Here is a 112,548-nt window from a genome sequence, read left to right as displayed (position 1 = left end):
GGCTGTGGGCCGCGCACCTGCCGCCGTCGCTCGGCGGGATGGGCATGGGCCAGGTCGGGCTGGCGCTGCTGAACGAGATCCTCGGGCGCTCCCAGTGGGCTCCGATGGTCTTCGGCACCCAGGCCCCCGACTCCGGCAACGCCGAGATCCTCGCCCACCACGGCACCGAGGAGCAGCGCCACGAGTTCCTCGAACCGCTGCTGGGCGGGCGCATCGTCTCGACCTACGCGATGACCGAGCCGACCGGCGGCGCCGACCCCGGCGGCTTCACCTGCCGGGCCGTCCGCGACGGCGACGGCTGGGTGATCGACGGCGAGAAGTGGTTCGCCTCCAACTACCCGCACGCGGCGTTCGTCATCGCCATGGTGATCACCGATCCGGAGGTTCCGGTCCACCGCGGCTCGTCGATGTTCATCATCCCGGCCGGGACCCCCGGCATGGAGATGGTGCGCGGCACGGGCCTGGCCGGTGAGCCGGTCGGCGAGGGCGTCCACGGCTACCTGCGGTTCACCGGCTGCCGGGTCCCCGCGGAGAACCTGCTCGGCGAGCCCGGCACCGGCTTCGCGATCGCCCAGCAGCGGCTCGGCGGCGGGCGCCTGCACCACGCGATGCGCTCGGCCGGCCTGTGCCGCAGGGCGCTCGAGATGATGATCGAGAGGATCGCGAGCCGCACCACCAGGGGCGGACCGCTCGCCGACCAGCAGGCCGTCCGCCAGTCGCTGGCCGACGCCTGGATCAAGCTGGAGCAGTTCCGCCTCCAGGTCCTGCACGCCGCCTGGCAGGTCGACCGGGCGAAGGAGACCGGCGACCGCGACCACGCGCGGGCCGCCCGGCTGCACATCTCGGCCGTCAAGGCGGCCACGCCGGGCACGCTGATCGACGTCGTCTACAAGGCCATGCACCTGCACGGCGCCCTCGGCGTCTCCAACGAGCTGCCGCTGGCCCGCATGTGGCAGGCGGGCCCGACCCTGGGCATCGCCGACGGGCCGACCGAGGCGCACAAGGACGTCGTCGCCAAGCTCCTGCTGCGCGACGCCGTCCCCGCGCAGGACCGGCTGTTCGGTTCCGAGCACATCCCCACGCGGCAGATCGCCGCACGCCAGAAGTTCGCCGGACTCCTCAAGGAGATGCCCTGATGAGCAATGATGTCGATCTCGACCGTCTCAACGCCTGGCCCGGCCTGGCCGACGTCCCGGGCGACGGCCCCGTCGTCTCACTGGCCCGGCTGCGCGGCGGCGCGCAGAACCTGCTGTTCACCGCCGTCCGCGCCGACGGCTCCGAGGTGGTGCTGCGCCGTCCCGGCCGGCAGGCGGGCGAGGAGGCCGCCGCGCCGTTCAAGCGCGAGAGCCGGGTCCTGACCGCCCTCGCCGGGACCGCCGTCCCGCATCCCCGCCTGCACGCCTCCTGCGCCGACCCCTCCGTGATCGGCGCGCCGTTCTCGATCCTGGAGAAGATCGAGGGGTTCACCCCGCGCGGCGACCTGCCCGGCGAGTACGGGACCGACCCGGGGTGGCGGCGGGCGGTGATCCTCGACCTGGTCGAGGCCGCCGCGACGCTCGCCGCCGTCGATCCGGCGGCCGTCGGCCTGTCCGATCTCAGCAGGACCGAGGACTGGATCGGCCGCCAGACCCCCCGCTACCTGCGGATGCTCCACGGCTACCGGGAGACCGAGGGCTACCGGGAGGCCGAGCATCCCGCCGTCGACCGGATCGCCGGCTGGCTCCAGGACAACGCGCCGAAGTCCGCCGTCATCGGGATCGTCCACGGCGACCTGCAGTTCGCCAACGTCATGTTCGCCCACGACCGCCCGGCGCTGGCCGGGATCGTCGACTGGGAGATGGCCGCCCTCGGCGATCCGCTCCTCGACCTCGCCTGGATCCTCACCGCCTGGCGGGAGGAGGGCGACCCGCCCAGCAGCGGCCCCTACCTGAAGCCGTGGGACGGGGTGCCCGGCCGGGCCGAGCTCGTCGCCCACTACGCCGAGTGCACCGGCCGCGACGTCGCCGACTTCCCGTGGTTCCAGGTGCTGGCCTGCTTCCGGTTGGCCTCCCTGCTCGAGGGCGGATTCGCCCGCGCGCTCGGCGGCCGGATGGACCGCACGACCGGCGAGTCCCTGCACGCCTACGCCGGATGGCTCTGGGCCAAGGCCGAGCAGGAGATCTCCCCCGCCTGACCCGTCCTTCTCAGGACGGTGCCGCCGCCGGGCCCCGAAGGCCGGGGCCCGGCGGCGCGACCGACGACCGCCCGAACTTTAGGATGCCTCCATGTCCGCCGAGAACGCCGCCGAAAACGCCACGCTCGCCGAGCGCGCCGTCCGCCGCAGGGTCGCCGGGGTCGAGACGACCTCGCAGGCCGATGTCGCCGCCCTCATGGAGGCCGGGCTCACCCTCATGGTCGAGCACGAGGGGCGCAGGGCCCCGCGGGTGGCGGACATCGTGGCCGCCGCGGGGATGTCCAACGACTCCTTCTACCGCTACTTCGCGGGCAAGGACGCCCTGGTCGCGGCGATCGTCGAGCAGGGGGCCCGGAACTTCGCCGGCTACGTCCGGCACCGGGTCGAGGCGGAGCGGCTGCCCGAGCGGCGGATCCGCGCCGGGGTGCGGGCGGTCCTTCGGCAGGCGACCGACACCGCGTTCGCCGCCAGGACCAGGACGGTCCTGGCCAACGGGGCGAACCTGGCCCCCGAGAACACCCATGTCTCGGTGACGCTCGTCGACGCGCTCACCGACCTGTTCACCGGGCCCGCGGCCGAGCTGGGCGCGGCGGATCCCGCTCATGCCGCCAGGACCGTCGCCGGTGCCGCGCTCGCGGCCATGCAGTACCACCTGTTCAAGGGCGACGTCCCGGACGAGCGGGAGCTGGAGGCGCTGGTCGCCTTCCTGCTCGCCGGGGTCGCGGGGCCCGCCGGCCGTTGAGCGCCCCGATTGTGAGGGCAGACAAGCATCTTTGGCGGTAAGCCCGTATGCATCAAAAGAGAACGGCGTCACCATCTGCTGAGATAAATCGAGTCCGCTCCCGGTCCCCGGAGGTCCCCCGAATGCGCAGATCGATCGGCACCGTGATGCTGACCCTTGGCGTCTTCTGCCTGGCGATGGCAGCTCTGCTGCGGTTCTACGCCGCCCCGAAACTGGTCGTGGCGCCGACCGACGAGTTCGCCATCCTGAAGCTGAAGACCGACAGCGGCAGCTACCTCAGCGAGGGCAAGACCGTCCAGGCGCCGCTCGTCAGCACCACCACCCTGCGCGGTGACACGAAGGCGAGCAACGAGGAGACGGCCGTCTGGGACTACTTCAGTTCCCTGGAGGACGCCACCAGCGGCAAGAGCCTGTCGACCGGCTCGTGGCGGATGGCCTTCGACCGCGAGACCGCCCAGCTCTCGAACTGCTGCGGCGTCACGGTGGAGGACAACCCCGGCGTCAAGCAGTCCGGCATCGGGGTGCTCTTCCCCGTCGGCGGCATGGACAAGAAGACCTACCAGCGGTTCGACCTCGTGACCGGCCGCGCCTGGCCCGCCGTCTTCCAGGGCGAGGAGAAGGTCGGCGACATCGACGCCTACAAGTTCAGCGAGAAGATCGAGCCGACCTCGGTCTTCGAGCAGTTCGGGGTGACCGGAGGCGTCCTCGGGCTCGACCCGAAGAAGGCCTACGACATCGACAAGGTGTACGCCGCCGAGATCACCGTCTGGGTCGACCCGCGCACCGGCGTCGTCATCGACCAGCGCCAGCAGATCGACACCCGGGTGAAGTCCAAGGACGGCACCGTCGACCTGCCCGCCCTCGCCGCGGACCTGCGGATGGACGAGGCGACCCGCAAGCAGCAGGCCGAAACCTCGGGTGACGCCGCCACGAAGATCCAGGCGCTCCGGCTGACCGGGCCGATCGGCTCCCTGATCCTCGGGGTGCTGCTGCTCGTGGGCGGCGCCGCGGCGCTGCGCGACCGGGGCCGTCACCGCCAGGGCTCCTCCCCCGCCGTCGAGGCCCCCGCCCCCTCGGTGGCCGAGACGACGGTGACCGACAAGAGCTGAGCACAGACAAGAGCTGAGCACCGGCAAACGGCTGAGGGGCACGGAGAACGATCGTTCTCCGTGCCCCTCAGCCGTTTGCGCCTCACCCCGCGGGTGACGGATGGAGGGCGCCGGCGCGTCTGAAGGACTCGGTGGGAACCGCGTCCGACAGGGGCGCCGCCGCCGCGAGCAGGGCGTGCGTCTTGAAGGCGCGGGCAGCGGCGCTGAGCCGGTGCCGCTCGGTGTCCTCGCCGTCCATGCCGCACCAGTGCTCGGACCACAGGCGGCAGTCCGAGACCCCCCAGTCGAGGCCGTCGCGGACGAGGTCACGGACGCGCGGATCGGTGGCGTACAGCTCGGCCGAGACACCGAAGGCGTCGGGGCGCGGGCCGCGGACCGGCGCCGCCAGGGCGGACTCCAGGTCGAACGGGCGGGCGCCGAGGATGCGCAGCGGACGGGTGTCCGCCCGGACGTCGGTGAGCACCCGGACGTCCCATCCGGCGAGGGCGCGGTCGAACAGCCAGCCCCCCGCGTAGCGGACGACGTCGGCCGGATCGGTCGCGATGACGACGAGGCGGCGCCTCATGACATGTCCCTGGGCAGGGAAAGCTGCCTGGCGAGCGAGGCGGTGTATTCCCTGATCGCCTCGTCGAGCGGAATCGTGGGGTCGAGCAGCCATGATGTCTCTATTCCGTTGAAGAAGGCGATGATCTCCATGGCCTTGAGGGCCGGGTTCACATCGGGGTGGTAGATGCCTTCGTCCTGGCCGCGCCGGATCAGTTCGGCGACGAGTTCCACCGCCACGCGGTACCTGGCGAGGAACCGGTCGTGGAGCGGGGCCTCCGGATCGATGTTCTCCATCCGGAGGACCGCGAACATGCCGACGAGGTCAGGTGCCTCCCGGAACCGCTCGGCGACGGATTCGAGCTGCTCGATGAGGTTCCTGGAGGGATCCCACCGGGCGGTGTCGTACGCGTCGCGAGCGTCGAGGACGGCGTGGAGCAGCTGAGCCTTGGACTGGAAGTGATGGAGCAGTCCGGCGGTGCTCAGCCCGGTCTCCCGGGCGATCTGCCCGAGAGTCGTGGTGCGCCACCCGTGGCGCGCGAGATGACGTGCCGCGACAGCCAGGATGCGCTGCCTGCGGTCCTCGCCTTTGGCGTGGAGCGCCGCATAGGGGCGTTGATCCGATACCGGCACCCTTACCAGCTCCCTTCAACCAACCTACTGAATGTACATTAGGTTGGTTGGGCGCCAGTGACAAGGGTCACGCGCGACCCTTTTCAACGTCCGGGGCTCACCACCCCAGGCGACCCTTTCCCGAGACCAGAGAACGGGCGATGACCAGGCGCTGGACATCGTTGGTCCCCTCACCGATCGCCATCAGGGGGGCGTCCCGGTAGAGGCGTTCGACGACGAACTCGGCGGAGTAGCCGTAGCCGCCGTGGATCCGCATGGACTCCAGCGAGCACTTGATGGCCACCTCCGAGGCGTACATCTTGGCCATGCCGGCCTCCATGTCGACCCGGCCGCCGGTCCGCTGGGAGGTCGCGGCCGCCCAGTAGGTGAGCAGCCGCGCCGCCTGGATCTCCGTGGCCATGTCGGCCAGCTTCAGCTGGATCGCCTGGAAGTCGCTGATCGGCTTCCCGAACGCCTCGCGCTCGCGCGAGTACCCCAGCGCCGCGTCGTAGGCGGCCTGGGCGACGCCCACCGCCCGTGCGGCGATGTTGATCCGGCCGATCTCCAGCCCGCCGAGGATCTGCTGGAGCCCCCGGCCCTCCTCGCCGCCGAGCAGGTTCTCCACCGGCACCCGCACCTGGTCGAGGACCAGCTCACAGGTCTCCGGGCCCTTGTAACCCAGCTTCGGCAGATCCCTGGTCACCGAGAACCCCGGTGTGGAGGTGTCGACCAGGAGCACCGACATCGCCTCGTGGGCGCGGTCGGCCGTGCCGGTCTTGACCAGGACGGGCAGCAGCCCGGCGACCCTGGCGTTGGTGATCCAGGTCTTGGTGCCGTTCACCACGTAGTGGTCGCCCTCGCGGACGGCCGTCGTGATGATGCCCTGCAGGTCCGTGCCCGCCCCCGGCTCGGTCAGCCCGAGGCCCGACCGCAGCTCCCCGGTGGCCATCAGCGGCAGGAAACGGCGCTTCTGGTCCTCGGTCCCGCTGCGGCTGATGAGCCAGCAGGCCACGGAGTGCGGGCCGAACAGGCCCGCGGCGCCGAGCCAGGCCCGGGCGATCTCCTCGAACGCCAGGGCGTAGGAGACCCGGTCCGCGCCGAGCCCTCCGTACTCCTCGGGGACGTTCAGCCCGAACAGCCCCATCTCCTTGAAACGCTCCACGAACTCCGCCGGATAGCGCCCGGTCCGCTCCCATTCGGAGGCGACCGGCATGATCTCCTTGTCGGCGAAGTCGCGGAGCGTCTGCCGGAACAGCCGCTGCTCGTCGTTCAGCTCGAAGTCCATCTCAACCTCACGTTCCAGTCCAGGTCGGCGGCCGGCGCTCGGCGAACGCCCGGGCGCCCTCGCGGGCGTCGGCGCTGCCGAACACACTGGCCGCCTCGGCCCGGTCGGGCCAGCGGCTCTGCCGCATAAGCTTCTTGGTCATCGCAACGCCGAGCGGGCCGTTGGCGGCGATCCGCTCCGCGAGGGCCAGCGCTTCGGGCAGCACCTGATCGGCCGGGAGGACCCGGTTGACCAGGCCGATCTCATAGGCACGGGCCGCGGTGACCGGATCCCCGGTGAGCCCGAGCTCGAGGGCGACGGCCATCGGCACCCGCGCCGGGAGGACGGTGCCGCCGCCGCCCGCGAACAACCCGCGCTGGACCTCGGTCATGCCGAGCATCGCGTGGTCGGCGGCGACCACGAGGTCGCAGGCCATCATCAGCTCGAACCCGCCGGCCAGCGCGGAGCCGTTCAGCGCCGCGATGACGGGAGTCGAGACCCCCTTGTGGAAGAACCACACCAGTCCGGTGACCGAGTCGCCCTTCGCGAACGCCTTGAGGTCGAGGCCGGCGCAGAACACGGTCCCCGCCCCGGTCAGGACGATGGCCCGCACCTCGGGGTCGGCGTCGGCGGCCTTGAGGACCGCCGACAGCTCCTCCATCGTCGCGGCGTCGTAGGCGTTGCGCACGTGCGGCCGGTCGAGCGTCACGACCTGGACGGCGCCCTTCCGCTCGGTGCGGACGGATTCGCTCACTTGGCGGCGGCGGCCACGGCGGCCTGCGCACGGGAGTGGAAGGCCGCCAGCTTCTCCGACGGCTCGATGATCCGGTGGCTGCGGGACTGGGTCGACACGTCATGGTCGGCGGAGGAGGCCCGCAGCGCCCCGACGGTCGCCTGCTCCTTCGGGATGTGGGAGAACGGGTCGAAGGAGTACCAGCGCATCGCGTTCTCGTGCGTCATCTTGTTGATCTCGTCGTCCGGGACGTTCGCGGCGACCATGTCCTTCCACAGCTGCTCGGGAGCGTCCGGCCACATCGAGTCGCTGTGGGGGTAGTCGCACTCCCAGGCGATGTTGTCGATGCCGATCTCGTGGCGGAGCTTCACGCCCAGCGGGTCGCTGATGAAGCAGGTGAGGAAGTGCTCGCGGAAGATCTCCGAGGGCAGCTTGCCGCCGAAGTCCTGGAGCGTCCAGGTGGCGTGCATCTCGTAGGTCCGGTCGACGCGCTCGAGGAAGTAGGGGATCCAGCCCGTGCCGCCCTCCGACAGGGCGATCTTCATGGCCGGGAAGTCCTTGAGCACCCGGGACCAGAGCAGGTCGGCGGCGGCCGAGACGATGTTCATCGGCTGGAGGGTGATCATGACGTCGGGCGGGGAGTCGATCGCGGGGATCGACAGCCGGCCCGAGGAGCCGATGTGGACCGACATGACCGTGTCGGTGTCGACGAGCGCCTTCCAGAGCGGGTTCCAGTACTCATGGTGGAAGCTCGGGTAGCCCAGGACGGCGGGGTTCTCGGTGAACGTCAGGGAGTGGCAGCCCTTGTCGGCGACCCGGCGGACCTCGGCGGCGCACAGGTCGGCGTCCCAGATCGCGGGCAGCGCCATCGGGATGAAGCGGCCGGGGTGGGCGGCGCACCACTCGTCGATGTGCCAGTCGTTGTAGGCGCGCACGAGGGCGAGGGAGAAGTCGGAGTCCTCGGTGGCGAACAGCCGGGCCGAGAAGCCGGGGAAGGAGGGGAAGTTCATCGACCCGAGGATGCCGCCGGCGTTCATGTCCTTGACGCGCTCGTGCACGTCATAGCAGCCGGGCCGGATCTCGTCGAGGCCCTGCGGCTCCAGGCCGTACTCCTCCTTGGGCCGTCCGGCGACGGCGTTGAGCGCCGCGTTGGGGATGACGGTGTCGCGGAACTGCCACACGTCGGTGCCGTCCTCGCGGTGGACCAGGCGCGGCGCCTCGGCCCGGTACTTCTCGGGGAGGTGGTTGACGAACATGTCGGGCGGTTCGATGACGTGGTCGTCGACGCTGATGAGGATCATGTCTTCGGCGTTCACGGCGGTGTCCCTTTCAGTCGGACGCGGGGAGGGGCTTGGCGGACTTGAGTGTCATGGCCACGCCGTCGCAGCTCAGCTCGCCCGTCCCGGAGGAGGTGCAGAGGAGCTCGAGGGTCTCGTCGGCGTTGACGTAGCGCTTGCCCAGCAGGGTGGCGGGCGGATCGGCGGACTTCGCGGCGGGCCCGGGACCCGCCGGGACCATCGGGCTTCCGCCGCAAGCGATCACCGGTGCGGGGGCGGCGGGCGCCCGGACGACGACCACACGGGTCGTGCAGACCGCGCTTTCGAGCTGGTCACCGGGGTTCGGAGCCATGCTGGGCCTCCTTCTCGTGCAGGCGGTCGGCGAGCTGGGCCAGGTCGAAGGACTGGCGAGCCATCCAGAACCGGAGGAAATGGGTGAGCGAGTAGCGCAGGAACAGCGCCGACCCGACGACGCTGGAGGCGATGCCGCCGAGGCCGAGGGCGAGGGCGTCCCGCTGGACGAGGGCGTCGGTCGCGGTGTGCGCGGTGAGGTAGCCGACGATGCCCAGAACGATGCCGAGCGCCATGAGCACCCCGCCGAGCCTGGCCCAGAGCGCGGTCCGCCCGGCCGCGGGGTCGGGGATCTTCAGTTCGGCGAGCTCGCGTTCGAAGCGGGCCGCCCGCGGCTCGGACGGCACCGGTCCGGCGGGTCTGGGTCTCGGGTCGGGGGTGCGGATCTCGGGAGTGGAGGTCATGTGGAACTTCCCATGTAGAGGGTGGACAGCTCGGCACGGAGTCCGTCGTCGGGGTGGCCCCGGCGCTCGATCCGCCCGCGGACCAGAACGGCGGCCTGGTCGGCGATCCCCAGCACCGCGGCGGCGAACTGCTCGACGACGAGCACCGCGACGCCCTGCCGGGCGATCTCGGCGACCTCCTCGTACAGACGGCCGACGACGAGGGGCGCCAGGCCCATGGACAGCTCGTCGAGGAGCAGCACGGCCGGGTCGGTGGCCAGGCCCCGGGCGAGCGCCAGCATCTGCTGTTCGCCGCCCGACATGGTCCCGGCCGCCTGGGAGGCGCGCTTGGCGAGGATCGGGAAGCGGCTGAAGGCGATCTCCTCGATCTCCTCCCGGCCGCGCCCGGTGAAGGTCATCATCAGCAGGTTGTCGCGCACGGAGAGGTTGGGGAACACCCCGCGCCCCTCCGGAATCAGGCAGACCCCGGCCCTGGCCAGGTCGCGGGGGGCGGCACCGGTGACGTCGCGGCCGCCGAGCAGGAGCGTGCCGGAACTCGGCGGGTGCACCCCGGCGGCGGTCTTGAGGACGGTCGTCTTGCCCGCCCCGTTGGGGCCGAGCAGGGCGACCACCTGACCGGCGGCGACGGCCAGGTCGACGCCGTGCAGCACGGTGATCCGGCCGTAGGCCGCGCGGACGTCCCGCAGTTCGAGCAGGTTCACGTCTCTCCCAGGTAGGCCGACAGGACGGCCTGGTCGCGCTGGATCGCTTCCGGGGGGCCGCTGGCGATGATCCGGCCGAGGTCGAGGACATGGACGTCGTCGCAGACGCTCATGACCAGGCCCATGTCGTGCTCGACCAGGACGACCGCGGCCCCGTCCTCGGCGACGGAGCGGAGCAGGGCGGCGAACCGCTCGGTCTCCTCACCGTCCTGGCCCGCGGCGGGCTCGTCGAGCAGGAGGTACCGCGGCCGGACGGCGAGGGCCCTGCCGACCTCCACCAGGCGTCCGGCGCCGGTCGACAGGGCGTCGGCCGGCTGGTCGGCGAGGTGGGCCAGGCCGAGTCGTTCGACGATCTCGGCGACCATGTGACGCGCCCGCCGCCGTTCGGGTCCCATCTCGGCGGCGACGAGCAGGTTGTCGCGGACGCTGAGGCGGCCGAACAGCTCGAGGCGCTGGAAGGTCCGGGCGAGGCCGTGCCGGGCCCGGCGGCCGGGCGGCATCCGGGTCACGTCGCGTCCTCCGAGGGACACGCCGCCCGCGGAGGGGCGTCGCAGCCCGGAGATCACGTCGAAGAGGGTGGATTTTCCGGCGCCGTTGGGACCGATCAGGCCGGTCACCCGGCCGGGTTCGGCGCCGATCGACACGGCGTCGAGGGCGCGGTGGCCGCCGAACGCGACGGTCACCCCGTCAACCTGCAGCGATGCCACGAGACAGCTCCTCCTCGTCTTCCGCGCGCCACTGCCGGCGCAGGCCCCACCACTCGACGGGCACCTCGGCGGCCTTCTTGGGCGGCCTCGGCCCGAAGGGCTTCCTGATCTCGGCGATCGCGCCGTCGGGGGCGGCCCCGATGCCGAGTCCCGCGAGCGCCGGCAGCAGCGCCACGAAGTTCTGCAGCCCCGGGACCAGGGCGACGAGCCCGTTGACGGGCCCCACGAAGGCGAGCCCGGTGAACAGGCCGTTCCCGACCCTGCCCAGGCCGCCGACGACCGCGATCAGGAAGATCGGCAGCCCGGCGATGAAGCTGAACTGGTCGGCGGTGATGGACTGCTGCTGCATCCCGTACAGGGCGCCGCCGAGCCCCGCGATCCCCGCGGAGAGGGCGAACACCAGCACCCGGGCGATGAGCAGGTTCCCGCCGAGCGTCGCGTAGGCGGCCTCGCTGTCGCGCAGGGCGATCAGGCGCCGTCCGAGCCTGCCGCGGCGCAGCAGCGCGACGCCGAGCGAGGCCAGGGCGAGGCAGACGGCGGCGAACACCATCAGGCCCCGCTCGTTGTCCAGGGCGATCCCCGGCAGCTTCGGCGGCGCCATCGGGACGGAGCTCTGGTCGAACAGGGAGATCTTCACGCCCAGGATGTCGAAGGACGGCAGGGTGAAGATCCAGCGGTCGAGGACCACCGCGAAGGCCGCGGTGCCGAGGGCCAGGTAGATCCCCGACAGCCGGAGGGCGGGCAGCGCGACCAGCCCGCCGGCGAGCGCGGCGATGACCATCGCGGCGCCGAGCGCCCAGATCCCTCCCCCGGAGCCGAGGTGGCCCCAGACGACCGCGCCGATCCCGGCCATGCTCATCTGGCAGAGCGAGATCTGCCCCGCGTATCCGGCGAGCGGCACGAACGACAGCGCGATGACGCCCAGGGAGAAGATCGGCCCGTAGGTGATGACGTCGACGACGTCGAGCGCTCCGGCCAGGACCGCGGCCAGCGCGATGGTGGCCGCGCCGAAGATCAGCGTCCCACGCAGGGACGGCACGGGGACGGGCCTCAGGGCGGTGTCCCGGCCGCGCAGCCTCCCGTGCGGGAAGAGCAGGAGCGCGAGGAACAGCAGGAGCGCGGGCGCGGCCAGCCGCAGCCCGGGCAGGTAGTCGTTCTGCGGGAGGTAGCCGGTCAGGTAACTCTCCAGGCAGCCGACCACGACGGCCCCCGCGAACGTCAGCGGAAGGCTGCGCAGCCTTCCGAAGACCGCCGCGGTGTAGGCGCTGACGATCAGCAGCGCGAGCTGGGCCGCGTCGATCGCGACGGTCGGCGCGATGAGGATGCCGCCGATCGCGGCGAGCTGGGTGCCGAGCACCCAGGCGACCCGGTTGGCCCGGTCGGGGTCGGCCCCGGTGAGCCCGGCGAGCGCGCGGTCGTCCACCGCGGCGCGCATCTCCGCTCCGGTGCGGGTCCGGTAGAGCAGGAACCGCAGCCCGATGGCGACGGCGACCGCGACCAGCATGGCGGTGGCCTGGTGCCAGGTGATCGTGACCGGTCCGACCGTGAACGGCTCGCGCTCGGCGAAGAACGGGTCGAGCGGGCGCGCCTTGTTGGGATCCCAGATCCACCGGGCCGCGGCGATGAGGCCGCTCAGCAGGGCGACCGTGACCACGAGCCGTTCGGCGTCGCCGAGCTGGCGCACCGGCCGCATCACGAAGCGCTCGACGAAGAGCCCGAACGCCGGTGCGAGCACGAGCAGGACCACGACGAGGGCCACCGGGACCGGCCAGCCCCAGCCCGCGACGAGCTGCCAGTAGCAGAAGGCCGCCATCATCCCCGCCGCGCCGTGCGCGAAGTTGAACACGCCGGTCGTCGTGTAGGTCAGCACGAGACCGCTGCCGACGATCGCGTAGATCGCGGCCGTGCTCAGGCCGACGATCCCGAAGGTGAGGAGCTCATCCATCTACCGCCTCCTCTGTTCTCAGTAGGAGGAAACTAGCTTCTCACGTAACGAGAATCAACACCACGTTGACGGGACGGGCAAGCTCATGAAAACCTGTGGCTCATGAATGAGAATGACATTCTCACAATTGAGAAGGGGTAGCTCATGCGACTGCCGCCGCTTCCGGACGGCCAGTGGGACGACACGGTGCGCAAGGCCCTGTCCGTCATGTTGCCGACGGCCCGGCAGAACCCGGACCGCGCGGGCAACGCCATCGGCACCCTGGTGCGCCACCCCGACCTCACCGCGGCCTTCCTCACCTTCAACAGCCATCTGCTGCTGCGCTCCAGCCTGCCCCCGCGGCAGCGGGAGCTCGCCATCCTGCGGATCGCACGGCGCCGCGGATGCGCCTACGAGTGGGGGCACCACGTCCGGATCGCCGGGAAGGTGGGGCTGACGGAGGCCGAGATCGAGGACGCCGCCCAGGGCAAGGCCGCGGGCGAGCTCGACAGCGCGGTACTCAGGGCCGTCGACGAGCTGGACGAGGACTCCGACCTCTCCGACGCGACCTGGGCCGTGCTCTCGTCCCATCTGGAAGAGCGGCAGGTGATGGACCTCGTCTTCACCATCGGCGCCTACATCATGTGCGCGATGGCCTTCAACGCCTTCGGCATCGAGCTCGAACACTGAAAGGTGGCATCCGTGCCCAAGTTCACCAAACCAGCGGCGGGCAGCTGGACCGAGCAGTATCCGGAGCTCGGCACCGGCCCCGTCGACTACACCGACTCCATCGACCCGGCGTTCTACGAGGACGAGCGGGAGGCCATCTTCAAGCGCACCTGGCTGAACGTCGGCCGGGTGGAGCGCGTCCCGAAGACGGGGAACTACTTCACCAAGGAACTGGCCGCCGCCGGCACCTCGCTGATCATCGTCAAGGGCGGTGACGGCAAGATCCGGGCCTTCCACAACGTCTGCCGGCACCGGGGCAACAAGCTCGTCTGGAACGACTTCCCCGCGGAGGAGACGGCCGGCACCTGCCGCCAGTTCACCTGCAAGTACCACGCCTGGCGCTACGACCTCACCGGCCAGCTCACCTTCGTCCAGCAGGAGAAGGAGTTCTTCGGCATCGACAAGGCCGACTACGGGCTGAAGGAGGTGGCCTGTGAGGTCTGGGAGGGCTTCATCTTCATCAACCTGGACCCGCAGCAGACGCTGACGGAGTACCTGGGCGAGATGGCCAAGGGACTGGAGGGCTACCCCTTCCACGAGATGACCGAGGTCTACAGCTACAAGGCCGAGGTCGGCAGCAACTGGAAGCTGTTCATCGACGCGTTCGCCGAGTTCTACCACGCGCCGGTCCTGCACCAGAAGCAGGCCACCAAGGAGGAGGCCGACAAGCTCCTCGGCTACGGCTTCGAGGCGCTGCACTACGAGCTGTACAGCCCGCACTCGATGATCTCCTCATGGGGCGGGATGGCGCCGCCCAAGGACCCGAGCATGGTCAAGCCGATCGAGCGCGTCCTGCGCAGCGGCCTGTTCGGCCCCTGGGACCGGCCCGCGATCGACGGCCTCGAGCCGCTGCCCGCGGGCATCAACCCGGCCAAGCACCGCGCCTGGGGCACCGACTCCTTCGAGATCTTCCCCAACTTCACGCTGCTGATCTGGGCGCCGGGCTGGTACCTGACCTACCACTACTGGCCGACCGCGGTCGACGAGCACATCTTCGAGAGCAGCCTCTACTTCGTCCCACCGAAGAACGCCCGTGAGCGCCTGGCGCAGGAGCTCGCGGCCGTCACCTTCAAGGAGTACGCGCTCCAGGACGCCAACACCCTGGAGGCCACCCAGACGATGGTCGCCACCCGGACCGTCACCGAGTTCCCGCTCTGCGACCAGGAGCTCCTCCTGCGCCACCTGCACAAGGTCGTCGCCGACCACGTCACCGAGTACCGCGAAGGCAAGGAGTCCCACGATGCCGCTGCCCGATGAGTTCGCCGACCTGGAGAAGTTCCTGCCCTGGGCCCTCGCGACCGAGCCGGAGCGCTACGCCAGGCGCCTCGCCTCGACGATGGCCGAGATGCAGGAGTTCTACGACGCCGCCTTCCCCCGGCTCGAGGACGCGATCTCCCACTGCGACGAGCACGACTGGGACGACCTGCCCGACTCCGCCCGCACCCTCCTGCATCTCATGCAGTCGCTGGTGATGGTCTCCTTCCCGGTGGAGGTGTGGAAGCAGCCGCGCGTCCCCGACAGCGGCGCCGCCTACCTCGACGTGATCGTGGAGCCCGTCATCTGATCCGGCGGACACGCGAAGACCCGCACGACCTTCCGGTCGGCGGGTCTTCCTGTTTCTCCGTGCGCTGCTTCCCTGTACTCGGCTTCCTCCGTGCTCAGCCGCGGGGCAGGCCGAGGACGCGCTCGGCGATGATCGAGCGCTGGATCTCCGAGGTGCCGCCGGCGATGGTGCCGGCGAAGCTCCGCGCGTACCGTTCGAACCGGCCCGCGGAGAAGTCGTCCAGGTTCATGTGCGCGAACGGGGCCGTGGTGGCCGGATGCTCCAGCCCCTGCGGGCCCGAGGACTCCAGGGCCCGTTCCGCGGCGCCCTGGACGGCCTCGGAGCCGAGGAGTTTCAGCACCGAGAGGGCCGCGACGTCCTGCTCTCCCCTGGCGGCCCTGGCCAGGGCCGCCGAGCCGAGCAGCCGGAGCGCCTGGGCGTCCATGACGAGGGTGGCGTAGCGGTCGCGGTCGAGGGGCCCCTGCGGGTTCATGTCCCGCACGAGGTCCTCCAGCCGTTCGGCGAAGTTCAGCCAGAGCAGGGTGCGCTCGTGGCCGAGCGAGCCCGTGGCGACCCGCCAGCCGTCGTTCAGCGGACCGACCAGGTTCTCGGCCGGCACCTCGACGTCGCTGAAGAAGACCTCGTTGAAGTCGAGGTCCTCCGGGGAGACGATCGAGCCGAACGGCCGCCGGGTGACGCCCGGGGTGTCGGTGGGGATCAGAAGGACGCTGATGCCCTTGTGCTTGGGCGCGTCGGGATCGGTCCGCACGAACGTGAGCAGCACGTCCGCGTCATGCGCGCCCGAGGTCCACACCTTCTGGCCGTTCACCACGAACCGGTCGCCCTGGAGCGTCGCCCGGGTCTTCAGCGAGGCCAGGTCGGACCCCGCTCCCGGCTCGCTCATCCCCAGCGCGGCCGTGATCTCGGCCCGCAGGATCGGGGCCGCCCACTTCCGCTTCTGCTCCTCGGTGCCGAACGACAGCAGCGAGGCCGCGATGATCCCCAGGCCCTGCGGATTGAAGCTGTGGTAGATCCGCCGGCGCGCGAGCTCCTCCAGATGGACGTACTGCTGGAGGAGGCTCGCGTTCCGGCCGCCGAACTCCGGCGGGTTGCCCGGCAGCAGCCAGCCCTCGTCGAACAGCAGCCGCTGCCAGCGCCGCGCCCACTCCGGGACGTGCGCGCTGGACCGCGACCGCTCGGCCGCCTCCGCCTCGGCGGGCAGATGCTCGTGCAGGAACGCCACGAACTCCGCCCGGAACTTCTCGACGTCCTCGTCAAACGTCAAGCGCATGCTGGTACTCCTCGGCGATCAGGGCCCGGTGCTCGGCCGCGCCGCCGAGCAGCAGCTCGCCCGCCTTGGCCCGCTTGAGCGCGAACTGAAGGTCGTTCTCCCAGGTGAACCCCATCCCGCCGAACAGCTGGAGACCGTTGCGGAACACGACCGCCTGGCACTCCCCCGCCGCCGCCTTGGCCATCGAGGCGGCCTCGCGGCGGCGGGGGTCGTCGGCGGCGATCGTCAGGGCGGCGAAGTAGGCCAGGGCCCGGGCGCGCTCGATCGCGACGTGCATGTCGGCGGCCTTGTGCTTGACCGCCTGGAACGAGCCGATGAGGGCCCCGAACTGCTCGCGCGTCTTCACGTGCGCCAGGACCAGGTCCAGGACGCGCTGACAGGCGCCGACCATCGTCAGCGCCATGCCCGTGACGGCCCGGTCGCGGGCGCGGGCCACGTCGGCGTCGTGCCGCTCGTGGTCCCCGGCGCGCACCCCGCTGAGGGTGACCTCCGCGACGTGCAGCAGCGGGTCGAAGACCGGCACCCGCCGGATCTCCGCCTGCTCGGCGAGGATCACGAAGGTCCCCTCGCCGGTGACGACGGCCAGGTAGTCCACGCGGTCGGCGTCCAGGACGTGCCGGGCGGTGCCGTCGAGGATCCAGCCCTCACCGTCGCGGCGGGCGGTGATCCCCTCGAGGACGGCCGTCCCGGACCGGCCGTGCTGGGCGGCCCGGGGGGCGAGCGCCGCGAACTGCGACATGGTCGCCAGGTAGGGGGTCGGGTCCGTGGCCCGGCCCAGCTCCTCCAGGACGATCGCCAGTTCGACCGCGTCGGAGGGATCGGTGAGCTCTGTCCAGCCGAGCTTCACGTACGCCCGCCACGGCGGCCCGGGGTCGGCTCCGGCGTCGGAGACCGCCCGCACGAGGGAGGCGGGGCACTCCTTGGCCAGCACCTCCCGGACGGTCTCCTGCCACAGCCGCTGGTCGGAATCGAGCTCGAAGATCATTTGGCGATCAGCCGGGCCAGGTTGCCGCCCATGATCAGAGCCTTGTGCTCCTCGCTGAGGTTCTTGAGCTCGTCGACGTAGGTGATGGGGTCGGCCAGGCCCTCGGGGTGGGGGTAGTCGGAGCCGAACAGGACGCGCTCGACGCCGATGAGGTCGGCCAGCTCGCCCATGTCCTCCTCCCAGAACGGGCTGATGTGGATGTTGCGCTTGAAGACCTCGACCGGGTCCTCGAGGAACTGCTGCGGCATCTTCTTGTAGAGGTCCTTGAGGGTCTTGAGCAGGGGCTCGACCCAGGAGGAGCCGTTCTCGATGACCGCGATCTTCAGGTCGGGGAAGCGGGACAGGGCCCCGTGGCAGATCATCGCCGAGACCGAGTCCTCGATCGGGCGCCAGCTCGAGGTCATGCTGAACACGTCGGGCTGGAAGGGCAGGAACTCGCGCTTGCTCTCCCAGTCGTTGACGTAGTTGCTGTAGCCGCTGTCGGAGGAGTGCATGGCGACGAGGACTCCGTGCTCGACGACCCGGGCCCAGAACGGGTCGAACTCCGGCAGGCCGAAGGAGCGGCTGCCGTTGTAGCCGGGGACGGGCGCGGGCCGCACCAGGATCGCCCGGGCGCCGTTCTCCACGACCCAGTCGAGCTCCTCGATCGCCTTCTCGACGATCGGCAGGGTGATCACGGGAGTGGTGAAGATCCGGTCGGCGTAGTCGAACTGCCAGGTCTCCAGCAGCCACTGGTTGAGCGAGTGGATGACCACGTGGATGAGCTCGGGGTCGTCCTTCATCCGCTCCTCGATGAGGCTCGCGAGGGTCGGGAACATCAGGGTCTGGTGGATGCCCATCTCGTCCATGAGCTCCAGGCGCGGGCCCGGCTCGCGGAAGGCGGGGATGGAGCGCATCGGCTCGCCGAAGATCTGGCGCCGGTCCTTACCGTCGGGGTTGCCGACCCGGTAGTACTCCTCCATCGCGCCGGGCTTGGCGACCACCTCGAAGGTGGGGTTGGGGATGTACTCACTGATCTGCCCGCGGACGGCGATCTTCGTCCGGCCGTTGATCTGGACGTACTGGATCGCGTTCCGGTACTCGGCCGGCAGGAACTTGGTGAGCGCCTCCTCGGTCTCGTAGAGGTGGTTGTCGGCGTCGAAGAGGGGATACGACAGCTTGCGTGACGGCATGAGACGCTCCTTTGCTGATATAGAGAATCATATTCTCACCTCACGGAAGCCGCAACGGGCTCGTTTGCAAACCGAGGGTCCGAGAGTATGATTCTCATCAATGAAAGGGAGGTTCTCGCGATGGAGACCAAGGCGCTGAGTTCCAGCCTGGGCGTGGAGATAAGCGGGATCGACGACCTGTTGGACGACGTCGTGATCGCACGGTGCGTCGAGGCGTTGAAGTGGCGCGGCGTCCTGCTGCTGCGCGGCGCGGACCTCGACGATGAGACCCAGATCACGCTGAGCCGCAAGTTCGGCGATGTCGTCACGTTCGGCGGCAGGGAGATCTTCAAGGTGTCGCTCGACCCGTCGGTGAACCCGGCGGCCGAGTACCTCAAGGGCACTTTCAACTGGCACATCGACGGCACGACCGACCCGGTGCCGATCAAGGCGACGATGCTGAGCGCCCGCCAGGTGGCCATGGTGGGCGGTGGCACCGAGTTCGCCTCCACCTACGCGGCCTACGAGAACCTGCCGGACAAGGAGAAGGAGCGCATCGACAACCTGACCGTCGTGCACAGCCTCGAGGCGTCCCAGCGGGCACTCAACCCGAACCCGACCGACGAGCAGATCGCCCAGTGGCGGTCGGTCCCGAGCCAGGAGGTCCCGCTCGTCTGGCGGCGCCGCGACGGCCGGTGCTCGCTGGTCATCGGCACCACCGCCGACCACATCGTCGGCCTGTCCGCCGACGAGAGCCGCGCCCTCCTGGACGAGCTGCGCGACTGGTCGACCCAGGAGCGGTTCGTCTACACCCACGAGTGGCAGGTCGGCGACCTCGTCATGTGGGACAACACCGGCATGCTCCACCGGGCGCTGCCCTACGACGCCTCCTCGCGCCGGACCATGCACCGCACCACCATCTTCGGCGACGAGGCCTTCAAGTGACGGGCCGGACGGCCATCGTCACGGGCGGCGGCTCGGGCATCGGCCGGGCCATCGCCGAACGGCTCGCCGCGGACGGCCACAAGGTCGCGGTGTTCGATCTCCAGCCCTCGGAGATCCCGAACTCCCATGTCGTGGACGTCACCGACCGCGACCAGATCGACAAGGCGCTCTCGCTCGTCCGGGAGGACCTCGGCCCGGTCGGCGTCCTGGTCAACTGCGCCGGCCTGGACGGCACCAAGCGCTTCACCGATCTCAGCTTCGAGGCGTGGCGCCGGGTGATCGACGTCAACCTCCACGGCGTCTTCCACTGCGTCCAGGCGTCGCTGCCCGACATGATCGAGGCGGGCTGGGGGCGGATCATCAACATCTCCTCCTCCAGCACCCACTCCGGCCAGCCCTACATGGCCCACTACGTCTCGGCCAAGTCGGCCGTCAACGGCCTGACCAAGTCCCTCGCCCTGGAGTTCGGCCCGGCCGGGATCACCGTGAACGCGATCCCGCCGGGCTTCATCGACACCCCGATGCTGCGCCGCGCCGAGACCCGCAACCTGCTCGGCGGCACGGTCGAGGACCACATCCAGCGCACCCCGGTCCGCCGCGTCGGCAGGCCCGAGGACATCGCCGCCACCTGCTCGTTCCTCGCCTCCGAGGAGGCCGGCTACATCACCGGCCAGCTCATCGGCGTCAACGGCGGCCGCAACACCTGACGAACGCCTCGGCGGGCGGGAGGGACGATCCCCCTCCCGCCCGCCGAGGCGTCCGCGGTTCCTGGCCCGGTGCGGATCCGGGGTCAGCTCGCCCGGGTGGCGAGGGTGAGGGCGATGTCGGTGAGCAGGTCCTCCTGGCCCCCGACGAGCTTGCGGCGGCCGGCCTCCAGGAGGATGTCGCGGGCGTCGACCCCATAGGAGGCGGCGGCGATCTCGGCGTGGCGCAGGAAGCTGCCGTAGACGCCCGCGTAGCCGATGGTCAGGGTCTCGCGGTCGACCCGGACGGGACGGTCCTGGAGCGGGCGGACGAGGTCGTCGGCGGCGTCGGTCAGGGCGAACAGGTCGCAGCCGGTCTTCCAGTCCCGCAGGTTGGCGACGGCGGTGAACGCCTCGATCGGGGCGTTGCCCGCTCCCGCGCCGAGACCCGTCAGCGAGGCGTCGACACGGTAGGCGCCCTCCTCGACGGCCGTCAGGGAGTTGGCGACCGACAGCGACAGGTTCTCGTGCGCGTGGATGCCGATCTGGGTGTTCTCGTCCAGGACGTCCCGGTAGGCACGGACACGGGCGCGGACGGCGTCGATGTCCAGGCGCCCGGCCGAGTCGGTGATGTACACGCAGTGCGCGCCGTAGGACTCCATGAGCCTGGCCTGTTCCGCGAGCTCGGCGGGGCCGGTCATGTGGGCCATCATCAGGAAGCCCGAGACGTCCATGCCGAGTTCGCGCGCCTCGGCGATGTGCTGGGCGGAGACGTCGGCCTCGGTGCAGTGGGTGGCGACGCGGACCGAGCGGACTCCCATGGCGTGGGCGCGCCGCAGGTCGGCGACCGTTCCCACGCCGGGCAGCAGCAGGGTCGTGACGATCGCGTCGCCGGCGTTGGCGACGGCGGCCTCGATCCACTCCCAGTCGGTGTTGCTGCCGGGGCCGTAGGTGAGGCTGGCTCCGGCCAGCCCGTCGCCGTGGGCGATCTCGATCGCGGGCACTCCCGCTCCGACCAGGGCGGAGACGATCCGCCCGACGAGCTCGGGCGTGATGCGGTGCCGGAGGGCGTGCATGCCGTCCCGCAGGGTCACGTCCTGCACGTAGATCTCGGTCATCGTCATGCCCCCGTCCTGGTCCGGCCGGCGATCCGCCCGGCGATGCGCTCGGCCACGCGGGTCGCGGCCGCGGTCATGATGTCGAGGTTGCCCGCGTAGGCGGGCAGGTAGTGGGCGGCCCCCTCGACCTCGAGGAAGACCGTCACCTTGGTCACCGCGGGGGCGGAGCCCGGCGGCAGCAGGATCGCCACCTCGCCGGGGTCGACCGGGGTGAACTGCACGGGCTGGGCGAGCCGGTAGCCGGGCACGTAGGCCGCCACTTCGGCGATCATGCGCTCGACCGACTCCCGCACCGCCTCGTGGTCGGCCTCGCCGATCAGGCAGAGCACGGTGTCGCGCATGATGAGCGGGGGCTCGGCCGGGTTGAGGATGATGATGGCCTTGCCGCGCCCCGCGCCGCCGACCGCTTCGATGGCGTGCGCGGTCGTCTCGGTGAACTCGTCGATGTTCGCCCGGGTTCCGGGTCCCGCCGACCGCGACGCGACCGAGGCGACGATCTCGGCGTAGGGCACGGGTGCGACCCTCGAGACCGCGGCCACGATCGGGATGGTGGCCTGGCCGCCGCAGGTGACCATGTTGATGTTGGGGGCGTCGAGGTGCTCCTCGAGGTTGACCGGGGGGATGACGAACGGCCCGATCGCCGCCGGGGTCAGGTCGACCAGGCGGCGTCCGTGGGGGGCCAGGAGCGCGGCGTTGGCCAGGTGGGCCGCGGCGCTCGTGGCGTCCAGGACGATCTCGACGTCGTCGAACGCGGGCATCGCGAGCAGCCCCTCGACGCCGTCCGCGGTGGTGGCGATCTTCAGCCGGGCCGCGCGGGCCAGGCCGTCCGAGGCGGGGTCGATGCCGACCATCGCGGCCACCCTGAGGGTCCCGGAACCGCGCAGGATCTTGAACATCAGGTCGGTGCCGATGTTGCCGGAGCCGACGATCGCGACCCCTGTTCCGCTGCTCATGCGCCTTCTCCCTTGGTCGAGAACAGGGCCGTCACGGGCCCCAGCGGCGTGATCTCCGCTTCGATGCGATCTCCTGCGGCGACGGCGACCATCGGGCCCAGCGCGCCGGAGAGCACGAGGTCTCCCGCGCGCAGCGGGTCGCCCAGCTCGATCGCGGTCGCGGCGAGCCAGGCGAGGGCGTTGAGCGGGTCGCCGAGGCAGGCGCGGCCGGTCCCCGACGAGATGGTCTCGCCATCCCTGCTCATCCGCATCACGACGTGGGCGGGCTCGAAGCGGTCGAGCGGGAGGCCGGTGCCGCCGAGGACGAACACGCCCGATGAGGCGTTGTCGGCGACGGTGTCGGTGATGCCGATGCGCCAGTCCGCGACGCGGCTGTCGACGATCTCCAGTGCGGGGAAGGCGAGCGCGACGGCCGCCCTGACGGCGGCGGCGTCCTGGGCGTCGGTGATGTCGCGTTCGAGCAGGAACGCGACCTCGGCCTCGGCCTTGGGCTGGAGCAGCCGCCCGATGGGGATCTCCTGGCCGTCCTCGAACCGCATGTCGTCGAAGAGCACGCCGAAGTCGGGCCGGTCCACCCCGACCTGCCGCTGGACGGCCTCGGAGGTGAGGCCGATCTTCCGGCCGATGATCCGGGCTCCGGCGGCGACGCGCCGCTCGGTCAGCAGGCGCTGCGTCCGGTAGGCGGCGTCGATGTCGGTGGGGCCGAGCAGGTCGGCGACCGGGTCGCAGGGCGTCCCGGTCAGCGCGGCCTCGTGCAGGCGCGCCGCCGCCTTCTCGATGTGCGCGGTCATCGCTGCTCCAGGAAGTCCAGGACCAGCCGGTCGAACTGCTCGGGCTGCTCCCACTGCGGCCAGTGCCCGGCCTTCTCGATGAGCCGGAACTCCCCGCCGGGGATCCTCTCGGCCATGTCGAGGCCGGCCTTCGCGGGCCCGGAGGGATCGTCGCTGGTCCAGATGACGAGGGTCGGGGCGGCGACGGCGGTGAGTTCCTCGTCGGTCACGAGGTTGCGGCGCCGGATCTCCGGGTCCTGAAGGCAGAGCAGGTGCCGCATCGACCGCGCGAAGCCGGGCCTGCCGTAGATCCCGCGCCGGACGGCCACGAGCTCGTCGGTGACCGAGCGCGGATCGGCCATGAGCCACTCCAGGCGGGTCCGGACGCGCTCCTCCCCCGGGTCGTCGGCGGCTGCCTGGCTGAGGGAGCGGATGCGCTCCATCACCTCGGGCGTCGCCATGGTGCCGCCCGGGGTGTTGAGCACGAGCCGGTCGACGCGTCCGGGATGGAGGGCGGCGAACTTCACCGCGACCCAGCCGCCCAGGGACTCGCCGCTGAGGTGGGCGCGTTCGACGCCGAGGGCGTCCATGAGGCCGAGGAGGTGGCCGATGTAGTCGTCGATCTCCAGGTCTGCCTCGGCGGGCGTGGTCCAGCCGTGCCCGGGATAGTCGTAGGCGATGACCCGGTGGCGGGCGCCGAGGGCGCGCAGGTTGCGGGTGAAGGCCTCCAGATGGCCGCCGGTCCCGTGCATCAGGATCAGCGGGGTGCCGGAGCCCGTCTCCAGCACGCGGGTCGACCAGGGGCCGACCTGGACGTGCCGGATCGAGTAGTCGAGCCCTTCGAGCTCGGTCCAGAGACTCATATGGTGTCCAAAGAGGGAGTGGGGGCGGGCGCGCCGATCGCGTCGGCGAACGCCCTGACCATGGCGGAGGCTGCGTGGGCGGGGCTCGCTCCCCCGACGATCCTGTCCGGGCGCACGAGGAGCACCGACTCCGGGCGGGCGTCGAACCAGCGTTTGAGCGAGCCGTCGAGGTCGCCGACGACGAGCACGGGCTCGTCCGGGCCCGCGGCGCCGGGGCCGGTGTCGTCCCAGTGCAGCTGGACGGCGGGCCGCGCGGTGACCAGGCGGACCCCGGCGGCGGCGAGCCAGGCGCGGGCGTCGTCGTCGAGGATCGCCCGCGGGTCGTTGTTCCAGGCGACGAGCGCGAACCAGGGGCCGAGGGCGTCGTCGAGCCTGGTCGAGGGCGCCTCGCGGGTGGCGACGGTGGGCTGCGGGAACAGCCGGCCGACGGGGCCGGGCTCGGCGGCCGATCCCGTCCTGGTCAGGGCGCCGTCCTTCATGGCGGGCATCGGCTTGAACCGCATCTGCACGATGTAGCTCTTGACGCTCGGCACCGCCGAGACGGCCCGCAGGAACCCGTTGCGGACGGCGGCCCCCGCCCTGCTGGTCACCGAGACGGCGCGGCCGACCCACATCGACAGCTGCATCATCGCCCGGACGTGGTCGTACCGCTCGGCCTCGTAGCTGTCGAGCAGCCGGTCCCCTGCGGCGCCGCGCAGGACCATCGCGAGCTTCCACGACAGGTTGAGGGCGTCGCGGATGCCGCTGTTGTACCCCTGCCCCTGCCAGACGGGCATCACGTGGGCGGCGTCGCCGATGAGGAAGACCCGCCCGGAGCGGAAGCGCTCGGCCATCCGCGAGTGGTGGGTGTAGACCCGGCGGCGGATGATCTCGACCTTCGCGGTGGCGGGGACGAGCGGTTCGAGCAGGCGGGTGACGAACGCGTCCGTCATCGCCTCGGCCTCGGTCTCGTGCGGCTTGAGCATGAACTCGAACCGGCGGATGCCGTGCGGGATGCTGATGGAGACATAGGGGCGCCGCGGGTCGGCGCACACGTAGGCGCCGGGCCTGCCGAGCGGGTCGTTGCGGATGTCGATCACGAACCAGTCGGCGGTGGCCGAGGCGCCGGCGAAGCCGAGCCCGAGCGCCTTGCGGGTGGTGCTGCGCCCGCCGTCGGCCCCGACCACGTAGGACGCCCTGACGGTGCGCTCGCCGTCCGGTCCGGTGACGGTGACCGCGACGCCGCCCTCGTCCTCGGTGAACGACGTCACCTGGGACGACCAGTGCACCTCGACGTGGTCGAAGCGGCCGATGCCGTCGAGGAGCACCCGGTCGGCGAGCGGCTGGACGAACCCGTTGCGGCGGGGCCAGCCGAACTCCGAGGCCGGGGGCGCCAGCCGGGCGAGGTCGCGCTGCGCGGCGTCGACGAACACCAGGAGCTGGTGGGGAATGGTGTGCGGGAGCACCTCGTCGACGAGCCCGGCGGCCTGGAAGGTCCGCAGCGTCTCGTCGTCCATGCCGACGCCGCGGGGGTAGTCGATGAGCTCGGGCCCGGCCTCGAAGACCGCGACGCGCACGCCGTGCAGGCCGAGCAGGTTGGCGATCATCAGGCCGGTGGGGCCCGCGCCCACCACGATGACGTCGGGGGCGTTCACGCTGCCTCCACGGGGAGTGCGGTGGTCGTGGCGAATCCGGCGAACCACTCCGGGATCGCCCGGTAGTAGCTGGACCGGACGGTGTAGGGGCCCGAGGCCGCCAGCGCCGCGTAGGCGGCGATCCAGGTCCGCACCTCGTGCGCGGAGTGGCCGCCCTGCTCGGTGAACCAGGCGTTGGGGCGGCCGTCGATCGCGGCGAAGTCGCCCGCGGCCAGGGCGGCGAGGACCTCGGCGTCCCAGGCGGGGTTGAGCGGCCGGAACCCGCCCGCGCCGCGGGCGAACTCCCCGGCGGCGGCGACGGTGCGGCTCTCCCGCACCCGGCGCTGCTCCGGTGTGGGGCTCCTGCCGTGGGTCAGCCGCTCGGCGACCTCCGGCGGGGCCTCGGCCAGGCGCGGCACCGGAGGGTCGTGCGACAGCCCGCCCGATCCGACGACCAGGACCCTGCGGCCGAGGTCGCGGAGCGCGGTGCCGATCGCGGAGCCGAGGAGCCGGGAGCGGACCGCGGGCCCGAGCGGCTCGGCCACGCAGTTGACGAAGACCGGGACGACGGGGACCGAGGTCAGCGAGCCGAACAGGAAGGACAGCGGCTGCACGAAGCCGTGGTCGACCCGCATGGCCTCGGAGACGGCGACGTCGACGCCGCTGTCCAGGACCCGCTTGGCGAGCAGGCGAGCCGTCTCGGCGTCCACGGACAGGTCGCCGGTCGGCAGGCCGTAGTCGCCCACCGAAGTGGCGGCGGCGCCGATGCAGAAGGACGGCATCACCTCGTAGAGGAAGCCGTTGTAGTGGTCCGGCGCGAAGATCACGACGAGGTCGGGGGCGAAGTCTTCGACGAACCCCCGGGCCTCGGTGAGCGCTCGGTCGACCTCGGCCTTCACGTCATCGGGCGGGTCGTGCAGGCCGATGAGCGGAGAGTGCGAGGTCGTGCAGAGGGCGACGGACACCGCCCCACCTCCATGTATCACTATTTGCACGCAATGATTCGATATATGGATGGACGGTAGTCTTCGAGGTGACGGCCGTCAACGCCCAGGGCGGGCCGGGCGGGTTACGTTAGGCTGACCGGCGGTCGGTTCGGGGAGATCACAGGAGGCTCGTTGATGGCGGGATCGGCGACCGGACGTGCGCAGACGGGGAGCCAGACCCTCGCCCGCGGTCTGCACGCCCTCATGGCGGTCGTCGAGTCGGGCCGGGGCATGACCGTCCAGGACCTGGCCCGTGAGCTCGACGTCCACCGGTCGATCGCCTACCGGATCCTGCAGACGCTGGCCGACTTCGGGCTGGTCGCCCACGGCAGCGACGGCGCCTACCATCCGGGCGCGCGCCTGGCCACGCTCGCCGGCGCCTACCTGCCCACGCTGCGCGAGGCCGCGCTGCCGATCCTGCGCGAGACGGCCGACGAGCTCGGCTGCACGGTCGCGCTGTTCGTCGCCGAGGGCCGCGAGGCCGTGGCGATCGAGCTGGTCGAGCCCACCACCGCGACGCACCACATCGCCTTCCGCAGCGGCATGCGCACGCCGCTCGACCGGGGGGCCGCCGGCTACGCCCTGATGTCGGCGGGCGGTCCCGCCGCGGACGAGCCGGCCCAGGTGACGCTGGCCCGCGAGCGGGGCTACGCCACCAGCCTGGGCGAGGTGCTGGTGGGCGCCTACGCCGTCGCGGCCCCGGTGCCGCACACCCATCCCCGCGCCTGTGTCAACATCATCACCCACCGCGAGGACCAGGCCGCGGTGGCCGAGGCACAGGTCGTCAAGGCCGCCCAGCGGATCGGCCAGGCCCTGCGCCCGGTCCCGCCGGAGCTCCCGGCCGGCTGAGGCGCCCTTGCGACGTGCCGGAGGCGGAGCTAGCATCCCCGGAAGTGCACTTGACGAACACTGGTGTGCATTATTAGCACTCTTAGGGGCGTGGCCATGCCTGATACCTACGACGTCGTCGTCCTCGGATCGGGGGCCGCGGGACTCACCGCCGCGCTGGCCGCCGCCGTCGAAGGGGCGAGCGTCGCCCTCTTCGAGAAGGCGGACCTGGTCGGCGGGACCACCGCGCTGTCCGGCGGAACGATCTGGATCCCCGGCAACCGGCCCGCACGGGAGGCCGGCATCGAGGACTCCACCGAGCGGGGCCTGGAGTATCTCCTCAGCCTCTCCAACGGGATGATCCTCGAAGAGCTGGCCGAGGCGCTCGTCCAGGGCGGCCCGCGGTTCGTGGAGTTCGTCGAGGAGCACACCGAGCTGCGGTTCCTGCTCGTCGGCGGCTACCCCGACTATCACCCCGAACACCCCGGCGGGCTGCCGGGCGGCGGCCGCTCCATCGAGGTGGACCTGTTCTCCTTCGCCGGGCTCGGCGACTGGAGCGAGCGGATCGGCGGCGACGTCAGACGGCTGCTGATCCGCGAGATGCCGCTCGGCGGGGGCACCGGGGTCCTGCCGGCCGCCGTGCTCGCCGAGCGCGAGGCCGCCGGGCTGGAGGGGCTGGGCCGGGCCCTGGTCGGCGGCCTTCTGAAGTCCTGCCTCGACCACGGGGTGCACCTGGAGACCGGCCGCCGGGCGGTCCGCTTCGTCACCGCGGACGGCGCCGTCACCGGGGTGGAGTTCGAGGACTCCGCGATCGTGCGGGCCGGTGCGGTCGTGCTGGCCACCGGGGGGTTCGAGTACGACCCCGCCCTCGTCCGGGACTTCCTGCGCGGCCCGCTCACGCGGCCCGTCGGGGCGACGTCCAACACCGGCGACGGGCTGCGCATGGCGATGCGGATCGGCGCCCAGCTCGGCAACATGCGCGAGGCCTGGTGGTCTCCCGTCGTGCGGGTCCCTGGCGTCCGGCGCGACGGCGGTCCCGCGGACCTGCTGTCCTCGCGCGAACGCGCGCTGCCCGGCGCGATCATGGTGAACCGGCACGGCGAGCGCTTCGGCAACGAGGCCGCGAACTACAACGCACTGGGCGGGGCCTTCCACCGGCTCGACGAGTCCCGGCTCGACTACCGGAACGTGCCCGCCTACCTGGTCTTCGACCAGTCCACCGTCGACCGGTTCGGGGTGTTCGGCGCCGCGCCCGGCGGCGAGGTCCCCGGCTGGGTGAGGAGCGCGCCGACCCTGGAGGGGCTGGCCGAGGCCCTGGGCCTGCCCGCCGGGACGCTGACCGCCACCGCCGAGAGGTTCAACGCCGACGCGCGCACGGGGACCGACCCGGACTTCGCGCGCGGGGCGAGCCTGTTCGACCGCTTCCCCGGCGGGCGCCTCACCGACCCCGCGTCGCCCTTCGCGACGCTCGGGCCGGTCGAGACCCCGCCGTTCTACGGCGCCGAGGTCGCCATCTCCGCGCTCGGCACCAAGGGCGGCCCCCGCACCGACACCGACGGCCGGGTCCTGGACGTCGACGGCGACGTGATCGGGGGCCTCTACGCGGCGGGCAACGTCATGGCGAGCCCGTCCGGCATGGTGTACGGCGGCGCCGGAGCCACCCTCGCGGTCGCGGGCGTCTGGGGTCTCCGCGCGGGACGCGCAGCCGCCCGCGACCGCGGGGCTCAGGCCGGGTCCCCCGTGACGCCCGGCCGCTCCGGGTCGTAAGGCTCGAGGCCCTCTTCGATCGCCTTGATCAGCAACGCGGTGAAGGTCGTGTAGAAGCGGGCCATCCGGATGAAGCCCGTCCCGAACCACAGGCCCGGCTGGGCCGAGCGCCGCCAGGTGTTGGCGTACTCGCCGTCGGCGGCCCGGCCGTAGGCCTTGTCGATCCGCGACGCCGCCTCGCCGAGGGTGGGCTTGATGTGCCCCCAGAGCTGGTGGTAGCCGGTGGCGAACAGGACGAGGTCGACCTCCTGCTCCGAGCCGTCGGTGAAGACCGCGGTGTTCCCGTTCCGCACCTCGGCCAGCTCCGCCCCCTGCTTGAGCCGGATGTGACCGCCGGCGACGAGCTCGGACGCGCCGATGTTGATCTGGTAGCCGTCCATGCCGGACATGTGGGCGCCGATGATGCCGGTGCCGTCCGGGCCCCACTCGAGCTTGAAGCCGCGTTCCTGGAGACGGTCGAGGAGTTCCCGGTCGGCTTCGGCCGCGAGCTTCACCAGCCGCTTGTTCAGCTCGTCGACCCGCACCGCGGGCAGCGAGTAGGTCATCTGGTCGGCGAAGTCGGGCGTGTAGGGCATGTCCTCGGTGAACAGCGTCGACCAGTACCGGTGGTAGGTCGGGTAGTCGACGACGTAGGTCGCGCTGCGCTGGAGCATCGTGACCTCCGCGCCCTGCTCGTAGAGGTCATGGGCGAGTTCGTGGCCGCTGACGCCGGCCCCCACGACGAGGGCCTTCTTGCCCGCGAAGGCGGCGCTGTCCTGGAACTCGTCGGTGTGCACCGCGACGCCGGTGAAGGACTCGATCCCCTTGATCTCGGGAACCTTCGGCCCCCCGAACAGGCCCGCGGCCACGACGAAGTGCCTCGGGCGCAGCTCCCTGACCGTGCCGTCGGGGCGGCGGACGCGGATCTCCCAGTGCCCCTCCCGCTCGTCGTGGGCGGCGTCGAGGAAGGTCGTGCCGGTCCACACGTTGAGGTCGAGGAGCTTCGCGTAGGACTCCAGGAAGTCGGCGAACTTGTCCTTGGGCGCGTGCGCCGGCCAGGTCGGCGGGAGCGGCAGGTAGGGCAGGTGGTCGCCGTAGACGGTGCTGTGCAGGGCGAGCGCGGCGTAGCGCTTGCGCCAGACGTCGCCGACGCGCTCCTCTCGGTCGATGACGAGCGTCGGCACGCCGAGCGCGCCCAGCCGGGCCGCGATCGAGAGGCCGTTGTGCCCTGCTCCGAGCACGACGACGGCCGGGTCCTCGTCGGCGAAGGCGGCGGCGGCGCGCCGGTCATCCGACCAGCGGGTGCGGCGGGGGACGGTCCCGTAGACCTTGCCCTCCTCACGATGGTGACGGATCCGCTCCGGGTGCTCCAGCAGCCCCACCACCTGGGTCTGCAGGACGGCCGCGACGAGCCGCTCCCCCTGCGGGACGAGCCGCACGTAGGCACGGTCGCGCCGGTCCTTGGTGGTGAAGTCGAAGAAGGCGTTGGTGCCCTCCTCGTCGGAGATGGGCGGCTGCTCGGCGCTGGGTGCGAAGCCGCGCGCGTCCCAGTCCTTGGCGAGCTCCAGCAGCCGCGGCACGAGCTCGGCCCGGCCGACGCTGTGGCTGAAGTCCCAGGAGAACGCCATGAAGTCACGCCATGTCGCCTCCTCCAGGAAGAGCTCGTCAAGCCCGGTTTCGGATCCGGTCTCCAGTGCGGCCGCGAGATCAGCGAGCCATGCGGAGAAGGCTTCGGTCATGACCGGTCCCCTCTTGTGTTCATATAACGAACTGTCATATCTTTTATTTGCACGCTAACCTCACCCCGGGAGCCCGTCAAGACGATGATGGAGATCGAACGCCGGGTGGAGCCCGGAACAAGGCTCGACCTGCTCGCCCGCTGGGATGTCAGCAGCGTCGCGACCCTGCGGTCCTCGCTCGCCGCGGTCAGCCCGCCGCCGGTACGCGCCGATCCGCGCGTCCGGCGGTCCGACGCGCTCATCCCCGGCATCGACGGCCGGCCGGACGTGCGGGTGCGCTGGTACCGTCCGGCCGGGCTCGAGGGCCCCCTGCCCTGCCTCGTCTACCTGCACGGCGGCGCCTACATCATGGGGACGCTGGAGGAGAACGACGCCCGGCTGGACCGGATGGCGGCCGAGCTCGGCTGCGCGGCGGTGTCGGTCGACTGGCGGCTCGCGCCGGAACATCCCTACCCCGCCGGCCTCGACGACGCCGAGACCGTCTGGCGGCGGCTGACCGCCGACCCGGTCGCGCACGGGATCGATCCGGCCCGCGTCGCCGTGGGCGGGGCGAGTGCCGGAGCCGGCCTCGCCGCCGCGCTCTGCCTGCGCCTGCGCGACCTCGGACTGACTCAGCCCGTCCTGCAGCTGCTCGTCTACCCGATGCTCGACGACCGCGAAGAGACCCCGTCGATGCTCGCCCTCCGGGCCGGGGCGGGCCACTGGGGGCTGTGGCCCATCGAGGCGCAGCGGCTGGCGTGGGGCGCCTACCTCGGCGCCCTGCCGGACGGCCCGGTCCCGCCGACGGCCGCTCCCGCGCGCGCCACCGACCTGTCGGGCCTGGCCCCGGCGTTCCTCGGCGTCGGCGACCTGGACGCCTACCTCGACGAGGACCTCGCCTACGCCTCCCGGCTCTCCGCGGCGGGGGTGCCGACCGAGGTGCACGTCTATCCCGGTGTCATCCACGGCGGATTCCTCGCCCATCCGCGGACGCCGCGCACGATCCGGTTCCTCGCGGACGCCCTCCAGGCTCTGTCGGAGGCGTTCGCGCCGGCCGCCACCTATGATGACCACCTGTGAGTGACAGGGCCCGCGGCCCCGCCGAGCCGACCAGCAGGGAGCGCGATGCCTCAGCCGCCGGGACATGGACCGGGTTACGAGACCAAGCGGTGGGAGATCGTCGACCTCGCGGCCGGCCTGTTCGCCCGCAAGGGATACGCGGCGACCGGGATCAACGAGATCGGTGAGGCGGCGGGGCTCAGCAAAGGCGCCCTGTACTACTACATCGGCTCCAAGGAGAACCTGCTCGTCGAGATCCAGGGCCGGGTGATGCTGCCCCTGCTGGGCACCGCGCGGCGCATCACCGCGCTGGACGCCGACCCGCTGCTGCGGCTGCGGCTGCTGTCGGAGTCCCTCCTGTCGATGATCATGCGCCGGCTGGAGTACATCTGGGTGTACGAGCACGACTACCGCCAGCTGGGCGAGGAGAACCGGCTGCGGCTGAAGCAGCAGCGCGACGAGTTCGAGGCGATCGTCACGGGCCTGCTCGAGGAGGCGATGGAGCTGGGCCTGTTCCGCCCGATGGACGCCCGGCTGGCGATGCTCCAGTTCCTGAACCTGCACAACCACACCTACCAGTGGGTCCGTCCGGGTGGCGCGTGGGACGCGCGCCTCCTCGCCCGCGAGTACTGCGCGACCCTGTTCGCCGGGTTCGCGACCGGGGGCACGGCCGGGGGCGGTTCCATCGGGGGCCTCGAGGAGCGGGTCCTGGCCTTCCTCGAGGCGCATCCGGAGCTCGTGCTGGACCCGTCCGACGACCTCAGCGGGGCCGCGGCCTGACCGGTGTTCCACCGGATCAGATCGCCGCGACCCGCCGCAGCGTCGCGGCGATCGCGTCGCCGTCGGGCAGCCAGAGCCGCTCGAGCGCGGGCGCGTAGGGCGCGGGCATCGACGGTGGCGCCACCCTGACGACGGGCGCGTCGAGGTGCCAGAAGCCCTCGTCGACGGCCATCGCGGCCAGCTCCGCTCCCACGCCGAAGTCCCGGACGGCTTCGTGCGCGATGACGAGCCGGCTGGTCTTGGCCAGCGAGGCCAGCACGGTCTCCTTGTCCAGTGGGGCGATCGTCCGCAGGTCGATGACCTCGACGTCGATGCCCTCCTCGGCGACCGTCGCGGCGGCGGCCAGGCAGTCGTGCAGCATCCGCGAGTAGGAGACCAGGGTGAGGTCGGCGCCCTCCCGGACGACCTTCGCCTTCCCGATCGGCACCAGGTGGTCGTCGGGCGGCCGCGGGCCGCGCTGCCCGTACTGGAGCCGGTTCTCGACGAAGACGACCGGGTTGGGGTCGCGGATCGCCGCGCGCAGCAGACCGTAGGTGTCGGCGGGCGTGGACGGCATGACGACGGTGAGCCCGGGAACGTGCGCCAGCAGCGCCTCGAGGCTCTGGGAGTGCTGGCTGCCCGAGGATTTGCCCGCCCCGAACTGGGTCCGGACGACCAGGGGCAGGCTCGCCCGGCCGCCGGTCATGAAGCGCAGCTTGGCGGCCTGGTTGAGGAGCTGGTCGAAGCAGACGCCGATGAAGTCCATGTACATGATCTCCACCACGGGGCGCATGCCCGCCATCGCGGCGCCGACGGCCGTCCCGACGATGGCGGTCTCGGAGATCGGCATGTCCCTGACGCGGCCGGGGAAGCGGGCGGCCAGCCCGCGGGTCAGCCCGAACACGTTGCCGCCGGCGCCGACGTCGATGCCGGCGACGAAGACGTCCGGGTCGAGGGCGAGCTCGTGCTCGAGGGCCAGGCGGACGGCGTCCATGGTGCGGAAGTCCTCGCCCTTGGCGGGGGCGGGTTCGGGGACGCTCGGACGGACCGCCTCGACATGGTGGAACAGGCTCTCGGCGGCGGGCGCGGGGGCGTTCCTGGCGGCCTCGATCCCGGCGGCGATCTCCGTCTCGATCTCGGCGTCGATCCGGTCGGCGGCGCCCTGGTCGCTCAGCCGGAGGCGCAGGAGCAGCAGCGGGTCGCGCCGCTTGTTCTCCGCCACCTCGGCGGCGTCCCGGTACCGTTCGGGGTCTCCCTCGTAGTGGCCGTGCCAGCGGTAGGTCTCGGCCTCCACCAGCACCGGGCCCGCTCCCCCGCGCATCCGCCCGGCCAGGTCGGCGACCAGGTCCGCGACGGCCACGACGTCGTTGCCGTCGACGTGGGCGAATCCGATGCCGTAGCCCGCGGCGCGGGCCGAGAGCGGGGCGCGGTGCTGGGCGGCGGCAGGGGAGAACTCGGCGTAGTGGTTGTTCTCGCACAGGAAGATGACGGGCAGGTCGTCGACGGCGGCGAGGTTCACCGCCTCGTGGAACATGCCCTGGGCGACGGCTCCGTCCCCGAAGAAGGCGACCACGACGGATCCGTCCCCGCGCAGCTCGGCGGCGGTGGCGGCGCCGACGGCGATGGGGAGCCCCGCGCCGACGATGCCGTTCGCGCCGAAGATCCCGAGACCGGGGTCGGCGATGTGCATGGAGCCGCCCCGGCCGTGGCAGGTGCCGCTCTCGCGGCCCATCAGCTCGGCGAACATCCCTGCGGTGTCCAGGCCCTTGGCGATGCAGTGGCCGTGGCCTCGGTGGGTGGAGGTGACCACGTCGCCGGGGCGCAGCGGCCAGCAGGCGCCGACGGCGGTGGCCTCCTGGCCGATCGACAGGTGCAGGAACCCGGGCACCTCGGAGTCGCGGTAGAGCTCCGACGCCCGCTCCTCGAACCGGCGGATCCGGCGCATTCTGCGGTACATCTCCAGCAGCTCGGCCTCGGGCCGCGCGGCGCTCATCCGGTGGTCCCGTCGCGCAGGACGCGCTTGAGGACCTTGCCGGACGGGGTGCGCGGCAGCTCGGCGATGAGATCGACTCTGGCGGGGACCTTGAATTTCGCCAGCCGGGCGCGGCAGAACTCCCGGATCTCCTCGGCGGTCACGGTGGTGCCGGGCCTGGCCACCACGAACGCGTGCGGGACCTCGCCCCAGCGCTCGTGCGGCAGCCCGACGACGGCGGCCTCCAGGACCGCGGGGTGCTCGTACAGGACCCGCTCGACCTCGGGGGTGGCGATGTTCTCACCCCCGGAGATGATCATGTCCTTCTTGCGGTCCTCGATGTAGAGGAAGCCGTCGGCGTCGAGGCGGCCGACGTCCCCGGTGTGGAACCAGCCGTCGCGGATCGCCCGCTTGGTCGCCTCCTCGTCGCGCCAGTAGCCGCGGAAGACCTTCGGGCCGCGCAGGGCGATCTCGCCGAGCTCCCCGGGCGCGACGTCGGCGCCGGACTCGTCGACCACCCTGACCCGCAGGTGGGGCAGCGGGCGGCCGACCGATCCGATCTTGGTGAGGGCGTGTTCGCGGTCCAGGAACGTGTCGCCGGAGACGGTCTCGGTCAGGCCGTAGGCGTCGGCGAACCAGGTGCCGGGGAAGCCCTCGGCGATCCGCCGGACGATCGCCTCGGGCATCTTCTCGCCGCCGCCGATGATGAACCGCACCGAGGAGGTGTCGGTCTCGGCGAGGGCGGGATGCTCCAGGACGGCGTTCATCATGGCCGGGGCCAGCCAGACGTTGGTCGGCCGTTCCCGTTGCATCGCGGCGAGCACCTCGCCGGCGTCGAACTTACGGACCAGGACCAGGCTTCCGCCGGCGTGCCAGGTCGCGAGGGCGGGGAGGTCGAGCGCGCCCACGTGGTAGAGCGGGCCGCACACCAGCGTGACGTCCTCGTGGGTGAGCCCGAGATGGATGATCTGGCCGAGGTTCTTGTAGAGCACGTTGCCGTGGCTGATCCGCACGCCCTTGGGCCGTGAGGTGGTGCCGGAGGTGTACATGAGCCGCTGGAGCCCGTCCTCGGGCACGTCCACCGGGTCGGGCGCGGGGCCTCCCGTCTCGAGCAGGGAGGCGTAGGGCGTCCAGCCCTCGGCCGGGCCGTCGAGGATGATCCGGGTGCGCAGCCGGTCCAGGGCGAGGCCGCCGACGGCCGGGGCGAACTCGCTCTCGGTGACGATCGCGACGGCCTCGGCGTTGCCGAGGATGTACTCCCACTCGGCGGGGGCGAGCCGGTAGTTCAGCGGGAGGATCACCGCGCCGATCCGGTTGACCGCGAACAGCAGCTCGAGGAACTCGACGTGGTTGTAGAGCAGGACCCCGACCACGTCACCGGGCCCGACTCCCGCTCCGAGCAGCCCGCGGGCGAGCGCGCCCACCCGGTCGCGCAGTTCTCCGGCGGTGATCCGGCGGTCCTCCTGGACCAGAACGGTCTTACCGGGACGCCGTTGCGCGTGCTGGTCGAGAACGCTCGCGAGACTGTACATCCGCGACCACTCCTCCTTATTCGGGGAAATGGCAGAATAGCATCGGGCTTGACACCGGCCAAGGGGTCGAAGTCTTATAGACCGACCGGTACAAAACCCCTTTATTCGAGGTGCGATGAGAGCGCTGCGCTGGCACGGGCCGAGAGATCTCCGGCTGGAGGAGGTGCCCGAGCCGCCGCCTCCGGCGCCCGGCGAGGCACTGGTCGAGGTGTCCTACTGCGGGGTGTGCGGCACTGACCTGCACGAGTACACCGACGGCCCGCACATGATCAGGCCGGGGCCGCATCCCCTGACCGGGCAGCGGCCGCCGTTCGCCCTGGGGCACGAGATCAGCGGGACGGTCCGGGCCCTGGGCTCGCCCGTGCCGGGCGTCGAGGTGGGCGACCGGGTGGCCGTCGATCCGTGCTGGCGCTGCGGTGAGTGCCGCTGGTGCCTGCGGGGCGAGTACCACATCTGCCCGAAGGGCGGCTCGGTCGGGCTCGCCTCGGCGGGCGGTCTCGCCGAGCTCGTCCTCGTGCCCGCGGCCGGCCTGGTCAGACTGCCCGACGGGCTGCCCGACGACCTCGCGGCGCTGGCCGAGCCGCTGTCGGTCGGGCTGCACGCCGTCCGGCGCGGGGGCGTCGGGGCGGGCGACGACGTGCTGGTCCTCGGGGCGGGCCCGATCGGCGTCGCGGCGATCCTCGCGGCGCGCAGCGCGGGCGCGGCCCGCGTGTTCGTCAGCGAGCCGAGCGCCGAGCGCAGGGAGCGGGTCGCCGACCTGGTGACCGAGGCCTACGACCCGAAGGGCGCGGACGTCCGGCGCGAGGTGTTCCTGCGGACCGGGCGGGTCGGCCCCGACGTCGTGATCGAGGCGACCGGGGTTCCCGAGCTGGCCGTCGAGGCGGTCTCGACCGCAAGGCGCGGCGGCCGGATCGTCCTGGCCGGCATCGGCGACCGGCCCGCCACCCTCGACCTGACCGCGCTGACCTTCTACGAGCGGTCGCTCGTGGGAAGCCTCGGCTACAACCACGACGTCGCCCGGGTCGTCGCCCTCCTCGCCGAGGGCGTGCTCGACCCCGCACGGATGATCACCGGGCGGCTTCCGCTGGAAGCCGGTCCCGAGCTGTTCGCCGATCTCGCCGCCGCGCGCGGCGGCCACCTCAAAGTGCTGCTCACCCCCAGGGAGAACTGACCGATGGACCTCGACCTTCCGGCGGAGATCGTCGATCTGCAGGACATGTGCCGCGACTTCGCCGCCAAGGAGATCACGCCGCATGCGGCGCGCTGGTCGGAGGAGGGGTACTTCCCCTGCGAGCTGTTCCGGCGGCTGGCGGGGCTCGAGCTGATGGGAATGCTCGTGCCCGAGGAGTACGGCGGGACCGACGCCGGGATGGTCGCCTACGTGGCGGTGATGGAGGAACTCGGCGCGGCCGACCAGTCCGTGGCCGCCGCGTGGAACGCCCACTCCACCATCGCGAGCCTGCCGCTGGCCGCGTTCGGCACCGAAGAGCAGAAGCAGCGGTGGCTGCGGCCGCTGGCGACCGGGGAGAAGATCGGCGCGTTCGGGCTGACCGAGCCGGGCGCGGGATCGGACGCCGCGGGCATCGCCACCCGCGCCGAGCGCTCCCGCGACGGCTGGCTGATCAACGGCACCAAGATGTTCATCAGCAATGCCGGCACCGACATGAGCCTGGGCGTCACGCTCCTGGCCGTCACCGGCACCACCGAGGGCGGGGCCAGGCGGTACGGCACGTTCTTCGTCCCCGACGGCGCCGAGGGCTACGCCAAGGGCCGTCGGCTCGAGAAGCTCGGCTGGCACGCCCTCGACACCCGTGAGCTGGTCTTCACCGACTGCCGGGTCCCCGAGGACCATCTGATCGGGGTGGAGGGCGACGGGCTCCGCCAGTTCCTGGCAGTGCTGGACCGGGGCCGCATCAGCGTCGCGGCGCTGGCGATGTCGCTGGCCAAGACCGCGCTGCGGCTGGCGGTCGAGCACGCCGGGGCGCGGTGGCAGTTCGGCCGCCCGCTCACGGCCTTCCAGGGCGTCTCCCACAAGATCGCCGACATGGCCACCGAGTACGAGGCGGCACGCGCCCTGGTCTACCGGGCGGCCTGGCTGGCCGACCGGGGACGGCCGTTCGCGACGGAGGCGGCGATGGCCAAGCTCTACGCCTCGGAGGTCGCCAACCGTGCCGCCTCCCACAGCCTGCAGATCCATGGCGGCTACGGTTACATCAGGGAGTCGGAGATCTCCCGCTTCTACGCCGACGCCAAGATCCTGGAGATCGGTGAGGGGACCAACGAGATCCAGCGCAACGTCATCGCCCGAGCCCTGACCGGAGGTCACCGATGAACCGCTACGGCTTCGAGGGACGGGTGGCGGTCGTGACCGGCGGCGGCCGCGGCATCGGCCGCGCGTACGCGCTGCTGCTGGCCGAGCGGGGCGCGAAGGTCGTGGTGAACGACCTGGGCGGGTCGATGGGAGGCGAGGGCGCCGACTCCGGACCCGCCTCGGCGGTCGTCGCGGAGATCCTCGCCCTCGGCGGCGAGGCCACGGCCGACGGCCACGACGTCTCGACCCAGGAGGGCGGCGAGGCCATCATCGGGACGGCGATCGAGCGCTTCGGCCGGATCGACGCCCTGGTCTGCAACGCCGGGATCATCAGGTACGGCGCGCTTCCCGAGGTCTCCCCCGACGATCTGCAGCGGCATCTGGCCGTCCATCTCCTCGGCTCCTTCACCACGGTGCGGGCCGCCTGGCCCTATTTCGTCGAGCAGGGGTACGGCCGGATCGTGCTGACGACCTCCAGCGGGCTGCTCGGCCTGCCCGCCAACCTGTCGTACGCCTCGGCGAAGGCGGGCCTGATCGGGCTGGCCCGCAGCGCGAGACTGGCGGGGGCCCCGCACGGAATCAAGATCAACCTGATCGCTCCGGCGGCGATGACCCGGATGGCGGGCGGCGCCGCGGACGACTCCGCGATGCCGTCGCAGGCCGTCGCGCCGATGGCCGCCTATCTCGCGCACGAGGACTGCCCGGTCAGCGGTGAGATCTACACCGCGGGCGCGGGCCGGTTCGCGCGGCTCTTCATCGCCTCGACCGAGGGCTACCTGCACCAGGACGGGCCCGCCTCGATCGAGGACGTGGCGGGGCACTGGGACGCCATCAACGACGAGAAGGGCTACTTCGTCCCCGAGGACCTGATGGCCTGGTCGCGCGTGTTCCTGGGGCACATGCCCGGCTGACCGGCGGGCCGGTCAGCCGGGGCGGCCGTCAGACGGTGGCGACCGGGGTGAGCGGGCTGCCCTGGGCGCCGGGCAGCCGCAGCGGGGGCGCGGTCAGCAGGAAGCGGCTGCGGCGGTGCTCGCGGAGCCAGGCCGCCAGCTCGTGCAGGTACCACAGCTCGCCGAGCGGGACGCCCAGCTTGAACAGGCAGAGGTGGTGGATCGGCAGGAGGGTGTGCGGTTCCCGGTTCCGGTCGGGGACGAGGCCCTCGACGGCGTAGTTGTCGGCGACCAGTGCCGAGATCTTCGAGTCGGTGATCCACTCCAGCAGGTCGGGGTCCTTGCCGTCGAGGTAGGCGGCCGTGGCGTGGATGGCCTTGGGGTCGGGGTTCTTCTCCCAGGCCAGGACCTGGGTGGCGAAGCCGGTGTGCAGCAGGAGCATGTCGCCGGGCTCGACGACCACCCCGTCGGCGTCCATGATCTCCTTCAGGGTCCGCAGGCCGACCGGCTGCCACTCGGTGCCCAGGTGGTGGGCCAGGTCGACCAGGACGCCGCGGCCCTGGACGCCGTGGGCGGCCATGTGCTCGAGGCCGAGGTGCGCGGCGTGGCTGAGGCTGCCGCTGCCGTCCCCCTTGGCGTCCTCACGGGGGCCGATGATGTCGGTGCCGGCCCGGTAGCCGTTGTAGTAGACCGGCTCGGCGGTCCCGTCGCCGTGGACGTCGAACTCGGCTCCCTGGTGGGCGAGGGAGTCCCACTGGGTCGAGTACTGGAGCCAGAGCGTCACCATGTCGTCGGACCACACGTCGATCAGGGACGGCGCGATGGCCTCACGGGCGACGACGTTGTAGAAGACGTCCGGCTTGTACTGCAGATCCTCGGTCGGGCGCATGATCGGCGGGTAGCGCCGCTGGTTGAGCGCGCTGCCGCCGGGATAGTCGAGCGGCAGGCTCAGGCTGAAGGTGATGCCGTGCTCGACCTCACGGACCCCCTGGAGGACCTTCTCGGGGGTGAGCAGGTTGATGCGGCCCAGCTCGTCGTCCTCGCCCCAGTCGCCCCAGGTCGATCCGGGCGGACGCCGCGTCCAGCGCTTCGTCATGGTCTGTTCTCCTTGTTTCCCTAGCCTTACGATGAATGAATAGACCGATCAGTCGATTCTTGGAGGTTACGTGAGCGAAGCAGTTCAGGACCATTCCGCCCCGGCCCTGGCGGCCGCGGGCATCCGCGCCGTCCTGGGCGCGCACGCCCAGGCCCAGGACGACGGCCGCAGCGCCGACGTCGTCGCGCTCTACACCCCGGACGGAGTCCTCGAGATCCCCGGCCTCCCGCCGGTCGAGGGCCATGAGGCGCTCCGCGACGCCTTCCTGTCGTGGGCTCCGGCGCGGCCGCAGAAGCACCTGGTGTCCAACACCGTGGTCACCTCCCTGTCGGGGGACGAGGCGAGCGCGGCGAGCGACGTGGTCTTCCTCCAGCACTCCGGGTCGGAGTGGGCGGTGCGGCTCGTCGCCCGCTACGACGACTCCTTCCGGTTCCGGGACGGCGCGTGGAAGATCGCGCGCCGCACGACCAGCTACCTCGCATGAGCGCGGCGCCGATGGACGATCCCCTGCTCGCGGCCCGGGTCGCCGCGGGAGTCCAGGACGCGGTCGCGGCCTACGCCCGCGCCCTGGACGCGGGCCTGCCCGACGCGGTGGCCACGCTGTTCACCCCCGACGGCGTCACGGTGATCGACGGCCAGGGCGTCTTCACCGGCCGCGCGGAGATCCGCGCGGCCTACGCGGGCTTCAGGGTCACCCGCCCCCAGCTCCATCTGGTGACCAACACCGTCGTCACCCGCTGGACGGCCGAAGAAGCGAGCGCCGTCAGCGACCTGGCCTTCTTCCGGCTGGGCCGCGACGGCTGGGCGGTGCGCCTCGTCGGCAGGTACGACGACACGCTCCGCCCGCACGAGGGCGCGTGGCTGTTCCATCACAGGCACGCGACCTTCCTGTCCTGACCCGCTCCCGGCCGTGTCCACGGACCGGCCTCAGGGCACCGCGCGGAAGAAGTCCGCGTAGCCGGTGGCGGCGGCCTCCGCGATCTTCTTCTGGAGGTTCCGCCGCCCGGTGGGGTTGAGCAGCTGCGACACCTTCTTGCCGGGGATGTTCGCGCCGTAGAAGTAGCTGCTCCGCAGGAAGATCGACAGCGAGTCGCTGTCGTTCATCAGGTCGGTCCACTTCTGCTCGGCGGCGGGGTCGATCTCGGCCACGGCGCCGCGCTCCCGTGCCTGGACGAGCACGTCGATGACCAGGTCGACCTGGTCTCCGGAGTACCGCGGGTTGTTGCCGAGGGCTCCGTGCGGGCCGCCGGGGAAGAAGAAGTTCGGGAATCCGGCCGCGGCGACACCGAGGTAGGTGCGCGGGCCCTCGGCCCAGTGCTCCTCCAGCGGGAGGCCGCCCCTGCCGCGGACGCCCAGGCGGTTCAGCGCCCCGGTCCCGAAGTCGTAGCCGGTAGCCCAGATGATGGTGTCGGCCTCGATCACGCCCTCGGTCGTCTCGACGCCCGTCTCGGTGATGCGGACGATCGGCGTCTCCGGCAGGGACACCAGCCGGACGCCCGGCTTGTTGTAGGCCTCGAAGTAGCCCGTGATGAACGGTGGGCGCCTGCCCCCGTAGCCGTGGTCCTTGGGGATGAGCCGTTCGGCGGTCTCCGGGTCGGTGACGATGCTCCGGATCTTGTTCGCCATGAACGCGCACCACTCGGCGTTGATGAGCGGGTTGGAGGTCAGGTCGCTGTAGTGCTCGGTCAGCTTGGTGAAGCCGGGGCTGTTCCAGAGCCTCTCGTAGAACTCCCGCCGCTGCTCGGGGGTGTCCTCCTCACCCGTCCGCCGGTTGACGCGGTGCAGGAAGCCGGTGACCGAGGTGGTGAGCCGGTCGCGGATCTCCTCGTAACCGGCCTGGAGCTCGGCCTGCTCCTCCTCGGTGATGGGGGCGTTGTTCAGCGGGGTGCACCAGTCGGCCACCTTCTGGTAGACCGTCAGCGAGGCCACCTGGTCGGCGATCGCGGGGACGATCTGCACGCCGCTGGAGCCGGTGCCGATCTGGGCGACCTTCCGGCCGGTGAAGTCGACGGGCGTCTTCGGCCAGAGCCCGGTGTGGAGCTGCTCGCCGCGGAAGTCCTCCCGGCCCTCGATGTCGGGGATGAAGGGCACCGACAGGATGCCGGTCGCGGCGACGACGTACCGCGCGCGGTGCTCGGTGCCGTCCTCGGTGCGGACGGTCCAGCTCCCGGCGGCCTCGTCGAAGACGGCCGCGGTGACGCGGGCGCCGAAGACCATGTGGCGCCGCAGGTCGAACCGGTCCACGACGTGGTTGAAGTAGCGCTCGATCTCGGGCTGGCCGGCGAACCGCTCCGACCACCGCCACTCCTCCCACAGCTCGCGGGAGAACAGGTAGCCGTAGGTGTAGCTCTCGGAGTCGAAGCGCGCCTCGGGGTAGCGGTTCCAGTACCAGGTGCCGCCGACGCCGGTCCCGGCCTCGAGCAGCCGGGCGGAGAAGCCCGCCTCGCGGGCCCGGTACAGCTGGTAGATGCCGGTGACGCCCGCCCCGATGACCAGGACGTCGACCTCTTCAACGTTCACAGGAATTTCCGCTCCCCTAGGACGGCATGTGGCGAAGGATCATGCTCTCGATGAACTTCTCGAAGTCCACCGGGAGATCCTCCGGGGGTGCGGACGGGGCCACGACGAGGGTCTCGTACTGGACGCCCGGGGGCAGGGTGACCGCGGTGACGACGGCGTCGGCCACCTCGTCGGGCACGAGCAGGCCCGCGTGGCGGACGAGTGCCTGCCGGAACCACAGCCGGCTGGACTCCATCATCTGCTCGGTGCCGAGCTCGCGGGTGGCGAAATCGGTGTCCTTGGTGTTGCCGCAGCGCACGATGTTGACGCGGATGCCGGTGCCCTCGAGCTCCAGCCGCAGGCTGCGGGCGGCCTGCTCGGCCCCGGCGCTGGCCGCGGCGTAGGCCACGTGGTGCGGCCAGGGCGAGACCGCCGAGGTGGAGGTGATGAACAGCAGGTCGCCTCCCGCGCCTTCGCGGCGCATCGCCTGGACGGCCTGGCGGCTCATGTACAGCGAGCCGGTGAGCTTGGTGGCGACCTCGGCGGCCACTTCCTCGGGCGTCATGGTCTCCAGCGGGCCGCTGGTGGCGAGGCCGGCGTTGTTGATGACGACGGAGACGGGGCCGAGCTCCTTCTCGGTGGCCGCGAAGAACTCCTCGACCGAGACGGGGTCGGTGACGTCGAGGACGTGGGCGAAGGGCGTCCCGCCGGCCTCGGTGATGAGGGCGGCGGTCTCCTTGAGGGGATCGAGGCGGCGGCCGCCGACGGCGACGCGCCAGCCGAGGGCGGCGAACTTGACGGCGATCGCACGGCCGATGCCCGTCCCCGCGCCGGAGACGACGGCCACGCGTTCGTTGTTCGGAACGTTCATCGTGTTCCTCTGAGGGGTGTGAGGGAGGGCGTGCTCCGCCCTCCGACGGCGGAAGAATCAGATTCTCGCACCTATCGAACTTCATTACCATTCTTGACTATGATTATTCTCAGCACCCACCGCCGATGGAAGGTCGTCCGAAGTGGCCGAGTTGTACTGGGACCCCTATGACAAGCAGATCGACGTCGATCCGCATCCGGTCTGGCGCCGCATGCGCGACGAGAGTCCCGTCTACTTCAACGAGCGGTACGGCTTCTACGCCCTGTCCCGGCATGCCGACGTCGACACGGCCCATGTGGAGCAGGGCACCTACAGCTCCGCCCACGGCACCGTGCTGGAGCTGATGAGCCCGGAGCCGATGAAGACCGGGCACATCATCTTCATGGACCCGCCGGCGCACACGATGATGCGCGTCCTGGTCTCGCGCGGGTTCACCCCGCGCCGGATCGGGGCGATGGAGGAGCACATCCGCAAGATCTGCACCGAGCTGCTCGACCCGCTGGTCGGCTCGGGCGGCTTCGACTTCGTCCAGGACTTCGGGGCGCTGCTGCCGTCGATGGTCATCTCGGAACTGATCGGGGTGGACCCTGCGGACCGGGAGGAGGTGCGCGAGCTGATCGACCTGACCTTCCACCTGGACGAGGACCAGGGGATGATCAACGACATCGCCTTCGGTGCGCAGATCAAGCTGCACGAGTACTGGACCGAGCAGATCGAGCTGCGGCGCAGGACCCCCCGCGACGACCTGATGACCGCCCTGACCGAGGCCGAGATCGGCGTCGAGGACGGCACCCGGAAGCTGACGACGAAGGAGGCCGCGGACTTCACCGGCCTGCTCGTCGGCGCGGGGACCGAGACCGTCGCGCGGCTGCTGGGCTGGGCGGGCGCGCTGCTGGCCGCCCATCCCGACCAGCGGGCGGCGCTGGCCGCCGACGCGTCGATGCTGGGCAACGCGGTCGAGGAGACGCTGCGCTTCGAGGCCCCGTCGCCGGTGCAGGGCCGTCATCTCAAGAAGGAGGTGACGCTGCACGGGACCACGATTCCCGAGGGCTCGAAGGTGCTGCTCCTCACGGGTTCGGCGGGCCGCGACGACCGCAAGTACCCCGACGGCGACCGCTACGACGTCACCCGCCGCTTCGACGGGCACGTCTCGCTGGGCCGCGGCGTCCACTTCTGCCTCGGCGCCTCGCTGGCCCGGCTGGAGGGCAGGGTCGCCCTGGAGGAGGCGCTGGCGCGCTTCCCGGATTGGGAGGTCGACCACGACAACGCCGTGCGCCTGCACACCAGCACGGTCCGCGGCTACGCCAAGCTTCCGATCACCTTCTGAGGCCCTCATGCCCGACTCACCCGAGCACCGCCGCGGCCGCTCCGTACAGGATCGGCCAGAGGGCGGCGCTCGCCTCGGCGGCGGTGCCGGGGCAGCCGCGGCGCAGCCAGTCCAGGATCGCCCCGAGGAGCGCCCCCGCCAGCACCACCGACAGGGGGTCGTCGGGCACGTCGAGGGGGTCACGCGAACGGTCGCCGGGCGCCCCTCGCAGGTTGGCGTGGACGGCGACCGCCAGCCGCCGGTGCACATGGTTGATCACCTCGGCGCTGCCCCCTTCGCCGAGGATCGCGCCGTACAGGCGCGCGTTCGCGGCGACGTGGGCGAACACGTCGGCCAGGGCTCCCGTGCCGAGGACCTGGTCGGTCGCGCCCGGGGTCCCGCCGACGTGCGGGGCCGCGGCGATGAGCTCGTCGAACAGGGCGGCGCAGGCACTCGCCGCCAGGTCGCCGACGCTCCGGTAGTGCTCGTAGAACGTCGAGCGGTTGACCTCGGCCCGCGCGGTGAGGTCCCGGACGGTGATCTGGGCGAGGTCATGGTCACCGAGGAGCTCCAGCAGGGCGCTCTCGAGGGCCGAGCGGGTGCGCTGGACGCGGCGGTCGGAGAGTTGCGGCGGCACTCACCCAGGTTAATCTGCCCGACACCTGCTGGAAAAACAACAGGTGTCGGAGTATCTTCCGGAATCTGGCGACATCGTGGTCAACGCCAGTAAAGAAACCTTTCAACGTAGCCCGGATGCGGCTCTGGCACTAGCGTCTGACACGAAGGTGTGACGCACGTTACGGGAGAGCGGTCAATGAGAAGGACGAGGCACCCGGCGAGCAGGCCGATCTCGTGGCGCGTGGCCCCGATGCTGACGATCCCCCTGGCGTCACTGATCATCCTGTGGGCGTTCGTCGCGGGGACGAGCCTGCGGACGGCCCTGGAGAACCGCAGTTACAACGCCGACTACAAGCTGCTCACCACGCCCATGGGCATGATGACGTTCCAGCTCTCGAGCGAGCGGACCGTCGCGGGCAGCGCGCTGGGCGATCCGGGACCGGCGACGCTGCGCGCTTTCCGGGGTGAGACGGCCAAGACCGACGCCGTGATCGACGCGCTGCGCGCCTCGGTCGCCGACTACACGCGCAAGCACCATGAGGCCGCCGGGGGTGCCTCGGACCTCGCGAGCTTCGTCGACAGCCTCTCCGACCTGGGGGCCATCCGGGAGCAGGTGGCACCGGGCACCTCCGACCGGGTCGCCGCGCTGCGCGGCTACGACGCGCTCTCCGACCGGATGTTCCAGGCCATCGCGCAGCTGCGCAGGGGCGCCGAGGTCCGCCGCTACCAGACGATCCAGACGCTGATCACCTGGTCGTGGTCGCGCGACGTGGTGGAGCGCGAGGTCGCCTACCTCGCGGCCGCGGCTCCCAAGGGCAAGCTCCCCGCGCGCTACACCGCGGGGTTCGCCGCCCTGTCCGGGGCGCGGCAGAACCTCTATCTGCTGGCCGGGAACCGGGTCGACGGCCTCGCCGGCGTCGTGGTCGCGGAGTTCACGCAGTCCCCCGCCTACGACCGTTACGCCCGGGCCGAGCAGCGGATCGCCGACGGGAGCGGCGACGCCGCGTCCATCGGCGAGTTCCGGGCCGCCGCCGCGGCGGTCTCCCCGCTCTGGCTCGTCCAGGGCAACCGGGTGAGCACCGGCGCCGACCGCGACGCCGCCGCGACCGCCCGGAACAACGAACTGCGGGTCTACCTTCTGGGCGGGGTCGGCTTCCTGCTGGTCATGCTGTCGGTGGCGCTGGTGGTCCGCTTCGCCCGGGGCATCACCCGTGAGCTGCGGGCGCTGCGCGGCGCGGCGCGGGAGCTGGCCAGGAACCGGCTGCCGGACGTCGTGCTCAGGCTGCGCCGGGGCGACACGGTCGACGTCGCCGCCGAGGCGCCGCGGCTGCCCGGCGGCCGGACCCGGGAGATCCAGGAGGTCGGTGAGTCCTTCGCCGACGTGCAGCGCACCGCGGTGGACCTCGCGGTCGCCGAGTCGCGGCTGCGCGGCGCCATCAATCAGGTGTTCGTCAATCTCTCGTGGCGCAACCAGGGTCTGCTGATGCGGCAGCTGAAGCTGCTGGACTCCATGGAGCGCCGGGTGCAGAGCCCGGAGGAGCTGGAGGAGCTGTTCCGGCTCGACCATCTGACGACCCGCATGCGCCGCCACGCGGAGGGCCTGGTGATCCTCACCGGTGCTCCGACCGTGCGGGTGTGGGACCGTCCGGTGGCGGCCGAGGACATCGTGCGGGCGGCGCTCGCCGAGATCGAGGACTACGAGCGGGTCGAGCTGTCGGTCACGGCGCCGGTCGCGGTGGCCGCCGAGGCGGTCGGTGACGTCATCCACCTGCTCGCGGAGCTGGTGGAGAACGCGGCGATGTTCTCGCCGCCGACGACCGCGGTCGAGGTCAAGCTCGACGCCGTCGCCAACGGCCTGGTCATCGAGGTGATTGATCGCGGGATCGGCGTCCCGGACGAGCAGATGGCGGCGATCAACCGGAGGCTGGAGACGCCGCCCGACTTCGATCTGGCCGACACCGACCGGCTCGGCCTGTTCGTGGTGGCGCGGCTGGCGTCGCGGCACGACATCCGGGTGCGCCTGCAGCGCTCGTCCTACGGTGGGACGGTGGCGGTCGTGCTGGTCCCGTCGCGGCTGGTGCTGCCGGAGGAGGTGCTGCAGGGCCCCGGCAGGCCGCCGCTGCCGCCAGCGGAGCCGCCGAGGCCCGGCCGGCACGCCGGCCCGCCGTCTCCGGTCGCGGCCGTTCCGCCGCCCGCCGCGGTGGCCGGGCCCGCGCCGGTGGAGCAGCGGGGCACCGAGTCCGGCGGGCTGCCGCGCAGGCGCCGGCGGGAGAACCTCGCTCCGGCGCTGCTGGAACCCGGGCCGCCGGCGGGCGGCTCCTCCCCCGCCTTCACCGCGCCGGATCCGGACGCGAGCCGTGATCTGCTGTCCTCACTCCAGCAGGGCTGGGACCTGGGCCGCAATGAGGAAGTCCGACCGCTGGAAGATCGAGGTAACCCATGAACCGCAGTTCCACCGCCACCGAGATCGGCTGGCTTCTGGACGATCTGGTCTCCCGGGTCGACGCGATCAAGAAGCTGATCCTGCTGTCGCAGGACGGCCTGGTCGTGAGCGCCTCCTCCAACGTCGCCCGGGCCGACGCCGACGTGCTGGCCGCCATGTCGTCGGGGATCTTCAGCCTGGCGCACGGGGCCCGGAACCATTTCGGCGGTGACCATCTGAAGCAGGCCATCATCGAGATCGACCGGATGCTGTACTTCGTGATCCCGGCGGGTCCGAGCACGTGCCTGGCGGTGCTGTCGGAGAGCGGTCCGAACGCCGGCGGTGTCGCCTACGAGACGGCCGTGCTCGTCAAACGCCTGCAGGGTCATCTGGGCGTCGCTCCACGGGATTCCGCGAGCACGGGCATGGGTCCTGGGTGAAGCGGGCGTGGACGAGCCGAGAGAGCGCTGGGTCGGTAGTGACGCGGGGCCGACCGTCCGGCCCTACGCGCTCATCCGGGGCCGGGCCGGCTCCCAGGGCGCCCAGGGGACCCGCCTCGACCTGATCACCATCCTGGTGGCCACGGGACGGGTCCCGGGACGGGTCCAGCTTCACTCGCGCGAGCAGCGGCGGATGCTGGAGTTGTGCGCGGTGCCGGTGACGCTGGCGGATCTGGCCTCGGATCTGGAACTGCCGTTCCATGTCGTCCGGCTGCTGGCGGGCGAGCTCGTGGCCGACGGGCTCATCGCGGAGTCGCGCGAGCAGGAGGCCGTCGCGCGGCACAGCCCCGAGCTGCTGCGGACGGTCCTGAACGAGCTGAACCGTTTGTGAGCAGGGGTTCAGCGGGTCGGGGCAGGGTCGGGCGCGGCGGCCACGAGGCCGGGCACGACCCAGCGGCGCAGGAACCTGCGGGAGTCGGGGCGGTCTCTTTCGGGGACGGCGATGTAGGAGCTGATGAGCCGGAGGATGAACTCGACGAGGCCGTCCATGCCTTCGTCGTCGTAGCCGAGGCGGGGCCAGTCGACGGGCAGGGCGAGCAGGAAGTTCTTGGTGCCCGCCCGCACGCTCGGCGACAGCACGTCGTGGCCGAGCGTCCCGGACAGCCCGAGGGTGCCGAGGAAGCCGGCCTGCTGTTCGGCGGTGAGGCTCTCGACGGCGTAGGCCATCACCTCGACCATGATCTCGGCCGGGTCGGCCAGGGGCGTGACGCGTTCGATGATCCGGGCCTGGAAGTCTGTGGCGGCCACGACCATCGCGGCCATTCTCAGGTCCTCGATGTTGCGGTAGTACCGGTAGATCGTGGCCCGGGTGACGCCGAGGTCCTCCGCGACGTCGGTGAGGCTGGTCTTGCGTGGGCCGAAACGCTCCACGCAGCGGACCAGCGCGTCTATGATGCGATCGCGCGCTTCGATGTCGTCTGCCGGCGGGTCGCCTCGCCACCCGTGTGTCCGCATCGTCCCAACCCCTCAAGAGACCGCCACGGGGCGATGGCAGTACGGCTGCTGTCACAGTCATTGGATCTTCGCATTCTAACGCATCGCCTTGGCCGTCCCCGCGCTGCGATGCTGGTCACGGAACAGGGTGAGTGCCATGCTGACCCGCCAGGCCGGGTCCTGGAGCCGTTCGCCGAACAGTTCCTCCAGGCGTCGTAGCCGGTAGCGGACCGTCTGGGCGTGGACGCCGAGACGGTTGCCGACCTCGTTCGCGCCGCCGCCGGTGGTGAGCCAGACCAGGAGGGTCTCGCAGAGCCTGCGGCGCTGGGTCTCGGTGAGGTCGGCCAGCGGTTCGTAGAGCCGGGCGCGCAGCACCGCGACGGACTCCTCGTCGCCGTGGAGCAGCAGGACCGGCAGGTGGTCGATGCAGCGGACCAGCCCGGACGGTGCGACGACGCCGTCGCGCATCAGGTTCAGGAGCCTGCGGGACAGCCGGAGCGACAGGGCGGCGTCGGCGGCGGCGACGGTGGGCCCGACGGCGCCGACCGCTCCCTTGAGCGCCAGTTCGAGCATCTCCGGCCGGCCGGGGCCCTCGGGGTCGGGGACGATGAGGCAGGGGTCGGGGCGGTCGAGGTCCATGAGGACGTCGGAGGTGACCGCGGGGGAGATTCCGGGAGCGCGCGGCCAGCCGGGCTCGAGCGTCACGCAGGCGACGTTCGCGGGGATCCGCCAGTGGGCGGGGTCGGCGAGGGCGCGGAGTCCTTCGTGGGTGTGGTCGGTGCGCTCGGCGAGCAGGTGCAGGAGCCTGCGGCGGTGCGGCCGCAGGTCGTCGTCGGCGGTTCTGGACGCCGCGTCGGCGTGGCCGATCCCCGACTGGTCGGCGGCCTCGTCGATGTGGGTGAACAGTTCCTCGCCGAGCCTCCACATGGCCCTGCTGGTGATGCCGTGCTGGAGCCCGATCTCGGTGAGACGGCGCCAGACGAGGCGGGCTCCCAGCCGGTAGGCGGCGACCAGGGCGCGCAGGTCGCGGCCCGCTCGCTGCTCCCACTCCCCCAGTGCGCGGTAGGCGCGCGGTTCGCCGGCGACCTCCACTCCGGTGAGCTGGTCGACGAAGCGGGTCACGGCGTGCTCGACGGCGGTGGCGAGGTGGGCGTCGCGGCCGGGGCACGGCTCCTCGAACTCGGGGATCCGCCGCCTGATCTCCGCGACGATCTCACCGGTGAGCGTGAGGAGGTCGGCCCTGAGGATCGTCGCGACGTCCGCCGGGACCCGGTAGCGGAGCCGTTCGCCGGCCGCTTCGATCTGCAGGACGGCCATCGGATCAGGGCGCCGTGGTGGGGGCCGGGGTGGTGGGGACGGTTCCGGGCAGCTGGGATCCCTGGCCGGCGACGGGCTTGCCGTTCTTGTCGGTGGTGGCCTCGACCCCGGAGCTGAGCAGGGTGATGTTCCCGGCGAGCCAGCGGCCCTTGATGCGCTTCATGCTGAGGACGACGGTGGCGCCGGTGTTGGCCTGGACGGTCTTGTCGGTGGTCACCCGGGTGTTGATGATGACCATGACGTTGGCGTCGGAGCCCTTGATGGTGCCGGGGTAGACGCCGGTGATGCTGGCGGTCGAGCTGACCTTCTTGTCGGTGAAGTAGGTGGTGAGGGTGGCGGCGGTGGGCCGGATGGCGTCCGCGGCGGCGTCGGTCAGCAGCGGGTACTTGGCGGCGAAGGACTGGTCCATGTGCTGGTAGTCCCAGTTGAAGAACACGCCGGCGACCTTTCCGGCGCTGTCGGAGAGTTCCTGGCGCTGCTGTGCGGCGTCCGACAGTCGGGCGTCGTGGCGCCACAGGAGCGCGCAGGCGACGCTGACGGCGACGAGCAGGATCGAGGGGATCAGGCCGAGTGCCCTGCGCAGGCGGGAGCGGGGGGCGGGCGGCGGTGTCTCGGGCTCGGCGGGCCTGGGGGCGTTCCAGGTGTGGGCCTTCAGCACCTTGGTGCTGGTGACGAAGCGCCCGGGGGTGCGCCGGGTGAAGACCTTGTCGGGGGCCTTGTCGGGGGCTGAGACGTTCATCTTCTGCTCCTCTTGCGGTCGCGCCGTCGGGCGATGGGGCCGAAGCTGTTCATCGCGACCCTGAGCAGGATCAGGGCGGCGACGAGGGGTGGGAGGTAGATCAGCCGGGTGTCGGGGCCGTCGTCTCCGCCGTCCGAGCTCTGGGTGATGGGGACCGCGGACGGCGTGGTCGTGACCGGCGCCTGTGTCGTGACGGGGGTGTTCTTGCCGGCCGGGGTGGTGATCGGCGGGGATTTGTGCCCGGGGGTGGAGATTCCGGGGCAGGTCGCGTAGGCGGGGATGGTGGGCAGGAGCAGGGGGGTCTTGAACTCCTTGGTCCCCTTGACCGGGCCCGGGGTGAGGGTGATGGTCAGGTTGAGGTTGGGGTCGCCGTTGACGAAGGTGATGACGCCGGCCATGGCGGGGGCGAGCTGGGGTGCCCAGCGCAGCCCGACGTCGAGGTCGGCGACGTTCTTGGGCGACAGGAGGGTGGGCAGGGAGTCGCCGAGGGTGCCGAGCAGGCAGCGCAGGGCGGGGTCGGAGCGGTTGAGCAGGGAGGCGGTCTTGGCGAGCAGGCCGGGGCCGGTGTCGCGGAGCGAGCGCAGGGAGTCGTCGATCTCGGCGAGGGCGCCGGTGAGCTGCGCGGTGCCGGTGATGCCGGTGCCGAGGGAGCCGCGGTGGTCGGACAGGACGCCGGTCAGGGTGGCGACGTTGCCGATCAGGTCGTCGAGGGTGGAGGTGTCCGAGGCGAAGGTGCGGGTGAGGCGGGAGGCTCCGTCGACGGTCTGGCGGAGGGAGTCGCCGCGGCCGTCGAGGCCGAGGGCGAGCTCGCGGGTGACGATCCGGAGATTGCCGGGGTCGAGGCCGTTGATCGCCTTGTTGACCGAGGCGAACAGGTCGCCGTAGGACTGGGCGACGGCGGTGCGGTCGAGCGGGATGGTGGCGCCGGGCCGGAGGGGTTCCGCTCCTGCCTGACCGGCGGGCGGCTCGAGGTCGATGAACGGCTCGCCGATGGCGGACTTGGGTCCGGCCATGGCGTGGACGCTTCCGGGGATCCGGGTGCCCTTGTCGATGGACAGTCCGACGACGACCTTGGGGCCGTCGAGGCGGACGGACTTGATGGTGCCGACGGCGACGCCGAGGTAGGTGACGTCGAAGTTGGGCTGGAGGCCGGGCGAGGAGGCGAACTCGGCGGTGATCACGTAGGGCTTGGACAGCGGGTCGAAGTGCAGGACGTTGCGGATGGCCCAGGTGGTCAGGACGAGCCCGAGCACGGCGAAGACGACGAGGTTGAGGATCACGCGGCGGGTCATGGTCGGGGCCCCAGCATCCGGACGAGGTCGGCGAGTGTGGCGGGCGAGCGCTGGTCGCCGGGCTTGGGGTCCTCGCCGCGGTAGGTGTCGCCGTCGAACTGGACGATCGGGTAGGTGAGCATCTGGCCGTTGTAGACCTGCCTGGGCATGCGCTCGACCAGCTCCTGGACGCCCGCGATCAGGTTGGCGAGCTTGGTCTTGTCGGCGGCCAGGACCGCGAAGGTCGGCCCGATCTGCTCGATCATGGTGCGGAGCTTGCGGGTGTGGCCGACCAGGACGGAGTCGTTCACGGACTCGGCGAGGGAGGACAGGGAGTGGACGGCGTCGAGGATCCTCTTGCGGTCTCCGGCGAGGACCGCGGTGGTCTGCTGGAGGCGGTCGGGGAGCCGGTTGAGGGCGTCGTCGTGCTGGGCGAGCTTCTTGCCGAGGGCGGCGAGGTCGTCGACGGCGCTCTCGAGTTCGCGGCGGTGCTCGCCGAAGGTCTTCAGCAGGGTGCCGGCGTTGGCGATGAGCGTCTTGAGCTCGGGGCCGCGGGCGGCGAAGGCGATGCTTCCGGCCTGGACGAGCCCGGGGACGTCGCCGCGGGCGAGGGCGTCGATGAGGGGCGCGGACTTGCCGACGATGTCCTCGAATCCGGGGCTGACGCTCGTGGCGGCGATCGTGGCGCCGTTGGCGAGGAAGGGTCCCTGTTCGAGCGAGACCCCGGCGGGCGGGGCGAGCCGGACGTAGTTCTCGCCGAGCAGGGAGGTCACGGTGACCTCGGCGGTCGTCCCGGCCGGCAGCCTCTTCTTGATCGACATGGTGACGCGGGAGCGGTAGTCGCCGCCGTTGCCGACGAGCTCGATCCCGGTGACGGAGCCCACGGTGACGTCGGCGATCTTCACGCTGTGCCCGGCGAGGAGGTTCTGGACGTCGGAGAAGTCGGCGACGACGGTGACGTCGCCCTTGGGCGCGTGCAGGGTCTGCAGCGAGCATCCGGCGAGCGCCGCGCACAGGGCGATCGTCATGAGTAGCGATCTCACGGTGCGGCTCCTATTCGCAGTTGGAGTAGGGGGGCGGGAGGGGGCAGGGAACCTTGGAGTTGATGCGCGGTTCCTTGAGGATCGCCGCCAGGTAGGACCGCACGAAGTGGTCGAGGGTGATCCTGGAGTTGATCGCGTGTTTCTTGGGGTCGTAGGCGTTGACGAACTGGTAGCTGAGGCCGGGGATGGCGTTGAGGAGCTTGCCGAGGCTCTTGGCGTTGACCTTGAGGGACAGGGCGACCTGCGCCATCCGCACCAGGTCGTCGGGGAGCTTCTCGTCGTAGGTGTCGATGATCACGTTGCCGCGGCGGGCGAGGTCGGCGACGGCGGTGATGAGGGTCTGGATGTTCTTGCGTTCGCCGGCGAGCATCGTGGTGGCGGTGGAGAAGTCGTCGATGAGGGAGCCGAGGACCTTCTCGCGGCCCTTGACGGCTCCGGCGAGCCGGTTCAGGTTCCCGGCGACGGCCAGCAGCTTCTCGTCCTGGCCCGACAGCTGGGTGACGAGCCGGGCGGTCTGCTCGAAGGCCTGGTTGAAGGCGGTGCCGTTGCCGTTGAGTGAGGTGGCGGCCTTGCCGATCAGGCCGTTGACCTTGGCGGGGTCGAAGCTGTCGAGGAGCCTGCCGAAGGAGGTGAGGGCCTCGTTGACCTCAACGGGCACGCGGGTGCGTTCCGCGGGGAGCACGGCGTTCTTCGCGAGCCGGGGTTCCCCGGGCCGCCAGGCGGGGCTGAAGGTCAGGGTCCGTTCGCCGATGAGGCTGAGCGGCATGATGGCGGCGGTGACCTTGTCGGGCAGCGGGACGCGCGACTCGATCGAGGCGACGACGCGGACCTGCCCGTTCTCGGTGACGACGGACTCGACCCTGCCGACGTTGACGCCCATGACCTGGACGCGTGAGCCGGGGTAGAAGGAGACGGCCTTGGTGAAGAAGGCGGTGACCTTGTAGGTGGATCCGCCGGACATGCCGGGCAGGACCGAGCAGGAGGACAGGGTGAGGACGGCCGCGGCGGCGGCCGCGACCGCGGACAGGCCGCGCGGGGTGGGCGTCACGAGTTGGGTCCTGTCGGGACGAGGGGGTAGTTGTCGGGGGTGAAGTTGGGCTGGGGTCCGACGACGCCCGGCTGGATCGGTCCGAACCCGACGAATCCGGCTTCGAGCCAGCGGCCTTCGCGGCTGCCGGAGGTGCTGAGGGCGTAGAAGGCGGGCCCGAACCAGGCCATGGCGACGTTCAGGGAGGGCAGGTTGCCGCCGCTGAGGGTGAGGGAGGCCAGGTGGAAGTCGTTGAGGATGGTGTTGAGCTGCCCCTGGTGCCGGCTGAGGGCGTCGTCGAGGCTCTTGACGACCCTGCTGCCGTCGCCGAGTGCTCCTGCGAGGTCGTCGCGGCGGCGGGCGAGCTGCTTGAGCAGGGTGCCGCCGTAGTCGAGGAGCTGGGCGAGCTGCTGGTCCTTGGAGGCCAGGGTGCCGGTGAGCTTCTCGCTGTTGGCGATGATGGCGGCGACCTGGGGGAAGGAGTCGTTGAGCATCGTGCTGACCTTGTCGAGGTCGGCCAGCATGGACGCGAGTTCCTTCTGCGTGGGCAGCTTGACCTTGGTCGCCTCGTCGAGCAGCTTGTCCATGGACTCGGTGTCGAGGCCGCCGACGAGGTCGGAGGCGTTGCCGAGCGCGTTGTTCAGCGTGTAGGGGACGCTGGTGCGGTCGAGGGGGATCCGGCGGCGCGCTTCGGGCAGCGATTTGAGGTAGGGCGCGGTGACCGGTCCGGACAGCTTGACGTACTGGCCGCCGAGGAGGTTCGACAGCCGGATGTCGGCGCGGGTGCCGCTGCCGAGCTTGATGCCGGAGTCGACCCGCCAGGTGATGACGACGTTGCCGTTGCCGAAGTCGGGGGCGACCGCGGTGACGTTGCCGACCTTGACGCCCGCGAGCTGGACCTCGCTGCCCTTGCGGAGGCCGCCGGTGGCGCTGAACACGCCCTGGACGGTGTAGCCGCCCTTGCCGAGGCCGAGCCCGCCGTAGATGTAGGTGCCGATGAGCAGCACCGCGACGAGAGGGATCACGACCAGGGCGACGCTCGCGGGGTCCCGGTCGCGGAAGGACCTTCTCAGCCATGCCTTCATCAGTGGCCTCCGAGGGAGAGCAGGCCGACCATCGCCACGAAGACCTGCTGCTGGTCGGGGGTGAGCCGGGCCTCGGCGGGGGTGATCGCGGGCGTCGTCCGGTTGTCGCCCTGGGCGGGCGGGGGCGGCAGGTTCATCGGGAACGGGCACTTCTCGCTGTAGACGACGTTGATGCACAGGGCGTTGGCCCGCAGGAAGTTGCCGCCGTTGGTCATCGAGAGCAGGGCCTGGAGCGCCGTCGGCAGCCCCTTGATGATCTTGTCGATGGAGCCGACGTTGCGGTGGGCGACCTCCATGAGGCCGGCGGTGCCTTCGAGGGCTCTGCCGAGTTCCGCCGACTTGCCGCCGAGGACCTTGTCGAGGTTGCCCGAGAGGTCGGCGAGCCGGACGGTCGCGGTGTCGAGGGCCTTGCGGTCGTCGGCGAAGGCCGAGGTGAGCTCGGTGAGGTTGTCGATGGTCTGGGCGATCTGCCGGTCCCTGGCCGCGAGGGCGTCGGTGACGGTCTTGTAGTCGCCGATCATCTGCTTGATCGTGTCGCTGCGGGAGCCGAGGAGCTTCAGCATCGCCGACATGTTGGTGATGATGTCGTTGGTCTTGCCCGCGTTGCCGTCGAGCGCGACGGAGAACGCCTTGAGGATCTTGTTGACGTCGTCGGGGTCGATCCCGCCGAGCATGGGCCCGAGGTCGTTGATGAGGTTGCCGAGGTCGGCGGCCGAGCGGGTGCGGCTCAGGGACTGGCCGCTCTCCGCCATGACCGGGCTGGTGCCGGGCTCGATGTAGACCACGCGGGCGCCGACGACGTCGCGCCAGCGGATGACGGCGGCCGAGTCGACGGGGATGCGCAGCGAGCTGCGGATGCTCAGGGTGACCAGGGCGCGTCCGTCGACGACCTTGATGGAGGAGACCCGGCCGACGGGACTGCCTGCGATCTTGACCTTGTCGTCGGCGCGCAGGCCGTTGACGTCGTCGAAGGTGGCGCGGATCTTCAGGGACGGGCCGAAGTCGCTGCCCGCGATCCGGTATCCCATGGCGAGGGTCAGGAGGGTGGTGACGATGGCGAAGGCGAGGAAGCGGCGGGCGGACTTGCCGCTGGGGCCCCGGGTGCGTCCGCCGGAGCGGCGGGGGCGGAGTGTCGGCCTCATTTCTTCTTCCCGCCTGCCTTGGGCTTGTTGGGGATGGCGGGCGGGATGGGCCCGCACGCTCCGACGAGGACGTCGCAGATGGCCTTGGTCTGGCTGATGTGGGCGGTCACGCGGGCCAGGAGCGTCCCGTGGGGGCCCGGCACCCGGGCGACGCCGGACAGCTGGGTCAGGATGAGCGCGCCGCTGCTGATCAGGTCGGGGAAGTAGGAGCGGTAGCGGTAGGCGACCGCGGTGGCGGGCGCGGCGGCGTCGATGATGCGGCCGGGCGCTTCGGGATCGGCCCGCAGGATGGAGTCGAGGGTGCGGGCGGAGCGGTCCAGCCCGTCCAGCAGTTCGCCGAAGCGGCGGGGGTCCCCGGTGATCGCGGGGAGGATCACGTCGAGGTCCCCGGCGATCCGGCCGACCTCATCGGCGTTGCCCGCCAGCGTCCCGGCGACGGCGCCGCCGTCGCCGATGATCTCCTCGATGGTGTCGCGGCGGCGGTCGGCGAGGCCGAGGAGCGCGGCGGAGTCGTCGACGAGGCCGCCGATCTCCTCTCCCCTGCCGGAGAAGCCCGCGCCCAGCGCGCTCATGATGGTGCCGAGGTCCTTGGGGTCCACCGCGTCGAGCAGGTGGATGGCGGGCGCGCCGACATCGGTGAGCTCCTCGGGGTCGTGGGTCTTTCCGATGGTCGCGCCGTCGGCCAGGTAGGGGCCGGTGGTCTCGCCGGTGCCGGGCCGCAGCTCGACGTACTTCGGCCCGAACACCGACAGCGGCATCACGGCGGCCTCGGCCGTCAGCGGGGCGCGGACGCCCTTGTCCAGGCGGAGGGTGACCAGGGCCCTGCCGTCGGCGGTGAGGGTGACGGCCGAGACCGCCCCCACCCGGACGCCGTGGATCTTGACGTCGGAGTGGGTGTCGAGCCCTTCACCGGCCCGGCCGAAGACGGCCAGGACGTGGCTCGACCCGGGGTGGGTGTCGCGGACCGCCAGCAGGGAGGCCACGAGGCATCCGGTCAGTCCGGCCGCTCCGATCAGGCCGAAGCGCAGGCGGGAGCGCGGGGTGAGGTCCTGGGTTCTCATCCGGTCAGGCTCACCGTTCCCCCGTTGCCCCAGAAGACGAAGGACAGCAGGAGGTTGACCATGATGATCGCGACCATGGACTCGCGGATCGCCTGGCCGGTGGCCAGGCCGACGCCGACGGGCCCGCCCTTGGCGTTGTAGCCGCGGTAGCAGTGGATGATCACGATGATCATCGTGAAGATCACTACTTTGATCACGCTGTAGAAGATGTCTATGGGCGGCAGATAGAGGTTGAAGTAGTAGTCGTAGATCCCCGGCGAGATGCCGAAGAACCCCACCGAGATCAGCCGGGTGGCGAAGAAGCTCGCGAACAACGCGAGCAGGTACAGCGGGATCAGCGCGCCCAGCGCCGCCGCGAGCCGGGTGCACACGAGGTAGGCCAGGGAGTTGATGCCCATGACCTCCAGCGCGTCGATCTCCTCGGAGATCCGCATCGCCCCGAGCTCCGCGGTGAACGACGCGCCGAGCTGGAAGATCAGGGCGACCCCGGCGATGATCGGGGTGACCTCGCGGACGTTGGCGTAGCTGGCGATGATCCCGGCGAGGGACTCCACGCCGAGGCGCTGGAGCCCCGGGATCGCCTGGAGCCCGACGGTGGTGCCGGTGAAGAACGACATGAAGAAGACGACGGTCACCATGCCGAGGCCGAGCACGACGGCGCCGACTCCGGCGATGATGTCGCTGACCTGGCGCAGGACGGTCTTCAGGTACCGGCCGCGCAGGATGTCGGTGACCAGGTGGTGGAGCACCATGCCGCAGAAGACGCAGAACTCGACCGCGCCCGGCAGGCCCCGGGGCCGGGCTCGGCGGACGGCGCCGGCGACGCGATAAGGGATGATCAGGCTCATCAGATCCTCGGGGGGAAGAGCGAGTAGGCCAGGGTGGAGATCACGTAGTTGGCCGCGAAGACGAGCAGCGCGGCGATGACCGCGGCCTGGTTGACCGCGCGTCCCACGCCGCTCGGCCCGTAGGGGCAGGTCATGCCCTTCCAGCAGGCCACGGCCGCGGCGATGAAGCCGAAGATCCAGGCCTTGAACAGGGTCGCGATCAGGTCGGAGAGCTGGAGGAGCGCGGTGGCGTCACCGAAGTAGGAACCGGGTGTCACGCCCTCGCGGACCACGTTGAAGAAGAAGCCGCCGGCGATGCCCGCCAGGATGATCAGCGAGCAGAGCATGACGCCGACGGTGCTGGCGGCCCAGAGCCGGGGCGTCACGAGCCGGTGGACGGGGTTGATGCCGAGCACCTCCATCGCGTCCAGCTCGTCGCGGATGCGCCGCGATCCGATGTCGGACGTGATCGCCGAGCCACCGGCGCCGGAGATCAGCAAGGCTGCGGCCATGGGGGCGACCTGGGTGACCAGTGCCTGGACGACCGTGGCGCCGGTGCCGGACTCGGCGCCGATCTGCCGGACGATCTGCCCGACCTGGAGGGCGATGGTGCCGCCGAGGGGCAGGGCGATGAGCATCACCGGGAGGGTCGTGACCCGGGCGATGAACCAGCACTGCTCGACGTACTCGCCCCACCATCGGCGCACGTCCCAGCTCTTGCGGAAGCCCTCCAGGGAGATGGCGATCAAGGTACCGGCGGGTGCGAGAACAGCCTTACCGAGCATTGAGAACCTCACCCTCGAAGAGGAAACGACAATCTATGGTTGGTGCTTTCGTATCGTCAAGATATTGACAGAACGAAGATACGTAAGATGTTCTCTCGTCTATGTCCGACTTCAGGGAAATCGACTTCTTCACCGACCAGACGCTGGTCAACGACCCCTACCCGTACTACGAGTCGCTCCGGGCCCAGTGCCCCGTGCAGCGGGAGCCCCACCACGGCGCGCTGGCGGTGACCGGGTACGACGAGGTCACCGAGGTCCTCCGCGAGTCCTCGGTGTTCTCCAACTGCAACGCTCCCGTCGGTCCCATGATCGATCTTCCGTTCGTGCCCGAGGGCGACGACATCAGCGACCTCATCGAGACCCACCGCGACCAGTTCCCCATGTACGAGCACCTCGTCACGATGGATCAGCCCCAGCACACCGCCCACCGTGAGCTGCTCAAACGCCTCTTCACTCCGCGCCGCCTCAAGGAGAACGAGGAGTTCATGTGGCGGCTCGCCGACAGCCACATCGACCGGTTCCACGCCACCGGCAAGGTCGAGATCATGGCCGAGTACGCCAAGCCGTTCGCGCTGCTCACCATCGCCGACCTGCTGGGCGTGCCGGAGGAGTACCACCGCGAGTTCCAGATCAAGCTCGGCGCCCAGCAGCCCGGCCCGCTCGACGAGCCCTTCGTCGGCAACCCGCTGGAGTTCCTCGGCGAGAACTTCTCCACCTGGCTCGCCGAACGGCGACGTGAACCCCGCGGCGACGTCCTCACCTCACTGGCCACCGGCACCTTCCCCGACGGCACCCTGCCCGAGGTCGCCGAGGTCGTCCACATCGCCACGTTCCTGTTCGCCGCCGGCCAGGACACCACCGCCCGGCTGCTCACCTCCGCGCTCCACATCCTCGCCGAGAACCCCGAGCTCCAGCAGAAACTCCGCGACCAGCGCGAACTCATCCCGACCTTCATCGAGGAGACCCTCCGGCTGGAGAGCCCCGTCAAGGCCGACTTCCGGCTCGCCCGCAGGACGACCACCGTCGGCGGCGTCGAGGTGCCCGTCGGCAGCTCCGTGATGGTCCTGCTCGGCGCCGCCAACCGCGACCCCGGCCGCTTCGAGTGCCCCGCCGAGTTCCGCCTGGAGCGCCCCAACGTCCGCGAGCACATCGCCTTCGGACGCGGCGCCCACTCCTGCCCCGGAGCACCCCTCGCCCGCGTCGAGGCCAGGGTCAGCCTGGAGCGCATGCTCGACCGGATGGGCGACATCCGCATCTCCGAGACCGAGCACGGCCCCGCCGACGCGCGCCGCTGGACCTACGAGCCCACCTTCATCCTGCGCGGGCACAACATCCTGCACCTCGAATACACCCCGATCGGCTGAGCCGGAACCACAGGAGAACCACCCATGAGCACCATCGAAGGCGCACCCGAGGACAGAGCCGCCGTCATCACCGGCGGAGCGTCGGGGATCGGGCTGGCCTGCGCCCGCCACCTCGCCGAGCAGGGACACCCCGTAGCCCTCCTCGACCGCCAGGGCGAAGAGGCGGCCAAGGCCGCCGAACGGCTGCGGGCCGAGGGCTTCAAGGCCTTCTCCGCCGAGGTCGACGTCACCGACCGCGACGCCATCGGCCGCGCCCTCGACGCCGTCCGCGCCGAGTTCGGCTCCATCCAGATCATGGTCACCAGCGCCGGAATCGAGTCCTTCGACGAGGTCACCAAGCTGCCGCCCGAGACCTGGGACCGCGTCATCGCCGTCAACCTCACCGGCACCTTCAACTGCGTCCAGCCCGTCATCGCCGACATGACCGCCGCCGGATGGGGCCGGATCGTCACCATCTCCTCCTCCAGCGCCCAGTCCGGCGCCCCGAACATGGCCCACTACGTGGCCTCCAAGGGCGGCGTCATCTCCCTCACCAAGGCCCTGTCCTACGACCTGGCCCCCCTCGGGATCACCGTCAACACGATCCCCCCGTCGATCATCGACACCCCCATGGCACGGCAGGCCGAGGAGTCCGGAGACTTCCCCGGCGTCGACGCCCTCGCCACCATGACCCCCGTCCGCCGGATCGGGACCGCCGACGACGTCGCCGCCGCCTGCGCCTTCCTGTGCACCGACAAGGCCGGATTCATCACCGGCCAGATCATCGGTGTCAACGGCGGCTGGTACATGTGACCCCCACCCTCACGGAGCAACCCAAGATGAGAATCGAAGCCGACTACAACGCCTGTGAGGGGCACGGCCTCTGCGAGGACGCCGCGCCGAAGATCTTCACCGTCGACGACGACGGCATCCTCACCCACCACTTCGAAGGCCAGGACATCCCGGCCGAACTCCAGGAGTCCGCCCGGGACTCCGTCGCCATCTGCCCGGTCATCGCGCTACGGCTGGTGCCGTGAACGAGGACCACTCGATCGTGATCGCCGGCGAGTCCCTCGCCGGCGTCACGACCGCACGAGAACTGCGGCGCCTCGGCCACCGGGGCCCGCTGACCATCGTCGGCGACGAGACCCACCCCGCCTACAACCGGCCGCCCCTGTCCAAACAGGTCCTCGACCGGGCGCAACCCGGCGACGCCACCCGCCTCCAGCTCACCGACGACGGCATCACCATCGTCCGCGACGGAGCAGCCGGGCTCGACCTCGACCGCAAGCACCTCCGGCTCGGATCCGGCGCGACGCTCCCCTTCGACAAGGCCGTCATCGCCACCGGCGCGAGCGCCCGCAGGCTCGCCCCACCCGGCCGCACCGGCGAGAACGTCCTGCGCACCCTCGACGACGCCCGCACCCTCAGGGACCGGCTCGCCACCGCCCAGTCCGCGATCGTCATCGGCGCCGGCTTCCTCGGCATGGAAGTCGTCAGCGCCTGCGTGCGCGAACGCGTCAAGGTCACCGTCATCGACGTCGAACCGCCGCTGCGACGCCTGCTCGGACCGTTCCTGTCCGGACACGTCAGCGAACGCGCCACCGCCGCCGGCGTCGAGATCCTCCTCGACCCCGGCGGCGTCACCCTCATCGGCGACCCCGTCAACGGCGTCCGCTTCGGCGACGGCACCGAACGCACCGCCGACCTCATCGTGACCTGCGCCGGCGACATCCCCAACACCGGCTGGCTCACCGGCTCCGGTCTCGAGATCGCCGGCGGGCTCGTCATCGACGCCCACACCCGCACGAGCCATCCCGACGTCCACGGCGCCGGAGACGTCGTCACCGTCAGGACCGCCACCGGGCTCGTCCGCCGCCCCTTCTGGGCCAACGCCGTCCGCCAGGGCCAGGTCGCCGCCCACGCGATCCTCCAGCACCCCGGAGCCCCCGCCGTCTTCGACGACTACTTCTGGACCGACCTGCTCGGCACCGCCGTCAAGGTCGTCGGCGACCTCCCCCTCCACGGCCCGCCGGAGATCCTCGACGGCACCCTGGCCGACGGCGCGCTCCTGCGCTGGCGCACCCCCCACAGCACCACCATCGTCGCCTGGGGCCTCAAACGACCCCTCCCCCGGCTCCGGGCCCTCGCCGCCGCACCCTGACACGCCAGAGAAACGCACACGGCCGCCGCCCTACCGCGGCCGACCCCGACCCCGGCGGAACACGGCCGGGGTCTGCCCGGTATGGGCGGCGAAAGCACGCGTGAACGCACTCGGGCTGTCGAACCCGACCTCCGTCGCTATCGCCAGCACCGTCCGATCCGTGCCGCTGAGCAACGTGATCGCCCGCAGCAGACGGCTGTGCAGCAGATAACGCCGCCACGTCATCCCCGTCTCCGCCTGGAAACGCCGGCGCAGAGTCCGCTCCGAGACCGCCACCGCCCGGCACACCCCCGCCAGCGTCACCGAGCCCAGATGCGCGTCGGTGTACCCCATCACCGCCCGCACCAGCGGATCCGCACTGTTCGGAAGCGCGAACGGACGCTCCTCATCCAGCCGCTCCACCACCAGATGAGCCAGCGCCTCCAAGAACGCGTCCCCGGTCTGATCACCCGACCACCGCCCGACGGGCCACCGCGCCGCATAAACGATCATCTCCCGCAGCAGCGGATCCACCGGCAGCACCCGCGCCCGCCGCCCCGTCTCCCGCACCAGCACCGGATCGAAGAACACCGACACCGTCCTGGCCTCACGGAACGTGCTCACATGCGGCAGACCCGCCGGAATCCACACCGCCAGACGCGACGGCAGGCGATACCGCGCCGCCTCCGTCTCCACATCCACCACGCCCTCGAAGGCGTACTCCAGCTGATGCAGATCATGCACATGCCACGCCGCCCGCCGAAGATCACCCTCGAACCCGAACGACCCCGTCGGCATCCCCCCGCCACCCCGCAACTCCACCAGCCGCGCCATGGCCGCACAAGGCACATCCCCGACCGATTCCGCGGAGCCGGTCACCCCCGCCCCCCGATATCCATGGATGTCATGAACTCCGCCCACCTGGAGCACCTGTCCAGCCCCGCCTGGGCCGCCGCCCTCCGCACCGAGGTCCTCCCCTGGCTGCGCGCCAACGACCTCGGCGACGACGTCCTCGAAATCGGACCGGGACCCGGACTCACCACCGACCTCCTCCTCGACCTCACGCCCCGGCTCACCGCCGTCGAAGTCGACCCCGACCTCGCCGCCGCCCTCACCCGGCGGCTCCACCCCACCACCGCCCACATCATCCACGGCGACGCCCTCACCACCGAACTCCCGCCCCTCCGCTACACCTCCGCCCTCTGCCTCTCCATGCTCCACCACATGGAATCACCCCAAGCCCAGGACCGCCTCCTCGCCCGCCTCGCCACCCTCCTGCGCCCCGGCGCCACCCTCCTCGGCATCGAAGCCCTCGACACCGAACCCATCCGCCGAGGCCACACCGACGACACCTACGTCCCCCTCGACCCCGACACCCTCCCCCACCGCCTCCACACCGCCGGCTTCACCACCCCCGTCATCACCCGCACCAACGCCCACCAGTACCGCTTCACCGCCACCACACCCGCCCCATGAAGAACGGCCGGGCGGCACGGTGCCCGAAGAACACCCCACCGCCCGGCCGAACGCCTACATGCCCGCGATCAGCTTGTCGACCCTCTCATCCACACTCCGGAACGGGTCCTTGCACAGCACCGTCCGCTGCGCCTGATCGTTCAGCTTCAGATGCACCCAGTCCACCGTGAAATCACGGCGCTTCTCCTGAGCCTTCTTGATGAACTCCCCGCGCAACCGCGCCCGGGTCGTCTGCGGCGGCACCGACTTCGCCTCGAAGATCGCCAGATCCTGGCTCACCCGCTCCACCGCCCCCCGCTTCTCCAGCAGGTAGTACAGCCCACGATTGCGATGAACATCGTGGTAGGCCAGATCCAGCTGAGCCACCCGGGGACTCGACAGCGGCAGATCGTACTTCTTCCGGTACCGCTCGATCAGCTGGTACTTCGTCACCCAGTCGATCTCCCGGGCCACATCGTCCAGATTCCCCGACTCCACCGCGTTCAGAGTCCGCTCCCACAGCTCCAGCACCCGCTGAACCGTCGGATCCGCACCCCTGCGATCCATGAAGTCCTTCGCCTTCGAGAAGTACTCCCGCTGGATCTCCAGAGACGACGCCTCACGACCGTTGGCCAGCCGGACCTTCCGGCGGCCCGTCATGTCATGCGACACCTCACGGATCGCCCGGATCGGGTTCTCCAGCGTCAGATCCCGCATCACGACCCCGGCCTCGATCATCCGCAGCACCAGGTCGGTCGCGCCGACCTTCAGCAGCATCGTCGTCTCCGACATGTTCGAGTCACCGACGATCACATGCAGCCGCCGGAACCGCTCCGCATCCGCATGCGGCTCATCCCGCGTGTTGATGATCGGCCGCGACCTCGTCGTAGCGCTCGACACACCCTCCCAGATGTGCTCCGCCCGCTGCGACACGCAGTACACCGCACCACGCGGAGTCTGCAGCACCTTCCCCGCCCCACAGATGATCTGCCGCGTGACGAGATAAGGAATCAGCACATCGGCGAGCCTTCCGAACTCACCATGCCGACCCACCAGATAGTTCTCATGACAGCCATACGAATTGCCCGCACTGTCCGTGTTGTTCTTGAACAGATAAATGTCCCCGGCGATACCCTCCTCACGAAGACGCCGCTCAGCGTCCACCAGAAGACCCTCGAGGATCCGTTCACCCGCCTTGTCGTGCGTGACCAGATCGACCACGCTGTCGCACTCAGGCGTCGCATACTCAGGATGACTTCCGACGTCCAGATAGAGCCGCGCCCCGTTCCTCAGGAACACGTTGCTGCTCCGGCCCCACGACACCACCCTGCGGAACAGATAACGGGCCACCTCATCAGGTGACAACCGCCGCTGCCCGCGGAAGGTGCAGGTGACCCCGTACTCGTTCTCGAGCCCGAAAATGCGCCTGTCCACACCAAGAACCTATCCGCCCCAGCCCCCGAATGGCAGTGCCTGAACCCCGCATTCTCACCAGACGTACAGGACACGTCGCTCTCCACGCACAACGGGGCCGCCCCGGACGACGAATCACCGTCCGGAGCGACCCCGCGACACCACGTCAGATGCCGCGGAAACCCCTACCCCGCCGACCCCTCATCAAGCGGCGGCAGATCATCCACCGACCCCGCCTCCACCGCCGCCGGCTGCGACAGCAGCGCATCGATCCGCGACGCCGGAAGCCGGCGGAACAACCGCCGCTCCCGCGTCCGATCCAGCACCGCCACCTCCAGCTTCGACGACTCCAGCACCCGATCCGCGTCCTGCTGCTGCAACGCGTGAACAGCCACCTGAAGCGCCTCCGACAGAGACTCGCCCTCCCGGTAACGCTCCTTCAACGCCGTCGCCACCGCGTCCGCGGCACCACCCATCGCCACATACCCGTGCTCATCCGCCACGGAACCATCGAACGTCAGCCGATAGATCTGATCCTCGTCCACCGAAGAACCCACCTCGGCGACCACCAGCTCCACCTCGAACGGCTTCGACGAATCCGTGAAGATGTTCCCCAGCGCCTGCGCATACGCGTTCGCCAGACCACGAGCCGTCACATCCGAACGGTCGTACATGTAACCGTTCACATCCGCATACCGGACACCCTGCAGACGCAACGCCTCGAACTCGTTGTACTTCCCGACCGCCGCGAAAGCAATCCGGTCATAAATCTCCGAGATCTTGTGCAGCGCCCGCGACGGATTGTCCGCCACGAACAGAATCCCATCGTCATACTGCAGGACCACGACGCTCCGGCCCCGAGCGATGCCCTTCCGCGCATAATCCGCGCGGTCCTTCATCTGCTGCTCGGCCGGTACGTAGAACGGCATCGACATCGCTTCTCGTCCCTCTCTTCGAGCCGACCGGACTAACGCAGGGGGGCGTTCGGGCCGCCCGGCGACGTGTACCGCGCCGCCACCACGGCCTCGGCCAGAGCACCCACCTCGGCCTCCGGCAGCCGCCGGAACCCGTCATCGGTGATCGCGGCGACCACCGGGAAGATCTTCCGCGTCAGGTCGGGACCACCCGTCGCCGAGTCATCGTCCGCCGCGTCGTACAGCGCCTGGACGCACACGACCGCCGCGTCCTCCACCGACAGATCAGGCCGCCACAGCTTCTTCATCGCGCCCCGCGCGAACACCGAGCCCGACCCGATCGAGTGGTAGTCGTGCTCCTCGTACTTCCCGCCCGCGGCATCGTAGGAGAAGATCCGCCCGATGCTCTTCTGCAGGTCGTACCCGGCGAACAGCGGCACGACCACGAGCCCCTGCATCGCCATGCCCAGATTGCCCCTGATGAGGGTGGCGAGCCTGTTCGCCTTCCCCTCCAGCGACATGATCCGGCCTTCCATCTTCTCGTAGTGCTCCAGCTCGACCTGGAACAGCCGGGTCATCTCAAGACCGATGCCCGCCGTACCCGCGATCGCCACCGCCGAGTACTCGTCCGCCGGGAACACCTTCTCGATGTCCCGCTGAGCGATCACGTTGCCCGCCGTGGCCCGACGGTCACCCGCCATGATCACACCGCCCGGGAACGTCACCGCCACGATCGTCGTCGCGTGCGCCAGGTTCAGCTTCTCCGCGTCACCCACCACACCCCTCCCCCCGGGAAGCGACTCAGGGCTGAACGCCCCCAGCACCTCCGCGAACGAAGACCCCGGGTTCGCGAACACCCCCGGGAAACCACCGCTGATCGGCTCGAACCCCATGCGACTCCTTCCCCAGCACGCCGGTAGAACCTGCCTCGACCCTACTGACATTTCGGCCTGCTCCGCATGCCGCGAGATCTTCCCCGGCTAAGCCCACGGCGAACCCTCCGCAACGACCTCCCCTCACCCACCACCGAATCGTGACCTACAGATCCAGCGCCCAGTCCGTCCCCGCCACCCTCACGAAGATCGGAACCTCGAGATCATCGAGCGTCCCGTGCGCCTGCAGATAGGCGATCGCCTTCAGCAGCATCCCTGCGTCGTCCTTCAACTGCCCCAACGCGACATTGCACGTGAAGCACAGCACCCCCCGCACCTTCCCGGTCCGATGATCGTGATCGACATGCTCGGCCGCCTTCACCCCGCACAGCGCGCACAGCCCGCCCTGGCTTTCGATCATCGCCGCGACCCCTTCCGGCGTGAGCCCATAGGCGCGCTTCAGCCAGTCCCGCGCGTTGCGCGACTTCCGGCACTCCTTGCAGGCGGAGGCATAGCCGTCGGTCGAGCTCTTCGCCCGATGCCATTCCGCAAACGGCTTGATCTCCTTGCACCCATTGCACCACTTGTGACCCGGCGGGGAGTCGACCCGTTCTCGAACCGATCTTCCCTTCGCTTCCTCACGAGCCTTGTGACCGGCCTTGTCACGCCGCCGGAAGCATTCCTTGCAGTAGAACGCGAGCCCGTCATGCCTGGCCTTGTTCTTCCTGAATTCTTCAAACGGTTTCACCCGCTCGCAGTCGGGGCACCGCTTGCACCCTTCCGCGCCCTCCGGAAGCGGGATGCTCTCACGCACCTGCCTGCCCTCACGGGCCATCCGTATTCGGTAGTTCTCCTGGGCACGCTGCATCGTGCAGGGCTTGCAGCAGCGACCGAAGCCGTCGCTTCTCGCCCGGTTGACGCCAAAGGCCTTGACGGGCTTGGTCTCGCCACACCTGGGGCAGCTCTTCTCGAGCACATTCTCGTCCATGACCAGGATGATAATCGGCACGCAAAAGGACTGTCACCAATTCTCCGAGAATTGACGACAGCCCTTCAGGAATCGCCCCTCAAGCAGGACCCGAGAGCGAATCGGACATAAGCCTATTGTCCACCCTTTTGCACATAACTCCGGATAAACTCCTCGGCGTTCTCCTCTAGGACCTCATCAATCTCATCCAAAATTGCGTCGACATCGTCGGACAGTTTGTCGTGGCGCTCTTGGACGTCGGAGGAGGACTCGGTGGTGGTCTCCTCGACCTCTTCGGTCTGGCGGGTCGTCTGCTTCTGACCGCCGGTGTCCTTCGTGGCCATTGGGGGCTCCTCCCGTACGTGCCGTGTTACGGCGACCCTACCTGGGGCTGCTGCGCCCTCGGGGGAACGTTATGAGGCGTTCCGCCCTGGGCGGAGAACCGGTCCGGTCAGTGCGGTTATCGCCGCCACGGGCGGTGTTGAAACGGGCAAAATGCCCACGTGGCTCATGGCGTCCCAGCGGTCGCGGGGCCGTCGGGGGTGGCCTGGTACGGGTCAAGGGCCGTTAAAGGCTCTGAGACGTGCTGAGGGGCTCACACGGCGTGCCCGTGTGAGCCCCTCGGGGTCGAAGCGGGTGGTCAGCCCTCGCCGGCGAGGACGGCCACGAGGTCGGCGGCGGTGCGGCAGCGGTCCAGGAGTGCTCCGACGTGGGCCTTGGTGCCGCGCAGGGGTTCCAGGGTGGGGACGCGCTGGAGGGATTCGCGGCCGGGGACGTCGAAGATGACGGAGTCCCAGGAGGCGGCGGCGACGTTGTCGGCGTACTGGGCGAGGCAGCGGCCGCGGAAGTAGGCGCGGGTGTCCTCGGGCGGGGTCTCGATGGCGCGCTGGATCTCGGCCTCGGTGAGGATGCGTTCCATGCGTCCGCGGGAGACGAGCCGGTTGTAGAGGCCCTTCTCGGGGCGGATGTCGCTGTACTGGAGGTCGACGAGCTGCAGGCGTGCGTGGGACCAGTCGAGGTCGTCGCGTTTGCGGTAGCCCTCGAGGAGTTCGAGTTTGGCGACCCAGTCGAGTTCGCGGGAGAGCTGCATGGGGTCGACGGCGAGGCGGTTGAGGACGGATTCCCAGCGGTCGAGGACGTCCTTGGTCATTTCGTCGACGTCGGCGCCGAATTTGTCCTCGACGTATTTGCGGGACTGTTCGAGGTATTCCATCTGGAGCTGGACGGCGGTCATCTTGCGGCCGTCCCTGAGGGTGATGATGTGCTTGCAGGTGGGGTCGTGGGAAATGGCGCGCAGTGAGGCGACGGGCATGTCGACGGAGAGGTCGGCGGTGAGGAAGCCGTCTTCGATCATGGCGAGGACGAGGGCGGTGGTGCCGTTCTTGAGGTAGGTGGAGATCTCGCTCATGTTGGCGTCGCCGATGATGACGTGGAGGCGCCGGTATTTCTCGGGGTCGGCGTGGGGTTCGTCGCGGGTGTTGATGATGGGGCGTTTGAGGGTGGTCTCGAGTCCGACTTCGACTTCGAAGAAGTCGGCGCGCTGGCTGATCTGGAAGCCGTCGCCGCGTCCGTCGACGCCGATGCCGACGCGGCCTGCTCCGCAGACGACCTGGCGGGTGACGAAGAAGGGGGTGAGGTGCCTGACGATTTCGGAGAAGGGGGTTTCCCGTTTCATCAGGTAGTTCTCGTGGCAGCCGTAGCTGGCGCCCTTGTTGTCGGTGTTGTTCTTGTAGAGCTGGATGGGGTGGGTGCCGGGGACGAGGGCGGCGCGGCGTGCGGCGTCGGCCATGACGCGTTCTCCGGCTTTGTCCCAGAGGACGCAGTCGCGGGGGTTGGTGACCTCGGGGGTGGAGTATTCGGGGTGGGCGTGGTCGACGTAGAGGCGTGCGCCGTTGGTGAGGATGACGTTGGCGAGGCCGAGGTCTTCGTCGGTGAGTTGGGTGGGGTCGGCTACTTCGCGGGCCAGGTCGAAGCCTCTGGCGTCGCGTAGGGGGTTCTCCTCTTCGAAGTCCCACCTTGCTCTTCTTGCCCGTGCCGCTGATGCCGCGAGGTACGCGTTGACGACCTGGCTGGAGGTCACCATCGCGTTGGCCCCGGGCTGACCTGGTACGGAGATGCCGTATTCGGTCTCTGTTCCCATGACCCGCCGAACGCTCATGTGTCCGAGCCTAGTGTGGTTGCGGGCGAACTCGGCGACCGGCTCCAAGATCTTGGCCGTTAAAGGTTGCAGATGTGTGAACGGCGGGGAGGCGGGCACCCGTGGGTGCCCGCCTCCGTGTTGTGTCGCTGGTGTCGTTGTTACAGGTATTGGCCTGTGTTGGCGACGGTGTCGATGGAGCGCCCGGCTTCTGCGCCGGTCTTTCCGGAGACGAGGGTGCGGATGTAGACGATCCGTTCGCCCTTCTTGCCGGAGATGCGGGCCCAGTCGTCGGGGTTGGTGGTGTTGGGCAGGTCTTCGTTCTCGTGGAACTCGTCGACGCAGGCGTCGAGGAGGTGCTGGACGCGGAGGCCCTTCTGCCCGGTGTCGAGGAACTGCTTGATGGCCATCTTCTTGGCGCGGTCGACGATGTTCTGGATCATCGCGCCGGAGTTGAAGTCCTTGAAGTAGAGGACTTCTTTGTCGCCGTTGGCGTAGGTGACCTCGAGGAAGCGGTTCTCTTCCGTTTCGGTGTACATGCGTTCGACGGTGGCTTGGATCATGGCTTCGACGGTCTGCTGGCCGTCTCCGCTGTGTTCCTTGACGTCGTCGGGGTGCAGGGGCAGACCGGTGATGAGGTACTTGCTGAAGATGTCCCTGGCTGCTTCGGCGTCGGGTCGTTCGATCTTGATTTTGACGTCGAGGCGGCCAGGTCGCAGGATGGCGGGGTCGATCATGTCTTCGCGGTTGGACGCGCCGATCACGATGACGTTCTCGAGCCCTTCGACGCCGTCGATCTCCGAGAGGAGCTGGGGGACGATCGTGTTCTCGACGTCTGAGGAGACGCCGGATCCGCGGGTCCGGAAGATCGAGTCCATCTCGTCGAAGAAGACGATGACGGGGGTGCCGGCGGAGGCCTTTTCGCGTGCCCGCTGGAAGACCAGGCGGATGTGGCGTTCGGTTTCGCCGACGTATTTGTTGAGGAGTTCGGGGCCCTTGATGTTGAGGAAGAAGGACTTGCCTTCCTGTCCTGTCTTGGCGGCGACCTTCTTGGCGAGGCTGTTGGCGACGGCCTTGGCGATGAGGGTCTTGCCGCAGCCGGGAGGTCCGTAGAGCAGGACGCCCTTGGGGGGGCGGAGTTTGTGCTCTCGGAACAGGTCGGCGTGCAGGTAGGGAAGTTCGACCGCGTCGCGGATCATTTCGATCTGGGAGCCGAGTCCGCCGATCTCCTCGTAGGAGATGTCGGGGACTTCCTCGAGGACGAGTTCTTCGACTTCGGCCTTGTGGATCTTCTCGTAGGCGTATCCGGAGCGCGTGTCGAGCATGAGGCTGTCGCCGGGGCGCAGTTGCATGCCGCGCAGTGGTTCGGCCAGCTTGACGATGCGTTCTTCGTCGGCGTGTGCCACGACGAGGGCGCGTTCGCCGTCGGCGAACACTTCCTTGAGGGACACGACTTCGCCTTGTTGCTCGAATTCGAGGGCCTCGACGACGTTGAGGGCCTCGTTGAGCATCACTTCCTGGCCGGGTCGGAGATCTTCGATCTCCACTGCCGGACTGACGTTCACGCGGAGTTTGCGTCCTCCGGTGAAGATGTCGACCGTGCCATCCTCGCGGGCGTCCAGGAAGATGCCGTATCCGGATGGCGGTTGCGCCAGCCGGTCGACTTCTTCCTTGAGAGCGATGATCTGCTCTCGTGCCTCTCTGAGTGTGGACACGAGTCGCTCGTTCTGGCCTGTCACGGCGGCCAGGTTTGCTTGTGCCTCGTGCAGGCGCTCCTCGAGCACCCGCGTCTGGCGGGGGGATTCCGCGAGCTTCCTGCGCAAAACGGAGATCTCTTCCTCCAGGAAAGAGAGCTGCGTCTGGAGGTCACGAACCTCCTTGTCATGCGCTTTTCGCCCTGCGGCGTCATCACGAGCGGCCACGCCCCGTCACCTCCTCACGAAGAGCCGACGACCTACTGAGACCTTACCTATCTGGCCGCGGTCCGTAACCTGACTATTGTGTTTGCGTTCTGTAGATGACCACATACGAAGAGTGATACCTCCAGGTCAGACCGCTTGTTGAGCTTCAGAGAAACGTCAATGAAACAGAAAAAACCCGGCGTGTCGTCCAGGTGGCGAGACGGTTACGCCTCAGGCGAACCGATGAGGGATTCGCTTTCTGTAACGTCGGGCGGAGTGGTTACGACAGTATTGTCATTACCCGGAGTGAGTTCGGCCGGGGCCGTTTCGGGGTAGGCGCCCTTAGCCGGACGGCGCCTGCGCAACGGCGGGGTGACGCCGTCGGCGAGGCGCCTGGCGGTCACCAGGAAGCCCGTGTGGCCGATCATCCTGTGGTCGGGGCGTACGGCGAGGCCCTCGACGTGCCAGGAGCGCACGAGCGTCTCGAAGGCGTACGGCTCGGCGAAGGAGCCCTGCTCGCGCAGTCCCTCGACGACGCGCGACATCTGGGTGGTCGTGGCGACGTAGCAGCAGATGAGGCCGCCGGGCACGAGGGCCTTGGCCATGGCGTCCAGGCACTCCCACGGGGCGAGCATGTCCAGGACGATCCGGTCGACCTCGGTCTCGGCGATGGCGTCCTCGACGGAGCCGACGGTGAGCTTCCAGGAGGGGTGGGGGCCGCCGAAGAACTTCTCGACGTTCTTGCGGGCGACCTCGGCGAAGTCCTCGCGGCGCTCGTAGGAGGACAGGGAGCCGTGCTCGCCGACGGCCCGCAGCAGGAAGCAGGACAGGGCGCCGGAGCCCGCTCCGGCCTCGACGACCTTGGCGCCGGGGAAGATGTCGGCCATGGCGACGATCTGGCCGGCGTCCTTGGGGTAGACGACGGCGGCTCCGCGCGGCATCCGGACGGCGAAGTCCTGGAGCAGCGGGCGGAAGATCAGGTAGTCGATGCCGCCGGTGGAGCGGACGACGATGCCCTCGGGCCTGCCGATGATCTCGTCGTGCTGAATCCAGCCCTTGTGACCGTGCCACTGCTTGCCGGCCTGCAGGGTCAGCGTGTTGATCCGGCCCTTGGGGTCGGTCAGCTGCACTTGGTCGCCGTCCCGGAGGATGCCGTGGGGTGTGCGGGGCTGTGCTGCTGCTGCGCTGGACTCGGCCGCGGTGCTCTCGGTCATCCCTCAAGGTTATCGGGCTCCGGAGGGCGCCGCGGCGTGCTCGCTCAGGCGCGGCTCAGGAGCCGGTCGACGTCGGCGGCGGCCAGGACGCCGTAGATCTCCCCGGTGGTCTCGAGGAGGAGGAGCTCGCCGGCGGCGGCGCGGCGGACGGCCACGATGAGGTCCTCGCCGGACAGGTCGGCGTCGATGGTGGAGTCGGCGCCGAGGGTGCGGGCGACGTCGGCGGCGCTCGTCCAGGGACTGCGGGCCTCGGGGACGGCGTGGACGGCCGCCTCGCTGACCAGGCCGGTGGGGGTGCCGTCGTGGCCGACGATGACGACGGCTCCCGCCTGGGCCTCTCTGGCGATCTCCAGGGCGCGGGCGAGGGGCGTCTCGCCGGGGACGGCGACGGCGCGGCGGCCGATCCTGCGGGCGTGCAGGAGGGGGATGCGGTCGCGGACGCGTTCGACGCGGATGGCCTGGGTGGCGCCGATCCAGATGAAGGAGGCGAGGAACGCCGCCCACGCCACCATGATCCAGTTGGTGCCGGGTGCGCCGCGGGTGGCGAGCCAGGTTCCGGCGACGAGCAGGCCGATGGCGAGGACGCGTCCGACGTGGGCGGCGGCGATGGTGCCGTCCCTGTCCCTGCCGGTGATCTTCCAGACGACGGCGCGGACCAGGTAGCCGCCGTCGAGGGGCAGGCCGGGCAGCAGGTTGAACACCCCGACGATGAGGTTGGCGACGGTGAGGGCCTGGACCAGCAGGTCGGGGACGGGCGGCAGGTCGGTGAGGGCCAGGACGGCCAGGCCGGCGAGGCCCAGGAGCAGCGACATGGCGGGGCCCGCCGCGGCGACCAGGAAGGACCGTCCGGGGCTGCGGGACTCCCGGTCGATCTGGGTGACGCCGCCGAGGACGTGCAGGACGATCGACCGGACCGGCAGGCCGAACGCGCGGGCCACGGCGGCGTGGCTGATCTCGTGGACCAGGACGGAGGCGTACAGCAGGACGGCGTAGGAGAACGCCACGGCGACCGCTCCTGCTCCGGAGGCGACCTGCCCGGCGGGTTCGCGGAACACGAAGGTGATCACGAGGGCGACGATCGGCCAGCTCCACGAAACGTACACCGGGACCCCGAGGACCCGGCCGATCAGGAGTCCCGGCCCGCGGCCCGCTGCGTTCCCCACGTTCCGATGCTATGGCCTGATCCGGGAGACCGGTCCCGTGCCGCCCGGCGCCGGGCTCCTGCGCGATTCTGTCGGCCGTTTCCCCTACGCTCGGGGCATGACGACCACGGACGCCGCACCCACCGCGATCGGGTCGCTGTCCCCGTCGCGGGCGGGCGACTTCATGACGTGCCCGCTGCTCTACCGCTTCCGGGTGATCGACCGGATTCCGGAGAAGCCGAGCCCCGCGGCGGTCCGCGGCACCCTGGTCCACGCCGTTCTCGAACGGCTGTTCGATCTGCCTGCGGCGGAGCGGACCCCGCAGGCGGCCCAAGCGCTGCTGGATCCGCAGTGGGAGCGGCTGGTCGCCGAGGAGCCGGAGCTGTCGGCGCTGTTCGACGGCGCGGAGGACCAGGCCCAGGAGGAGTGGCTGGCCCAGGCGCACACGATGCTGGAGCGGTATTTCACGCTGGAGGATCCGCAGCGGCTCGAGCCGGCCGACCGGGAGCTGTTCGTGGAGACGGTCCTGCCGACGGGCCTGAAGCTGCGCGGTTACATCGACCGGGTGGACGTGGCCCCCTCGGGTGACGTGCGGATCGTCGACTACAAGACCGGCAGCGCGCCGCGGGCGGACTTCGAGGCGCGGGCGCTGTTCCAGATGAAGTTCTACGCCCTGGTGCTGTGGCGGATCCACGGGCGGGTGCCGCGGCTGCTGCAGCTGATGTACCTGGGCAACGGCGAGGTCCTGCGGTACTCCCCCGATGAGGCCGATCTGCGGGCCACCGAGCGGAAGGTCGAGGCGCTGTGGTCGGCGATCCGCCGGGCGATGGACACCGGGGAGTGGCGGCCTCGGCCGTCGCGGATCTGCGACTGGTGCGATCACAAGGCGCGCTGCCCGGAATACGGCGGCACGCTGCCGCCGCTGCCGGAGAAGTCCGTGGTGGCCGAGCCGGTCCCCTCGCCGCGCGACCAGACCGACGATCTGTGATCCGTGTGCCCGCAATCCGTGTGCGCGTGCGGGCACTCCCCGCTACGGTCGGCCCATGGCCAGTCCTGATCTCTATTTCTCGTGTGACATCGAGGCCGACGGCCCGATCCCGGGCCCGTATTCGATGCTCAGTTTCGGGTTCTCTGTCGCCGGTTCCTATGACGGGGCGGTCTTCACCCACCGGCATCCGTTCGAGAAGACCTACTACGCCGAGCTGAAGCCGATCAGTGACGCCTTCGAGCCGGAGGCGCTGGCCGTCTCGGGGCTCGACCGGGAGAATCTGAAGATCAACGGCCGTGATCCGGCCGAGGCCATGACGGACGCCGCCGCGTGGGTCCGCGAGGTCGCCCGGGAGGCCGGGGCGTTCCCGGTGTTCGCGGCCTACCCGCTGGGCTTCGACTGGATGTGGATGTACCACTATTTCGTGCAGTACGCCGAGGGCGGCTCACCGTTCGGCTTCTCGCGCTGCCTGGACATGAAGTCGCTCTACGCGGCCCGGGGCCGCACCCAGATCCGCGACGCGGTGAAGGCCAAGATGCCCCGCGGCCTGCTCTCCGGCCGGCGCCACACCCACAACGCCCTCGACGACGCCGTGGAGCAGGCCGAACTCCTCCAGAACCTGATGACCTGGGACGGCGCCCGCGCCCGCTAGGTGCATCGGCCTAGAAGGCGGGGGTGGCGCCGGTCGGGTGGGGACCGGCTCCGGTGCGGGCGGCGAGGTTCTTGAGCTTGAAGGCGGCGAAGACGAGGGCGATGCCGAAGAGGATGGAGAACAGGCCGACGACCCAGATGAGGGCGAGGCCGGAGCCGCGCGGCCAGATCAGGAGCACGGCGCCGAACAGGACGGACACGGCGCCGCCCGCCACGTGCCACCAGCTGCCCTCGACGACGTTCCGCGTCATGATCGCCACGATGATCTCGAAGACGCCGGTGACGATCGCCCAGGCGGCGATGACGGTGAGGATGATGAAGGCGGTGGCGCCGGGCCAGATCATGGCCATGAGGCCGAGGGCGATGCCGCACACGCCGGTGAAGCCGAGCCAGCCGCGTGACTTCTCGGGGGTTCCGCCGGCGAACGCCCCGGCGAGGGCGATGGCCCCGTCGACGAGCGCGTAGGCGCCGAAGAGGATCGCCAGGGCCAGGACGGTGATGTCGGGCCACACCCAGGCGACGATCCCGAACAGGATGGCGAACACCCCGCGCAGCGCGAGCAGCCACCATTTCCGGGCGAGTTGGTCGAGCATCGTCCACCTCCCGAGAAGATCTTCTCTTCGGTGGATGCCTCCGCTTCGGTGAACGGAAACCCGCGCGTCGGTCAAATGGGAAGGGCCACGCCCCCGGTAGGCGGCCGGGGGCGTGGCGGGGAGGTCCGTACGGGGAGGACGGACCCCCCTTTCCTTCAGAGGGTCACTGCGTGGCGATGGCCTTGAGGATGTCCATCTTCCCGGCGCGCCAGGCCGGCCACAGCGAGGCGAGGATCCCGATGACCACCGAGAACACGATCCAGAAGACCACCCAGAAGTAGGGGATCGCGAGGACCTGCATGTTGTCGCCGGAGCTGTGCTGAATCGCGATGCCGAACCCGAGTCCGAGGCCGACGCCGAGCAGCCCGCCGAACAGGGCGATGGCGACCGACTCCAGCCTGACCATGCGCCGCATCTGACGGCGGCTCAGGCCGACCGCCCGCAGCAGGCCCAGTTCGCGAGTCCGCTCCGTCACCGACAGCACGATCGTGTTGATCACGCCGAACACCGCGATGATGATCGACAGGGCGAGCATCATCGTGAAGAACGTGGTGGCCAGGTTGAGCGCCGACTGGACCTGCTGCTTCAGGTCCGACTGGTCCTGGACGTCCACACCGGGGAAGGGCTTGGCGACGGCGTCCAGGGACTTGCGGAAGTCGTCACCGGCCTTGGACGTCTTCACCGCGACCATGAACGGCAGCGGGTCGGTGGTGTGCGCCTTCCACACGTCCGGCGACAGGACCACGGATCCCAGGAGCTGGCTCTTGGGGTAGATGCCCTTGACCGTCAGGTTCTCGGTCTTGCCGTCGGGGAAGATCGCCGGGAAGACGCTGCCGACCGTGAGCTTGTCGCTCTCGGCCTGGTCCTCGGAGAGCAGCACGCCGTCGGCGCCCGTGTCGGACGTCCCGGCGATGACCTTGCTGTTGACGACCGACAGCAGCTCGGCGGGGTTGCCGGTGGCGTAGCCGTGGTTGTCCTTGCCGGACTTGAAGGTGCCCAGGCCGATCTCGACCGCCTTGTCGACGTCCTTGAGCTTCTCGACCTGGCTGATCAGGTCCTTGTTCAGCGGGACGTTGGCGTTGCTGGAGGCCACCGTGTAGTCGACGCCGAACTCCTTGCCGACCGTGTCCGCGATCGAGGCGCTCAGCGAGGAGCCGATGACGTTGACGGTGGTGACCAGCGACAGGCCGATCATCAGGGCGACGGCGGTGACCGCGGTGCGGCGCGGGTTGCGGCCCGGGTTCTCCTTGGCCATGCGGCCCGCCACGCCGAAGACCTTCGGGTAGTAGCCGGCCAGGAAGCGGACGACGGGCTTGCCGATGACCGCGGCCAGCATCGCCGCGGCGAGCCACACCAGCAGCACGCCGAGGCCCAGGATCGACAGGGTCTCCTGCGTGTTGCCCGCGTTGCCCGACAGCGCCAGGCTCATGAGGGCGGCGCCCGCCACCGCGACGACCGAGCCGATCACGGCCCTGATGCGCAGCGACCGCTGCGGGATTCCGACGTCGTCGCGCATGGCCGCCACCGGCGGGATCTTCGCCGCGCGGCGGGCCGGGAAGTAGGCCGCGACGCAGGTGACGACGATGCCGACGAGGTAGGCGGCGACCACGGTCATGGGGGTGACGGACAGGCCGCCGCCGAGCTCCAGCCCGAACGAGCCGAAGATCGTCTTCAGGAGGGCGGCGAGCCCGAGGCCCAGCCCCAGCCCCAGGGTGGAGCCGACGAGGCCGACGGCGACCGCCTCGCCGAGCACGGCGCGGGTGACCTGGCGGCGGGAGGCGCCGACCGCCCGCAGCAGGGCCAGCTCGCGGGTCCGCTGGGCGACCAGCATCGAGAAGGTGTTGAAGATGTTGAACGAGCCCACGATGATCGACACGAAGGCGAAGGCCAGCAGGAACGGCCGCATGAAGCTCAGGAACTCGTCGAAGCTCTGCTTGTTCTCCTCCCGGATCTTCTCACCGGTGACGGCCTCGAGCTGCGCCGGCAGGACGGGCTTGATCTGGTCGACGACCTGCTGCTCGTTCACCCCGTCCTTGGCCTTGACCGAGATCGAGGAGAACTCGCCGGGCTTCAGCAGCAGTTTCTGCGCCGTCGCGGTGTCGAAGTAGGTGAGGGTGGCGCCCAGGTTGTTGCCGCCGACGATGCCGACGACCGTGAACGGCTGGATCGACCCCAGGAACTGGATCTTCACCTGGTCGCCGAGCTTGTAGCCGGCCTTCTTCGCCGTCTTGGTGTCCAGGGCGACCTCGGACGGCGCGTTCGGGGTGCGCCCCTCGGTGATCGACCGGTCGCCGTCCTCGGTCCAGTTCAGGCCGAACTGGGGCGGACCGCCGCCGCCGACCAGCTTGTTGTCCTTGTCGATGATGGCCGCGTACCCCTGCACCTGGGGCCAGACCGTCTGGACGCCCGCCAGCCTGCTGACGGTATCGACCGTCGCCTGCGGGATGACCACGCCGGTCTTGAAGTCGCCCTGGCCCTCGCCCTCGAGGACTTTCTTGGCCCGGACGACGGCCGAAGTGTTCTTGCCGAACGAGCCGACGAGGTCGTCGAAGGACTTGGTGACGGTGTCGGTGAAGGTCAGGGTGCCGGCGACGAACGCCACTCCCAGGATGACCGACAGCGCCGTCAGCACCAGTCTGAGCTTGTGCGCCGCGAGATTGCGGAGCGTGACCTTGGTCATCACTGGGACACGACCCCCGGCAGCTCGAAGCCCTTCATGCGCTCCAGGACCTTCTCGGCCGTCGGGCCGGTCATGGTGTCGACGATCCGGCCGTCCTGCAGGAACATGACCTCGTCGGCGTAGGCGGCGGCGGCCGGGTCGTGGGTGACCATGACGATGGTCTGGCCCATCTCCCGCACCGAGGACCGCAGGAACGACAGCACCTCGGCGCCGGACCGCGAGTCCAGGTTGCCGGTCGGCTCGTCGGCGAAGATGATCTCGGGCCGGGAGGCGAGGGCGCGGGCGCAGGCCACGCGCTGCTGCTGGCCGCCCGACAGCTCCGAGGGGCGGTGCTTCAGGCGCGGGCGCAGGCCGACGGTGTCGATGACGTTGTCGAGCCAGGCCTGGTCGGGCTTGCGGCCCGCGATGTCCATCGGCAGCGTGATGTTCTCCAGCGCCGTCAGGGTCGGCACCAGGTTGAACGCCTGGAAGACGAAGCCGATCTTGTCGCGGCGCAGGCGGGTCAGGCGCTTGTCGTCCAGGCGGGACAGCTCGACGTCACCGACGAAGACGGTGCCGGAGGTGACGGCGTCCAGGCCCGCCATGCAGTGCATCAGGGTGGACTTGCCGGACCCGGACGGGCCCATGATGGCGGTGAACCTGCCGCGCGGGATCCCCGCGGTGACGTTGTCCAGCGCCCGGACCTCGGCGTCACCCATCCCGTAGGACTTGGTGACGTTCTCGACGCGGGCGGCGAGCTCGCCCCCTCCGGAGGCGGCATACGGAGCGGCGTGCGACACGGGGTGACTCCCAGGATTCGGTAACAGGGGGAACGTGATTCGAGTTACCCCAACCGTAGGAGTTGATCAGTGTGCGCGGATCGCCCTCGGGAAGGGACTTTGCGCTCCACCCACCGCAGGAGGAGGAGCGAAGATCTCCTCCCCCGGAAGTAGGGGAACCCCGACCCCGAGCCGGGAGAAACCCCGAGCGGCGCCCCTGAGGACCGTGCGGCCGCTAAGATCCTCCGGCTCAGACGCCGCCGGGCCTGATCAGGCCCGTCTCGTAGGCGTAGACGACGGCCTGGACCCGGTCGCGGAGCCCCAGCTTCGCCAGGACGTTGCCCACGTGGGTCTTGATGGTCGTCTCGCTGACGACCAGCTCCCGGGCGATCTCGGCGTTCGACAGGCCCTTGGCGACCTGGCTGAGGACCTCGCGCTCGCGTTCGGTCAAATGCTCCAGGCCCGGCGGCGGACCTTCGTCGGTGACCGACGGCAGCTTGGTGGCGAACCGGTCGAGCAGCCTCCGGGTCACCGACGGCGCCACGATCGCGTCGCCGTTCGCGACGATCCTGATCGCCGTCACGAGGTCCTCCGGCGGGGCGTCCTTCAGCAGGAACCCGCTGGCGCCCGCCCGGACCGCCTCGATGACGTACTCGTCCAGGTCGAAGGTCGTGAGGATCAGCACCTTCGGGTCGTGGGAGCCCGCGCCGGGAGCCCGGTCCCTGACGATCCTGCGGGTGGCCTCGATCCCGTCGACCCCCGGCATCCGGATGTCCATCAGCACCACGTCGGGCATCAGCGACCTGGTCGCCTCGACCGCCGCGGCGCCGTCCCCCGCCTCTCCGACGATCGTCAGGTCGTGCTCCGCCTCGAGGATCAGCTTGAACCCCGTCCGCAGCAGCGGCTGGTCGTCCACCAGCAGGATCCGTACCGCCGCCGTGCTCACAGGGCCTCCAGGGCTCTTGAAAAAGGTTCAGACTTCCAGGGGGAAGCGGGCCCGGACCTCGAACCCGCCGCCGATCCGCGGGCCGATCCGGAGCTCGCCACCATAGAGCGCGACGCGTTCCCGCATGCCCACCAGGCCGTGGCCCGGTGTGTCGGGATCCTCGGTCATCGAGGCCGCCACGCCACGGCCGTTGTCGACGACCTCGAGGGTCAGCGAGCGGTCGGTGTAGCGCAGATGGACCCAGGCCCTGGCGTGCGGCCCCGCGTGCTTGAGGCTGTTGGTGAGGGCCTCCTGGATCAGCCGGTAGGCGGCCAGGTCGACCCCGGTGGAGAGTTTACGGGGGTCGCCGTCGACGTCGAGCTGCACCGCCAGGCCGGTCTCGCGGATCTGCTCGATCAGCCCCGCCAGATCCTCCATGCCGGGCTGCGGCGCCAGCTCCGCGCCGGGCTGCTCGACGTCCCTGTCGGTCCGCAGCACCCCGACGATCCGCCGCATCTCGCTCAGCGCCGTGCGACCGACCTGCTCGATCGTCTCGATCGCCTCGCGGGCCGACTCGGGGTCCTTGGCCATGATCCGGCGGGCCGCCCCCGCCTGGACGGTCATCACCGACACGTGGTGGGCGACGACGTCGTGCAGCTCGCGGGCGATCCGGGACCGCTCCTCGACCCGGGCGGCGCGGGCGTCGGCGAACCTGGCCTTCTCCAGCCGGGCCGCCCTGTCCTCCAGCTCGGCCAGGTAGGAGCGGCGCAGCCGCAGGCTGCGGCCGAGCCACCACACCCCGCAGAACAGGATCGTGTTGCTGATCATGTCGAGGACGCCGCGCTGCCGGTCGTCCAGCAGCATCATGATCTCGAGAGCGGCCAGGGCGGCGGCGCCGCCGAGCGCGCTACGGGCCAGCGGCCGGTGCGCCGCCACGGTGTACACCGCGATCAGGTAGGCGAAGATCTCCCCCGACGCCCCGTAGTCCAGGGCCATCAGGACGGCCTCACCGGCCACCACCCAGGCCAGCACCGCGAGCGGGAACCGCTGCCGCCAGATCAGGGAGAGGATCATCAGGGTGACGATCAGGCCGTTCAGGGCGTCCGCGTGCCGGTAGGCGCTGTCGGGATCGCGGGTGAAGACGAGGCCGATCAGCGACAGGACCAGCAGGAGACCGGCGACCGCGCCGTCCAGAACCTCCGGATGGCCGGCCGACCAGTTGCGCAGGTCACGGATGCGGTCGCTCACCCCTTCACGTTAGGCCCCCGGCCACGGCGAACGTCCCCTCCCGAGTGTGGATCTCGTCCCCCTCCTTAAGAAGGAGAGGGACTCCAAAACCGAGACACGGGGTCCAGGGCCGCGACGGCCACGTCCACGACCGTCGCGGCGGCCACCGCGCAGCACGCCCCCGCCAGGACCGCGCCCAGCACCACGGGGGCGTCCCCCACCGCGACGGCCTGCGCGGTCAGCTGCCCCGCCCCCTGCACCCCGAAGACCTTCTCCACCACGACCGCCCCCGACAGCAGCGCCCCCATGTCGACCCCGAGCTGGGTGGCCAGCGGGACCGCGGCGACCCGCAGCCCGTGCCGCCACACCAGCCGCCGCTCCGCCACCCCGCGCGACCGGGCCGCCCGGACGTGGTCGGCGCCCAGCGTCTCGGCGAGCGTCACCCGGGTCAGCCGGGCGTAGGAGGCGGCCAGGACCAGTCCGAGGGTCAGCCACGGGAGGGCCATCCGCCGCCAGAAGTGCCCCGCCATCGGCGGCCCCGGCTCCACCAGGTGCAGGCCCGCCGCGCCGAGCCCGGCGAACAGCGCCGCCAGCAGCAGCAGGCCGACCAGGAACACCGGGGTCGCCGCCACCCCCAGCACGACGGTGTCGGCCAGCCGCGGCCGCGACAGGCCGCCCACCCCCAGCGCCACCCCGAGCAGCAGCGCCAGCGCGCAGCCTCCGCCCACGAGCAGCACCGTCACCGGCAGCCGGTCCGCCAGCATCCCCGCCACCGGCTCCCCGCTCTGGTAGGACCGGCCGAGATCACCGCGGAGCAGCCCGCCGGCGAACCGGCCGTACTGCACGAACAGCGGCTCGTCGAGGCCGAGGTCGGCGCGGATGGCCGCCAGGGTCTCCGCGCTCGCCCGCGGCCCGCCGATCACCCGTTCGGGATGCGGTGCGACCACGTGCAGCAGGGTGAACACCGCCGCCGACACCAGCCACAGCACCGCGATGGCCGCCGCCGCCCGGCGGACCAGGAACCCCGTCACGGCAGCCGCCGGGTCAGCGCATCGCCCAGCACCGCACAGGCCAGGGTCGCGGCCAGCAGCAGGCCGCCCGGAACCAGGAGCGTCCACCAGGCGGTCCGGTAGGCCTCCTGCCCGTCCGCGAGCATGGCCCCCCAGCTCGTTCCCTGCGCCGCCCCCAGATAGGCCAGCGTCGACTCGGCCGCCACCGCCGCCGGCAGCAGCAGCACCGCCAGCGCCACGACCGGCCCGGCCAGCGCCGGCAGGACCTCGCCCGTCATCACCCGCCACGGCGAGGCGCCCAGCGCCCGCGCCGCCTCCACGTACGCCAGCTCCCGCACGTGCAGCACCCTCGCCCGCACCGCCCTGGCCATCGGCGCCGCCAGCGCGACCGCCACCACCGGCACCACCACCAGCGGGCCTCCGCCGAGCACGACGGCGGCGGCCAGCGCCGCCAGCAGAAACGGGAACGCCAGCAGCACCTCCGTGCCCCGCGCCACGACCGCGTCGGCCGCCCCGCCCAGGAAACCGCCGGCCAGGCCCGCCGCCACCCCCAGGAACGTCGCCAGGGCCGTCGCGGCGAACCCCGTCAGCAGGGAGGTCCTCGCCGCGTAGGCCGCCCTGACCAGGACGTCGCGGCCGAGACCGTCGGCGCCCAGCCAGAACCTGCCGCCGGGCGGGACGGGGGTTCCGTCGGGCCGCAGCCCGAACGCGGGGAAGGCCAGCTGCGGCGGATGGCCCGTCCAGCGAGCCCAGCACGGCGCCAGGGCCGCGAACACCACCAGCGAGACGAGGACGATCAGGGCGCTGCGCACCCGCCCCATCCTTGCCACGACAAGGCGGAGCCCGCCCGTGCCATGCACGGGCGGGCATGAATCCGATCAGTCAGCGATCCGCTACACGGCGTCGACCTTGCGCACCAGCGGCGTGCTCTCCGGGGCCACATAGCCGTCGGGGGCGTTCTCCGGGAAGTGGCAGGCCACCTCGTGGCCGGGGGCCAGCAGCGCCAGCGGCGGCTCGACCTCCTTGCAGATCACCTGCGCCTTCCAGCAGCGCGGATGGAAGTGGCAGGCCGGCGGCGGGTTCAGCGGCGAGGGCACGTCACCGGTCAGCCGGATCCGCTCCCGGCCGCGCGCCGCCCCCGGATCGGGGACGGGCACCGCCGACAGCAGCGCGTTGGTGTAGGGGTGCATCGGCGCGGTGTAGAGGTCCGCCTGGTCGGCGATCTCCACGATCTTGCCGAGGTACATGACCGCGACCCGGTCGGAGATGTGCCGGACCACCGACAGGTCGTGCGCGATCACCACATAGGTGAGGCCCAGCTCGTCCTGCAGGTCCTCCAGCAGGTTCACCACCTGCGCCTGGATCGACACGTCCAGGGCCGACACCGGCTCGTCCGCCACGATCAGCTTCGGCCGCAGCGCCAGGGTCCGGGCGATGCCGATGCGCTGACGCTGGCCGCCGGAGAACTCGTGCGGATAGCGGTTGTAGTGCTCGGGGTTGAGACCCACCAGCTCCAGCAGCTCCTGGACGGCCTTCTTCGTCCCGTTCGGCGTCTCGATCTTCTGCAACCCGAACGGAGCACCCACGATCGAGCCGACCGTCTTGCGCGGGTTCAGCGACGAGTACGGGTCCTGGAAGATCATCTGAATGTCGCGGCGCAGCGGGCGCATCCCGCCCTGCGACAGCTTCGTGATGTCCCGGCCCTCGAAGAAGATCGAACCCGCCGTGGAGTCCAGCAGCTTCATGATCATCCGGCCGGTGGTCGTCTTGCCGCAGCCCGACTCCCCCACCAGACCCAGCGTCTCGCCCTTGCGGACCGAGAAGCTGACCCCGTCCACGGCCTTGACCGCCGCGACCTGGCGGCGCAGCAGGCCCGCGTGGACCGGGAAGTGCTTGCGCAGCCCCTCCACGCGCAGCAGCGCCTCCCCCGCGGGAGCCTCCCCGGCGGAGGCCACCGCTTCCGGCTCCCCGACCGTGCTCACGTTCTCTTCAGTCACAGTTTCGGCCTGATCTCTTCGTCCCAGATTTCCCGGCGCCGCTCCAGCGGCAGATGACACGCCGCCTTGTGGCCCGGAGCCAGCTCCCGCAGCAGCGGCACCTCGGTCTCGCTCTTGCCCCCGTTCAGCTCCGCGAACGCGCAGCGCGGATGGAAGGCGCACCCCGACGGCAGGTTGATCAGCGACGGAGGGGAGCCCTTGATGGGCAGCAGCCGCTCGGTCCGCTCCCGGTCCATCCGCGGCATCGACCCCAGCAGGCCCCAGGTGTAGGGGTGCAGCGGACCGTGGAAGACGTCCTCGACCGAGGCGTACTCGACCGCGTTGCCGCCGTACATCACCAGGACGTCGTCGGCGAGCTCGGCGACCACGCCGAGGTCGTGGGTGATCATGATGATGGCGGAGTTGAACTCCTGCTGCAGATCACGCAGCAGATCCAGGATCTGCGCCTGCACCGTGACGTCCAGCGCCGTCGTCGGCTCGTCGGCGATCAGCAGCTCCGGGTCGCACGACAGCGCCATCGCGATCATCGCGCGCTGCCGCATGCCGCCGGAGAACTGGTGCGGATAGTCGTCGACCCGCTTGTCCGGCGTCGGGATCCCCACCCGGCCCAGCATGTCGATCGCGTGCTTGCGCGCCACCGACTTGGAGACGTCGTTGTGGATCCGGTACGCCTCGATGATCTGCGAACCCACCGAGTAGAAGGGGTGCATCGACGACAGCGGATCCTGAAAGATCATCGCCATGTTCTTGCCGCGCAGCCTGCGGACCTGGTCCGGAGAGGAACCGACGATCTCGTTGCCGTCCAGCCAGATCTCGCCCGAGACCTTGGAGTTGCGGCGGTTGTGCAGGCCCAGGATGCCCAGGCTCGTCACCGACTTGCCCGAACCCGACTCGCCGACGATGCCCAGCGTGCGGCCGCGGTCGAGCTTGAAGTTCAGGCCGTCAACGGACTTGACCAGGCCGTCGTCCGTCGGGAAGTGGATCCTGAGGTCGCGGACCTCGAGGAAGGAGGTCGGCTCGGCCGTGTGCGCCTCGTCGGAACCGACCCGGCCGGCCAGTTCCTCGCGCGGCATCTTGTCACCCATGCCCATCAGCTGAGCCTCACCCTCGGGTCGACCACGGCGTAGAGAAGGTCCACGATCAGGCTCGCGACGACGATGAAGACCGTCGCCAGGAGCACCACGCCCATGACCATCGGCAGGTCGCCCTTCTCGATCGAGCTGATCGACAGGGTGCCCAGCCCCGCGTAGCTGTAGGTGCTCTCGGTCAGGACCGCGCCGCCCAGCAGCAGCCCCAGGTCCAGGCCGAAGATCGTGAGAATCGGGGTCAGCGACGCGCGCAGCGCGTGCCGCACGACGACCGTCCGTTCCGGCAGGCCCTTGGCCCGCGCGGTGCGGATGTAGTCCTCGTTCAGGGTCTCCAGCATCCCCGCCCTCGTCAGACGCGCATAAAGGGCGGCGTACAGGAACGCCAGCGTGATCCAGGCGAGGGACAGATGGTTGGCCCACTCGAGCGGATCGTCCTTGAAGTTGACGTACTGCGTACTCGGAATGATCTTCAGCCAGTAGGAGAAGATCGCCAGTGACAGCAGGCCGGTGAAGTAGATCGGCAGCGACACGCCCGCCAGGGCGATCGCCATGGCCGCACGGTCCAGGACCGTGCCCCGCTTCAGGGCGGACAGCACACCGATCGACACCCCGCCGATGAGCCACAGCACCGCCGCTCCCACCGCCAGCGACAAGGTCACCGGAGCCCGGTCCATCAGCGTCGGCAGCACCGGTTCGTTGTTGACGAAGGAGTAGCCGAGGCACGGCGGCGGGCAGTGGTTCACTTCCGGGCCGTTGCTGTAGTCCTGGCCGACGACGATGCCCTTGACGTAGCGGGCGTACTGGATCGGGAACGGGTCGTCGAGCCCGAGCCGCTCCTTGGTCGCCGCGACGGCCTCGGCGGTCGGAGCCTTCCCGACGTACTTGGTCGCGAGGTCGTCGGGGCTCGCGCCCGCCAGCCTCGGCAACAGGAAGAAGATGGCGAAGGTGACCAGGCTGACGATCAGCAGGAGGCCGACCGCGCCCAGGAGGCGTCTGATGATGAAAGAGAACAAGGGGGGCGGCCGGGCGGAGCGGTGGGCGCCCCGCGGATCACGCGGGACACCCACCGTCCACCACTAGGCCTTCACCTACCTTCTAGCAAGCAGTGAAGACGGTACGCAGGACTACTTGACGCCCAGGTGGACGTAGTCGTACATGCCGCTGTAGGCGGGCGAGACGTACACGTTCGTCAGGCTCGCGGGGCGGTAGAGGAGCTGGCTGGAGTAGACGAGCGGAACGATGCCGGCCTCGGCCATGACGGTCTGGTCGATCTGCGCGTAGAGCTTCTCGCGAGCGGCCTTGTCCGGGGTCTCCGCGGCCTGGTCGAGCAGCTTGTCGACCTCCGGGTTCTTGGTCTCCTGGTAGTTGGAGTTACCGGAGGGCTTGATGGCGCGGCTGTCCACGATCTGCGACAGGAAGCCGAAGCCGGACGGCCAGTCGGCACCCCACTTGGTGAAGATGATGCCGATCTTGTTCTTGTGGATGTAGTCCGGGGAGGCGTGCAGCGTGGTGATGTAGTCGCTGAACGGGGCGTTCTTGAAGGTCACCTTGATGCCGACCCGGGCGAAGCCCTGCTGCAGACCGGCCTGCATCTGCATTTCCTTCGGACGGTCCGAGCGGGCCGACATCACGATGTCGAAGCCGTTCGGCTTGCCGCAGGCGGCCAGCTCTTCCTTGGCCTTGGCCACGTCACCGTGGTTGTCCGGGCCCGACGGGTAGGCGTCGGCCTTGACGTAACCGCTGACGGTCGACGGGACGATCGTCGTGGCGATCTGGCCACCGGTCACCGGCCCGCCGAAGGCGGTCTGCGCGGCGAGCTTGTCGGTCGCGTAGGCCACGGCCTTGCGGCAGTGGATGTTGTCCAGCGGCGCGACGGTCTGGTTCAGCGCCAGGTAGGACAGCGTGCCACCGGTGGAGACGTCGCTGAGCTTCTTCTGGTCCGTGTTGCCCAGGATCTTGCCCTGAGCCGGGACCTGGACGCCGACACCGGCGAGGTCGAGGTCGAGGCCGCCCGACAGAAGACGGTTGTCGATGTCGTTCGCGTCCTGGCCGAGCTGAACCTCGATCTTGTCCGGCAGGGCCGTGCGGATCGGGTCGCTCGCCTGGTCCCAGCTCGGGTTGCGGGACATCGACAGCGACTTGCCGACCGCGTAGGCGTCGATCTTGTAAGGACCGGAGGAGACGACGGCCTTCTTGTAGTCCAGGCCCTTGTCCTTGGCCTTCGGCACCGGAGCGGTCTGCGGCATCGACGCGAGGTAGTCGAACTCCGCGAACTTCTTGCTCAGCTTGAAGACGACGGTCGAGTCGTCCGGCGTCTCGATGCTCTTGAAGTCGGCCTTGTCGTCGTACGGGCCCTTGTACTTGTCCGGGTCGGCCAGGTACTGCTTGAAGTACTTCGGACCGGTCTGCAGCTGCTTCGAGTAGTTCGAGCGCTCGACCGCGTACTTGACGTCCTTCGAGGTGATCGGAGTGCCGTCGTCGTACTTCAGGCCGGGACGCAGCGTGTAGGTCCAGGACAGGCCGTCGTCGGAGGGCTTGCCCAGATCCGTCGCCAGGTCGGGGACCAGTTCCAGGTTGCCCGTGCCCGGTACCGGCTTGAAGGTGACCAGCGCGCGTGCGTACAGACGCGAGAAGTTCCACTGCAGGGCCGCGTAGGTGTCACCCGGGTCGAGCGAGTCGAAGTCGTCCGACAGGGCGATGCGGAGCGTGCCGCCCTTCTTGTCGGAGGCGTTGACGACCTTGGTCAGCGCGTCGTTCTGGGCGGTGGAACCGCCGCCACCGCCGCCACCGGTGCTCGTGTCGTCATCGCCGCCACCGCAGGCGGCGAGGACCGACGTGAGCAGGAGACCTGCCGCTGCCAGCGCGATTGGTTTGGTCTTCTTCATACAGACCGATTTCCCTTCAGACGAGACGGAGGAGAGAGAGACCGGACTCAACGTGCCCGGGGGTCGAGAGCATCACGGAGACCGTCGCCCAGAAGGTTGAAGGCCATGACCGTGATGAAGATCGCCATGCCGGGGACGACCATGTAGAACGGGGTGCTCTGGTAGGTCGGCACGGCGAGGGTGAGCATGTTGCCCCACGACGGCTCGGGGGGGATGATCCCGACGCCGAGGAACGACAGCGCCGCCTCGAACAGGATGTTCGTGGGAATCAGCAGCGTCGAGTAGACGAGGATCGGGCCGAACAGGTTCGGCAGGATCTCACGGAAGAAGATATGGAAATGGCCGGCGCCGAGTGCGCGCGAGGCGTCCACGAATTCGCGTTCGCGAAGCGACAATGCCTGGCCGCGGATGATGCGTCCGACATAAGGCCAGTTGAAGAAGCCGATCACGAAGATCAGCACCCAGATGCGCAGCCCGTTCTGCTTCAGCCCGAGGACCTCGTCCGGGACGACGCCGACGAGCGCGATCGCGAACAGCAGCAGCGGGAAGGCCAGGAAGACGTCCATGGCGCGGGCGATGAGCGTGTCGATCCAGCCGCCGAAATACCCTGCGAGCCCGCCCAGGACCGAGCCGATCACCACCGACAGGATCGTGGCGAGGAAGGCGACGAGCAGGGAGACCCGGGCGCCCTTGACGATCCGCGCGAGGAGGTCGGCACCGTAGGTCGGCTCGACGCCGAACCAGTGGTCCTTGCTGATCCCCGAGTGCAGGAAACCGTCCTTGGGCCGCTGGAGGGTCGTGTCGATGAGGTCCTGGTTGAGCTTCAGGGGATCCTGGAGGAACCAGGGCCCCACGATCGCGATCACGATCAGGAGCAGCACGACGACACCGCCGCCGAGCGCCACCTTGTCGCGCTTCAGCCTCAGCCAGGCGATCTGCCCCAGGGATCGCCCCTCGATGGCCTTGCCGCTGACGCCCTTGAGCAGGTCTTCAGGGTGGGCCTCAGTCTCAGACCCTGACACCTCGATCGGTGCGGCCACGCTTCACGAACCTCCACACCCGGCCGGCGTCATCGCCGCGGCCGCCCCGCACCGCCCTCGTGCTTGTGGCACGCCTGCGGGCGGCGGGCTCGACCGCCGTACCGGAAAGTAATTGCCTGTCCGAAGCGAATCTCCTGGTGTGAGGGGCCCGACGCCAGTCCCCGTATCTAGATCGTGATGTCCCCGTAGCCTGACAACAACTGGGCCCTGACAAAGAAACGGACATAGAGCACACGAGGCGCTCTATGTCCGTTTGGACACATCATGGAATTTTGATCGGCCGCGGGAACTCTTCGCGGTTCAGGCCTTCCGACAAGGCACGATGCGGGCGAACACAATGATCAGTCCGCAGATCGTCCCGCGCCACCCTTCTGTTAAGAAAGGTCTCGGTCGCGCGTCTCTTCCTTAAGAATCGGCGTTCTCGGGGAAGTGGCAGGCGACCTGATGGCCCCGCTTGATCTCCAGCAGCGGCGGCTGCTGGGTCTTGCAGATGTCCTGCGCCTTCCAGCACCGGGTGTGGAAATGGCAGCCCGGCGGCGGGTTCAGCGGCGAGGGCACGTCGCCCGTCAGCCGGATGCGCTCCCGCTCCTTGCGCGCGCTCGGGTCCGGGATCGGGACCGCCGACAGCAGCGCGATGGTGTAGGGGTGCATCGGCCGGACGTAGAGGTCGGCCTGGTCGGCGACCTCTACCATGCGGCCCAGGTACATCACGCCGACGCGGTCGGAGATGTGGCGGACCACCGACAGGTCGTGCGCGATCACCACATAGGTGAGGCCGAGCTCGTTCTGCAGGTCCTCCAGCAGGTTCACCACCTGCGCCTGGATCGACACGTCGAGCGCGGAGACCGGCTCGTCGGCGACGATCAGCTTCGGCCGCAGCGCCAGGGTCCGGGCGATGCCGATGCGCTGACGCTGGCCGCCGGAGAACTCGTGCGGATAGCGGTTGTAGTGCTCGGGGTTCAGGCCCACCAGCTCGAGCAGCTCCTGGACGGCCTTCTTCGTCCCGTTCGGCGTCTCGATCTTCTGCAGCGCGAACGGAGCGCTCACGATCGAGCCGACCGTCTTGCGCGGGTTCAGCGACGAGTACGGGTCCTGGAAGATCATCTGAATGTCGCGGCGCAGCGGGCGCATCCCGCCCTGCGACAGCTTCGTGATGTCCCGGCCCTCGAACTTGATGCTGCCGCCGGTCGGCTCGAGCAGCTTCATGATCATGCGTCCGGTCGTGGTCTTGCCACAGCCGGACTCCCCCACCAGGCCCAGCGTCTCGCCCTTGCCGACCGAGAAGCTGACCCCGTCCACCGCCTTGACGGCCGCGACCTGGCGGCGCAGCAGACCGGCATGGACCGGGAAGTGCTTCTGCAGGTCGGTGACCTCGAGCAGCGGCGTTTCGGACATGTTCATCTTCCTCAGAGGTTCGGCCTGATCTGGGTCTCCCAGATCTGCTGGCGCTGCTCGGCGGTCAGGTGGCAGGCGACACGGTGCCTGCCCTGGCCGGTGTACTCCAGCTCGGGACGGACGGTCTGGCTCTTGCCCTCCGTGAGCTCCGCGTAGCCGCAGCGCGGATGGAACGCGCACCCCGACGGCAGGTTGATCAGCGACGGCGGCGTGCCCTTCACCGGCATCAGCCGGTCGGTGCGCTCACGGTCCAGGCGCGGCATCGACCCGAGCAGGCCCCAGGTGTAGGGGTGCTGCGGCTGGTGGAACAGCTCCTCCACCGTGCCCTGCTCGATCGAGCGCCCGCCGTACATGACCATGATCCGGTCCGACAGCTCGGCGACCACGCCGAGGTCGTGGGTGATCATGATGATGGCGGAGTTGAACTCCTGCTGCAGATCACGCAGCAGGTCCAGGATCTGGGCCTGCACCGTGACGTCGAGGGCCGTGGTGGGCTCGTCGGCGATGAGCAGCTCGGGGTCGCAGGACAGCGCCATCGCGATCATCGCGCGCTGCCGCATGCCGCCGGAGAACTGGTGGGGATAGTCGTCGACGCGCTTGTCCGGCGTCGGGATGCCGACCCGGCCCAGCATGTCGATGGCGTGCTTGCGGGCCACCGACTTGGAGACGTTGTTGTGGATCCGGTAGGCCTCGATGATCTGCGCGCCCACCGAGTAGAAGGGGTGCATCGACGACAGCGGATCCTGAAAGATCATCGCCATGTTCTTGCCGCGCAGCCTGCGGACGTCGTCCGGCGGGGCCGAGACGAGTTCCTTGCCGTCGAGCCAGATCTCGCCCGAGACCCTGGAGTTGCGGCGGTTGTGCAGGCCCAGGATGCCCAGGCTGGTCACCGACTTGCCCGAACCGGACTCGCCGACGATGCCCAGGGTCTGGCCGCGCTCGAGCTCGAAGTTCAGGCCGTCAACGGACTTGACCAGGCCGTCGTCCGTCGGGAAGTGGATCTTGAGGTCGCGGACCTCGAGGAACGACGCGGGCTTGCCGGAACCGACCGGTCCCACGTCGGGAGCGCCTTCGAATGCGGTGCTCATCTAGCTCAGCCTCACCCTCGGGTCGACGACGGCGTAAAGGACGTCCACGATCAGGCTCGCGATCACGATGAAGATCGTCGCGACGAGGACCACGCCCATGACCATGGGCAGGTCACCGCTGGAGATCGACTCGATCGACAGGGCGCCCAGGCCCGGCAGGCTGAACGTCTGCTCGGTCAGGACCGCGCCGCCCAGCAGCAGCCCCAGGTCCAGGCCGAAGATCGTGAGAATCGGGGTCAGCGACGCGCGCAGCGCGTGCCGGGTGATGACGGTCCGCTCGGGCAGGCCCTTGGCCCGCGCGGTGCGGATGTAGTCCTCGTTCAGGGTCTCCAGCATCCCCGCCCTCGTCAGACGCGCGTACAGCGCGGCGTACAGGAACGCCAGCGTCACCCACGGCAGCACCAGGGACTGGAACCACAGCCCCGGGTTCTCCGTGAAGGCGGTGTAGGAGCCGCCCGCGGGGAACCAGCCCAGCCCGTAGGAGAAGATCGCCAGCGAGAGGAGACCGGTGAAGTAGATGGGCAGCGACACGCCCGCCAGGGCGACGCCCATCGAGGCCCGGTCGAACAGGCTGCCGCGCTTGAGCGCCGACAGCACGCCGATCCCCACGCCGAGCACCAGCCAGATGATCGACGCGCCGAGGGCCAGCGAGATCGTCACCGGAGCCCGGTCGATCAGGGTCGGCAGCACGGGCTCGTTGTTGCGGAAGGAATAGCCCAGGCACGGCGCCGAGCAGTGCTCGACCTCGGTACCGGTCTGGAAGTCCTGTCCGGCCACGATGCCCTTGACGAACCGGCCGTACTGCACGGCGATCGGATCGTCGAGGCCGAGCCGTTCCTTGACGTCGACGATCGCCTCGGGCGTCGGAGCCTTGCCGACGTACTTGGCGGCCAACTGGTCGGTGCTCTGTCCCGCGATCTTCGGCAGGAGGAAGAAGATGCCGAAGGTGACCATGCTGACGATGACCAGCATGGCGACCGCGCCCAAAAGGCGCCTGACGATGAATGCAAACACTTGGAGCGGCCCGGCGGGTGCGGCCCCCGGAGATCCGGGGGCCGCACCCGCCACTCGGCCTTCACCTGCCTTCTGCGGTGATCAGACGAGCGTTGGAACAGCGATGCTGTGAAACCCAGCGCTACCGACCGGGAGTTACTTGACGCCCAGGTTCAGGTAGCTGTACTGGCCGCTGTAGGCCTCGGTCACGAGCACGTTCGTCACGTTGGCCGGGCGGAAGAGCAGCTGGTTGGCGTAGGTGAACGGCACCACGGCCGCGTCCTCCATGGCCGTCTTGTCGATCTGCGCGTAGATCTCGTTGCGCTTGTTGACGTCGCCTTCCTTGGTGGAGGCGGCGAACAGGTCGTTGATCGACTTGAGGTTCGTCTCCGACAGGTTGGTGTTACCGGCCGGCTTGATCGACGCACCGTCGAGGATCTGCTGGAGGAAGCCGAAGCCGGAGGGCCAGTCGGCGCCCCACTTCATCATGATCAGGCCGATGTTGTTCGACTTGTTGAACGACGGAGCGCCCGCGTACTTGGTGAAGTAGTCACCCGACGGGTAGCCCTTGATGTTCGCCTTGATGCCGGCCTTGGCCAGACCCTGCTGGACGGCGGTCGCGGCCGCCATCTCCTTGGGACGGTCCGAGCGGGCGGTCAGGTTGGTGGTGAAGCCACCCGCCTTGCCGCACGCGGTCAGCTGCTCCTTGGCCTTGGCCACGTCGCCCGTGTTGCCCGCGGAGGGGTACAGGTCGAACTTCTGGTGGCCGGTGACGGTCGGCGGCAGGATGGTGGACGCCAGGGCGCCACCGGCCAGCGGGCCGCCGAGGCCGGTCTGCACGGAGACCTTGTCGATCGCGAACTGCACGGCCTTGCGGCACGCGACGTTGTTCAGCGGGGCGACGTTCGGGTTGATCGCCATGTAGGTCAGCGTTCCACCGGTGGTGACGTCGCTGTTCTTCTTCTGCGCGGCGGAGCCGAGGACCTTCGGCTGGGCCGCGGTCGAGACGCCCGCACCGGACAGGTCGACGTCCAGGGCGCCGGACATGAGGCGCTGGTCGATGTCGTCCTGGTTCTGGTTCAGGGCCACCGAGATGGTGTCGGGGTAGGCCTTGCGCAGCGGGTCGGTGTCAGCGCTCCAGTTGGTGTTGCGGGAGAGCTTCATCGCCTTGCCGGGCTCGTACGAGTCGATCTTGTACGGGCCGGAGGAGACGATGGACTTCTTGTAGTTGAGGCCCTTGTCCTTGGCCTGCGGCACCGGCGCGGTCTGCGGCATGGTGGCGAGGTAGTCGAACTCGGCGAACGGCGCGTTCAGGTGGAACACGATCGTGTAGTCGTCCGGGGTCTCGATGGACTTGAGGCCCTCGGTCGACTTGTCCTTGTACGGGCCCTTGTAGCCGCCGGGGTTGTCGACCAGGTACTGCTTGAAGTACTTCGGGCCGAGCTGGAGCTCGGAGGTGAAGTTGGAGCGCTCCACCGCGTACTTGACGTCCTGGGCCTTGATCTCGGTGCCGTCGTCGTACTTGACGCCCTTGCGGATCTTGTAGGTCCAGGTCTTGCCGTCGTCGGCGGACTCGCCCAGGCCCTCGGCGAGGTCGCCGGTCAGCTCGAGGCCGGCCTTGCCGGGGGCGTCCTTGAAGGCCACCAGGGCGCGGGCGTAGTTGCGCGCGAAGTTCCAGGAGTAGGCGTAGTAGGTGTCGCCGGGGTCGGGCGAGTCCCAGTCGCTCGACATGGCGTACTTGAGCTCGCCCCCCGTCTTGTCGGAGGGGTTGACGACCGCGGTGTTGGCGGCGTCGGCCTTGGCGGCGGACGTGGCGCCGGTGCCGGACTTCGAGTCGCCGCTGTCGCTGCCGCAAGCGGTCAGCCCAGCCGCGAGGATCGCGGCGGCGGCGATGGAGCCACCGATCTGGATCTTGTTCATTGTGCGGAACGCACCCTTCTGGGAACCAACAGGGAGAGACATGAGCCTTGGAGCGGGCTCACCGGGCACGGGGGTCGAGCGCGTCACGCAGCCCGTCCCCGAGCAGGTTGAAGGCCATGACCGTGATGAAGATGGCCATGCCCGGAATGATCATGAAGAACGGGGTGTTCTCGTAGGTGGGCACCGCGAGGGTGAGCATGCCGCCCCACGACGGGCGCGGCGGCGCGATGCCGACTCCCAGGAAGGACAGAGCCGCCTCGAACAGGATGTTCGTGGGGATCAGCAGCGTCGAGTACACGATGATCGGGGCGATGAGGTTCGGGAGAACCTCCTTGAAGATCACGTAGAAGTGACTCGCGCCGAGGCTTCGTGAGGCGTCGACGAACTCGCGCTCGCGGAGCGTCAGGGTCTGGCCCCGCACGATCCGGCCGATGTACGGCCAGGCGAAGAACCCGATCACGAAGATCAGCACCGCGATGCGCAGGTAGTCGCCCTGCAGGAAGGCGATCTTGTCGGGCATGACGCCGACCAGGGCGATCGCGAACAGCAGCAGCGGGAAGGCCAGGAAGACGTCCATGGCACGGCTGATGATCGTGTCGACCCAGCCGCCGAAGTAGCCGGCGATGACGCCCATGACCGTTCCGATCACGACCGACAGCAGGGTCGCGAGGAACGCCACGAGCAGGGAGACGCGGGCACCGGAGACGATCCGCGACAGCATGTCGCGGCCGCTGTTCGGTTCCACGCCCAGCCAGTGGTCCCCGCTGATGCCCGAGTGCATGAACCCGCCGTACGGGCGCTGGAAGGTCGGGTCGATCAGGTTCCCGTTGAACTTGTTCGGGTCCTGCAGGAAGAACGGGCCGACGATCGCCACCACGATGAGCAGGACGATGATGACCGCGCCGACGAGGGCCGCCTTGTCGCGCTTGAGGCGCAGCCAGGCGATCTGGCCCAGCGAACGGCCCTGGACGTCCTTCCTGTCGACGCCCTTAAGGACGTCTTCGGGGTGAGCTTCGAGCTCGCCCTTCGAAACATCAAGAGGCGCTGTCACGCCAGTTTCCTCCCCTGCCACCGTGACACCAGCGGCTTCGCCAGCCGTGATGTACGTGCCCCTTGTACCGGCGTTTGCGCTGGTCCAGGGCACGTAAGACGGCGTACTTAACAGAAAGTTACCGTCTGATGACACGCCTTGCGGACTTGCGGCCGGCGACCCGCAGGGCCGCACCACCGAACTTGTCCCTATTTCGGACGTGTGGGAGGAGGTTATCCGTACTTCCGATATGAGTTGCAACTCACAAGACAAGATCACGGGAAGATTTACCGTAGCGAGTCCGCTTCGATATCAAAAAAACCCGCACATCCCCCTGGATGTGCGGGTTTTCCTGTAGCTGTGGTAGTGGCGGAAGAAGTTCCTAGTTGATGCCCCTGCGCCGCAGGATTTCCTCGATGTCCCCGAGATCGTCGCCAAGGTTTGCGTCGGGCTTCTGACCTCGGGAAACCGCGGGACGCTCCCCCGGACGGGCCTGGCGGGGCTCCTTGGGTGTGCGGAGCTTCACCCCCGAGACCACGTAGAGGGCACCCGCGGCACCGAGGGTCACGACGCCCGCCCACTTCACCGGGCTGAACACCAGGTCGCTCAGGAACTCGGTGAGGCCCGTCAGGTAGAAGCCGAGCGGGACCAGGGACCAGGCCGCGCCGCGCAGGCCCGAGGCGGTCCCACGCCTCTTGGCCGCGCCCCAGCTCGCGAACAGCCCGAGAGCCGTGATCGCCAGACTGATCGTGAACAGCAGTGCGTCGCTCATCTCTACTCCCCCAGGGTGGTGGTGACGCCATGGTCACACGCGGCGGGCCGCGTTCCCATCCTCCGTCAGAAGGGTTCCCACCCCTAAGGGAGAACGCTCCCGCCCCCGAGGAGTTCCCTGAGACCGTCCAGGGACAGGCCCTCCAGCGTGGGAACGACCGTCCGGGTGGGCGCCTCCGGGATCGCCACGATGCCCGGCACCGCGATCACCGCGCAGCCCGCCGCCTCGCCCGCGGCGACTCCGGTCGGCGAGTCCTCCAGCACCACGCAGGCCGCCGGATCGACGCCGAGCAGCCGGGCGGCCTTCAGATAGGGCTCGGGGTGCGGCTTGGTGTGCTCCACCTCGTCGCCGCAGACGGTGACCTTGAACAGGTCCCGGCCGATCGCGTCGATGGCGGCGTCGGCGAGCTGCCGTACCGTCGAGGTCACCAGCGCCACCGGCACCCCCGAGGCGCTCACCTCGACCAGGAGCTCCTTGGCCCCCGGCATCAGCACCACGCCGGTCGAGAGCCGGGCCGCCATGAGGGTCAGCAGGCGCTCGGCGACCAGCTCACGCGGCTGCGGCCGGGTCGCCAGGCCGAGCATGTAGTCGACGGTCCGCCACAGGGAGCCGCCCACCACCTGGTCCTGGTGCTCCACGTCCCACGGGCCCTCGAGCCAGTCCATGATCTCGTGTTCCACCGCCAGCCACTCCGGCTCGGAGTTGATCAGAGTGCCGTCGAGATCGAAGAAAACCGCCTGAAGGGTCACGTGATCCGAGCTTAGGCGACCGGGTGAAACGGAAGGAGTCCAGGCTCACACCGCGAAGGGGCACATGACGGAACAGAGCTGGGCACAGTAGCGTTCCCCGAACAACTACCGACTGGTAAGGAGAACCCCCCATGACGTACCGGTCCATCCTCGTCGGAACCGACGGTTCCAGCACGTCCTTCCGCGCGGTCGACAGGGCCGCGAGCCTCGCCGGCGACACCGGCGCCGTCCTCGTCCTCGTCTCCGCCTACCACCCGATGCCCGAGAAGGAGCGGCTCACCGCCTCCGACACCCTCGGTGATCTCGCCTACAAGGTGCAGGGCGCCACACCCGCGGAGGACGTGCTGCGGGCCGCCCGCGAACGCGCGATCGCCGCGGGAGCCAAGCAGGTCGAGGAGATCGCCGTCGAGGGCGACGCCGTCGACGTGCTGTCCAACGTGGCCCGGGAGAAGGGCGTCGATCTGGTGGTCGTCGGCAACCGGGGACTCAACAGCCTCGCCGGCCGGCTGCTCGGCTCGGTGCCTGCGAACCTGTCGCACAAGTCGCCCGTGGACGTCCTGATCGTCCACACCACGGACGGTAAGTAGGCGGGTCAGCCCCGGTAATCCCTGCCGCACCAGGGATGCCGGGCTCTTGGCTGGGTACGGGTCCGGCTGAAGGACTGGGTACGGGTCCGGCTGAAGGACGTAGGCTGGAAACGGCTCCGATCTTCATGTACGAGCTGTCCGACGAGTAACCCGAACCCCCGGTAGGAGGCCGTGTGCCCGAGCTCGAATCCGTGCCGGAACTCAACGATCCGGTCCTGGTCGCCGCGTTCGAAGGCTGGAACGACGCGGGCGAGGCGGCCAGCGGGGTGATCGCGCACCTCGCGGAGAGCTGGAACGCCGAGCAGATCGTCGAACTCGACCCCGACGACTACTACGACTTCCAGGTCACCCGGCCGCTGGTGGAGTTCGACGAGGAGACCGACGAACGGCGCATCGTCTGGCCGACCACCCGCGTGTCGGTGGCACGGCTCGACAACGGCCGCGACGTGGTCCTGCTGCACGGCATCGAGCCGAACATGCGCTGGCGGGCGTTCTGCCGCGAGATCACCGAGGTGATGTCGCGTCTCGGCGTCAAGACCGCGATCATGATCGGCGCCCTGCTCGCCGACGCGCCGCACACCCGGCCGGTCCCGGTCACCGGAGCCGCGACCGATCCCGGCCTCGCGAGCGTCCTCGACCTCGAGCCGTCGCGTTACGAGGGGCCGACCGGCATCCTGGGCGTCCTGCAGGACGGCCTGACCCGCAACGGCATGGCCACCGTGTCGCTCTGGGCGGCGGTCCCCCACTACGTGTCCAGCCCGCCCTCGCCCAAGGCCACCCTGGCCCTGCTCCGCCGGGTCGAGGACATCCTGGACGTCACGGTGCCGCTGGGAGAACTCCCCGAGCAGTCCCGCGCCTGGGAGGAGGGCGTCAACGAGCTCGCCGAGCAGGACACCGAGGTCGCCGAGTACGTCCGCACCCTGGAGGAGCAGAAGGACGCCGCCGAGCTGCCCGAGGCCACCGGCGACTCCATCGCCCGCGAGTTCGAGCGCTACCTGCGCCGTCGCGGCACCGAACCGCCCGTCTGATCAAATCAGGCGATCCGGATAAGCTGACGGCATGCGATCCTGGTCCTCCCCTGACGTGCCCCGGCTCACCGACCTGGGCCTGCCCGGCCCCGGTCCGGCCCTGAGGGTCTACGACTCCGGCACGAGGAGCGTCAGGGAGACCACCCCGGGCGAGACCGCCCGGATGTACGTCTGCGGGATCACCCCCTACGACGCCACCCACATGGGCCACGCCAACACCTACGTGGCCTTCGACCTCGTCGGCCGGGTGTGGCGCGACGCCGGGCACGAGGTCCTCTACGTCCAGAACGCCACCGACGTCGACGACCCGCTGTTGGAACGTGCCGAGGCGACCGGGGTCGACTGGCGCGACCTCGCCGAACGCGAGATCGAGCTGTTCCGCGAGGACATGACGGCCCTGCGCGTCCTGGCCCCCGCGCACTACATCGGCGCCGTCGAGGCCATCCCGATGATCATTGAGATGATCTCCGATCTGAAGGCCCGCGGCGTCACCTACGACCTCGACGGCGACCTCTACTTCCCGGTCGAGGCCGACCCCGACTTCGGGCAGGTCTCCGGGCTCGGCGCCGAGGAGATGCTGGCGCTGTTCGCCGAGCGCGGCGGCGACCCCGGCCGCGAGGGCAAGAAGGACCCGCTGGACGCCCTGCTGTGGCTGGCCCAGCGGCCCGGCGAGCCCGGCTGGGAGTCCCCGTTCGGCACGGGCAGGCCCGGCTGGCACATCGAGTGCTCCGCGATCTCCCTGCGCTACCTCGGCATGTCCTTCGACCTCGAGGGCGGCGGCAGCGACCTCGCCTTCCCCCACCACGAGATGGGCGCCTCGCACGCCCAGGCCGCCACCGGCACCAAGCCCCACGCCCACGCCTACGTCCACGCCGGGATGGTCGGCCTCGACGGCGAGAAGATGTCCAAGTCGCGCGGGAACCTCGTGTTCGTCTCCAAGCTGCGCCGCGCGGGCGTCGACCCGATGGCCGTCCGGCTCGTCCTGCTCGCCCACCACTACCGCTCCGACTGGGAGTGGACCGACCCGCAGCTCACCGCCGCCCAGGAGCGCCTGGAGGCCTGGCGGGCCGCCGTCGCCCGCCCCGCCGCCGCCCCGGCCGGGCCGCTGCTGGCCGAGGTCCGCGCCGCGATGAGCGACGACCTCGACGCGCCGCGGGCCCTCGCCGCGATCGACCGGTGGGCCGCCGCCCCCGGCACCGACGAGGCCGCGCCCGGACAGGTCAGGGCCATCGCCGACGCCCTGCTGGGCCTGGCGCTCTGATCTTCTAGGATGGTGGGCATCATGAGCCTTCCGCCCGGGACCCGCGCTTGCTAGAGGTCCTTCTCCTGGCCGCCGCGATCGGGCTGATCGCGCTCAACGGCCTGTTCGTAGCCGCCGAGTTCAGTCTCATCACCGTCGACCGGGCCAATGTCGAAGCCCGGGCCGACCTGGGCAGCAAGGCGGCGGGCAGGGTCCTCACCAGCCTGCGGACCCTCACCTTCCAGCTTTCGGGCGTCCAGCTCGGCATCACCGTCACCTCGCTGATGGTCGGCTACCTGGCCCAGCCGTCGCTCGCCTCCCTGCTGGAGGGCACCGGCTGGATCGGCGACGCCCTCGCCACCGCCCTCGCCCTGTTCATCGCCACCCTCACCCAGATGCTGTTCGGCGAGCTGATCCCCAAGAACCTGGCGATCGCCAGGCCCTACCCGGTGGCGGCCGCCGTCACCACCCCGGTCCAGCTGTTCGCCAAGGCCGGACGGCCGGTCATCGCGTTCTTCAACGGGGTCGCCAACCGGGTCGTGCGCGGCCTCGGGATCGAGCCGCAGGAGGAGCTGGCCTCGGCCCGCTCCCCGCAGGAGCTCGCCTCCCTGGCCCGCCGCTCCGCCGAGGCCGGAACCCTGCCCGACCGGGTCGCCTCCCTGGTCCACCGCACGCTCACCTTCGGCGACCGGACCGCGGGCGACGTCATGACGCCCCGCTCGCGGATGCACATGCTCGACGCCGAGGACCCCGTCGCCGAGATGCTCAGCCAGGCCCGCTCGCACGGCCACAGCCGCTTCCCCGTCTATCGGGACGGCCCCGACGACATCGTCGGGATCGTGCACATCCGGCAGGCCATCGCCGTCCCGTCGGACCGGCGCAGGCTCGTCCGGGTCGGCGACATCGCCGTCGCGCCCGCCCGCGTCCCGGAGACCCTGGCGCTGGAGAAGCTGTTCCCGCGGATGCGCGAACAGAACGTCCACCTCGCCGTGGTGATCGACGAGTACGGCGGGACCGCCGGCATGGTCACCGCCGAGGACCTGCTCGAGGAGCTCGTCGGCGAGGTCCGCGACGAGCACGACACCGATCGGGCCCCCGTCGTCCAGATCCGCTCCGGCGTCTGGGAGCTCAGCGGGCTGCTCCGCCTCGACGAGGTCGCCGAGTTCCCCGGCGCCGCCCTGCCCGAGGGCCCCTACGACACCGTCGCCGGGCTGCTCGTCCACGGCCTCGGCCGGCTGGCCCACCTCGGCGACACCGTCATCCTCGACGACCCCGCGTCGCGCCTGACCGCGGCCCGCATGGACGGCCGCCGCGTCGACCGCGTCATCCTGGAGCTGCTCCCATGACGGCCATCGCCGTAGCGATCCTGCTCGTGCTGTGCAACGCGTTCTTCGTGGCGGCGGAGTTCTCGCTGATCGCGACCCGCCGCAGCCAGATCGAGCCGCTCGCCGAGACCGGGAACCGCAGGGCCCGCACCACGCTCGGCGCCATCGACAACGTCACGCTGATGCTCGGCGGGGCACAGCTCGGCATCACCGCCTGCTCGCTCGGGCTCGGCGCCACCGGTGAACCGGCCGTCGCGCACTTCCTGGAGGCGCCGCTGCACGCCGCCGGGATCCCCGAAGGGCTCCTCCACCCGATCTCCTTCACCATCGCCCTGGCCGTCGTGGTGTTCATCCACATGGTCCTCGGCGAGATGGTGCCGAAGAACGTCGCGCTGGCCGGACCCGAACGGGCCGCGCTGCTGCTCGCCCCGCCCCTGGCGATGATCGTCCGGCCGCTGCGGCCCCTCATCTCCGCGCTGAACCACGTGTCGGCCCTGCTGCTGCGGGCCTTCGGCGTGAGGCAGGCGAGCGGGGTCACCTCGGCGTTCACCCGCGAGGAGGTGTCGGCGCTGGCCGCCGAGTCACGCGGCGCCGGCCTGCTCGACGAGGAGGACCACGCGCTGCTGTCCGGCGCCCTGGCCATAGAGGACAAGACCGCGGCCGAGGTCGCGGTGCCCGCCCGCGACATCCAGACCGTCGCGGCGTCGGTGACGATCGGCGAGCTCGAGCGGCTCGTCACCGCCACCGGCTTCTCACGCTTCCCGGTGCGCGGCGCCGAACGCGGCCGCTACCAGGGCTACATCCACCTGGTCGACCTCCTCGACCTGCTCGAGACCGAGGTCTCGGCGACGCCGCTGCCCGCGGCCAGGATCAGGCCGCTGCGGGCGGTGCGCAGCGACGCGGTGCTCGGCGAGGTCCTCGGCGAGCTCCGCCAGGCCGGCACCCACCTCGCCGAGGTCCGTGACGCCACCGGCACGACCGTCGGCGTCATGTTCTTCGAGGACGTCCTCACCGCCCTCATCGGCGACCGCTGAGGCGGCCCCGGACCCGGCGGAGGATCAGCCGCCCAGGACGGTCCGCCAGGCGGAGCGGTCGCCCGGACGCCCGGAGAAGTCGTAGCGGACCGCGTCCCCTGCCAGGGCGACCAGGCTGACCGAGGTCGAGGCGAACACCCGCTCCCCCTCGTGGCGCAGCAGCAGTGCACGGGGATCGGCGGGATCGAGCCCGTCACCCTCCACCAGCGGCAGCCACGGCCCCCACGCCGCCGCCGTCTCCCCCTCGGCCGGATCGGGCCGGTCCACGGCCTCCAGGCGCGGGGTGAAGTGCTCCAGGCGGGCGCGGATGCCGTCCAGGCCCGCCTTGGGGATCGAGCCGCCCGTCGCCGCGCACGTGCCGCTCAGGCCGGTGTTCACCACGATGTGCAGGCCCGGCTCGAGCCACTGGTCGGTCAGGTCGGTGCCGGTCCAGGTCCACAGCCGGACCTTCGACGGCTCCCCGCAGATCAGGTGGAACGGGTCGATCCTGGTCAGGTCCAGATCGCCGAGATCGCCGTCGGCCGCGGCCCGCAGCGGCAGGTCTCCCCGCGACAACCGCGTCTCCTCCAGGGCCAGGACGCCCGTCCCGTTGAGGACGCAGCCGGCCCGCGGGACCGAGGGGTCGACCGCCAGCCAGGTGCCGCCCGCCAGCCGGTCGCGCCCGCCGAGCACGCCGGGACGGTCCGGCCAGTGGGCTCCGGGCGGGTCCCAGGCCCGGTCGGCGAACTCATCACGGATTCCGGCCAGCAGCAGGGGGAAGCGCGCGGCGGGATCGAAGCTCACGAGGGCGGTGCACATCCCGCCATTTCACCAAGCGCCCGCCCGGCCGCTCACATCGGGGGCCAGGGAATGGCGGGCCAGTCCTCGGGCGGGTAGGGATGGACGCGGTGCTTCAGCATCAGGTCGACCCGCCGCCGGGTCGCCTCCACCTCGTCAGCGGTGACGAGCTCCGCCAGCCGTCCGCCGAGCGCCCCGTCGAGCTGCGCCCTGACCTTCTGCAGCGCCTGGATCGCCAGCGGCTTCAGCGGCTTGCCGCGCCACTGCCACAGGACGGTCCTGAGCTTGTACTCCGTGGAGAAGCAGACGCCGTGGTCGCAGCCGTGCACATGGCCGCCCTCGACCGGCAGCAGATGGCCGATCTTGCGATCCGCGTTGTTGATCACCGCGTCGAACACCGCCATCCGCCGGATCGCCGGATCGTTGGCCCTCGACAGCGCGACCAGGTCGACGCTCTCGTCGGTGTCGATCCACAGCTGGACCATGCCGGGTCCGTAGGGGCCGTCGCGGTGCACGGTCGGCGGCACGATCCGCCAGCCCATCGCCTGGGAGACCAGGTAGGAGGCGACCTCGCGGCCGGCGAGCGTGCCGTCGGGGAAGTCCCACAGCGGACGCTCCCCCGCGATCGGCTTGTACACGCACCTGGCGGCGACGCCGTCGAGTTCGATGTCGCAGCGGAGGGTCGCGTTGGACGCCTGGACGAGCCTGCCCTCGATCGTCAGCGTTCCGTGGGTGAGGAGCGCCTCTGCGTCCTCAACCGGGGAGGGCGTCATGGTGTTCTCAGATGACCGTTCTGCCGGGGGCACACGTGCCCGAGCGCGTCGAGGGGGAGCCCGCACAGCGGGCAGGGCGGCCGTCCGGCCGCCACGAGTTTCAGTGCCCGTTCGGCGAAGGCGCGGGCACGGGCCGCGCTGATCGAGACGCGCAGGACCAGGCCGTCGTCATCCTCCTCCTCGTCCTCGCCGCCCTCCTGGGCCTCGATGACGATCCGCTCGTCCTCCGGGTCCCAGGCCAGGGCCATCGACCCGACCCGGAACTCCTCCTCCACCGGCTGGGCCAGCGGCCCGTCGTCGCGCAGCCCGTCGGGCGTGACCGCCGGGACGTGGGCGGCGCCGCCACTGCGCCGCAGCACCTCGTCCAGAAGCTCCTCGAGCCGCTCTGCGAGCAGGCTGACCTGGAACTTCTCCAGTGCCACGCTGGTGACACGCCGCCCCTCGGCCGCCTGGAGATAGAACTCGCGCGCTCCCGGCTGGCCGACCGTACCGGCGACGAACCGGTCCGGCATGTCATAGGAGATGACCGGCATTCTGTGCATTACCCCCTTGGCTACGCCCCACCGCCCCCAAACGACCCTACGCGCCGCCGCCGACGGCCGCGTCACCGTCCCCCTGGTTGGGCGGGATCAGCCCCTTGACGTCGCCGCCGCAGTCGTTCATGCGCACCAGGAACGGGCGAGTCTCGGTGTAGCGGATCACCGTCACGGACGCCGGATCGACCTGGATCCGCTGGAACTGGTCCAGATGGAGGCCCAGGGCGTCCGCGATGATCGACTTGATGATGTCGCCGTGCGAGCAGACCGCGTAGACGGCCTCACCCCCCAGCCGGGCGTTCCAGTCCCGGACGGCCGTGACGGCCCGGTGCTGCGCCGTGGCCAGGGACTCGCCGTCCTCTCCGGGGAAGGTGACGGCGCTCGGATGGTTCTGCACGACCTTCCACAGCGGCTCCGCGGCCAGATCCTTCAGCTCACGGCCGGTCCAGTCACCGTAGCGGACCTCGCCGAACCGGTCGTCGATCTCGGGCTTGTCCAGCCCGTCCCTGCCGTCCAGGAGGGCCTGGGCCGTCTCGATGCACCGTTCCAGCGGGCTGGACACCACGAGGGAGAGCGGGACACCGGCCAGCCGCCGCCCGGCCGCCGCCGCCTGCGCCCGCCCCCGCTCGTCCAGGGGCACGCCGGGCATCCATCCGGTCAGGATCGGCCCGGTCTTCGCGGTGAGTCCATGGCGAACGAGCAGAACAGTGGTCACAGGATGTACTTTATGCCCGACAATGGCGGACGTGATTATCGACTGCGCCATTTATCGGAACGGCTTCCGCGAGGACGTCGACGGCGGCATCAGCGAGGCGCTGACGACCGCCAGATCCGACGGTGACGCCTTCCTGTGGATCGGCCTGCACGAACCGTCCGCGGAGGAGTTCGACGAGGTCAAGAAGGAACTGCGGCTGCACCCGCTGGCCATCGAGGACGCCGCCAACGGCCACCAGCGGCCCAAGCTGGAACACTACGGCGACACCGTGTTCGTCGTGCTGAAGACCGTGACCTACACCCGTCCCACGGCCATCGAGCTCGGCGAGATCATGCTCTTCGTCGGCAAGGACTTCGTGATCACCGTCCGGCACGGCAAGGCCAACCCGCTGCGCGAGGTGCGCCGGCGCCTCGAGGCCGACCACGCGCTGCTGGCCTCCGGAACCGGCGCCGTCCTCTACTCCGTGTGCGACGACATCGTCGACTCCTACGACCGGATCGCCCACGACATCGAGGCCGACATCATCGACCTCGAACGCCGCATCTTCACCCGCGGCCGCGACGACGTCACCGAGGACATCTACACGCTCAAGCGCGAGATCCTCGAGTTCAGGACCGCCGAGGACCCGCTGATCCCCGTCGTCCAGGAGATCGTCAAGGGGCGGGTGGCGCTCTGCGCGAAGACCGAGGACCGCTTCCGCAACGTCCTCGACCACCTGCTCCGCGCCGACCAGCAGATCGACGCCCACAACGAGCTCGTCACCAACGTCCTCACCGCCCATCTGGCCCTGCTCGGCAAGCAGCAGAACGAGGACGTCCGCAAGATCTCGGCGTGGGCGGCGATCCTGGCGATCCCGACCGCGATCGCCGGGATCTACGGCATGAACTTCTCCCACATGCCCGAGCTCCGCTGGACCTACGGCTACCCGCTGATCCTGACGTTCATGGGCACCGGATGCTTCCTGCTGTACCGCAAGCTCAAGAAGTCGGGCTGGCTTTAGCGCGTCCGGGGAACGGGCCGAGCAGGGTCGCCCACAGGTCCGTGGTCAGGCCGTTGTGCTCCAGCCGTTCCCTGATGCGCTCGATCGTGCCGCGGGTGGGCAGCGACAGGGCGAGCATCAGCGGGAAGCCGAGCCCGAACGCGACCGTCATCGGCACGAGGCTGTCGGAGACCATCGACAGCGGCAGGCCGGCCAGGACCACCGCCTCGGTCATCGCGAACCGCAGGAACAGCGTCGCGCGGAACGAGCTCGACGCCGCCGCGGCCACCCGGTCGGGCGCCAGGTCCGGCGACAGCGGCGGCGGCAGCCGCCGCACGACCAGCAGGACCGCCAGGGCCAGCGCGATCACCGCGGCCTCCGCCCACACGGGTGGCGCGTCGAGATGGTGGGTCTCGATCCGGACGATGAACGGCGACATCGCCGCCACCAGGACCGGCATCGGCATCAGGGCCAGGAACGTCAGCCGCAGCTGGCCGAGCATGGACCCCGAGCCGAGCGAGGAGAAGAAGCCGGGATCGCTGGCACTCGGGTCGCCAGAGGCGGGATCGCCGGAACCGGGGCCGGTCTGGAGCTCCGAATCGTCCACGGGCGGAACGATAGCCTGCGCACCGCTCCCAGTGACAGGCCTCACGTGATCGCTCCGGAGGACAGGAGGCCGAGCAGGATCCCGCCGAGGATCACCCGGTAGTAAACGAAGACCGCCGTCGAGTGCTTCACCAGGAACTTCAGCAGCCAGGCGATCGAGGCGTAGCCGACCACGAACGAGACGACCGTCGCGATGACCGTCCCCTGCACCGGGAGCCCGCCCTCGGACACGTGCCGCAGCTCGAACGCCCCGGACAGCACGACCGCGGGGATCGACAGCAGGAAGGAGTACCGCGCGGCGGCCTCCCGCGTGTAGCCGAGGAACAGCGCGCCCGTCATCGTCGATCCCGAACGCGAGGAGCCGGGCACCAGGGCCAGCGCCTGGAAGCCGCCGACGATCAGCCCGTCACGCAGCGTCAGATCCCTGACCTCGCGCTCCTGGCTGCCCGCCCATTCGGCGACCATCAGCACCAGGCCCATGACGATGAGGACCGTCGCGTTGATCCACAGATTGCGGGCCGGGCCCTCGATGAGGTCCTTGAACAGCAGCCCCACCAGGGAGATGGGGATCGTTCCAAGGCCGATGTACCAGCCCATCCGGGCGTCGGGGTGAGAGCGCAGGCTCCTGTCGAACAGGCTCCGCGTCCAGGTCCGGACGATGTCGGCGATGTCCTTACGGAAGTAGAGGATCACCGCGGCCATCGTGCCGAGCTGGATGATGGCGGTGAAGGCCGCGCCGGGGTCCTTCGTCCAGGACTCGGCGCCCAGGTCGTGCGCGACGCTCGGCACGATCAGCAGGTGCGCCGAGCTCGAGATCGGCAGGAACTCCGTCAGCCCCTGGACCACCCCCAGCACGGTGGCCTCAACTATGCCCATCCCGTCGCTCACGACCCACATGCCCTTCTTGTCCCGATTGATCTGCATCAGAGAGCGTAGTGGCCTGCGGACATGCCCTAGGCTCGGGTCCTTATGGAGCAGCGTCAGCTCGGGCGGAGCGGGCTCATGGTGTCGCGGCTGGGTCTCGGCACCATGACATGGGGGGACGGGACGGACCCGAACGAGGCTGCGTCGCAGCTCGCGGCGTTCGTCGAGGCGGGCGGCACGCTCGTCGACACGGCCGACGTGTACGCGGACGGGGTCAGCGAGCGGATCCTCGGCCAGCTGCTGCGTTCGCTGGTCGACCGCGACGACCTCGTGGTCGCCACGAAGGCGGGCCTCACCCCGCGCGGCTACGACGCCTCCAGGCGCCATCTGCTCGCGGCCCTCGACCGCTCCCTCGACCGGCTCGGCGTCGACCACGTCGACCTGTGGCAGGTCCACGCCCACGACCCCGCGACACCGTACGAGGAGACCCTCGCCGCCCTCGACGAGGCGGTCGCCTCCGGCCGGACCCGCTACGTCGGCGTCTCCAACTACGGCGGCTGGCAGCTCGCGACCGCCGCGACCTGGCAGCGCGCCTGGCCCGGACGCTGCCCGATCGTCTCCGACCAGATCGAGTACTCGCTGCTGCAACGCGAGGCCGAACGCGAGACCGTCCCGGCCGCCCTCGACTCCGGAACGTCCGTCTTGGCCTGGTCTCCGCTCGGCCGCGGAGTCCTCACGGGCAAATACCGGACCGGGATCCCCGCCGATTCCCGCGCGGCGCGCGACCGGCTGGAGGAGTTCGTGGCACCGTATCTGGGCGAGCAGAGCTCCCGCATCGTCGAGTCGGTGGCCACCGCCGCCGACGGTCTCGGCGTGACTCCGCTCGCGGTCGCCCTGGCCTGGGTCCGCGACCAGCCGGCGGTCGCCTCCGCCCTGGTCGGCGCCCGCACCACGGCCCAGTTGCGCGCCGTGCTCCTGGCCGACGACCTGACCCTGCCCGACGAGATCCGCGACGCTCTGGACGACGTATCCGATGTCTGACGCCTTCACCCTCCTGCCCGACGCCATCGCCGCCCGCGCCCGCGCCTACCTCGGCGACGACGCGAACACGCTGCTGCTCGCCGACCCCTGGGACCTGCTCAAGGTGCCGGGGATCCAGCCCGAGCAGGCCGACCACCTCGCCAAGGCGCTGCTCCCGAACGCCAATCCGCAGGATCCCAGGCGCGGCCGCGCCCTGGTCGGCCATCTGCTGGGGATCGCCGCCCGCGACGGCGACACCGCGCTTCCCGGCGCCGAGGTCGTCGAGGCCCTGAAGCGGATGCGGATCGCCGATCCGGTCGCCGCGATCAACGCCGCGATCGAGGACGGCTCCGTGGTGCTCGTCATGGTCGAGCCCGACGTCCCCGAGGACGCCGACGAGCTCCCCGACGAGGAGGAGTGGCTGGCCCTCGCCCGCTACGCGCGCGCCGAGAAGGCCGTCGCCGAGGGCGTGCAGCGGCTCCAGGCCGCTCCCCCGCTGGAGATCCCGATGGTCCACGAGGCCGCCCGCCAGGCCGTCTTCCACGGCGTCAGCATCGCCGTGGGGCCGGCCGCCGACCTCGTCGCCGAGCTCGCCGCCGCTCCGGGGCTCGCCGTCGCCGTCGCGACCGCCACGGCCGCCGCCGCCTTGGAGTTCCCGGGCGCGGTCAGCCTGCACGCCCTGCTCGGCGCGCGCGAGGGCGGCTTCGCCCGGGGACCGGAGTTCCCGCTGGAGGCCGGCCTGGTCGTCGTCGCCGGAGCCGAGGCCCTCGACGTCGAGGCCGCCGCCGCGCTCATCGAGGCCTGCCCCGACGGAACCCACCTCCTGCTGATCGGGGACCCCGGCGGGCTGGCCTCGCACCGGCCCGGACGGGTCCTCGCCGACCTGATCGACTCCGGCACCATCCCCGTCACCGAGTTCCCGCCCGACGACGACCCCCTCGCCCACTTCGTCGAGGAGGTCAGGATCGGCGCGTGGACCGAGGTCGACGCGCCCGGCCACGAGGTCGTCATCGTCCCCGTCGCCGACGGGCGCGAGGCCGCCCACCGCCTGTCCCAGCTGCTCGCCGACTCGATCCCGCGGGCCCTCGGCATCCCGACCTCCGACGTCCAGGTCCTCACCCCCGCCCTCCAGGGGACCGCCGCGCTCAACACGGCGCTGAAGGCCAGGCTCAACCCCGGTCCCGGCGCGTGCGGCGGCTTCGACGTCGGCGACCGCGTGCTCGTCGCCGTGCCCCTGCCCGGCGCCCCCGCGGGCGAGACCGGAACCGTGACGGCCGCCGCAGCGGACGGCCTGACCTTCGACTCGCCCGCCGGCGCCGTCAAGGTGCCCGCCGCCCATCTGCCGCGGCTGCGCCACGGCTGGGCCATCCCCGTGCAGCAGGCCGTCGGCACCCGCTGGCCCGCCGTCATCGCCGTGTTCCCCACCGCCGACGCCCTCACCCAGCCGCTCGCCCTGACGGCCTTCACCCGGGCGCGCCGCCACCTGTCCGTGGTGACGGCCGCGGGCCCCGCCCTGCCCGACGCGATCGCCGCGCAGGCGCCTGTCGTGCGCCGCACCCGCCTCGCCGGACTGCTGCGCTGACCGGGAAATCCCCGGATTAGAACGGAATTCTGGAGGCAGGGGGTGACTTGGGCCCCCCTGATCCGTTAGACAAGACGGAGAGTCAATAACCCCCCAGGACTCTGAGGAGGCCCATGTCCCGCCATCGAGCCCCCCGCCGCAGACGCTTCCACCGGCTCGGCCCGGCAGCGCTCGCCGTCTCGGCCAGCGCGTTCATGGTGTTCGGGGCGGCGGTGCCGGCGACGGCGGCGCCCGCCGAAGGCAAGCCGAAGACCTGTCCCAAGGGCACGGACCCGGTCACCACCTGGAACAACATCGTCTGCCAGGTGCGGAACAAGGCCGACGACATCAAGAAGAAGATCGACGAGCTGACGAACAAGAACAAGGACGACGGCAAGAAGGAGCCGGAACCGGCGAAGAAGGCCCCGCCCAAGAAGAAGGCGAAGCCGGCTCCGCCCGCGGTCCAGGCCCCGCCGCCGTCGGTGCCGCAGGGCACGTCGCGCTACACGGTGCCGCTGACCAAGGTGAACGGCTTCAAGCGGCTTCCCTCGGACACCCCCTCGACCGTCGTCCTGCCCGAGACCCCCGAGGTCGCCGGGCCGGCCGCGCCCCAGGCCGTCGCGCTGCCCGAGACCCATCTCGTGCCGGTGTCGTCGGTGACCACGCTCGGCGGGGACGGCGGGACG

110 protein-coding genes (2 of these 110 cut by a window edge) are annotated in these 112,548 nt (G+C 70.3%); 38 read left to right on the top strand and 72 right to left on the bottom strand.

What is annotated here, in order from left to right:
• The 4 genes from ABD785_RS09620 to pgfA form a co-directional block, all read left to right on the top strand.
• Window positions 1–1,136: the 3' portion of an acyl-CoA dehydrogenase family protein gene (locus tag ABD785_RS09620; protein WP_344824918.1), read on the top strand. 181 nt of this gene lie to the left of the window's left edge; only the last 1,136 of its 1,317 coding nucleotides appear in the window; its start codon lies off the left edge, out of view; its stop codon occupies window positions 1,134–1,136.
• Entirely contained in the window at window positions 1,136–2,173 is a 1,038-nt protein-coding gene (locus ABD785_RS09615; protein ID WP_344824915.1) for a phosphotransferase family protein, read from the top strand. The genes ABD785_RS09620 and ABD785_RS09615 overlap by 1 nt, the downstream gene beginning before the upstream one ends.
• A 91-nt stretch (window positions 2,174–2,264) precedes the next feature.
• Window positions 2,265–2,915 carry a TetR family transcriptional regulator gene (locus ABD785_RS09610; protein WP_344824912.1) on the top strand — a complete coding sequence of 217 codons (651 nt, stop codon included), beginning with the start codon at window positions 2,265–2,267 and terminating at the stop codon, window positions 2,913–2,915.
• 122 nt (window positions 2,916–3,037) lie between these two features.
• On the top strand, window positions 3,038–4,024 hold the full coding sequence (gene pgfA, locus ABD785_RS09605) for a cell envelope lipid trafficking protein PgfA (protein WP_344824909.1): 987 nt from the start codon (window positions 3,038–3,040) through the stop codon (window positions 4,022–4,024).
• An 82-nt stretch (window positions 4,025–4,106) separates the two neighbouring features.
• On the opposite strand, the gene ABD785_RS09600 is transcribed toward pgfA, so the two are convergent.
• The 10 genes from ABD785_RS09600 to ABD785_RS09555 form a co-directional block, all read right to left on the bottom strand.
• The gene (locus ABD785_RS09600; RefSeq protein ID WP_344824906.1) at window positions 4,107–4,589 is read right to left on the bottom strand and encodes a hypothetical protein; all 483 of its coding nucleotides are present in this window, start codon (window positions 4,587–4,589) and stop codon (window positions 4,107–4,109) included.
• A complete protein-coding gene (locus tag ABD785_RS09595; protein ID WP_344824903.1) occupies window positions 4,586–5,200 on the bottom strand; it encodes a TetR/AcrR family transcriptional regulator in 615 nt (204 codons plus the stop codon). The genes ABD785_RS09600 and ABD785_RS09595 overlap by 4 nt, the downstream gene beginning before the upstream one ends.
• A 97-nt stretch (window positions 5,201–5,297) precedes the next feature.
• Window positions 5,298–6,464, bottom strand: a complete 1,167-nt coding sequence (locus tag ABD785_RS09590) for an acyl-CoA dehydrogenase family protein (protein WP_344824901.1) — start codon at window positions 6,462–6,464, stop codon at window positions 5,298–5,300.
• Between the two features lie 7 nt (window positions 6,465–6,471).
• Window positions 6,472–7,197 (bottom strand): enoyl-CoA hydratase-related protein, encoded by a 726-nt coding sequence (locus tag ABD785_RS09585; protein ID WP_344824898.1) that lies wholly within the window; start codon window positions 7,195–7,197, stop codon window positions 6,472–6,474.
• Window positions 7,194–8,492: an amidohydrolase family protein gene (locus ABD785_RS09580; protein WP_344824895.1), complete on the bottom strand. Its 1,299-nt coding sequence runs from the start codon at window positions 8,490–8,492 to the stop codon at window positions 7,194–7,196. Before ABD785_RS09580 ends, ABD785_RS09585 begins: the two co-directional genes overlap by 4 nt.
• A 13-nt stretch (window positions 8,493–8,505) precedes the next feature.
• Complete coding sequence (locus tag ABD785_RS09575; RefSeq protein ID WP_344824892.1) at window positions 8,506–8,805, bottom strand: hypothetical protein; 300 nt, start codon at window positions 8,803–8,805, stop codon at window positions 8,506–8,508.
• Window positions 8,786–9,208: a hypothetical protein gene (locus ABD785_RS09570; RefSeq protein WP_344824889.1), complete on the bottom strand. Its 423-nt coding sequence runs from the start codon at window positions 9,206–9,208 to the stop codon at window positions 8,786–8,788. Before ABD785_RS09570 ends, ABD785_RS09575 begins: the two co-directional genes overlap by 20 nt.
• Window positions 9,205–9,909: an ABC transporter ATP-binding protein gene (locus ABD785_RS09565; RefSeq protein WP_344824886.1), complete on the bottom strand. Its 705-nt coding sequence runs from the start codon at window positions 9,907–9,909 to the stop codon at window positions 9,205–9,207. The genes ABD785_RS09570 and ABD785_RS09565 overlap by 4 nt, the downstream gene beginning before the upstream one ends.
• Window positions 9,906–10,616 carry an ABC transporter ATP-binding protein gene (locus ABD785_RS09560; protein ID WP_344824884.1) on the bottom strand — a complete coding sequence of 237 codons (711 nt, stop codon included), beginning with the start codon at window positions 10,614–10,616 and terminating at the stop codon, window positions 9,906–9,908. Before ABD785_RS09560 ends, ABD785_RS09565 begins: the two co-directional genes overlap by 4 nt.
• The gene (locus ABD785_RS09555) at window positions 10,597–12,561 is read right to left on the bottom strand and encodes a branched-chain amino acid ABC transporter permease (RefSeq protein ID WP_344824882.1); all 1,965 of its coding nucleotides are present in this window, start codon (window positions 12,559–12,561) and stop codon (window positions 10,597–10,599) included. Before ABD785_RS09555 ends, ABD785_RS09560 begins: the two co-directional genes overlap by 20 nt.
• 144 nt (window positions 12,562–12,705) lie before the next feature.
• On the opposite strand from ABD785_RS09555, the gene ABD785_RS09550 reads away from it, so the two are divergent.
• From ABD785_RS09550 to ABD785_RS09540, 3 genes are read left to right on the top strand one after another with little or no spacing between them, the layout of a single operon-like run.
• Window positions 12,706–13,230, top strand: a complete 525-nt coding sequence (locus ABD785_RS09550) for a carboxymuconolactone decarboxylase family protein (protein WP_344824880.1) — start codon at window positions 12,706–12,708, stop codon at window positions 13,228–13,230.
• A 12-nt stretch (window positions 13,231–13,242) separates the two neighbouring features.
• Window positions 13,243–14,526 carry an aromatic ring-hydroxylating oxygenase subunit alpha gene (locus ABD785_RS09545; RefSeq protein WP_344824878.1) on the top strand — a complete coding sequence of 428 codons (1,284 nt, stop codon included), beginning with the start codon at window positions 13,243–13,245 and terminating at the stop codon, window positions 14,524–14,526.
• Complete coding sequence (locus ABD785_RS09540) at window positions 14,510–14,833, top strand: hypothetical protein (protein WP_344824875.1); 324 nt, start codon at window positions 14,510–14,512, stop codon at window positions 14,831–14,833. Before ABD785_RS09545 ends, ABD785_RS09540 begins: the two co-directional genes overlap by 17 nt.
• Window positions 14,834–14,927: 94 nt before the next feature.
• Here ABD785_RS09540 and ABD785_RS09535 read toward each other — a convergent pair whose 3' ends face one another.
• Genes ABD785_RS09535 through ABD785_RS09525 form a run of 3 tightly spaced genes read right to left on the bottom strand, consistent with a single transcriptional unit; the run spans window position 14,928 to window position 18,260 of the window.
• Complete coding sequence (locus tag ABD785_RS09535) at window positions 14,928–16,103, bottom strand: acyl-CoA dehydrogenase family protein (protein WP_344824872.1); 1,176 nt, start codon at window positions 16,101–16,103, stop codon at window positions 14,928–14,930.
• Window positions 16,087–17,088, bottom strand: a complete 1,002-nt coding sequence (locus tag ABD785_RS09530) for an acyl-CoA dehydrogenase family protein (protein WP_344824869.1) — start codon at window positions 17,086–17,088, stop codon at window positions 16,087–16,089. Before ABD785_RS09530 ends, ABD785_RS09535 begins: the two co-directional genes overlap by 17 nt.
• Window positions 17,085–18,260, bottom strand: a complete 1,176-nt coding sequence (locus ABD785_RS09525) for an amidohydrolase family protein (protein ID WP_344824865.1) — start codon at window positions 18,258–18,260, stop codon at window positions 17,085–17,087. The genes ABD785_RS09530 and ABD785_RS09525 overlap by 4 nt, the downstream gene beginning before the upstream one ends.
• Window positions 18,261–18,380: 120 nt before the next feature.
• On the opposite strand from ABD785_RS09525, the gene ABD785_RS09520 reads away from it, so the two are divergent.
• On the top strand, window positions 18,381–19,184 hold the full coding sequence (locus ABD785_RS09520; protein WP_344824863.1) for a TauD/TfdA dioxygenase family protein: 804 nt from the start codon (window positions 18,381–18,383) through the stop codon (window positions 19,182–19,184).
• Window positions 19,181–19,891, top strand: coding sequence for an SDR family NAD(P)-dependent oxidoreductase (locus tag ABD785_RS09515; RefSeq protein ID WP_344824861.1), 711 nt, complete (start codon window positions 19,181–19,183; stop codon window positions 19,889–19,891). The genes ABD785_RS09520 and ABD785_RS09515 overlap by 4 nt, the downstream gene beginning before the upstream one ends.
• Window positions 19,892–19,974: 83 nt before the next feature.
• Here ABD785_RS09515 and dmpG read toward each other — a convergent pair whose 3' ends face one another.
• Genes dmpG through ABD785_RS09485 form a run of 6 tightly spaced genes read right to left on the bottom strand, consistent with a single transcriptional unit; the run spans window position 19,975 to window position 26,149 of the window.
• A complete protein-coding gene (dmpG, locus tag ABD785_RS09510) occupies window positions 19,975–20,991 on the bottom strand; it encodes a 4-hydroxy-2-oxovalerate aldolase (RefSeq protein ID WP_344824858.1) in 1,017 nt (338 codons plus the stop codon).
• Entirely contained in the window at window positions 20,988–21,938 is a 951-nt protein-coding gene (locus tag ABD785_RS09505; RefSeq protein WP_344824856.1) for an acetaldehyde dehydrogenase (acetylating), read from the bottom strand. Before ABD785_RS09505 ends, dmpG begins: the two co-directional genes overlap by 4 nt.
• Window positions 21,935–22,729 (bottom strand): 2-keto-4-pentenoate hydratase, encoded by a 795-nt coding sequence (locus tag ABD785_RS09500; protein WP_344824853.1) that lies wholly within the window; start codon window positions 22,727–22,729, stop codon window positions 21,935–21,937. Before ABD785_RS09500 ends, ABD785_RS09505 begins: the two co-directional genes overlap by 4 nt.
• Window positions 22,726–23,571, bottom strand: coding sequence for an alpha/beta fold hydrolase (locus ABD785_RS09495; RefSeq protein ID WP_344824851.1), 846 nt, complete (start codon window positions 23,569–23,571; stop codon window positions 22,726–22,728). The genes ABD785_RS09500 and ABD785_RS09495 overlap by 4 nt, the downstream gene beginning before the upstream one ends.
• On the bottom strand, window positions 23,568–25,205 hold the full coding sequence (locus ABD785_RS09490) for a bifunctional 3-(3-hydroxy-phenyl)propionate/3-hydroxycinnamic acid hydroxylase (RefSeq protein WP_344824849.1): 1,638 nt from the start codon (window positions 25,203–25,205) through the stop codon (window positions 23,568–23,570). The genes ABD785_RS09495 and ABD785_RS09490 overlap by 4 nt, the downstream gene beginning before the upstream one ends.
• The gene (locus tag ABD785_RS09485) at window positions 25,202–26,149 is read right to left on the bottom strand and encodes a 3-carboxyethylcatechol 2,3-dioxygenase (RefSeq protein WP_344824846.1); all 948 of its coding nucleotides are present in this window, start codon (window positions 26,147–26,149) and stop codon (window positions 25,202–25,204) included. The genes ABD785_RS09490 and ABD785_RS09485 overlap by 4 nt, the downstream gene beginning before the upstream one ends.
• Window positions 26,150–26,305: 156 nt before the next feature.
• On the opposite strand from ABD785_RS09485, the gene ABD785_RS09480 reads away from it, so the two are divergent.
• Both ABD785_RS09480 and ABD785_RS09475 read left to right on the top strand, forming a co-directional pair.
• Entirely contained in the window at window positions 26,306–27,019 is a 714-nt protein-coding gene (locus ABD785_RS09480) for an IclR family transcriptional regulator (RefSeq protein ID WP_344824844.1), read from the top strand.
• A gap of 96 nt (window positions 27,020–27,115) precedes the next feature.
• The gene (locus ABD785_RS09475; protein ID WP_344825626.1) at window positions 27,116–28,765 is read left to right on the top strand and encodes an FAD-dependent oxidoreductase; all 1,650 of its coding nucleotides are present in this window, start codon (window positions 27,116–27,118) and stop codon (window positions 28,763–28,765) included.
• Here the strand turns inward: ABD785_RS09475 and ABD785_RS09470 are convergent.
• Entirely contained in the window at window positions 28,723–30,483 is a 1,761-nt protein-coding gene (locus tag ABD785_RS09470) for a flavin-containing monooxygenase (protein ID WP_344824841.1), read from the bottom strand. The two genes, ABD785_RS09475 and ABD785_RS09470, sit on opposite strands and share 43 nt — an antisense overlap.
• An 84-nt stretch (window positions 30,484–30,567) precedes the next feature.
• Between ABD785_RS09470 and ABD785_RS09465 the strand changes: the two genes are divergently transcribed.
• Window positions 30,568–31,542, top strand: a complete 975-nt coding sequence (locus ABD785_RS09465; protein WP_344824838.1) for an alpha/beta hydrolase — start codon at window positions 30,568–30,570, stop codon at window positions 31,540–31,542.
• 45 nt (window positions 31,543–31,587) lie between these two features.
• Window positions 31,588–32,301: a TetR/AcrR family transcriptional regulator gene (locus ABD785_RS09460; RefSeq protein ID WP_344824835.1), complete on the top strand. Its 714-nt coding sequence runs from the start codon at window positions 31,588–31,590 to the stop codon at window positions 32,299–32,301.
• Between the two features lie 16 nt (window positions 32,302–32,317).
• On the opposite strand, the gene ABD785_RS09455 is transcribed toward ABD785_RS09460, so the two are convergent.
• Together ABD785_RS09455 and ABD785_RS09450 are read right to left on the bottom strand one after the other, a co-directional pair.
• Entirely contained in the window at window positions 32,318–34,273 is a 1,956-nt protein-coding gene (locus tag ABD785_RS09455; protein WP_344824832.1) for an alpha-ketoacid dehydrogenase subunit alpha/beta, read from the bottom strand.
• Window positions 34,270–35,784, bottom strand: coding sequence for an acyl-CoA synthetase (locus ABD785_RS09450; protein WP_344824829.1), 1,515 nt, complete (start codon window positions 35,782–35,784; stop codon window positions 34,270–34,272). The genes ABD785_RS09455 and ABD785_RS09450 overlap by 4 nt, the downstream gene beginning before the upstream one ends.
• 115 nt (window positions 35,785–35,899) lie before the next feature.
• On the opposite strand from ABD785_RS09450, the gene ABD785_RS09445 reads away from it, so the two are divergent.
• From ABD785_RS09445 to ABD785_RS09435, 3 genes are read left to right on the top strand one after another with little or no spacing between them, the layout of a single operon-like run.
• Window positions 35,900–36,955, top strand: a complete 1,056-nt coding sequence (locus ABD785_RS09445; protein WP_344824827.1) for an alcohol dehydrogenase catalytic domain-containing protein — start codon at window positions 35,900–35,902, stop codon at window positions 36,953–36,955.
• A 3-nt stretch (window positions 36,956–36,958) separates the two neighbouring features.
• Window positions 36,959–38,116, top strand: a complete 1,158-nt coding sequence (locus ABD785_RS09440; protein ID WP_344824824.1) for an acyl-CoA dehydrogenase family protein — start codon at window positions 36,959–36,961, stop codon at window positions 38,114–38,116.
• A complete protein-coding gene (locus tag ABD785_RS09435; protein WP_344824822.1) occupies window positions 38,113–39,006 on the top strand; it encodes an SDR family NAD(P)-dependent oxidoreductase in 894 nt (297 codons plus the stop codon). Before ABD785_RS09440 ends, ABD785_RS09435 begins: the two co-directional genes overlap by 4 nt.
• A 28-nt stretch (window positions 39,007–39,034) precedes the next feature.
• Here the strand turns inward: ABD785_RS09435 and ABD785_RS09430 are convergent, their stop codons facing one another.
• Window positions 39,035–40,081, bottom strand: a complete 1,047-nt coding sequence (locus ABD785_RS09430; RefSeq protein WP_344824820.1) for a cyclase family protein — start codon at window positions 40,079–40,081, stop codon at window positions 39,035–39,037.
• Window positions 40,082–40,151: 70 nt separating this feature from the next.
• Between ABD785_RS09430 and ABD785_RS09425 the strand changes: the two genes are divergently transcribed.
• Window positions 40,152–40,565: a nuclear transport factor 2 family protein gene (locus ABD785_RS09425; RefSeq protein ID WP_344824818.1), complete on the top strand. Its 414-nt coding sequence runs from the start codon at window positions 40,152–40,154 to the stop codon at window positions 40,563–40,565.
• Window positions 40,562–40,978, top strand: coding sequence for a nuclear transport factor 2 family protein (locus ABD785_RS09420; RefSeq protein WP_344824815.1), 417 nt, complete (start codon window positions 40,562–40,564; stop codon window positions 40,976–40,978). The genes ABD785_RS09425 and ABD785_RS09420 overlap by 4 nt, the downstream gene beginning before the upstream one ends.
• 30 nt (window positions 40,979–41,008) lie before the next feature.
• On the opposite strand, the gene ABD785_RS09415 is transcribed toward ABD785_RS09420, so the two are convergent.
• Together ABD785_RS09415 and ABD785_RS09410 are read right to left on the bottom strand one after the other, a co-directional pair.
• Window positions 41,009–42,601, bottom strand: coding sequence for a flavin-containing monooxygenase (locus ABD785_RS09415; RefSeq protein ID WP_344824812.1), 1,593 nt, complete (start codon window positions 42,599–42,601; stop codon window positions 41,009–41,011).
• Window positions 42,602–42,617: 16 nt separating this feature from the next.
• Window positions 42,618–43,451: an SDR family oxidoreductase gene (locus tag ABD785_RS09410; protein WP_344824809.1), complete on the bottom strand. Its 834-nt coding sequence runs from the start codon at window positions 43,449–43,451 to the stop codon at window positions 42,618–42,620.
• A 142-nt stretch (window positions 43,452–43,593) separates the two neighbouring features.
• On the opposite strand from ABD785_RS09410, the gene ABD785_RS09405 reads away from it, so the two are divergent.
• Complete coding sequence (locus tag ABD785_RS09405; protein ID WP_344824806.1) at window positions 43,594–44,778, top strand: cytochrome P450; 1,185 nt, start codon at window positions 43,594–43,596, stop codon at window positions 44,776–44,778.
• A gap of 16 nt (window positions 44,779–44,794) precedes the next feature.
• On the opposite strand, the gene ABD785_RS09400 is transcribed toward ABD785_RS09405, so the two are convergent.
• Window positions 44,795–45,394: a TetR/AcrR family transcriptional regulator gene (locus ABD785_RS09400; protein WP_344824803.1), complete on the bottom strand. Its 600-nt coding sequence runs from the start codon at window positions 45,392–45,394 to the stop codon at window positions 44,795–44,797.
• Window positions 45,395–45,571: 177 nt separating this feature from the next.
• Here ABD785_RS09400 and ABD785_RS09395 point away from each other — a divergent pair, with 177 nt between their 5' ends.
• From ABD785_RS09395 to ABD785_RS09385, 3 genes are read left to right on the top strand one after another with little or no spacing between them, the layout of a single operon-like run.
• Window positions 45,572–47,818 (top strand): sensor histidine kinase, encoded by a 2,247-nt coding sequence (locus tag ABD785_RS09395; protein ID WP_344824801.1) that lies wholly within the window; start codon window positions 45,572–45,574, stop codon window positions 47,816–47,818.
• The gene (locus tag ABD785_RS09390; protein ID WP_344824798.1) at window positions 47,815–48,237 is read left to right on the top strand and encodes a roadblock/LC7 domain-containing protein; all 423 of its coding nucleotides are present in this window, start codon (window positions 47,815–47,817) and stop codon (window positions 48,235–48,237) included. The genes ABD785_RS09395 and ABD785_RS09390 overlap by 4 nt, the downstream gene beginning before the upstream one ends.
• 7 nt (window positions 48,238–48,244) lie before the next feature.
• On the top strand, window positions 48,245–48,628 hold the full coding sequence (locus ABD785_RS09385; RefSeq protein WP_344824795.1) for a DUF742 domain-containing protein: 384 nt from the start codon (window positions 48,245–48,247) through the stop codon (window positions 48,626–48,628).
• Between the two features lie 8 nt (window positions 48,629–48,636).
• Here ABD785_RS09385 and ABD785_RS09380 read toward each other — a convergent pair whose 3' ends face one another.
• The 11 genes from ABD785_RS09380 to ABD785_RS09330 form a co-directional block, all read right to left on the bottom strand.
• Window positions 48,637–49,251, bottom strand: coding sequence for a TetR/AcrR family transcriptional regulator (locus ABD785_RS09380; RefSeq protein WP_344824792.1), 615 nt, complete (start codon window positions 49,249–49,251; stop codon window positions 48,637–48,639).
• Window positions 49,252–49,326: 75 nt separating this feature from the next.
• Window positions 49,327–50,547, bottom strand: coding sequence for a PucR-like N-terminal domain-containing protein (locus ABD785_RS09375; RefSeq protein WP_344824789.1), 1,221 nt, complete (start codon window positions 50,545–50,547; stop codon window positions 49,327–49,329).
• A gap of 4 nt (window positions 50,548–50,551) precedes the next feature.
• Complete coding sequence (locus tag ABD785_RS09370; protein WP_344824787.1) at window positions 50,552–51,286, bottom strand: hypothetical protein; 735 nt, start codon at window positions 51,284–51,286, stop codon at window positions 50,552–50,554.
• Window positions 51,283–52,578 (bottom strand): MCE family protein, encoded by a 1,296-nt coding sequence (locus tag ABD785_RS09365; protein ID WP_344824784.1) that lies wholly within the window; start codon window positions 52,576–52,578, stop codon window positions 51,283–51,285. The genes ABD785_RS09370 and ABD785_RS09365 overlap by 4 nt, the downstream gene beginning before the upstream one ends.
• Window positions 52,575–53,600: an MCE family protein gene (locus ABD785_RS09360; RefSeq protein ID WP_344824781.1), complete on the bottom strand. Its 1,026-nt coding sequence runs from the start codon at window positions 53,598–53,600 to the stop codon at window positions 52,575–52,577. The genes ABD785_RS09365 and ABD785_RS09360 overlap by 4 nt, the downstream gene beginning before the upstream one ends.
• A 10-nt stretch (window positions 53,601–53,610) precedes the next feature.
• Window positions 53,611–54,648 carry an MCE family protein gene (locus ABD785_RS09355; protein ID WP_344824778.1) on the bottom strand — a complete coding sequence of 346 codons (1,038 nt, stop codon included), beginning with the start codon at window positions 54,646–54,648 and terminating at the stop codon, window positions 53,611–53,613.
• A complete protein-coding gene (locus ABD785_RS09350) occupies window positions 54,645–55,712 on the bottom strand; it encodes an MCE family protein (protein WP_344824775.1) in 1,068 nt (355 codons plus the stop codon). The genes ABD785_RS09355 and ABD785_RS09350 overlap by 4 nt, the downstream gene beginning before the upstream one ends.
• On the bottom strand, window positions 55,712–56,854 hold the full coding sequence (locus ABD785_RS09345; protein WP_344824772.1) for an MCE family protein: 1,143 nt from the start codon (window positions 56,852–56,854) through the stop codon (window positions 55,712–55,714). The genes ABD785_RS09350 and ABD785_RS09345 overlap by 1 nt, the downstream gene beginning before the upstream one ends.
• Complete coding sequence (locus ABD785_RS09340; RefSeq protein ID WP_344824769.1) at window positions 56,851–57,915, bottom strand: MlaD family protein; 1,065 nt, start codon at window positions 57,913–57,915, stop codon at window positions 56,851–56,853. Before ABD785_RS09340 ends, ABD785_RS09345 begins: the two co-directional genes overlap by 4 nt.
• Entirely contained in the window at window positions 57,912–58,763 is an 852-nt protein-coding gene (locus ABD785_RS09335; RefSeq protein ID WP_344824766.1) for an ABC transporter permease, read from the bottom strand. The genes ABD785_RS09340 and ABD785_RS09335 overlap by 4 nt, the downstream gene beginning before the upstream one ends.
• Entirely contained in the window at window positions 58,763–59,527 is a 765-nt protein-coding gene (locus ABD785_RS09330) for an MlaE family ABC transporter permease (protein ID WP_344824763.1), read from the bottom strand. Before ABD785_RS09330 ends, ABD785_RS09335 begins: the two co-directional genes overlap by 1 nt.
• 101 nt (window positions 59,528–59,628) lie before the next feature.
• Here ABD785_RS09330 and ABD785_RS09325 point away from each other — a divergent pair, with 101 nt between their 5' ends.
• The 4 genes from ABD785_RS09325 to ABD785_RS09310 are packed head-to-tail and all read left to right on the top strand — an operon-like array spanning window position 59,629 to window position 63,034.
• A complete protein-coding gene (locus ABD785_RS09325) occupies window positions 59,629–60,891 on the top strand; it encodes a cytochrome P450 (protein WP_344824760.1) in 1,263 nt (420 codons plus the stop codon).
• Window positions 60,892–60,915: 24 nt separating this feature from the next.
• Complete coding sequence (locus ABD785_RS09320; protein ID WP_344824757.1) at window positions 60,916–61,683, top strand: SDR family NAD(P)-dependent oxidoreductase; 768 nt, start codon at window positions 60,916–60,918, stop codon at window positions 61,681–61,683.
• A 26-nt stretch (window positions 61,684–61,709) separates the two neighbouring features.
• Entirely contained in the window at window positions 61,710–61,907 is a 198-nt protein-coding gene (locus ABD785_RS09315) for a ferredoxin (protein ID WP_344824754.1), read from the top strand.
• A complete protein-coding gene (locus ABD785_RS09310; RefSeq protein WP_344824751.1) occupies window positions 61,904–63,034 on the top strand; it encodes an NAD(P)/FAD-dependent oxidoreductase in 1,131 nt (376 codons plus the stop codon). Before ABD785_RS09315 ends, ABD785_RS09310 begins: the two co-directional genes overlap by 4 nt.
• 30 nt (window positions 63,035–63,064) lie before the next feature.
• On the opposite strand, the gene ABD785_RS09305 is transcribed toward ABD785_RS09310, so the two are convergent.
• Window positions 63,065–63,847 carry a helix-turn-helix transcriptional regulator gene (locus ABD785_RS09305; protein WP_344824748.1) on the bottom strand — a complete coding sequence of 261 codons (783 nt, stop codon included), beginning with the start codon at window positions 63,845–63,847 and terminating at the stop codon, window positions 63,065–63,067.
• 72 nt (window positions 63,848–63,919) lie between these two features.
• Between ABD785_RS09305 and ABD785_RS09300 the strand changes: the two genes are divergently transcribed.
• Window positions 63,920–64,489, top strand: a complete 570-nt coding sequence (locus tag ABD785_RS09300; protein ID WP_344824745.1) for an rRNA adenine N-6-methyltransferase family protein — start codon at window positions 63,920–63,922, stop codon at window positions 64,487–64,489.
• Window positions 64,490–64,543: 54 nt separating this feature from the next.
• On the opposite strand, the gene pafA is transcribed toward ABD785_RS09300, so the two are convergent.
• The 9 genes from pafA to ABD785_RS09255 form a co-directional block, all read right to left on the bottom strand.
• Window positions 64,544–65,902 carry a Pup--protein ligase gene (gene pafA, locus ABD785_RS09295; protein ID WP_344824742.1) on the bottom strand — a complete coding sequence of 453 codons (1,359 nt, stop codon included), beginning with the start codon at window positions 65,900–65,902 and terminating at the stop codon, window positions 64,544–64,546.
• Window positions 65,903–66,066: 164 nt separating this feature from the next.
• Window positions 66,067–66,810 carry a proteasome subunit alpha gene (gene prcA / locus ABD785_RS09290; RefSeq protein ID WP_344825624.1) on the bottom strand — a complete coding sequence of 248 codons (744 nt, stop codon included), beginning with the start codon at window positions 66,808–66,810 and terminating at the stop codon, window positions 66,067–66,069.
• Between the two features lie 38 nt (window positions 66,811–66,848).
• A complete protein-coding gene (gene prcB, locus ABD785_RS09285; RefSeq protein WP_344824739.1) occupies window positions 66,849–67,688 on the bottom strand; it encodes a proteasome subunit beta in 840 nt (279 codons plus the stop codon).
• A gap of 145 nt (window positions 67,689–67,833) precedes the next feature.
• A complete protein-coding gene (locus ABD785_RS09280; protein WP_344824736.1) occupies window positions 67,834–68,655 on the bottom strand; it encodes an endonuclease VII domain-containing protein in 822 nt (273 codons plus the stop codon).
• Window positions 68,656–68,768: 113 nt separating this feature from the next.
• Window positions 68,769–68,978: a ubiquitin-like protein Pup gene (locus ABD785_RS09275; protein ID WP_344824733.1), complete on the bottom strand. Its 210-nt coding sequence runs from the start codon at window positions 68,976–68,978 to the stop codon at window positions 68,769–68,771.
• Window positions 68,979–69,274: 296 nt separating this feature from the next.
• Complete coding sequence (dop, locus tag ABD785_RS09270; protein ID WP_344824730.1) at window positions 69,275–70,792, bottom strand: depupylase/deamidase Dop; 1,518 nt, start codon at window positions 70,790–70,792, stop codon at window positions 69,275–69,277.
• Window positions 70,793–70,932: 140 nt separating this feature from the next.
• On the bottom strand, window positions 70,933–72,693 hold the full coding sequence (gene arc, locus ABD785_RS09265; protein WP_344824727.1) for a proteasome ATPase: 1,761 nt from the start codon (window positions 72,691–72,693) through the stop codon (window positions 70,933–70,935).
• 203 nt (window positions 72,694–72,896) lie between these two features.
• A complete protein-coding gene (locus ABD785_RS09260; RefSeq protein WP_344824724.1) occupies window positions 72,897–73,886 on the bottom strand; it encodes a tRNA (adenine-N1)-methyltransferase in 990 nt (329 codons plus the stop codon).
• 44 nt (window positions 73,887–73,930) lie between these two features.
• Window positions 73,931–75,049 carry a site-2 protease family protein gene (locus tag ABD785_RS09255; protein WP_344824721.1) on the bottom strand — a complete coding sequence of 373 codons (1,119 nt, stop codon included), beginning with the start codon at window positions 75,047–75,049 and terminating at the stop codon, window positions 73,931–73,933.
• Between the two features lie 97 nt (window positions 75,050–75,146).
• Between ABD785_RS09255 and ABD785_RS09250 the strand changes: the two genes are divergently transcribed.
• Together ABD785_RS09250 and ABD785_RS09245 are read left to right on the top strand one after the other, a co-directional pair.
• Window positions 75,147–76,016 carry a RecB family exonuclease gene (locus tag ABD785_RS09250; RefSeq protein ID WP_344824718.1) on the top strand — a complete coding sequence of 290 codons (870 nt, stop codon included), beginning with the start codon at window positions 75,147–75,149 and terminating at the stop codon, window positions 76,014–76,016.
• Between the two features lie 55 nt (window positions 76,017–76,071).
• Window positions 76,072–76,668 (top strand): exonuclease, encoded by a 597-nt coding sequence (locus ABD785_RS09245; protein WP_344824715.1) that lies wholly within the window; start codon window positions 76,072–76,074, stop codon window positions 76,666–76,668.
• Between the two features lie 10 nt (window positions 76,669–76,678).
• On the opposite strand, the gene ABD785_RS09240 is transcribed toward ABD785_RS09245, so the two are convergent.
• From ABD785_RS09240 to ABD785_RS09150, 19 genes are all read right to left on the bottom strand, one after another.
• Window positions 76,679–77,260: an HdeD family acid-resistance protein gene (locus tag ABD785_RS09240; protein ID WP_344824712.1), complete on the bottom strand. Its 582-nt coding sequence runs from the start codon at window positions 77,258–77,260 to the stop codon at window positions 76,679–76,681.
• 163 nt (window positions 77,261–77,423) lie between these two features.
• Window positions 77,424–79,940 (bottom strand): ABC transporter permease, encoded by a 2,517-nt coding sequence (locus ABD785_RS09235; RefSeq protein ID WP_344824709.1) that lies wholly within the window; start codon window positions 79,938–79,940, stop codon window positions 77,424–77,426.
• A complete protein-coding gene (locus ABD785_RS09230) occupies window positions 79,940–80,638 on the bottom strand; it encodes an ABC transporter ATP-binding protein (RefSeq protein ID WP_344825622.1) in 699 nt (232 codons plus the stop codon). Before ABD785_RS09230 ends, ABD785_RS09235 begins: the two co-directional genes overlap by 1 nt.
• A gap of 310 nt (window positions 80,639–80,948) precedes the next feature.
• Window positions 80,949–81,644 carry a response regulator gene (locus ABD785_RS09225; RefSeq protein WP_344824705.1) on the bottom strand — a complete coding sequence of 232 codons (696 nt, stop codon included), beginning with the start codon at window positions 81,642–81,644 and terminating at the stop codon, window positions 80,949–80,951.
• A gap of 27 nt (window positions 81,645–81,671) precedes the next feature.
• Window positions 81,672–82,871 carry a sensor histidine kinase gene (locus ABD785_RS09220; protein ID WP_344824702.1) on the bottom strand — a complete coding sequence of 400 codons (1,200 nt, stop codon included), beginning with the start codon at window positions 82,869–82,871 and terminating at the stop codon, window positions 81,672–81,674.
• A 65-nt stretch (window positions 82,872–82,936) separates the two neighbouring features.
• Window positions 82,937–83,881 (bottom strand): ABC transporter permease, encoded by a 945-nt coding sequence (locus ABD785_RS09215; protein WP_344824699.1) that lies wholly within the window; start codon window positions 83,879–83,881, stop codon window positions 82,937–82,939.
• Window positions 83,878–84,672, bottom strand: coding sequence for an ABC transporter permease (locus tag ABD785_RS09210; protein ID WP_344824696.1), 795 nt, complete (start codon window positions 84,670–84,672; stop codon window positions 83,878–83,880). The genes ABD785_RS09215 and ABD785_RS09210 overlap by 4 nt, the downstream gene beginning before the upstream one ends.
• Before the next feature lie 81 nt (window positions 84,673–84,753).
• A complete protein-coding gene (locus ABD785_RS09205) occupies window positions 84,754–85,842 on the bottom strand; it encodes an ABC transporter ATP-binding protein (protein WP_425547756.1) in 1,089 nt (362 codons plus the stop codon).
• A gap of 11 nt (window positions 85,843–85,853) precedes the next feature.
• Window positions 85,854–86,942, bottom strand: a complete 1,089-nt coding sequence (locus tag ABD785_RS09200; RefSeq protein WP_344824694.1) for an ABC transporter ATP-binding protein — start codon at window positions 86,940–86,942, stop codon at window positions 85,854–85,856.
• A 5-nt stretch (window positions 86,943–86,947) separates the two neighbouring features.
• A complete protein-coding gene (locus tag ABD785_RS09195) occupies window positions 86,948–87,958 on the bottom strand; it encodes an ABC transporter permease (RefSeq protein WP_344824691.1) in 1,011 nt (336 codons plus the stop codon).
• 111 nt (window positions 87,959–88,069) lie between these two features.
• Window positions 88,070–89,830: an ABC transporter substrate-binding protein gene (locus tag ABD785_RS09190; protein WP_344824687.1), complete on the bottom strand. Its 1,761-nt coding sequence runs from the start codon at window positions 89,828–89,830 to the stop codon at window positions 88,070–88,072.
• 47 nt (window positions 89,831–89,877) lie between these two features.
• Window positions 89,878–90,870 (bottom strand): ABC transporter permease, encoded by a 993-nt coding sequence (locus ABD785_RS09185; RefSeq protein ID WP_425547752.1) that lies wholly within the window; start codon window positions 90,868–90,870, stop codon window positions 89,878–89,880.
• Window positions 90,871–91,275: 405 nt separating this feature from the next.
• Window positions 91,276–92,271, bottom strand: a complete 996-nt coding sequence (locus ABD785_RS09180) for an ABC transporter ATP-binding protein (protein WP_425547751.1) — start codon at window positions 92,269–92,271, stop codon at window positions 91,276–91,278.
• A 5-nt stretch (window positions 92,272–92,276) separates the two neighbouring features.
• Complete coding sequence (locus ABD785_RS09175) at window positions 92,277–93,353, bottom strand: ABC transporter ATP-binding protein (protein WP_344824681.1); 1,077 nt, start codon at window positions 93,351–93,353, stop codon at window positions 92,277–92,279.
• On the bottom strand, window positions 93,354–94,367 hold the full coding sequence (locus ABD785_RS09170; RefSeq protein ID WP_344824678.1) for an ABC transporter permease: 1,014 nt from the start codon (window positions 94,365–94,367) through the stop codon (window positions 93,354–93,356).
• 135 nt (window positions 94,368–94,502) lie between these two features.
• Window positions 94,503–96,266, bottom strand: coding sequence for an ABC transporter substrate-binding protein (locus ABD785_RS09165; protein ID WP_344824675.1), 1,764 nt, complete (start codon window positions 96,264–96,266; stop codon window positions 94,503–94,505).
• A gap of 58 nt (window positions 96,267–96,324) precedes the next feature.
• Complete coding sequence (locus ABD785_RS09160; protein WP_344824672.1) at window positions 96,325–97,317, bottom strand: ABC transporter permease; 993 nt, start codon at window positions 97,315–97,317, stop codon at window positions 96,325–96,327.
• 361 nt (window positions 97,318–97,678) lie between these two features.
• Complete coding sequence (locus ABD785_RS09155) at window positions 97,679–98,068, bottom strand: hypothetical protein (RefSeq protein ID WP_344824669.1); 390 nt, start codon at window positions 98,066–98,068, stop codon at window positions 97,679–97,681.
• Between the two features lie 83 nt (window positions 98,069–98,151).
• Window positions 98,152–98,817, bottom strand: coding sequence for an HAD family hydrolase (locus ABD785_RS09150; protein WP_344824667.1), 666 nt, complete (start codon window positions 98,815–98,817; stop codon window positions 98,152–98,154).
• A gap of 131 nt (window positions 98,818–98,948) precedes the next feature.
• Between ABD785_RS09150 and ABD785_RS09145 the strand changes: the two genes are divergently transcribed.
• From ABD785_RS09145 to ABD785_RS09125, 5 genes are all read left to right on the top strand, one after another.
• Window positions 98,949–99,404, top strand: a complete 456-nt coding sequence (locus ABD785_RS09145; RefSeq protein ID WP_344824664.1) for a universal stress protein — start codon at window positions 98,949–98,951, stop codon at window positions 99,402–99,404.
• A gap of 173 nt (window positions 99,405–99,577) precedes the next feature.
• Complete coding sequence (locus tag ABD785_RS09140) at window positions 99,578–100,432, top strand: PAC2 family protein (protein WP_344824662.1); 855 nt, start codon at window positions 99,578–99,580, stop codon at window positions 100,430–100,432.
• Between the two features lie 31 nt (window positions 100,433–100,463).
• A complete protein-coding gene (gene mshC / locus ABD785_RS09135) occupies window positions 100,464–101,693 on the top strand; it encodes a cysteine--1-D-myo-inosityl 2-amino-2-deoxy-alpha-D-glucopyranoside ligase (RefSeq protein ID WP_344824659.1) in 1,230 nt (409 codons plus the stop codon).
• A 47-nt stretch (window positions 101,694–101,740) separates the two neighbouring features.
• A complete protein-coding gene (locus ABD785_RS09130; protein WP_344824656.1) occupies window positions 101,741–103,018 on the top strand; it encodes a hemolysin family protein in 1,278 nt (425 codons plus the stop codon).
• Window positions 103,015–104,031: a hemolysin family protein gene (locus ABD785_RS09125; protein ID WP_344824653.1), complete on the top strand. Its 1,017-nt coding sequence runs from the start codon at window positions 103,015–103,017 to the stop codon at window positions 104,029–104,031. Before ABD785_RS09130 ends, ABD785_RS09125 begins: the two co-directional genes overlap by 4 nt.
• Before the next feature lie 24 nt (window positions 104,032–104,055).
• Here ABD785_RS09125 and ABD785_RS09120 read toward each other — a convergent pair whose 3' ends face one another.
• The 4 genes from ABD785_RS09120 to ABD785_RS09105 are packed head-to-tail and all read right to left on the bottom strand — an operon-like array spanning window position 104,056 to window position 106,832.
• On the bottom strand, window positions 104,056–104,829 hold the full coding sequence (locus ABD785_RS09120; protein WP_344824650.1) for an NRDE family protein: 774 nt from the start codon (window positions 104,827–104,829) through the stop codon (window positions 104,056–104,058).
• A 32-nt stretch (window positions 104,830–104,861) separates the two neighbouring features.
• Window positions 104,862–105,581, bottom strand: coding sequence for an SCO1664 family protein (locus tag ABD785_RS09115; protein WP_344824647.1), 720 nt, complete (start codon window positions 105,579–105,581; stop codon window positions 104,862–104,864).
• Window positions 105,578–106,114 carry a DUF3090 family protein gene (locus ABD785_RS09110; RefSeq protein WP_344825616.1) on the bottom strand — a complete coding sequence of 179 codons (537 nt, stop codon included), beginning with the start codon at window positions 106,112–106,114 and terminating at the stop codon, window positions 105,578–105,580. Before ABD785_RS09110 ends, ABD785_RS09115 begins: the two co-directional genes overlap by 4 nt.
• Before the next feature lie 46 nt (window positions 106,115–106,160).
• Window positions 106,161–106,832: an MSMEG_4193 family putative phosphomutase gene (locus ABD785_RS09105; protein WP_344824644.1), complete on the bottom strand. Its 672-nt coding sequence runs from the start codon at window positions 106,830–106,832 to the stop codon at window positions 106,161–106,163.
• A 22-nt stretch (window positions 106,833–106,854) separates the two neighbouring features.
• On the opposite strand from ABD785_RS09105, the gene ABD785_RS09100 reads away from it, so the two are divergent.
• Window positions 106,855–107,832, top strand: a complete 978-nt coding sequence (locus tag ABD785_RS09100) for a magnesium and cobalt transport protein CorA (protein WP_344824641.1) — start codon at window positions 106,855–106,857, stop codon at window positions 107,830–107,832.
• Here the strand turns inward: ABD785_RS09100 and ABD785_RS09095 are convergent.
• Both ABD785_RS09095 and ABD785_RS09090 read right to left on the bottom strand, forming a co-directional pair.
• Window positions 107,810–108,418, bottom strand: coding sequence for a hypothetical protein (locus ABD785_RS09095; RefSeq protein WP_344824638.1), 609 nt, complete (start codon window positions 108,416–108,418; stop codon window positions 107,810–107,812). The genes ABD785_RS09100 and ABD785_RS09095 overlap by 23 nt on opposite strands.
• Before the next feature lie 41 nt (window positions 108,419–108,459).
• Window positions 108,460–109,341, bottom strand: coding sequence for an undecaprenyl-diphosphate phosphatase (locus ABD785_RS09090; RefSeq protein WP_344824635.1), 882 nt, complete (start codon window positions 109,339–109,341; stop codon window positions 108,460–108,462).
• Window positions 109,342–109,386: 45 nt separating this feature from the next.
• On the opposite strand from ABD785_RS09090, the gene ABD785_RS09085 reads away from it, so the two are divergent.
• From ABD785_RS09085 to ABD785_RS09075, 3 genes are all read left to right on the top strand, one after another.
• A complete protein-coding gene (locus ABD785_RS09085) occupies window positions 109,387–110,322 on the top strand; it encodes an aldo/keto reductase (protein WP_344824630.1) in 936 nt (311 codons plus the stop codon).
• Window positions 110,315–111,883, top strand: a complete 1,569-nt coding sequence (locus ABD785_RS09080) for a helix-hairpin-helix domain-containing protein (protein ID WP_344824627.1) — start codon at window positions 110,315–110,317, stop codon at window positions 111,881–111,883. The genes ABD785_RS09085 and ABD785_RS09080 overlap by 8 nt, the downstream gene beginning before the upstream one ends.
• Window positions 111,884–111,996: 113 nt before the next feature.
• Window positions 111,997–112,548, top strand: the 5' portion of a protein-coding gene (locus ABD785_RS09075; RefSeq protein WP_344824624.1) for a hypothetical protein. Its footprint extends 111 nt past the window's final position; only the first 552 of its 663 coding nucleotides appear in the window; the start codon lies at window positions 111,997–111,999; its stop codon lies beyond the right edge, outside the window.

It is taken from the genome of Actinocorallia longicatena (assembly GCF_039534125.1).
Classification (GTDB): domain Bacteria; phylum Actinomycetota; class Actinomycetes; order Streptosporangiales; family Streptosporangiaceae; genus Actinocorallia; species Actinocorallia longicatena.
This window is presented reverse-complemented; position numbering and strand designations above follow the sequence as displayed.

What these genes read in the sequence shown, in the direction of transcription:
- ABD785_RS09190 (WP_344824687.1), bottom strand. Translation starts at nt 89,830, where the DNA reads ATGAAGAAGACCAAACCAATCGCGCTGGCAGCGGCAGGTCTCCTGCTC.
- ABD785_RS09115 (WP_344824647.1), bottom strand. Translation starts at nt 105,581, where the DNA reads ATGACGCCCTCCCCGGTTGAGGACGCAGAGGCGCTCCTCACCCACGGA.
- ABD785_RS09435 (WP_344824822.1), top strand. Translation starts at nt 38,113, where the DNA reads ATGAACCGCTACGGCTTCGAGGGACGGGTGGCGGTCGTGACCGGCGGC.
- ABD785_RS09330 (WP_344824763.1), bottom strand. Translation starts at nt 59,527, where the DNA reads ATGCTCGGTAAGGCTGTTCTCGCACCCGCCGGTACCTTGATCGCCATC.
- ABD785_RS09615 (WP_344824915.1), top strand. Translation starts at nt 1,136, where the DNA reads ATGAGCAATGATGTCGATCTCGACCGTCTCAACGCCTGGCCCGGCCTG.
- ABD785_RS09575 (WP_344824892.1), bottom strand. Translation starts at nt 8,805, where the DNA reads ATGGCTCCGAACCCCGGTGACCAGCTCGAAAGCGCGGTCTGCACGACC.
- ABD785_RS09470 (WP_344824841.1), bottom strand. Translation starts at nt 30,483, where the DNA reads ATGACCGAAGCCTTCTCCGCATGGCTCGCTGATCTCGCGGCCGCACTG.
- ABD785_RS09090 (WP_344824635.1), bottom strand. Translation starts at nt 109,341, where the DNA reads ATGCAGATCAATCGGGACAAGAAGGGCATGTGGGTCGTGAGCGACGGG.
- dmpG (WP_344824858.1), bottom strand. Translation starts at nt 20,991, where the DNA reads ATGACGATGACCGAGATCTACGTGCAGGACGTGACCCTGCGGGACGGC.
- ABD785_RS09610 (WP_344824912.1), top strand. Translation starts at nt 2,265, where the DNA reads ATGTCCGCCGAGAACGCCGCCGAAAACGCCACGCTCGCCGAGCGCGCC.
- ABD785_RS09345 (WP_344824772.1), bottom strand. Translation starts at nt 56,854, where the DNA reads ATGAGGCCGACACTCCGCCCCCGCCGCTCCGGCGGACGCACCCGGGGC.
- ABD785_RS09570 (WP_344824889.1), bottom strand. Translation starts at nt 9,208, where the DNA reads ATGACCTCCACTCCCGAGATCCGCACCCCCGACCCGAGACCCAGACCC.
- ABD785_RS09320 (WP_344824757.1), top strand. Translation starts at nt 60,916, where the DNA reads ATGAGCACCATCGAAGGCGCACCCGAGGACAGAGCCGCCGTCATCACC.
- ABD785_RS09125 (WP_344824653.1), top strand. Translation starts at nt 103,015, where the DNA reads ATGACGGCCATCGCCGTAGCGATCCTGCTCGTGCTGTGCAACGCGTTC.
- ABD785_RS09495 (WP_344824851.1), bottom strand. Translation starts at nt 23,571, where the DNA reads ATGAGTCTCTGGACCGAGCTCGAAGGGCTCGACTACTCGATCCGGCAC.
- ABD785_RS09260 (WP_344824724.1), bottom strand. Translation starts at nt 73,886, where the DNA reads ATGACCGAGAGCACCGCGGCCGAGTCCAGCGCAGCAGCAGCACAGCCC.
- ABD785_RS09430 (WP_344824820.1), bottom strand. Translation starts at nt 40,081, where the DNA reads ATGACGAAGCGCTGGACGCGGCGTCCGCCCGGATCGACCTGGGGCGAC.
- ABD785_RS09165 (WP_344824675.1), bottom strand. Translation starts at nt 96,266, where the DNA reads ATGAACAAGATCCAGATCGGTGGCTCCATCGCCGCCGCCGCGATCCTC.
- ABD785_RS09590 (WP_344824901.1), bottom strand. Translation starts at nt 6,464, where the DNA reads ATGGACTTCGAGCTGAACGACGAGCAGCGGCTGTTCCGGCAGACGCTC.
- dop (WP_344824730.1), bottom strand. Translation starts at nt 70,792, where the DNA reads ATGAGCGTTCGGCGGGTCATGGGAACAGAGACCGAATACGGCATCTCC.
- ABD785_RS09395 (WP_344824801.1), top strand. Translation starts at nt 45,572, where the DNA reads ATGAGAAGGACGAGGCACCCGGCGAGCAGGCCGATCTCGTGGCGCGTG.
- ABD785_RS09390 (WP_344824798.1), top strand. Translation starts at nt 47,815, where the DNA reads ATGAACCGCAGTTCCACCGCCACCGAGATCGGCTGGCTTCTGGACGAT.
- ABD785_RS09250 (WP_344824718.1), top strand. Translation starts at nt 75,147, where the DNA reads ATGACGACCACGGACGCCGCACCCACCGCGATCGGGTCGCTGTCCCCG.
- ABD785_RS09505 (WP_344824856.1), bottom strand. Translation starts at nt 21,938, where the DNA reads ATGAGCAGCGGAACAGGGGTCGCGATCGTCGGCTCCGGCAACATCGGC.
- ABD785_RS09530 (WP_344824869.1), bottom strand. Translation starts at nt 17,088, where the DNA reads ATGATCTTCGAGCTCGATTCCGACCAGCGGCTGTGGCAGGAGACCGTC.
- ABD785_RS09455 (WP_344824832.1), bottom strand. Translation starts at nt 34,273, where the DNA reads ATGAGCGCCGCGCGGCCCGAGGCCGAGCTGCTGGAGATGTACCGCAGA.
- ABD785_RS09380 (WP_344824792.1), bottom strand. Translation starts at nt 49,251, where the DNA reads ATGCGGACACACGGGTGGCGAGGCGACCCGCCGGCAGACGACATCGAA.
- ABD785_RS09240 (WP_344824712.1), bottom strand. Translation starts at nt 77,260, where the DNA reads ATGCTCGACCAACTCGCCCGGAAATGGTGGCTGCTCGCGCTGCGCGGG.
- mshC (WP_344824659.1), top strand. Translation starts at nt 100,464, where the DNA reads ATGCGATCCTGGTCCTCCCCTGACGTGCCCCGGCTCACCGACCTGGGC.
- ABD785_RS09145 (WP_344824664.1), top strand. Translation starts at nt 98,949, where the DNA reads ATGACGTACCGGTCCATCCTCGTCGGAACCGACGGTTCCAGCACGTCC.
- ABD785_RS09155 (WP_344824669.1), bottom strand. Translation starts at nt 98,068, where the DNA reads ATGAGCGACGCACTGCTGTTCACGATCAGTCTGGCGATCACGGCTCTC.
- ABD785_RS09085 (WP_344824630.1), top strand. Translation starts at nt 109,387, where the DNA reads ATGGAGCAGCGTCAGCTCGGGCGGAGCGGGCTCATGGTGTCGCGGCTG.
- ABD785_RS09350 (WP_344824775.1), bottom strand. Translation starts at nt 55,712, where the DNA reads ATGAAGGCATGGCTGAGAAGGTCCTTCCGCGACCGGGACCCCGCGAGC.
- ABD785_RS09230 (WP_344825622.1), bottom strand. Translation starts at nt 80,638, where the DNA reads ATGGGTGACGCCGAGGTCCGGGCGCTGGACAACGTCACCGCGGGGATC.
- ABD785_RS09175 (WP_344824681.1), bottom strand. Translation starts at nt 93,353, where the DNA reads ATGAGCACCGCATTCGAAGGCGCTCCCGACGTGGGACCGGTCGGTTCC.
- ABD785_RS09550 (WP_344824880.1), top strand. Translation starts at nt 12,706, where the DNA reads ATGCGACTGCCGCCGCTTCCGGACGGCCAGTGGGACGACACGGTGCGC.
- prcA (WP_344825624.1), bottom strand. Translation starts at nt 66,810, where the DNA reads ATGCCGTTCTACGTACCGGCCGAGCAGCAGATGAAGGACCGCGCGGAT.
- ABD785_RS09440 (WP_344824824.1), top strand. Translation starts at nt 36,959, where the DNA reads ATGGACCTCGACCTTCCGGCGGAGATCGTCGATCTGCAGGACATGTGC.
- ABD785_RS09535 (WP_344824872.1), bottom strand. Translation starts at nt 16,103, where the DNA reads ATGCGCTTGACGTTTGACGAGGACGTCGAGAAGTTCCGGGCGGAGTTC.
- prcB (WP_344824739.1), bottom strand. Translation starts at nt 67,688, where the DNA reads ATGGGGTTCGAGCCGATCAGCGGTGGTTTCCCGGGGGTGTTCGCGAAC.
- ABD785_RS09600 (WP_344824906.1), bottom strand. Translation starts at nt 4,589, where the DNA reads ATGAGGCGCCGCCTCGTCGTCATCGCGACCGATCCGGCCGACGTCGTC.
- ABD785_RS09275 (WP_344824733.1), bottom strand. Translation starts at nt 68,978, where the DNA reads ATGGCCACGAAGGACACCGGCGGTCAGAAGCAGACGACCCGCCAGACC.
- ABD785_RS09480 (WP_344824844.1), top strand. Translation starts at nt 26,306, where the DNA reads ATGGCGGGATCGGCGACCGGACGTGCGCAGACGGGGAGCCAGACCCTC.
- ABD785_RS09340 (WP_344824769.1), bottom strand. Translation starts at nt 57,915, where the DNA reads ATGAGAACCCAGGACCTCACCCCGCGCTCCCGCCTGCGCTTCGGCCTG.
- ABD785_RS09475 (WP_344825626.1), top strand. Translation starts at nt 27,116, where the DNA reads ATGCCTGATACCTACGACGTCGTCGTCCTCGGATCGGGGGCCGCGGGA.
- ABD785_RS09370 (WP_344824787.1), bottom strand. Translation starts at nt 51,286, where the DNA reads ATGAACGTCTCAGCCCCCGACAAGGCCCCCGACAAGGTCTTCACCCGG.
- ABD785_RS09100 (WP_344824641.1), top strand. Translation starts at nt 106,855, where the DNA reads ATGGCGGACGTGATTATCGACTGCGCCATTTATCGGAACGGCTTCCGC.
- ABD785_RS09245 (WP_344824715.1), top strand. Translation starts at nt 76,072, where the DNA reads ATGGCCAGTCCTGATCTCTATTTCTCGTGTGACATCGAGGCCGACGGC.
- ABD785_RS09315 (WP_344824754.1), top strand. Translation starts at nt 61,710, where the DNA reads ATGAGAATCGAAGCCGACTACAACGCCTGTGAGGGGCACGGCCTCTGC.
- ABD785_RS09540 (WP_344824875.1), top strand. Translation starts at nt 14,510, where the DNA reads ATGCCGCTGCCCGATGAGTTCGCCGACCTGGAGAAGTTCCTGCCCTGG.
- pgfA (WP_344824909.1), top strand. Translation starts at nt 3,038, where the DNA reads ATGCGCAGATCGATCGGCACCGTGATGCTGACCCTTGGCGTCTTCTGC.
- ABD785_RS09465 (WP_344824838.1), top strand. Translation starts at nt 30,568, where the DNA reads ATGATGGAGATCGAACGCCGGGTGGAGCCCGGAACAAGGCTCGACCTG.
- ABD785_RS09555 (WP_344824882.1), bottom strand. Translation starts at nt 12,561, where the DNA reads ATGGATGAGCTCCTCACCTTCGGGATCGTCGGCCTGAGCACGGCCGCG.
- ABD785_RS09280 (WP_344824736.1), bottom strand. Translation starts at nt 68,655, where the DNA reads ATGGACGAGAATGTGCTCGAGAAGAGCTGCCCCAGGTGTGGCGAGACC.
- ABD785_RS09080 (WP_344824627.1), top strand. Translation starts at nt 110,315, where the DNA reads ATGTCTGACGCCTTCACCCTCCTGCCCGACGCCATCGCCGCCCGCGCC.
- ABD785_RS09500 (WP_344824853.1), bottom strand. Translation starts at nt 22,729, where the DNA reads ATGACCGCGCACATCGAGAAGGCGGCGGCGCGCCTGCACGAGGCCGCG.
- ABD785_RS09300 (WP_344824745.1), top strand. Translation starts at nt 63,920, where the DNA reads ATGAACTCCGCCCACCTGGAGCACCTGTCCAGCCCCGCCTGGGCCGCC.
- ABD785_RS09110 (WP_344825616.1), bottom strand. Translation starts at nt 106,114, where the DNA reads ATGCCGGTCATCTCCTATGACATGCCGGACCGGTTCGTCGCCGGTACG.
- ABD785_RS09305 (WP_344824748.1), bottom strand. Translation starts at nt 63,847, where the DNA reads ATGGCGCGGCTGGTGGAGTTGCGGGGTGGCGGGGGGATGCCGACGGGG.
- ABD785_RS09460 (WP_344824835.1), top strand. Translation starts at nt 31,588, where the DNA reads ATGCCTCAGCCGCCGGGACATGGACCGGGTTACGAGACCAAGCGGTGG.
- ABD785_RS09450 (WP_344824829.1), bottom strand. Translation starts at nt 35,784, where the DNA reads ATGTACAGTCTCGCGAGCGTTCTCGACCAGCACGCGCAACGGCGTCCC.
- ABD785_RS09410 (WP_344824809.1), bottom strand. Translation starts at nt 43,451, where the DNA reads ATGAACGTTCCGAACAACGAACGCGTGGCCGTCGTCTCCGGCGCGGGG.
- ABD785_RS09420 (WP_344824815.1), top strand. Translation starts at nt 40,562, where the DNA reads ATGAGCGCGGCGCCGATGGACGATCCCCTGCTCGCGGCCCGGGTCGCC.
- ABD785_RS09520 (WP_344824863.1), top strand. Translation starts at nt 18,381, where the DNA reads ATGGAGACCAAGGCGCTGAGTTCCAGCCTGGGCGTGGAGATAAGCGGG.
- ABD785_RS09375 (WP_344824789.1), bottom strand. Translation starts at nt 50,547, where the DNA reads ATGGCCGTCCTGCAGATCGAAGCGGCCGGCGAACGGCTCCGCTACCGG.
- ABD785_RS09120 (WP_344824650.1), bottom strand. Translation starts at nt 104,829, where the DNA reads ATGTGCACCGCCCTCGTGAGCTTCGATCCCGCCGCGCGCTTCCCCCTG.
- ABD785_RS09325 (WP_344824760.1), top strand. Translation starts at nt 59,629, where the DNA reads ATGTCCGACTTCAGGGAAATCGACTTCTTCACCGACCAGACGCTGGTC.
- ABD785_RS09200 (WP_344824694.1), bottom strand. Translation starts at nt 86,942, where the DNA reads ATGGGTGACAAGATGCCGCGCGAGGAACTGGCCGGCCGGGTCGGTTCC.
- ABD785_RS09525 (WP_344824865.1), bottom strand. Translation starts at nt 18,260, where the DNA reads ATGCCGTCACGCAAGCTGTCGTATCCCCTCTTCGACGCCGACAACCAC.
- ABD785_RS09180 (WP_425547751.1), bottom strand. Translation starts at nt 92,271, where the DNA reads ATGAACATGTCCGAAACGCCGCTGCTCGAGGTCACCGACCTGCAGAAG.
- ABD785_RS09365 (WP_344824784.1), bottom strand. Translation starts at nt 52,578, where the DNA reads ATGACCCGCCGCGTGATCCTCAACCTCGTCGTCTTCGCCGTGCTCGGG.
- ABD785_RS09445 (WP_344824827.1), top strand. Translation starts at nt 35,900, where the DNA reads ATGAGAGCGCTGCGCTGGCACGGGCCGAGAGATCTCCGGCTGGAGGAG.
- ABD785_RS09235 (WP_344824709.1), bottom strand. Translation starts at nt 79,940, where the DNA reads ATGACCAAGGTCACGCTCCGCAATCTCGCGGCGCACAAGCTCAGACTG.
- ABD785_RS09335 (WP_344824766.1), bottom strand. Translation starts at nt 58,763, where the DNA reads ATGAGCCTGATCATCCCTTATCGCGTCGCCGGCGCCGTCCGCCGAGCC.